93 protein-coding genes and 29 pseudogenes (2 of these 122 cut by a window edge) are annotated in these 111,377 nt (G+C 68.3%); 82 read left to right on the top strand and 40 right to left on the bottom strand.

Translation table 11 applies throughout. The annotated features are described in order from the left end of the window. The 3 genes and pseudogenes from secD to ACFJI0_RS21710 form a co-directional block, all read left to right on the top strand. Positions 1–687 (top strand): annotated as a pseudogene (gene secD / locus ACFJI0_RS21720) (protein translocase subunit SecD); it begins 1,189 nt to the left of the window's first position. 15 nt (positions 688–702) lie between these two features. Continuing rightward, positions 703–1,656: a protein translocase subunit SecF gene (gene secF / locus ACFJI0_RS21715; protein WP_382322271.1), complete on the top strand. Its 954-nt coding sequence runs from the start codon at positions 703–705 to the stop codon at positions 1,654–1,656. 83 nt (positions 1,657–1,739) lie between these two features. Then, positions 1,740–4,137 (top strand): annotated as a pseudogene (locus tag ACFJI0_RS21710) (DUF1631 family protein). A 16-nt stretch (positions 4,138–4,153) separates the two neighbouring features. Here ACFJI0_RS21710 and dprA read toward each other — a convergent pair. Together dprA and ACFJI0_RS21700 are read right to left on the bottom strand one after the other, a co-directional pair. Then, positions 4,154–5,260 (bottom strand): DNA-processing protein DprA, encoded by a 1,107-nt coding sequence (gene dprA, locus ACFJI0_RS21705; protein ID WP_382322270.1) that lies wholly within the window; start codon positions 5,258–5,260, stop codon positions 4,154–4,156. Between the two features lie 8 nt (positions 5,261–5,268). After that, positions 5,269–6,415 (bottom strand): annotated as a pseudogene (locus ACFJI0_RS21700) (LysM peptidoglycan-binding domain-containing protein). On the opposite strand from ACFJI0_RS21700, the gene ACFJI0_RS21695 reads away from it, so the two are divergent. The 6 genes and pseudogenes from ACFJI0_RS21695 to ACFJI0_RS21670 all read left to right on the top strand — a co-directional run bounded on the left by ACFJI0_RS21695 (position 6,360) and on the right by ACFJI0_RS21670 (position 9,853). Next, a complete protein-coding gene (locus ACFJI0_RS21695) occupies positions 6,360–6,572 on the top strand; it encodes a hypothetical protein (RefSeq protein ID WP_382325908.1) in 213 nt (70 codons plus the stop codon). The pseudogene ACFJI0_RS21700 and the gene ACFJI0_RS21695 sit on opposite strands and share 56 nt — an antisense overlap. A 155-nt stretch (positions 6,573–6,727) precedes the next feature. Next, a complete protein-coding gene (def, locus tag ACFJI0_RS21690) occupies positions 6,728–7,249 on the top strand; it encodes a peptide deformylase (protein WP_291121735.1) in 522 nt (173 codons plus the stop codon). Next, the gene (locus tag ACFJI0_RS21685) at positions 7,246–7,761 is read left to right on the top strand and encodes a hypothetical protein (protein ID WP_382322269.1); all 516 of its coding nucleotides are present in this window, start codon (positions 7,246–7,248) and stop codon (positions 7,759–7,761) included. The genes def and ACFJI0_RS21685 overlap by 4 nt, the downstream gene beginning before the upstream one ends. Positions 7,762–7,800: 39 nt before the next feature. After that, a complete protein-coding gene (gene fmt / locus ACFJI0_RS21680; protein WP_382322268.1) occupies positions 7,801–8,781 on the top strand; it encodes a methionyl-tRNA formyltransferase in 981 nt (326 codons plus the stop codon). Next, positions 8,781–9,525, top strand: a pseudogene (locus ACFJI0_RS21675) (AzlC family ABC transporter permease). The gene fmt and the pseudogene ACFJI0_RS21675 overlap by 1 nt, the downstream one beginning before the upstream one ends. Further along, a complete protein-coding gene (locus ACFJI0_RS21670) occupies positions 9,518–9,853 on the top strand; it encodes an AzlD domain-containing protein (RefSeq protein WP_291121731.1) in 336 nt (111 codons plus the stop codon). Before ACFJI0_RS21675 ends, ACFJI0_RS21670 begins: the two are co-directional and overlap by 8 nt. A gap of 16 nt (positions 9,854–9,869) precedes the next feature. Here ACFJI0_RS21670 and ACFJI0_RS21665 read toward each other — a convergent pair whose 3' ends face one another. Beyond that, positions 9,870–11,477: an LTA synthase family protein gene (locus tag ACFJI0_RS21665; protein WP_382322266.1), complete on the bottom strand. Its 1,608-nt coding sequence runs from the start codon at positions 11,475–11,477 to the stop codon at positions 9,870–9,872. Positions 11,478–11,500: 23 nt separating this feature from the next. Here ACFJI0_RS21665 and ACFJI0_RS21660 point away from each other — a divergent pair, with 23 nt between their 5' ends. Beyond that, complete coding sequence (locus tag ACFJI0_RS21660) at positions 11,501–11,821, top strand: hypothetical protein (RefSeq protein ID WP_382322265.1); 321 nt, start codon at positions 11,501–11,503, stop codon at positions 11,819–11,821. Positions 11,822–11,889: 68 nt separating this feature from the next. Here ACFJI0_RS21660 and ACFJI0_RS21655 read toward each other — a convergent pair. Beyond that, a pseudogene (locus ACFJI0_RS21655) lies at positions 11,890–12,303 on the bottom strand (phosphatase PAP2 family protein); the annotation flags it as partial. A gap of 374 nt (positions 12,304–12,677) precedes the next feature. Here ACFJI0_RS21655 and ACFJI0_RS21650 point away from each other — a divergent pair. From ACFJI0_RS21650 to ACFJI0_RS21615, 8 genes and pseudogenes are all read left to right on the top strand, one after another. Then, positions 12,678–13,403, top strand: a complete 726-nt coding sequence (locus ACFJI0_RS21650; RefSeq protein ID WP_382322264.1) for a response regulator — start codon at positions 12,678–12,680, stop codon at positions 13,401–13,403. Beyond that, positions 13,400–14,746 (top strand): sensor histidine kinase, encoded by a 1,347-nt coding sequence (locus ACFJI0_RS21645; RefSeq protein ID WP_382322262.1) that lies wholly within the window; start codon positions 13,400–13,402, stop codon positions 14,744–14,746. Before ACFJI0_RS21650 ends, ACFJI0_RS21645 begins: the two co-directional genes overlap by 4 nt. A 155-nt stretch (positions 14,747–14,901) precedes the next feature. Next, on the top strand, positions 14,902–16,566 hold the full coding sequence (locus ACFJI0_RS21640) for a phosphoethanolamine transferase (RefSeq protein ID WP_382325773.1): 1,665 nt from the start codon (positions 14,902–14,904) through the stop codon (positions 16,564–16,566). 70 nt (positions 16,567–16,636) lie between these two features. Beyond that, positions 16,637–17,834, top strand: a pseudogene (locus ACFJI0_RS21635) (phosphoglycerate kinase). A 131-nt stretch (positions 17,835–17,965) separates the two neighbouring features. After that, entirely contained in the window at positions 17,966–19,300 is a 1,335-nt protein-coding gene (locus ACFJI0_RS21630) for an ABC transporter substrate-binding protein (protein ID WP_382322261.1), read from the top strand. Between the two features lie 74 nt (positions 19,301–19,374). Next, a pseudogene (locus ACFJI0_RS21625) lies at positions 19,375–21,104 on the top strand (ABC transporter permease). 31 nt (positions 21,105–21,135) lie between these two features. Continuing rightward, positions 21,136–22,221: an ABC transporter ATP-binding protein gene (locus ACFJI0_RS21620; RefSeq protein WP_382325771.1), complete on the top strand. Its 1,086-nt coding sequence runs from the start codon at positions 21,136–21,138 to the stop codon at positions 22,219–22,221. A 31-nt stretch (positions 22,222–22,252) separates the two neighbouring features. Next, positions 22,253–23,131: a LysR family transcriptional regulator gene (locus ACFJI0_RS21615; protein ID WP_382322260.1), complete on the top strand. Its 879-nt coding sequence runs from the start codon at positions 22,253–22,255 to the stop codon at positions 23,129–23,131. Positions 23,132–23,137: 6 nt separating this feature from the next. Here ACFJI0_RS21615 and ACFJI0_RS21610 read toward each other — a convergent pair whose 3' ends face one another. From ACFJI0_RS21610 to ACFJI0_RS21595, 4 genes are all read right to left on the bottom strand, one after another. Beyond that, a complete protein-coding gene (locus tag ACFJI0_RS21610; protein WP_382322259.1) occupies positions 23,138–23,539 on the bottom strand; it encodes a YbaN family protein in 402 nt (133 codons plus the stop codon). A gap of 118 nt (positions 23,540–23,657) precedes the next feature. Next, the gene (locus ACFJI0_RS21605; RefSeq protein WP_382322258.1) at positions 23,658–24,314 is read right to left on the bottom strand and encodes a fumarylacetoacetate hydrolase family protein; all 657 of its coding nucleotides are present in this window, start codon (positions 24,312–24,314) and stop codon (positions 23,658–23,660) included. A 61-nt stretch (positions 24,315–24,375) separates the two neighbouring features. Beyond that, the gene (locus tag ACFJI0_RS21600; RefSeq protein WP_382322257.1) at positions 24,376–25,434 is read right to left on the bottom strand and encodes a cupin domain-containing protein; all 1,059 of its coding nucleotides are present in this window, start codon (positions 25,432–25,434) and stop codon (positions 24,376–24,378) included. A 14-nt stretch (positions 25,435–25,448) separates the two neighbouring features. Beyond that, on the bottom strand, positions 25,449–26,651 hold the full coding sequence (locus tag ACFJI0_RS21595; RefSeq protein ID WP_382322256.1) for a 3-hydroxybenzoate 6-monooxygenase: 1,203 nt from the start codon (positions 26,649–26,651) through the stop codon (positions 25,449–25,451). A 232-nt stretch (positions 26,652–26,883) separates the two neighbouring features. Between ACFJI0_RS21595 and ACFJI0_RS21590 the strand changes: the two genes are divergently transcribed. Beyond that, on the top strand, positions 26,884–27,252 hold the full coding sequence (locus tag ACFJI0_RS21590; protein WP_382322255.1) for a MarR family winged helix-turn-helix transcriptional regulator: 369 nt from the start codon (positions 26,884–26,886) through the stop codon (positions 27,250–27,252). 18 nt (positions 27,253–27,270) lie between these two features. Here the strand turns inward: ACFJI0_RS21590 and ACFJI0_RS21585 are convergent, their stop codons facing one another. Continuing rightward, complete coding sequence (locus ACFJI0_RS21585) at positions 27,271–28,155, bottom strand: alpha/beta hydrolase (protein ID WP_382322254.1); 885 nt, start codon at positions 28,153–28,155, stop codon at positions 27,271–27,273. Between the two features lie 57 nt (positions 28,156–28,212). Then, positions 28,213–28,815: a TetR/AcrR family transcriptional regulator gene (locus ACFJI0_RS21580; protein WP_382322253.1), complete on the bottom strand. Its 603-nt coding sequence runs from the start codon at positions 28,813–28,815 to the stop codon at positions 28,213–28,215. A 108-nt stretch (positions 28,816–28,923) separates the two neighbouring features. On the opposite strand from ACFJI0_RS21580, the gene ACFJI0_RS21575 reads away from it, so the two are divergent. The 3 genes and pseudogenes from ACFJI0_RS21575 (at position 28,924) to ACFJI0_RS21565 (ending at position 30,786) form a co-directional block, all read left to right on the top strand. Further along, the gene (locus tag ACFJI0_RS21575) at positions 28,924–29,421 is read left to right on the top strand and encodes a hypothetical protein (protein ID WP_382322252.1); all 498 of its coding nucleotides are present in this window, start codon (positions 28,924–28,926) and stop codon (positions 29,419–29,421) included. Beyond that, positions 29,418–29,585, top strand: a pseudogene (locus ACFJI0_RS21570) (GAF domain-containing protein); the annotation flags it as partial. The gene ACFJI0_RS21575 and the pseudogene ACFJI0_RS21570, both read left to right, overlap by 4 nt. Positions 29,586–29,991: 406 nt before the next feature. Then, on the top strand, positions 29,992–30,786 hold the full coding sequence (locus tag ACFJI0_RS21565; RefSeq protein WP_382322251.1) for a GAF domain-containing protein: 795 nt from the start codon (positions 29,992–29,994) through the stop codon (positions 30,784–30,786). Between the two features lie 351 nt (positions 30,787–31,137). Here the strand turns inward: ACFJI0_RS21565 and ACFJI0_RS21560 are convergent. The 4 genes and pseudogenes from ACFJI0_RS21560 to ACFJI0_RS21545 form a co-directional block, all read right to left on the bottom strand. Beyond that, positions 31,138–31,422: pseudogene (locus ACFJI0_RS21560) on the bottom strand (hypothetical protein); the annotation flags it as partial. A gap of 277 nt (positions 31,423–31,699) precedes the next feature. After that, a pseudogene (gene arfB / locus ACFJI0_RS21555) lies at positions 31,700–32,106 on the bottom strand (alternative ribosome rescue aminoacyl-tRNA hydrolase ArfB). 32 nt (positions 32,107–32,138) lie between these two features. After that, a complete protein-coding gene (gene eutC, locus ACFJI0_RS21550) occupies positions 32,139–32,930 on the bottom strand; it encodes an ethanolamine ammonia-lyase subunit EutC (protein ID WP_382322250.1) in 792 nt (263 codons plus the stop codon). Then, entirely contained in the window at positions 32,927–34,342 is a 1,416-nt protein-coding gene (locus ACFJI0_RS21545) for an ethanolamine ammonia-lyase subunit EutB (RefSeq protein ID WP_382322249.1), read from the bottom strand. Before ACFJI0_RS21545 ends, eutC begins: the two co-directional genes overlap by 4 nt. Positions 34,343–34,421: 79 nt before the next feature. Here ACFJI0_RS21545 and mnmA point away from each other — a divergent pair, with 79 nt between their 5' ends. Next, the gene (mnmA, locus tag ACFJI0_RS21540; RefSeq protein WP_382322248.1) at positions 34,422–35,573 is read left to right on the top strand and encodes a tRNA 2-thiouridine(34) synthase MnmA; all 1,152 of its coding nucleotides are present in this window, start codon (positions 34,422–34,424) and stop codon (positions 35,571–35,573) included. Here mnmA and ACFJI0_RS21535 read toward each other — a convergent pair. Both ACFJI0_RS21535 and ACFJI0_RS21530 read right to left on the bottom strand, forming a co-directional pair. Further along, positions 35,570–36,937: a DUF3422 family protein gene (locus ACFJI0_RS21535; RefSeq protein WP_382322247.1), complete on the bottom strand. Its 1,368-nt coding sequence runs from the start codon at positions 36,935–36,937 to the stop codon at positions 35,570–35,572. The two genes, mnmA and ACFJI0_RS21535, sit on opposite strands and share 4 nt — an antisense overlap. 77 nt (positions 36,938–37,014) lie before the next feature. After that, the gene (locus ACFJI0_RS21530; RefSeq protein ID WP_291113652.1) at positions 37,015–37,512 is read right to left on the bottom strand and encodes an NUDIX hydrolase; all 498 of its coding nucleotides are present in this window, start codon (positions 37,510–37,512) and stop codon (positions 37,015–37,017) included. Between the two features lie 104 nt (positions 37,513–37,616). Here ACFJI0_RS21530 and ACFJI0_RS21525 point away from each other — a divergent pair, with 104 nt between their 5' ends. The 6 genes and pseudogenes from ACFJI0_RS21525 (at position 37,617) to ACFJI0_RS21500 (ending at position 43,586) form a co-directional block, all read left to right on the top strand. After that, positions 37,617–38,747 (top strand): Re/Si-specific NAD(P)(+) transhydrogenase subunit alpha, encoded by a 1,131-nt coding sequence (locus tag ACFJI0_RS21525; RefSeq protein WP_382322246.1) that lies wholly within the window; start codon positions 37,617–37,619, stop codon positions 38,745–38,747. Then, the gene (panD, locus tag ACFJI0_RS21520; protein WP_291113658.1) at positions 38,744–39,106 is read left to right on the top strand and encodes an aspartate 1-decarboxylase; all 363 of its coding nucleotides are present in this window, start codon (positions 38,744–38,746) and stop codon (positions 39,104–39,106) included. Before ACFJI0_RS21525 ends, panD begins: the two co-directional genes overlap by 4 nt. 15 nt (positions 39,107–39,121) lie before the next feature. Continuing rightward, positions 39,122–39,445 (top strand): NAD(P) transhydrogenase subunit alpha, encoded by a 324-nt coding sequence (locus tag ACFJI0_RS21515; protein WP_382322245.1) that lies wholly within the window; start codon positions 39,122–39,124, stop codon positions 39,443–39,445. After that, the gene (locus ACFJI0_RS21510; protein WP_382322244.1) at positions 39,442–40,866 is read left to right on the top strand and encodes an NAD(P)(+) transhydrogenase (Re/Si-specific) subunit beta; all 1,425 of its coding nucleotides are present in this window, start codon (positions 39,442–39,444) and stop codon (positions 40,864–40,866) included. The genes ACFJI0_RS21515 and ACFJI0_RS21510 overlap by 4 nt, the downstream gene beginning before the upstream one ends. A 200-nt stretch (positions 40,867–41,066) precedes the next feature. Beyond that, positions 41,067–42,756, top strand: a pseudogene (locus ACFJI0_RS21505) (long-chain-fatty-acid--CoA ligase). Between the two features lie 136 nt (positions 42,757–42,892). Continuing rightward, a pseudogene (locus tag ACFJI0_RS21500) lies at positions 42,893–43,586 on the top strand (5'-methylthioadenosine/adenosylhomocysteine nucleosidase). Between the two features lie 6 nt (positions 43,587–43,592). Here ACFJI0_RS21500 and corA read toward each other — a convergent pair. The 3 genes from corA to ACFJI0_RS21485 form a co-directional block, all read right to left on the bottom strand. Continuing rightward, positions 43,593–44,579: a magnesium/cobalt transporter CorA gene (gene corA, locus ACFJI0_RS21495; RefSeq protein ID WP_382153164.1), complete on the bottom strand. Its 987-nt coding sequence runs from the start codon at positions 44,577–44,579 to the stop codon at positions 43,593–43,595. 211 nt (positions 44,580–44,790) lie between these two features. Further along, entirely contained in the window at positions 44,791–45,882 is a 1,092-nt protein-coding gene (locus ACFJI0_RS21490; RefSeq protein WP_382322243.1) for a patatin-like phospholipase family protein, read from the bottom strand. 207 nt (positions 45,883–46,089) lie between these two features. Next, positions 46,090–47,871, bottom strand: coding sequence for an ATP-binding protein (locus ACFJI0_RS21485; RefSeq protein WP_382322242.1), 1,782 nt, complete (start codon positions 47,869–47,871; stop codon positions 46,090–46,092). Positions 47,872–48,101: 230 nt separating this feature from the next. On the opposite strand from ACFJI0_RS21485, the gene hpf reads away from it, so the two are divergent. The 3 genes and pseudogenes from hpf (at position 48,102) to hprK (ending at position 50,089) form a co-directional block, all read left to right on the top strand. Next, positions 48,102–48,431, top strand: a complete 330-nt coding sequence (gene hpf, locus ACFJI0_RS21480) for a ribosome hibernation-promoting factor, HPF/YfiA family (protein WP_291113681.1) — start codon at positions 48,102–48,104, stop codon at positions 48,429–48,431. Between the two features lie 142 nt (positions 48,432–48,573). Next, positions 48,574–49,045: pseudogene (locus ACFJI0_RS21475) on the top strand (PTS sugar transporter subunit IIA). Between the two features lie 93 nt (positions 49,046–49,138). After that, positions 49,139–50,089: an HPr(Ser) kinase/phosphatase gene (gene hprK, locus ACFJI0_RS21470; protein WP_291113686.1), complete on the top strand. Its 951-nt coding sequence runs from the start codon at positions 49,139–49,141 to the stop codon at positions 50,087–50,089. A 112-nt stretch (positions 50,090–50,201) separates the two neighbouring features. Here hprK and fur read toward each other — a convergent pair. Then, positions 50,202–50,646, bottom strand: a pseudogene (gene fur / locus ACFJI0_RS21465) (ferric iron uptake transcriptional regulator). 188 nt (positions 50,647–50,834) lie between these two features. On the opposite strand from fur, the gene ACFJI0_RS21460 reads away from it, so the two are divergent. From ACFJI0_RS21460 to holA, 9 genes and pseudogenes are all read left to right on the top strand, one after another. Further along, a complete protein-coding gene (locus ACFJI0_RS21460; protein ID WP_382153176.1) occupies positions 50,835–51,401 on the top strand; it encodes an outer membrane protein assembly factor BamE in 567 nt (188 codons plus the stop codon). Then, positions 51,398–52,219, top strand: coding sequence for a 4-hydroxy-tetrahydrodipicolinate reductase (dapB, locus tag ACFJI0_RS21455; RefSeq protein WP_382322241.1), 822 nt, complete (start codon positions 51,398–51,400; stop codon positions 52,217–52,219). The genes ACFJI0_RS21460 and dapB overlap by 4 nt, the downstream gene beginning before the upstream one ends. A 31-nt stretch (positions 52,220–52,250) precedes the next feature. Next, entirely contained in the window at positions 52,251–52,928 is a 678-nt protein-coding gene (locus tag ACFJI0_RS21450) for a MotA/TolQ/ExbB proton channel family protein (RefSeq protein WP_382153179.1), read from the top strand. A gap of 79 nt (positions 52,929–53,007) precedes the next feature. After that, positions 53,008–53,442, top strand: coding sequence for an ExbD/TolR family protein (locus tag ACFJI0_RS21445; protein ID WP_382153181.1), 435 nt, complete (start codon positions 53,008–53,010; stop codon positions 53,440–53,442). A gap of 114 nt (positions 53,443–53,556) precedes the next feature. Continuing rightward, a pseudogene (locus tag ACFJI0_RS21440) lies at positions 53,557–54,117 on the top strand (class I tRNA ligase family protein); the annotation flags it as partial. A gap of 144 nt (positions 54,118–54,261) precedes the next feature. Next, a pseudogene (locus tag ACFJI0_RS21435) lies at positions 54,262–54,456 on the top strand (hypothetical protein); the annotation flags it as partial. Continuing rightward, positions 54,431–56,239, top strand: a complete 1,809-nt coding sequence (gene leuS / locus ACFJI0_RS21430) for a leucine--tRNA ligase (RefSeq protein WP_382325769.1) — start codon at positions 54,431–54,433, stop codon at positions 56,237–56,239. The pseudogene ACFJI0_RS21435 and the gene leuS, both read left to right, overlap by 26 nt. 10 nt (positions 56,240–56,249) lie before the next feature. Beyond that, a complete protein-coding gene (gene lptE / locus ACFJI0_RS21425) occupies positions 56,250–56,789 on the top strand; it encodes an LPS assembly lipoprotein LptE (RefSeq protein ID WP_382322240.1) in 540 nt (179 codons plus the stop codon). 22 nt (positions 56,790–56,811) lie between these two features. Further along, a complete protein-coding gene (holA, locus tag ACFJI0_RS21420) occupies positions 56,812–57,864 on the top strand; it encodes a DNA polymerase III subunit delta (RefSeq protein ID WP_382322239.1) in 1,053 nt (350 codons plus the stop codon). 410 nt (positions 57,865–58,274) lie between these two features. On the opposite strand, the pseudogene ACFJI0_RS21415 reads toward holA, so the two are convergent. Next, a pseudogene (locus ACFJI0_RS21415) lies at positions 58,275–59,256 on the bottom strand (helix-turn-helix domain-containing protein). 168 nt (positions 59,257–59,424) lie between these two features. On the opposite strand from ACFJI0_RS21415, the pseudogene ACFJI0_RS21410 reads away from it, so the two are divergent. From ACFJI0_RS21410 to ACFJI0_RS21385, 6 genes and pseudogenes are all read left to right on the top strand, one after another. After that, positions 59,425–60,622: pseudogene (locus tag ACFJI0_RS21410) on the top strand (amino acid ABC transporter substrate-binding protein). A gap of 4 nt (positions 60,623–60,626) precedes the next feature. Continuing rightward, the gene (locus tag ACFJI0_RS21405) at positions 60,627–61,529 is read left to right on the top strand and encodes a branched-chain amino acid ABC transporter permease (protein ID WP_382322238.1); all 903 of its coding nucleotides are present in this window, start codon (positions 60,627–60,629) and stop codon (positions 61,527–61,529) included. Next, positions 61,526–62,555, top strand: a pseudogene (locus tag ACFJI0_RS21400) (branched-chain amino acid ABC transporter permease). The gene ACFJI0_RS21405 and the pseudogene ACFJI0_RS21400 overlap by 4 nt, the downstream one beginning before the upstream one ends. Next, a complete protein-coding gene (locus tag ACFJI0_RS21395) occupies positions 62,545–63,345 on the top strand; it encodes an ABC transporter ATP-binding protein (RefSeq protein ID WP_382322237.1) in 801 nt (266 codons plus the stop codon). The pseudogene ACFJI0_RS21400 and the gene ACFJI0_RS21395 overlap by 11 nt, the downstream one beginning before the upstream one ends. Continuing rightward, positions 63,342–64,169: an ABC transporter ATP-binding protein gene (locus ACFJI0_RS21390; RefSeq protein ID WP_382322236.1), complete on the top strand. Its 828-nt coding sequence runs from the start codon at positions 63,342–63,344 to the stop codon at positions 64,167–64,169. The genes ACFJI0_RS21395 and ACFJI0_RS21390 overlap by 4 nt, the downstream gene beginning before the upstream one ends. A 28-nt stretch (positions 64,170–64,197) precedes the next feature. Further along, positions 64,198–65,653 (top strand): annotated as a pseudogene (locus ACFJI0_RS21385) (aldehyde dehydrogenase). Between the two features lie 231 nt (positions 65,654–65,884). Here the strand turns inward: ACFJI0_RS21385 and ACFJI0_RS21380 are convergent. Then, a complete protein-coding gene (locus ACFJI0_RS21380; RefSeq protein WP_382322235.1) occupies positions 65,885–66,937 on the bottom strand; it encodes a hypothetical protein in 1,053 nt (350 codons plus the stop codon). Positions 66,938–67,319: 382 nt separating this feature from the next. Here ACFJI0_RS21380 and ACFJI0_RS21375 point away from each other — a divergent pair, with 382 nt between their 5' ends. The 7 genes and pseudogenes from ACFJI0_RS21375 (at position 67,320) to ACFJI0_RS21345 (ending at position 72,876) form a co-directional block, all read left to right on the top strand. Beyond that, a complete protein-coding gene (locus ACFJI0_RS21375; protein ID WP_382322234.1) occupies positions 67,320–67,640 on the top strand; it encodes a hypothetical protein in 321 nt (106 codons plus the stop codon). 62 nt (positions 67,641–67,702) lie between these two features. Continuing rightward, on the top strand, positions 67,703–68,371 hold the full coding sequence (locus ACFJI0_RS21370; RefSeq protein ID WP_382153229.1) for a response regulator: 669 nt from the start codon (positions 67,703–67,705) through the stop codon (positions 68,369–68,371). Then, positions 68,368–69,504 carry a sensor histidine kinase N-terminal domain-containing protein gene (locus ACFJI0_RS21365; protein WP_382322233.1) on the top strand — a complete coding sequence of 379 codons (1,137 nt, stop codon included), beginning with the start codon at positions 68,368–68,370 and terminating at the stop codon, positions 69,502–69,504. Before ACFJI0_RS21370 ends, ACFJI0_RS21365 begins: the two co-directional genes overlap by 4 nt. After that, complete coding sequence (locus ACFJI0_RS21360; RefSeq protein ID WP_382322232.1) at positions 69,476–69,781, top strand: sensor histidine kinase; 306 nt, start codon at positions 69,476–69,478, stop codon at positions 69,779–69,781. Before ACFJI0_RS21365 ends, ACFJI0_RS21360 begins: the two co-directional genes overlap by 29 nt. Positions 69,782–69,903: 122 nt before the next feature. Next, on the top strand, positions 69,904–70,899 hold the full coding sequence (locus tag ACFJI0_RS21355; RefSeq protein ID WP_382153236.1) for a Bug family tripartite tricarboxylate transporter substrate binding protein: 996 nt from the start codon (positions 69,904–69,906) through the stop codon (positions 70,897–70,899). Between the two features lie 4 nt (positions 70,900–70,903). Then, positions 70,904–71,350 carry a tripartite tricarboxylate transporter TctB family protein gene (locus ACFJI0_RS21350; RefSeq protein WP_382322231.1) on the top strand — a complete coding sequence of 149 codons (447 nt, stop codon included), beginning with the start codon at positions 70,904–70,906 and terminating at the stop codon, positions 71,348–71,350. Between the two features lies 1 nt (position 71,351). Beyond that, positions 71,352–72,876: pseudogene (locus ACFJI0_RS21345) on the top strand (tripartite tricarboxylate transporter permease). Between the two features lie 8 nt (positions 72,877–72,884). Here ACFJI0_RS21345 and ACFJI0_RS21340 read toward each other — a convergent pair. After that, on the bottom strand, positions 72,885–73,568 hold the full coding sequence (locus tag ACFJI0_RS21340) for a winged helix-turn-helix transcriptional regulator (protein WP_382322230.1): 684 nt from the start codon (positions 73,566–73,568) through the stop codon (positions 72,885–72,887). A gap of 127 nt (positions 73,569–73,695) precedes the next feature. On the opposite strand from ACFJI0_RS21340, the gene ACFJI0_RS21335 reads away from it, so the two are divergent. The 3 genes from ACFJI0_RS21335 (at position 73,696) to ACFJI0_RS21325 (ending at position 76,341) form a co-directional block, all read left to right on the top strand. Next, positions 73,696–74,586 (top strand): class I SAM-dependent methyltransferase, encoded by an 891-nt coding sequence (locus ACFJI0_RS21335; protein ID WP_382322229.1) that lies wholly within the window; start codon positions 73,696–73,698, stop codon positions 74,584–74,586. A gap of 106 nt (positions 74,587–74,692) precedes the next feature. Then, entirely contained in the window at positions 74,693–75,184 is a 492-nt protein-coding gene (locus ACFJI0_RS21330) for a hypothetical protein (protein ID WP_382322228.1), read from the top strand. Continuing rightward, positions 75,136–76,341, top strand: a complete 1,206-nt coding sequence (locus ACFJI0_RS21325; RefSeq protein ID WP_382325767.1) for an alkaline phosphatase PhoX — start codon at positions 75,136–75,138, stop codon at positions 76,339–76,341. Before ACFJI0_RS21330 ends, ACFJI0_RS21325 begins: the two co-directional genes overlap by 49 nt. Positions 76,342–76,557: 216 nt before the next feature. Here the strand turns inward: ACFJI0_RS21325 and ACFJI0_RS21320 are convergent, their stop codons facing one another. From ACFJI0_RS21320 to ACFJI0_RS21310, 3 genes are read right to left on the bottom strand one after another with little or no spacing between them, the layout of a single operon-like run. Further along, positions 76,558–77,241 carry a hypothetical protein gene (locus tag ACFJI0_RS21320; protein WP_382322227.1) on the bottom strand — a complete coding sequence of 228 codons (684 nt, stop codon included), beginning with the start codon at positions 77,239–77,241 and terminating at the stop codon, positions 76,558–76,560. Positions 77,242–77,270: 29 nt separating this feature from the next. Continuing rightward, on the bottom strand, positions 77,271–77,720 hold the full coding sequence (locus ACFJI0_RS21315) for a type II 3-dehydroquinate dehydratase (RefSeq protein ID WP_382153253.1): 450 nt from the start codon (positions 77,718–77,720) through the stop codon (positions 77,271–77,273). A 5-nt stretch (positions 77,721–77,725) separates the two neighbouring features. Next, on the bottom strand, positions 77,726–78,733 hold the full coding sequence (locus ACFJI0_RS21310; protein ID WP_382325765.1) for a TRAP transporter substrate-binding protein: 1,008 nt from the start codon (positions 78,731–78,733) through the stop codon (positions 77,726–77,728). A 116-nt stretch (positions 78,734–78,849) separates the two neighbouring features. Here ACFJI0_RS21310 and ACFJI0_RS21305 point away from each other — a divergent pair. The 8 genes and pseudogenes from ACFJI0_RS21305 to ACFJI0_RS21270 all read left to right on the top strand — a co-directional run bounded on the left by ACFJI0_RS21305 (position 78,850) and on the right by ACFJI0_RS21270 (position 83,913). Further along, positions 78,850–79,654: pseudogene (locus ACFJI0_RS21305) on the top strand (IclR family transcriptional regulator). A gap of 73 nt (positions 79,655–79,727) precedes the next feature. Next, on the top strand, positions 79,728–80,204 hold the full coding sequence (locus ACFJI0_RS21300) for a CreA family protein (protein ID WP_382322226.1): 477 nt from the start codon (positions 79,728–79,730) through the stop codon (positions 80,202–80,204). Positions 80,205–80,243: 39 nt separating this feature from the next. Continuing rightward, positions 80,244–80,723 (top strand): hypothetical protein, encoded by a 480-nt coding sequence (locus tag ACFJI0_RS21295; RefSeq protein WP_382322225.1) that lies wholly within the window; start codon positions 80,244–80,246, stop codon positions 80,721–80,723. Continuing rightward, positions 80,720–81,031: a single-stranded DNA-binding protein gene (locus ACFJI0_RS21290; RefSeq protein ID WP_382322224.1), complete on the top strand. Its 312-nt coding sequence runs from the start codon at positions 80,720–80,722 to the stop codon at positions 81,029–81,031. Before ACFJI0_RS21295 ends, ACFJI0_RS21290 begins: the two co-directional genes overlap by 4 nt. Before the next feature lie 44 nt (positions 81,032–81,075). Next, on the top strand, positions 81,076–82,356 hold the full coding sequence (locus ACFJI0_RS21285) for a glutamate-5-semialdehyde dehydrogenase (protein ID WP_382153272.1): 1,281 nt from the start codon (positions 81,076–81,078) through the stop codon (positions 82,354–82,356). 18 nt (positions 82,357–82,374) lie between these two features. Then, entirely contained in the window at positions 82,375–82,875 is a 501-nt protein-coding gene (locus tag ACFJI0_RS21280) for a BON domain-containing protein (protein ID WP_382322223.1), read from the top strand. 26 nt (positions 82,876–82,901) lie between these two features. Further along, positions 82,902–83,174, top strand: coding sequence for a DUF2277 domain-containing protein (locus tag ACFJI0_RS21275; RefSeq protein WP_382322222.1), 273 nt, complete (start codon positions 82,902–82,904; stop codon positions 83,172–83,174). A 67-nt stretch (positions 83,175–83,241) separates the two neighbouring features. Next, on the top strand, positions 83,242–83,913 hold the full coding sequence (locus ACFJI0_RS21270; RefSeq protein WP_382322221.1) for a hypothetical protein: 672 nt from the start codon (positions 83,242–83,244) through the stop codon (positions 83,911–83,913). A 3-nt stretch (positions 83,914–83,916) separates the two neighbouring features. Here the strand turns inward: ACFJI0_RS21270 and ACFJI0_RS21265 are convergent, their stop codons facing one another. Continuing rightward, complete coding sequence (locus tag ACFJI0_RS21265; RefSeq protein ID WP_382322220.1) at positions 83,917–84,204, bottom strand: hypothetical protein; 288 nt, start codon at positions 84,202–84,204, stop codon at positions 83,917–83,919. A gap of 118 nt (positions 84,205–84,322) precedes the next feature. Between ACFJI0_RS21265 and gshA the strand changes: the two genes are divergently transcribed. Both gshA and ACFJI0_RS21255 read left to right on the top strand, forming a co-directional pair. Beyond that, the gene (gshA, locus tag ACFJI0_RS21260; RefSeq protein ID WP_382153285.1) at positions 84,323–85,615 is read left to right on the top strand and encodes a glutamate--cysteine ligase; all 1,293 of its coding nucleotides are present in this window, start codon (positions 84,323–84,325) and stop codon (positions 85,613–85,615) included. Positions 85,616–85,748: 133 nt separating this feature from the next. Continuing rightward, positions 85,749–87,619 (top strand): annotated as a pseudogene (locus tag ACFJI0_RS21255) (potassium transporter Kup). A 3-nt stretch (positions 87,620–87,622) separates the two neighbouring features. Here the strand turns inward: ACFJI0_RS21255 and ACFJI0_RS21250 are convergent. Continuing rightward, a complete protein-coding gene (locus tag ACFJI0_RS21250) occupies positions 87,623–89,500 on the bottom strand; it encodes a hypothetical protein (protein ID WP_382322219.1) in 1,878 nt (625 codons plus the stop codon). Positions 89,501–89,507: 7 nt separating this feature from the next. Continuing rightward, positions 89,508–89,870 carry a CesT family type III secretion system chaperone gene (locus ACFJI0_RS21245; RefSeq protein WP_382322218.1) on the bottom strand — a complete coding sequence of 121 codons (363 nt, stop codon included), beginning with the start codon at positions 89,868–89,870 and terminating at the stop codon, positions 89,508–89,510. 160 nt (positions 89,871–90,030) lie between these two features. Here ACFJI0_RS21245 and ACFJI0_RS21240 point away from each other — a divergent pair. From ACFJI0_RS21240 to ACFJI0_RS21230, 3 genes and pseudogenes are all read left to right on the top strand, one after another. Next, positions 90,031–91,234: pseudogene (locus tag ACFJI0_RS21240) on the top strand (benzoate/H(+) symporter BenE family transporter). Between the two features lie 12 nt (positions 91,235–91,246). Continuing rightward, on the top strand, positions 91,247–92,194 hold the full coding sequence (gshB, locus tag ACFJI0_RS21235; RefSeq protein ID WP_382322217.1) for a glutathione synthase: 948 nt from the start codon (positions 91,247–91,249) through the stop codon (positions 92,192–92,194). Then, positions 92,191–92,448, top strand: coding sequence for a VF530 family DNA-binding protein (locus ACFJI0_RS21230; RefSeq protein WP_382153304.1), 258 nt, complete (start codon positions 92,191–92,193; stop codon positions 92,446–92,448). Before gshB ends, ACFJI0_RS21230 begins: the two co-directional genes overlap by 4 nt. Here the strand turns inward: ACFJI0_RS21230 and ACFJI0_RS21225 are convergent. From ACFJI0_RS21225 to ACFJI0_RS21215, 3 genes are all read right to left on the bottom strand, one after another. Next, entirely contained in the window at positions 92,411–93,085 is a 675-nt protein-coding gene (locus ACFJI0_RS21225; RefSeq protein ID WP_382322216.1) for a DUF6064 family protein, read from the bottom strand. The two genes, ACFJI0_RS21230 and ACFJI0_RS21225, sit on opposite strands and share 38 nt — an antisense overlap. A gap of 9 nt (positions 93,086–93,094) precedes the next feature. Beyond that, positions 93,095–94,039: an aldo/keto reductase gene (locus ACFJI0_RS21220; RefSeq protein ID WP_382322215.1), complete on the bottom strand. Its 945-nt coding sequence runs from the start codon at positions 94,037–94,039 to the stop codon at positions 93,095–93,097. A 71-nt stretch (positions 94,040–94,110) separates the two neighbouring features. After that, positions 94,111–94,788, bottom strand: coding sequence for a GntR family transcriptional regulator (locus tag ACFJI0_RS21215; RefSeq protein ID WP_382322214.1), 678 nt, complete (start codon positions 94,786–94,788; stop codon positions 94,111–94,113). 119 nt (positions 94,789–94,907) lie between these two features. Between ACFJI0_RS21215 and ACFJI0_RS21210 the strand changes: the two genes are divergently transcribed. From ACFJI0_RS21210 to ACFJI0_RS21185, 6 genes and pseudogenes are all read left to right on the top strand, one after another. Continuing rightward, a complete protein-coding gene (locus ACFJI0_RS21210; RefSeq protein WP_382322213.1) occupies positions 94,908–95,819 on the top strand; it encodes a fumarylacetoacetate hydrolase family protein in 912 nt (303 codons plus the stop codon). Beyond that, positions 95,816–96,838: a TRAP transporter substrate-binding protein gene (locus ACFJI0_RS21205; protein ID WP_382153319.1), complete on the top strand. Its 1,023-nt coding sequence runs from the start codon at positions 95,816–95,818 to the stop codon at positions 96,836–96,838. Before ACFJI0_RS21210 ends, ACFJI0_RS21205 begins: the two co-directional genes overlap by 4 nt. Before the next feature lie 65 nt (positions 96,839–96,903). Beyond that, entirely contained in the window at positions 96,904–98,292 is a 1,389-nt protein-coding gene (locus tag ACFJI0_RS21200; protein ID WP_382322212.1) for an FAD-binding oxidoreductase, read from the top strand. An 18-nt stretch (positions 98,293–98,310) separates the two neighbouring features. Continuing rightward, the gene (locus ACFJI0_RS21195) at positions 98,311–98,808 is read left to right on the top strand and encodes a TRAP transporter small permease (RefSeq protein WP_382322211.1); all 498 of its coding nucleotides are present in this window, start codon (positions 98,311–98,313) and stop codon (positions 98,806–98,808) included. A gap of 11 nt (positions 98,809–98,819) precedes the next feature. Beyond that, a pseudogene (locus ACFJI0_RS21190) lies at positions 98,820–100,101 on the top strand (TRAP transporter large permease subunit). A gap of 64 nt (positions 100,102–100,165) precedes the next feature. Then, positions 100,166–100,711, top strand: a complete 546-nt coding sequence (locus tag ACFJI0_RS21185; protein WP_382322210.1) for a MarR family winged helix-turn-helix transcriptional regulator — start codon at positions 100,166–100,168, stop codon at positions 100,709–100,711. Positions 100,712–100,731: 20 nt separating this feature from the next. On the opposite strand, the gene ACFJI0_RS21180 is transcribed toward ACFJI0_RS21185, so the two are convergent. From ACFJI0_RS21180 to ACFJI0_RS21155, 6 genes and pseudogenes are all read right to left on the bottom strand, one after another. Further along, positions 100,732–101,133, bottom strand: coding sequence for a Na+/H+ antiporter subunit G (locus tag ACFJI0_RS21180; RefSeq protein ID WP_382322209.1), 402 nt, complete (start codon positions 101,131–101,133; stop codon positions 100,732–100,734). After that, positions 101,130–101,407, bottom strand: a pseudogene (locus tag ACFJI0_RS21175) (K+/H+ antiporter subunit F). Before ACFJI0_RS21175 ends, ACFJI0_RS21180 begins: the two are co-directional and overlap by 4 nt. Further along, entirely contained in the window at positions 101,404–101,895 is a 492-nt protein-coding gene (locus ACFJI0_RS21170) for a Na+/H+ antiporter subunit E (RefSeq protein WP_382153336.1), read from the bottom strand. Before ACFJI0_RS21170 ends, ACFJI0_RS21175 begins: the two are co-directional and overlap by 4 nt. Then, positions 101,892–103,575, bottom strand: a pseudogene (locus ACFJI0_RS21165) (monovalent cation/H+ antiporter subunit D). The gene ACFJI0_RS21170 and the pseudogene ACFJI0_RS21165 overlap by 4 nt, the downstream one beginning before the upstream one ends. Positions 103,576–103,610: 35 nt before the next feature. Continuing rightward, a complete protein-coding gene (locus ACFJI0_RS21160; protein ID WP_382322208.1) occupies positions 103,611–103,955 on the bottom strand; it encodes a Na+/H+ antiporter subunit C in 345 nt (114 codons plus the stop codon). Next, a complete protein-coding gene (locus tag ACFJI0_RS21155) occupies positions 103,955–106,897 on the bottom strand; it encodes a monovalent cation/H+ antiporter subunit A (RefSeq protein WP_382322207.1) in 2,943 nt (980 codons plus the stop codon). The genes ACFJI0_RS21160 and ACFJI0_RS21155 overlap by 1 nt, the downstream gene beginning before the upstream one ends. Before the next feature lie 193 nt (positions 106,898–107,090). On the opposite strand from ACFJI0_RS21155, the pseudogene ACFJI0_RS21150 reads away from it, so the two are divergent. The 6 genes and pseudogenes from ACFJI0_RS21150 to ACFJI0_RS21125 form a co-directional block, all read left to right on the top strand. Then, positions 107,091–107,390: pseudogene (locus tag ACFJI0_RS21150) on the top strand (MFS transporter); the annotation flags it as partial. 49 nt (positions 107,391–107,439) lie between these two features. Continuing rightward, positions 107,440–108,333 (top strand): MFS transporter, encoded by an 894-nt coding sequence (locus ACFJI0_RS21145; protein ID WP_382322206.1) that lies wholly within the window; start codon positions 107,440–107,442, stop codon positions 108,331–108,333. A gap of 40 nt (positions 108,334–108,373) precedes the next feature. Then, a complete protein-coding gene (locus ACFJI0_RS21140) occupies positions 108,374–108,733 on the top strand; it encodes a hypothetical protein (protein WP_382322205.1) in 360 nt (119 codons plus the stop codon). Between the two features lie 79 nt (positions 108,734–108,812). Continuing rightward, positions 108,813–109,571 carry a TerC family protein gene (locus tag ACFJI0_RS21135; protein WP_382153348.1) on the top strand — a complete coding sequence of 253 codons (759 nt, stop codon included), beginning with the start codon at positions 108,813–108,815 and terminating at the stop codon, positions 109,569–109,571. A 54-nt stretch (positions 109,572–109,625) separates the two neighbouring features. Beyond that, positions 109,626–110,322: pseudogene (locus tag ACFJI0_RS21130) on the top strand (Bax inhibitor-1 family protein). Continuing rightward, a complete protein-coding gene (locus ACFJI0_RS21125; protein WP_382322204.1) occupies positions 110,319–110,744 on the top strand; it encodes a hypothetical protein in 426 nt (141 codons plus the stop codon). The pseudogene ACFJI0_RS21130 and the gene ACFJI0_RS21125 overlap by 4 nt, the downstream one beginning before the upstream one ends. Positions 110,745–110,754: 10 nt before the next feature. Here ACFJI0_RS21125 and ACFJI0_RS21120 read toward each other — a convergent pair whose 3' ends face one another. Both ACFJI0_RS21120 and ACFJI0_RS21115 read right to left on the bottom strand, forming a co-directional pair. Further along, positions 110,755–111,102 carry a DUF1428 domain-containing protein gene (locus ACFJI0_RS21120; RefSeq protein WP_382153358.1) on the bottom strand — a complete coding sequence of 116 codons (348 nt, stop codon included), beginning with the start codon at positions 111,100–111,102 and terminating at the stop codon, positions 110,755–110,757. A 107-nt stretch (positions 111,103–111,209) separates the two neighbouring features. Beyond that, a protein-coding gene (locus ACFJI0_RS21115; protein ID WP_382322203.1) for a hypothetical protein crosses the window boundary here: on the bottom strand, positions 111,210–111,377 show its 3' end. 198 nt of this gene lie beyond the right edge of the window; the window shows 168 of its 366 coding nt (coding positions 199–366); its start codon lies beyond the right edge, outside the window; its stop codon occupies positions 111,210–111,212.

The following is a 111,377-nucleotide window of genomic DNA, read 5'->3' as shown; positions in this document are numbered from 1 at the left end:
GCCGGGTCCAGATCTCGGGCGCCATGACCACGGTGGAAGCCAACGACACCGCGCTGCTGCTGCGCGCCGGTTCGCTGGCCGCGCCGATGGAAATCATCGAAGAGCGCACCATCGGCCCGAGCCTCGGTGCCGAGAACATCACCAAGGGTTTCCACAGCGTGCTGTGGGGCTTCATCGCGATCGTGGTGTTCATGTGCATCTACTACGCCCTGTTCGGCGTGTTCTCCAGCATCGCGCTGGGCTTCAACGTGCTGCTGCTGGTGTCGCTGCTGTCCATGCTGCAGGCCACCCTGACCCTGCCCGGCATCGCCGCCATGGCGCTGGCCCTGGGCATGCGCATCGATTCCAACGTGCTGATCAACGAGCGCGTGCGCGAGGAACTGCGCCGGGGCGCTTCGCCGCAGATCGCGCATCAACGCGGGCTACGACCACGCGTGGTCCACCATCCTGGACTCCAACGTCACCTCGCTGATCGCGGGCATCGCGCTGCTGATCTTCGGCTCCGGCCCGGTGCGCGGCTTCGCCGTCGTGCACTGCCTGGGCATCCTCACCAGCATGTTCTCGTCGGTGTTCTTCTCGCGCGGCGTGGTCAACCTCTGGTACGGCCGTCAGAAGAAGCTCAAGACCGTTTCCATCGGGACCGTCTGGCGTCCCGACGCCCAGAACGCCACGGCCAAGGCCGACTGATCAGGACCTCACGCCATGGAATTCTTCCGCATCCGCCGCGACATCCCGTTCATGAAGAACGCGTTGTTGCTCAACGCGATCTCCTTCCTCACCTTCATCGCCGCCGTCTTCTTCCTGACCACGCGCGGCCTGCACCTGTCGGTCGAGTTCACGGGCGGCACCGTCATGGAGGTGGCCTACGAACAGCCGGCCGACCTCACCTCGGTGCGCAAGGTCATCGAATCGCTGGGTTACGCCGATGTGCCGGTGCAGAACTTCGGCACCTCGCGCGACGTGCTGCTGCGCCTGCCGGTGCAGGCGGGCAAGACCTCCAGTCAGCAGAGCGAGACCGTGCTCGCGGCCCTCAAGGCGCAGAACCCCGCCGTGGAGCTGCGCCGCACCGAGTTCGTCGGCCCGCAGGTGGGCCAGGAACTGGTGACCAACGGCCTGCTGGCGCTGGGGCTGGTGATCGTGGGCATCATGATCTACCTCGCGTTCCGTTTCGAATGGAAGTACGCGGTCTCGGCCATCGTGGCGAACCTGCATGACGTGGTCATCATCCTGGGCTTCTTCGCCTTCTTCCAGTGGGAGTTCTCGCTGGCCGTGCTGGCGGCGGTGCTCGCGGTGCTGGGCTATTCGGTCAACGAGTCGGTCGTGATCTTCGACCGCATCCGCGAGACCTTCCGGCGCCAGCGCAAGATGAACACGCAGCAGGTGATCGACCACGCGATCACTTCCACCATCAGCCGCACCATCATCACCCACGGGTCCACGCAGGCCATGGTGCTGTCCATGCTGGTGTTCGGCGGCCCCACGCTGTTCTATTTCTCCCTGGCCCTGACCATCGGCATCTGCTTCGGCATCTACTCGTCGGTGTTCGTCGGCGCGGCCATGGCGATGTGGCTGGGCATCAAGCGCGAAGACCTGGTCAAGACCAGCAGCAAAACCGAAGGCGATCCGGACGACCCGAACGCCGGTGCTGTCGTTTAAGCGCGAAAGCGCGCGCCTTATACAGCGCGCCTCGCGCGCTTGGCGCCTGTGGATGAATCCAATCGTGTCATACTGCACACATTGTGTCGCCGCCCGATCAGCACGTTTCATCCCTGGCCAAACAGGCACGTGAACTCTTCGTGGTTCATGTGGGACGGGCGCTTCCCGAATGGGTCAAGGTCTGTGACACGCGGCTGACCTCGATCCTCGATCAGGCGGGCTCGGCGCGCGACATGCAGGCCCGTCGCGACGCATGGACCGGGTTCCAGAAAAACCAGACCACCTGGCTCAACCAGAGCCGCAAGGCGCTGCAGCGTTCGCTGCTGCCGCGCTTCTCCAACTCCGGCAGTCCCACCAGTGTCTCGGGCCAGCTGGAGCTGGTGGCCGAAGGCGCGATCGACGACCAGATCCTGGCCTCGCGCCTGGCCATGCAGGTGCTCGACAAGTCGTCCACCGAACTCAACGAATTGCGCCTGCGCATCCAGCACCTGGAAGGCCGGCTGGAGCTGCCTCGGGGCGACGTGCTGTTGCCCGGCGTCACCGCGCGCATCCTGGTGGACCAGTGGCTGGACGCTCACATGACGCGGGAGGCCTGGGTGCTGGTGCAGGACGCGCTGGCGCCGGTCATCGCCACCAAGCTGCATGAGGCCTACAAGGCCGCGAACGAGTTTCTGGTTGCGCAGCGGGGTGATGAAGGAAATCGACCTGCAGGCCCTGGTCAAGCGGGTGCCGGGCAGCCGCAGCGAAGGTCCGGTGGTGCGCCGCGACGCGTCGGCGGCGGCCACCACCGCGCCGCGCCCGATGACGGCGGGACAGCGAATGGCCGGCGGGCCGGCGTCCATGCCCGCCTCCGCGCCTGGCGGTGTGTCCGGCATGGGGCCGGGATCGAACTTCGGTGCTGGCCGCGCGGGCGCACCATCGTCCGGCATGGGTGTGCACGATGAAACCCGGCTCATGACGGGCACGTCTCCGCTGGCGCGGGCGCGCATGCGGGCGCAGGGCGTGGTCGGGCGTCTCAAGCGCATGCTGATCGACCGCGTCGGTGGCGATTTCGAGGCCACACAGCTGTTGCCGCCCTCGCCCCGTCTGCAGCAGGCGATCCAGCATCAGGTGGCGTCGCCCAGCGTGGCCGCGGGTCTCTACGTGTCCGGCTCCTCGGGTGTGGGCGCGGTGTATGTGGACGCCTCGCATGTGGAGCGGGTCGCCACCTCCTTGCGCCAGCGCACCGCCGAACTCAAGCAGGCCGCGAGCACGCCGACCGAAAAGGCCACCATCGAGGTGGTGGCGCTGATGTTCCAGAGCATCCTGGCCGAAGAGCGCATTCCGCCGAGCGTTCGGGTCTGGTTCGCGCGGCTGCAGATCCCGGTGCTGCGTGTTGCGCTGGCCGAACCCGAGTTCTTCAGCGCCCTGCAGCACCCGGCGCGCCGCCTGATCGACCGCATGGGCTCCTGTGTGATGGGCTTCGAGTCCAACGTCGGCTCGGCCGCGCTGGAGGCCGAGATCAAGCGCGTGGTGCAGGTGATCGAGCAATACCCCGAAACCGGGCGACGCGTGTTCCAGCTGGTGTTCGACGAGTTCCAGAAATTCCTCTCCACCTACCTCAGCGAGCAAGGCAGCGCCAGCCGCTTCGTGAGCGTCGCGCAGCAGGTGGAGCAGAAGGAAACCCTGTCGGTGCAGTACACGATCGAGTTGCGCAAGCTGCTGGACGATGTGCCGGTGCGCGACGAGGTACGCGATTTCCTGTTCAAGGTGTGGGTCGATGTGCTGGCCGTGGCCAGCGTGAAGTACGGCCTGAAGCACGAAGAGACGACCTCGCTCAAGCAGGTCGCGTCCGACCTGCTGTGGGCGGCCAGCGCCAAGCCCAATCGCAACGACCGCGCCCGCGTGATCCAGCAACTGCCCGGCCTGCTGCAGCGCCTGCGCCATGGCATGGGGCTGCTGGGTTTCCCCACCTCGCTGCAGGACCAGCACATCAAGTCGGTGAGCGACACGCTGGCCGATGCCTTCATGTCGCGCACCGAACCCATCTCGCAGGAAAGCCTGGACAACCTGTCCGATCGGCTGGCGAACCTGGAAGACTACCTGCCGGCCAACGGTGTGGGCGACCTGGACCTGGACACCGAGAGCATCGAGATGATCACCGGCGTGGACGCCAGCAACATCGAGGTGATCAACCAGGGAGGCAGCCAGCCCAACGAGGCGATGCGCTCTTGGGCGGTGGAGCTGCAGATCGGTTCGTGGTTCGGCCTGGACCACAACGGCAAGCTCAACAGCGTGCAACTGGCCTGGCGCAGCGAGCGTGGCCAGCTCTACCTGTTCGTGACCAACGGTGGGCGCTGTTTCCTGATCCAGGCGATGCGTGTGGCGTCCTACCTGCAGGCTGGCCTGCTGGTGCCCAGCGAGGAAGAGGCCCTCACCGTGCGCGCCACGCGCGACGCGATGGCCAAGCTCGAGGCCAACCCCGAGCGCCTGCTCAACTGAGCGGGCCTGCCGGGGCTCAGCCCTGGCCCTGCCGTTGCAACAACCCGCCCGGCAGGCGGGCCACCTCTCCCGACAGTTCCAGTTCGAGCAGGCGCGCCTGCAGGTGCGCCGTGTCCAGGCCGGTGCGGGCCTGCAAGGCATCCAGGCTCACCGGATCGTGGCCCATGGCCCGCAACAGGCTGTCTTCCTTGGCGCCGTGGTCGCTGCCCGGCCCGGCGCTGTCGTCCGGCGGTACCGGTTCGGCGAAGCGCAGGTCTTCCAGGATGTCCTGCGCCGACTCGACCAGCTTGGCGCCCTGGCGGATCAGCGCGTGGCAGCCGCGCGATTGCGGCGCATGGATCGAGCCCGGGATCGCAAACACCTCGCGACCCTGCTCCGCCGCCAGCCGCGCGGTGATCAGCGAGCCGGACTGCACGGCCGCTTCCACCACCAGCGTGCCTTGCGACAAGCCGGCGATGATGCGGTTGCGTTGCGGGAAATGGGCTGGCAGCGGGGGGGTGCCCAAGGGGTACTCGCTGACGATCGCGCCCTGCGCCCCGATGCGGTGGGCCAAGGCCAAGTGGCGTTTGGGATAGACGCGGTCCAGCCCGGTGCCCACCACGGCCACCGTGGGAGCGCCGCCCAGCATCGCGCCATCGTGCGCGGCGCCATCCACGCCCAGGGCCAGGCCCGAGACCACGCAGACCCCGGCCTGCCCAAGTGCTTGCGCGAACTGGCGGGCGTTGGTTTCGCCTTGGGGTGTGGGGTTGCGGCTGCCCACGATGGCCAGCCGCCGGGGGTGGTGCAGGGCCTGCACGTCGCCCAGCACGTACAACAGCACCGGCGGATCGGCCATCTGCAGCAGATCGGGCGGGTAGAGCGGATCGCCCAGGGTCAGGATGTGGCGGTCCGCGGCGTCGGCCAGCCACGCCTGCGTGCGATCCACCTGCGCCTCGAGGTCTTCGGGGGGCTGCTCCAGCGCGCTCGCCGCGCGGGCACCGACGACCGCCTGCCAGGCCGAGGCCGGTTGGGCGAAGACCGCTTCGGGCAGGCCAAAGGCCGCGAGCAGCTTTCGCGCGGAGTCGAGGCCCACGCCTGGCGTGAGCAGCAGCCGCAACCAGGCGGCCAACTCGGGTCGGGGCATCGCGCCGATCAGGGGTTGACGAAGCGGTCGCCGACCTTCACGCCGTCGGTGATCTGCAGCACCAGCGCGTAGGACACCTTGTCGAAGGTGCGGAAGACCATCATCAGGCCGTTGCGCTCACCGGGCAGGCGCAGTTGCGGGCGGGTCTGATCGGTGGTGTCGGTGATCAGGCTGCTTTCGCGCTGCAGCGCCAGCACATGGCCGCGCTCGATGCCGTGCGCGCGGCCGCGGTTGATGGAGACCACCTGGTTCTGGGCCGCATAGCGCACCGCGTTGCCATACACCGAGACGATCTGGCCGCTTTGTGGCGTGTCGGGCGCGCGTGGCACGAAGTGGCTGAGTTCACGTTCCGGTTCGGGCAACAGCCGGTCGCCGATGCGCATCTCTTCCTTGGCCGCGACGATGTCGATGGAGGCCGGCACGATCTCGGCCGGGGCCTTGCCGTCGGCGGCCGGGCGCTGGGTCTCGCCGCTCACCAATTGGGCCTTGCCCAGATACTGGGCTTCGTAGCCCAGGATTTCGCTCGTGGTGGGATCGCGCAGGGGGGTGGCGTTGCGGAACACGCGGTAGTCGATCGACTTGCCGTCCACGACCCGCAGCGGTTCGTTCTGCGGGCCGTCGCCGTACAGGGCGCGCGCATAGGCGCGGTCGCCCCGGGTGAGCAGCACGCGGTTTTCCTGCGTTGCGCACGATGCGCGGTGCGCGCGCGAAGGTGGCTTCGTCGACGATCATGGGTTCGGTCAGGAACGACTCGATGGCCTGCAGCGACACCGGCGGAATCGCCGAGTCGCCCAGGCTTTCGTAGCGGGTGCGGGGCGACACGCGGACGGTGGCCGGGTCGCCGTTGCCCGCGGGGCGCGTGCTGAGGATGGCGCGGTCGCCGGACTTGATCAGGTACAGCACCTGGCCGGGGTAGATGCGGTGCGGGTTCTGGATGTCCTGGCGGTTCATGCCCCAGAGCTCGGGCCAGCGCCACGGCGTCTTGAGAAACACGCCGGAAATCGCCCACAGGGTGTCGCCGCGTTTGATGGTGTAGCTGTCGGGCGCATTAGGCGCGAGTTCGGACAGTGGCACGCCGTTCTGCGCCACCTGGTCGGCGGTGGCGCGTTGCCCGGAGGTGATCGGGAAGTTCTGCGCCAAGGCGCTGCCGGTGATCGAGGCTGCGCAGCACGGCGGCGGCGCAGACCAGCGAACGTCGCTGGCGCAAGAAGAAAAATTCGGCGGACTGGCGGGTTTGCAATGGCATGAAGTGGCCCCTGAGCGGCGATCGCGTCTTGACAAGTCGCTTTTGATTTTGCGCCCAAGCCATTGATTGGGCAACGTATATGGCGGAGGGATTTCACGCGCCGTCGCAAAAGTGGCGAAAATAGCGACATCGTCTTCCGCCTGTCACCGGCTTGCCGCCAGCCGTCGCCCCGCGACAATGGAGGCCCCTGCCTGGACCTGTCCCGAACCCACCCGATTTTCATGAATTCGCCGTCGCTTCTGCCCATCCTGCGTTACCCCGACCCGCGCCTGCACACCGTGGCCCAGCCGGTCAAGGCGGTGGACGATCGCATCCGCTCGCTGATCGAGCGCATGTTCGAGACCATGTACGACGCCAATGGCATTGGCTTGGCGGCCACGCAGGTGGATGTGCACGAGCGCCTGATCGTGATCGACGTGAGCGAGACGCGCGACGAGCGCCTGGTGCTGATCAACCCCGAGATCGAATGGGCCAGCCCGGAGAAGCGCAAGGGCGAAGAGGGCTGCCTGTCGGTGCCCGGCATCTACGACGGCGTGGAGCGGTCGATCGCCGTGCGGGTGCGCGCGCTCGACGGCAACGGTGTGGAGCGCACGATCGATGCCCAGGGCATGCTGGCGGTGTGCATCCAGCACGAGATGGACCACTTGCTCGGCAAGGTCTTTGTGGAGTACCTCTCGCCGCTCAAGCGCGATCGCATCAAATCCAAACTGGTCAAGGCTCAACGAGAGGCATTGCGCGCATGAACATCTCTCTGGCTTCTTCGCTGCGTGGCCTGGTCGTGGTGAGCGCGCTGGCACTGGCGGGCTGTTCACTGATGCCCGAACAGGTGGCGACGGGCACGCCGCGCAGCGAGATCGAGACCCGGCTGGGCCGGCCGACGCTGGTTCATACGCTGCCCGCGGGCACGCGCTTGCAGTACTCGGGTCAGCCCTCGGGCCCCTGGGTGCACAACCTCGATCTCGGACCCGATGGCCGCCTGGTGCGGTACGAGCAGGTGATGGACGCGGGCTGGCTGCTGCGGCACATCGAGATCGGCCGCTGGACGCGCGAAGACGTGTTGCGCGGCATGGGTCGCCCGGCCATGGTGGAGCGCGTGGCGCGCTTCGATGGCGAGGTCTGGAGCTACCGCTTCCTGGAAGCCACGCGGCCGCGCCTGGTGCATGTGCACCTGGACCCCTCGGGTGTGGTGCGGCAGCTGATGTTCTCCGACGACCAGGTGCTCGGCGATCCCGTCGACGCCGTGTCCCATCCCTGATGCCGCGCGGCGTCGCGCCATCGGTCCCTTTTCTTCTTCATGAACCTCATTTTTGCCGGCACGCCGGAATTCGCGCGTGTGGCGCTCGAGCGTTTGCTCGCCGCCGGCTTTCGCGTGCCACTGGTGCTGACCCAGCCCGATCGGCCGGCGGGGCGCGGCATGAAACTGCAGCCCTCGCCCGTCAAACAACTCGCGCAGGAACAGCAGATCACCGTGGCGCAGCCGCGCAGCCTGCGGCTGGACGGCAAGTACCCCGACGACGCGCGGGCGGCGCGTGACGCCATCGAGGCCGCGCAGGCGGATGCCATGGTGGTGGCCGCGTACGGGCTCATCCTTCCCCAGTGGGTGCTGGACACGCCACGCCTGGGCTGCCTGAACATCCACGCCTCGCTGCTGCCCCGCTGGCGTGGCGCGGCGCCGATCCATCGCGCCATCGAGGCGGGCGACGCGCAGACCGGCGTGACCATCATGCAGATGGACGCCGGCCTGGACACCGGCGACATGCTGTTGATCGAGCGCCTGCCCATCCAGGCCCAGGACACCACCGGCAGCCTGCACGACCGTCTGGCGACGCTGGGCGGGCGCCTGATCGTGGAAGCACTGGAGATCGCCGCCTGTGGTGGCCTGAAGGCCGAGAAACAACCCGCCGAGGGCGTGACCTACGCGCACAAGATCGAAAAGGCCGAGGCCGCGATCGACTGGACCGCGCCGGCCGAGACATTGGCGCGCCGGGTCCGCGCGTTCAACCCCTTCCCGGGGGCGGCCACGGCGCTGGCGGGCGAGGCCATCAAGGTGTGGTCCGCGCACGCCGAGGCCGCAGCGGCGCAGGGCACGCCCGGCCAGGTGCTGGCGGTGGATGCCGATGGCATCCGCGTGGCCGCCGGCGGCGGTGTGCTGGTGCTCACCGAGCTGCAACGCGCGGGCGGCAAGCGCCTCGCGGCGGCGGAATTCCTGCGCGGGTTTGCGCTCGCACCCGGTCAGGTGCTGGACGCCGCGCCCTCGCCGAAAGAGGCGCCCTGATGTTCCACCGCCGTGAATACCGCGACCGCCCCGAGTACTGGGATGGCGTGCGCGACCAGGTCTCGGTGCGCATGGGCATCGGTGCCTGGGGCCTGATGACCGGTGTCGGCGATGGTGCAGTCCGGCCTGTCGGCGCTGGAGGCCGTGCTCATGACGCTGATCGTCTACGCCGGCAGCGCGCAACTCGCCGCCGTGCCCATGATCGCCGCAGGCGCACCGCTGTGGGTGATCCTGGCGGCGGCTTTCTGCGTGAACCTGCGCTTCGTCGTGTTCTCGGCGCACCTGCGGCCCTACCTGATGCACCTGCCGCGCTGGGAGCGCCTGATCAAGGGCTACATCACCGGCGACCTGAGCTACGTGTTCTTCGCGCGCCGCTATCCGCACCCGGGCACCAACGAGGAAGAGCTGGCGCAGCAGCAGGCCTACCTCATGGGCAACTGCGCGGTGAACTACGTGGCCTGGATGGGCGCGAGCCTGGCCGGCATTGCCCTGGCCAATGCGATCCCCGTGGCCTGGGGCCTGGGCTTCGCCGGCATCCTTGCGCTGCTGGGCGTGCTGTGCTCGCTGGCCTCATCGAAGCTGCGCTTCGTCTCGGCCGGCGTGGCCGGCGCGGCGGCGGTTGCGGCCTGGGCGCTGCCGCTCAAGCTCAACATCCTGGTGGCGATCGCGAGCGCGGTGGCGATCTGCCTGGTGCTCGAGAAATTCAGGCCCCAGGCGCCGGGGCAGGGGGCACACCATGTTTGACCTCGACCCCTGGACCCTGCTCACCATCGTCGCGCTGGGCTGCATCACCGTGATCACGCGCGGCTTCTTCTTCATCTCCAGCAAGCCCTGGAGCCTGCCGCACTGGGCCCAGCGCGGCCTGCAGTACGCGCCCATCGCGGCGCTGGCGGCGGTGATCGTTCCCGAGATCGTGATGAACCAGGGCGCGCTCATCACCACCTGGAAGGACGCGCGCCTGTTCGCCGCGGCCGCCGGCATGGCCTGGTTCTTCTGGAAGCGCGGCGTGCTCGGCACCATCGTCTGCGGCATGGCGGTCTACCTGCCGCTGCGCCTGGGTCTGGGCTGGTGAGGCCTGGCACCGTTTTTCAACGGTGCCATTGTTTCTGGTAGGCCCACTGCGCGTAGCGCGCATGCGCCTGCGCCTTGTCCACCAGGGCAGGGTGGCTCTCGGTGCTGTCCTTCAACTGGCCATCCAGGTAGCTCATGAGCCGGGGTGGGCTGTCGGGCTGCAGCACCGCCACGTGGGAGCCTTCCATGTAGGCCTGGATCTTGTCGAACTGCAGGATGGCGCGGCCGGGCCGGGTGCGCTGCGCCGGGTCGCTCAGGTCGCGGCCGGTCAGCGGAACCTCGCCACTCAGGCCCATCATGGAGATCAGCGTGGGCGCCAGATCGATCTGGCTGGCCACCGTGCGGATGCGCTCGGGTGCGCGCACCGCGCCGCCCAGGATCAGGCCGGGGATGTGAAAGCGCTCGATCGGGATGACCGAGGGGCCGTACACGCGCGAGTTGTGGTCGGCCACCACGAGGAAGAGGGTGTTGTCCCAGTAGGCGGATTGCTTCGCTTTGTCGAAGAAGCGCCCCAGGGCGTGGTCGGCGTACTTCACCGCGTTGTTCACGGTGTTCTTCGGCTGCTCGTGCAGCTCGAAGCCGCCGTCCGGGAATTCGAAGGGCGCGTGGTTGGACGAGCTGAACACCAGGGCGAAGAAGGGCTTGTCGGCGGGCTGCTGGCTGAAGCGCTGGTGGGCCACATCGAACAGGTCGCCATCGGACGCGCCCCAGGTGGCGATGAAGGCGCTGGCGGGCATGTCCTTCTGCTCCACCACGCGGTCGAAGCCATTGCCCATGAAGTAGCTGCGCATGTTGTCGAAGTGCGATTCGCCGCCGTAGTAGAAGGTGGACTCGTAGCCCCTGGGCTTCAGGAAGCTGGCCAGCGTGAAGAAGTCGCGCTGCGATTTCGCCAGCTTCACCGTGCTCACCGCCGAGGTCGGCGGAAAACCCGCCACCACCGCCTCGATGCCGCGCACCGAACGCGTGCCGGTGGCGTAGAGCTGGTCGAACCAGATGCCCTGGTCGCCCAACCGGTCCAGGTTCGGCGTGAGCGGCAGGCCTCCCAGGCGGCCGACGAACTCGGCGCCCAGGCTTTCTTCGAGCACGATCACCAGGTTCAGCGGCCGCTCGCGCGGGTGCGGGCTGGTCAGCGTGTGGCGCAGGGGCGAAGCGGGGTCGGTGAAGGCGCCGGGCGGCAGCCCGGTTTCTCGCCGCACGATGTCGATCACGCGCTCCTGCGGCATCTCGGCGTAGGTGATGCCGCCTTCTTCGGCCTTGCGCGACTGGTAGATCGCGTACGTCACGGTGTAGAGCGAACTCAGGGGCAACTCGTTGACCAGGTGGTCGGTGGTCACGGCCGCCGTGGCGGGGTTGGCCGGGCGGTGCCCCAGCGCGCCGCGCGCGCAGAGCGCGAGCGCCACGAACAGCAGCGCCGACAGCAGCCCGGCCTGCCAGACCCGCAAGGTCGCGGGTGGGTGCGGCGCGGGGCGGGTCAGCCGGACGTAGGCCCAGCCGATGGTGGGCAGCAGCACCGCCGTGGTCAGCAGGTGCGCCCAATAGTCCTTGATCAGCGTGCCGCCCACTTCCTTCGCGTAGCCCAGGTACTCCACGAAGAGGTAGTTGGGCCGGCTGTCGTACTGCAGCACGAAGGCCGGGGTCGCGCAGTTCCATGAAGACCACAAGCAGCAGGGCGATGCCGCCGTACACGCGCAGGAAGACACCCCACGCGCGCTGGCTGCGCCGGTGGGTGCGCATCCAGGGCGTGAGCGTGGCGGGCAACACCCAGGCCAGGCCCATCAGCACCGCGTCAAAGCGCAAGCCTTCCCACCACACCAATGGCGCCGCCTGGGCCTGGGCGATGCGGTCGGCCTGCCACCAGGCCAGCCCGGCGCGCGACAGCCACAGCACCGCCAGCATGCAGGCCATGGGCATGAGCAGGGGGCGCAGCACGGCGAGGAGGTGGGTCGGGCGGGGCCGGCGAGGTGGGTGATCGGCCTCCCCCACGGCCGGCGCAGGCCGTGCGCTCTTCGAAGGGGTCAGCCACGGCTGGGCCAGCCGCCAGCCCGCCCACGACACGCCGGCGGAGATCAGCAGCGTCCACAGCGTGTGGCTGGGGAAATGCGCACCGCGCAGGGTTTGCACCGCACCCGCCAACAGACCCACGAACAGCACGGCGGCCAGCCAGCGCAGGCCGGTCGCGCGCGGGCGATGGGGCGTGCCTGGCGGCGCGTCCAGCCAGGGCAGGCACAGGCCGATGAACGCGAAACCGCTGGACGCGTGGCCGCCCGGGAAACAACGCCCCGGGCCGCCGTCGGCCACGCCCCAGGCCCAGTGCGACACCCATCGCGCCGGTCCGCCGAAGGCCTGCAGGTCCCAGGGACAACTGGTCAGGCTGGTGTTCTTCACCAGGTTGACCACCAGCAGCGACAGCGTGGCCAGCGCCACCACGGTCCAGCGTTCGCGCCGGGGCATCTGCAGCCCGGGCCAGCAGGCCCAGGCGCAGAGCAGCAGCCAGCCACCCGTCATGGCCTGCCGCAGGCCGTCGTGCAGCACGCGAGAGAGCCACCAGCTGTCCTGCAGCGCAAAGCCGCGCGGCGTGCCGATGGCGCGCATCACCGCCATGTCCAGGCCGCCCAGGTCCCAGAGCAGGGTGAGGGTGAACAGGCCGAGCAGCCAAGTGGCGGGGGACGATCGGAAGGGGCCGGTGACCCAGCGGGGGCGAGACAGTGCGTGCATGGTGCGGCACTGTGGAAGCCCCAGGTTAAATGCGCCTTAAGGCGGTGCTAAGGCGCGAACCCATAATGAACGGATTCAGCCTCAACGGACCCCGCGTCCCCTTCAAACACATGCGCGCTCTCGTGGTGGAAGACGACCCCGGCATTGCCAGCGGCCTGCAGGCTTCGCTGCGCCAGGCGGGCTATGCGGTGGACACCTGCCCCTCGCTCGACGCGGCCTGGCTGGCCCTCGCCGTGGAACCCTTCGACGTCATGCTGCTCGACCTCGGCCTGCCCGACGGCGAAGGCCTGGACCTGCTGGCCCGGCTGCGCCGCCGGCCCGCGCCCGCGCCGGGGCGGGACGACCTGCCACGCCACGACATGCCGGTGCTGATCATGACCGCGCGCGACGGCGTGAGCGACCGCATCGGCGGCCTGGACAGCGGCGCCGACGACTACATCGTCAAACCCTTCGACGCGAACGAGCTGCTCGCCCGGCTGCGCGCCATGCTGCGGCGCGCCGGCGGGCGCAGCAACCCGTTGATCCAGCACGGCGAGCTGGTGGTCGATCCGGCGGCCCACACCGTGCGGCGCGCGGGCGAGCCGGTGCCGCTGGGCGGCAAGGAGTTCGCGCTGCTGCTCACGCTGCTGCAGGCGCGGCCGCAGGTGCTGTCCAAGGCGCGGCTGGAATCGGCGCTGTACGGCTTCGACGAAGGCCTGGAGAGCAACGCGATCGAGGTGCACATCCACCACCTGCGCCGCAAGCTCGGCGAGTCCCTGATCAAGACGGTGCGCGGCGTGGGCTACTTCGTGCCCTTGGACGCGCCCGCGCCGCCCGCGAAAGCGGCGCGGCGATGAACAAGGCCGTGGCCGCGCGCGCGAAGACCCTGCGCCACTACCTGCTGGCCTGGGCGCTCGGGGTGCTGGTGGTGGTGTGGCTGGCGCTGATCGCCTTCGCCTGGTCCACCGCCTTCCGCGAGGCCCGCCAGTTCTCCGACGGGCAGATGACGGCGGTGCGCAAGCTCTGGCTGAGCGCCACGCCCTACCGGCTCGAACCCCATGCCGCGGCCGAGGTGCCCGACCTGCAGCACGAGTACCTGCAGGACGTGGCCGTGGTGGCCTGGGACGACGGCCGCCTGGTCGCCGACACCCATGGCATGGTGGGCGGGCTGGACGTGGCGGCCCTGCCCGCGCAGGGCTTCGCCACGGTGCGCGTGAAGGTCCCGGGCCTGGTGCCCGAGTGGCGCGCCTACTCGGCCCAGGCCACGCAGGAAGGGCGGGTGCGGCGCGTGATCGTGCTCATGGACCTGAAGCAGCGCTACGAACTGGGCAAGGACATCGCGGAGCACGTGGCCCTGCCCGCTTTGCTGGTGCTGCCGCTGGTGAGCCTGCTGCTGTGGTGGGCGATCCGCCGCGGCCTGCGCCCGCTCGACCAGCTCTCGAGCGAGGTGGCCGCGCTCGACGGCTTCGCGGGCCAGCGCCTGGGCACGCAGCACCGCCATCGCGAGTTCGCGAGCACGGTGGCCGCGATCAACGCGCTGGTCGACACCTTGCAGACGCGCGCCCAGCGCGAGCGCGAGTTCGCGTCCGACGTGGCGCACGAACTGCGCACGCCGCTGGCCGCGCTCGCCTTGCAGGCCGGCGCGGCGCAGCACGACCCGTCCCCCGAGCGGTTGGCGCAACTGGAGCAGGAGGCCTTGCGCGCGGGCCGCATCCTTTCGCAGCTGCTGGAACTGGCGCGCGCCCAGCGCAACGCCATCGCGGGTGCGGGGCCCCTGGTCGCGGGGCAGGTGGCGCTGGGCGAACTCGCGGCGCGGCTGATCGCGGCCCACGCCCCCTCGGCCTACGAGAGCGGCCACGAGCTTTCCCTGTCGCAGCCCGACGAGCCGGTGGTGGTGCAGGCCCAGCCCATGCTGCTGGAACTCGCGCTGCGCAACCTGATCGAGAACGCGCTGCGCCACACGCCCAGCGGCTCGCAGGTGGCGGTGGCGGTGTGGCGGACCGGCGCGGACCTGGGTGTTTCGGTGAGCGACGACGGCCAGCGCGCCGACGCGGCCCCCCTGGCCGCCGAGCGCGGTGGCCTGGGGCTGGGCCTGCGCCTGGTGGAGCGCATCGCCGAACAGATGGGCGCGCGGCTGGAGCGCGACCAGGGCGAAGCGCCGATGACGACGCGCTTCACGCTGCGCTGGCCGCGCGCATAAGGTTGATTTAACGTCGGCTGCGCACAGTGGCGGGGCCGGCATGTGCTGGCATTCGGATGCCGGCCATGCAGCTCTCGTTGCCCTTTGCGTTTCCCCGCTTTTTCCCCACGTTCCATCTCTCCCCGCCCGGCGCGCGCACACGCCCCAGGGTGGCGGTGTGGGGCTTGGCCCTGTGGCTGGCCAGCCTGGGCAACCTGCCGCTGTGGCAGCGCATCGATGGACTCGGCGGCACACCCACCCAGCGCCTGGCGCTGATCGTCGGGCTGGGCCTGTTGCTGGTGGGTGCCCTGGCGGCGCTGCTCTCGCTGCTGGCCTGGCCGCGCGTGTTTCGGCCCGCCGCCAGCGCGCTGTTGCTGGTGGCCGCGTTCAACACCCACTTCATGTGGCAGTACGGGGTGGTGATCGACCCCACCATGCTCGCCAATGTGGTGCACACCGACGTGCGCGAGGTGCGCGACCTGCTCTCGTGGGCCCTGCCGGGCACGGTGCTGCTGGTGGCCGGGCTGCCCCTGTGGGCGCTCTGGCGCCGGCCACTGGCCCTGCGCAGCCCGGGGCCGCAAGCCGTGCGCAACCTCACGGGGGCCCTGGCCGCGCTCGCTTTGCTGGTGGCGGCGGCGCTGATGAGCTACCAGGGTCTGGCCTCGCTCATGCGCAACCACAAGGACCTGCGCTACATGGCCAACCCGCTCAACACCGTGTACGCCGGCGCCCGCCTGGCGGTGGACCAGCTGCCGCGCCAGGTGCGCCCGCTGCAACCGGTGGGTCAGGACGCGGCCCTGGGCGCGAGCTATGCGCACCAGCCGCGGCCACCGTTGCTGGTGCTGGTGATCGGCGAGACCGCGCGCGCGCAGAACTTCGGGCTCAACGGCTACGCGCGCAACACCACGCCCACGCTCGCGCGCTGGCAGGCGCAAGGTGATCTGGTGAACTTCGCCCAGGTGAGTTCCTGCGGCACCAACACCCAGGTCTCGCTGCCCTGCATCTTCTCGCCGCTCACGCGCGCGCAGGGCGGCGACAAGACCCCCGAACACGAGAACCTGCTCGACGTGCTGCAGCGCGCCGGCTTGGCCGTGCTGTGGATCGACAACCAGGCCGGCTGCAAGGGCGTGTGCGACCGCGTGCCCAACGCCTACGCGGGCGACCACGCCGTGCCCGGCCTGTGCGAGGGCAGTGAGTGTTACGACGCCGCCATGCTGGACGGCCTGGACCAGCGCCTCGCCGCGCTGGATCCGCAGCGCCGCGCGCGCGGCGTGGTGGTGGTGATGCACCAGATGGGCAGCCATGGTCCGGCGTACGCAAAACGCGCGCCCGCCGACCAGAAGCCGTTCCAGCCCGAGTGCCAGAGCGTCACGCTGTCCGACTGCCCGCACGAGCAGCTGGTCAACGCCTACGATAACTCCATCGCCTACACCGATCATTTCCTGGGCCAGACCCTGCAATGGCTGAAGGCGCGCGCCGATCGCGGCAGCGAGGACACGGGGCTGATCTACGTGTCCGACCACGGCGAGTCGCTGGGCGAGAACGGGATCTACCTGCATGGCGTGCCCTACGCCCTGGCGCCGACGCAGCAGACCCAGGTGCCCATGGTGAGCTGGTTCTCGCCCGGCCTGCAGCGCCGCACCGGCCTGTCGATGGGCTGCCTGCGCGGGCACGCGGCGGCGCCGATCTCGCACGACCATGTCTTCCATTCCGTGCTGGGGTTGATGGACGTGCAGACGCGCGCCTACCAGCCCGCGCTGGACGCGCTGATGCCCTGCAGCGCGGCGTCGCAGGCCCGCTCGCCCGGCGAGCCACCGGTCGCGCTCGTGCACACGGGTTGAGCGGCCGACGGGCATGGGGGGCCGCGTTTCCTACAATGCGGGCTTCTTTCTGACGACCCACCCGCCCACCATGTCCTTCATCCGTTTCTCCGACCTCTGCTCCAGCGGCCAAGCCAAGGGCCAGCGCGTCTTCATCCGCGCCGACCTCAATGTGCCGCAGGACGACGCCGGCCGCATCACCGAAGACACGCGCATCCGCGCGAGCCTGCCGGCCATCCAGATGGCGCTGGACGCCGGCGCGGCCGTGATGGTCACCAGCCACCTGGGCCGCCCCACCGAAGGCGCCTTCAAGCCCGAGGACTCGCTGGCCCCCGTGGCCGCGCGCCTGGGCGAACTGCTGGACCGCCCGGTGCGCCTGGTCGCCAACTGGATCGACGGCGACTTCTCGGTCGCCCCCGGCGAAGTCGTGCTGCTGGAGAACTGCCGCCTCAACGTGGGCGAGAAGAAGAACAGCCCCGAACTGGCGAAGAAGCTCGGCGCCCTGTGCGACATCTTCGTGCACGACGCCTTCGGCACCGCCCACCGCGCCGAAGGCACGACCTACGGCATCGCCGAGACCGCGCCCATCGCCTCGGCCGGCCCGCTGCTGGCCGCCGAGATGGACGCGATCGCCAAGGCGCTCGCGGCCCCGAAACGGCCCCTGGTCGGCGATCGTGGCCGGCAGCAAGGTCAGCACCAAGCTGACCATCCTCAAGAGCCTGGCCAACAACGTGGACAACCTGATCGTGGGTGGTGGCATCGCCAACACCTTCATGCTGGCCGCGGGCCTGAAGATCGGCAAGAGCCTGGCCGAGGCCGACCTGGTGGGCGAGGCCAAGGCGGTGATCGAGGCCATGAAGGCGCGCGGCGCCGAGGTGCCGATCCCCACCGATGTGGTGACGGCCAAGGCCTTCGCGGCCGACGCGCCGGCCACGGTGAAGAAGGCCACGGAGGTGGCCGACGACGACCTGATCCTGGACATTGGCCCGGAGACGGCAGCCAAGCTGGCGGCGCAGCTGATGCAGGCCGGCACCATCGTGTGGAACGGCCCGGTGGGCGTGTTCGAGTTCGCGGCCTTCGAGGGCGGCACCAAGACGATTGCGGACGCCATTGCGAAGAGCAGCGCGTTCAGCATCGCCGGTGGTGGCGACACGTTGGCGGCCATCGCCAAGTACGGCATCGAGAAGGACGTGGGCTACATCTCCACCGGCGGTGGCGCCTTCCTCGAGGTGCTCGAAGGCAAGACCCTGCCGGCGTTTGAAGTGCTGGAGCGCCGAGCCAAGGCATAAGCCTCTGCGGAACGCTCGGGGTTTACCCGACTCTCGCCGCGGTTTATGCGGCCTATCAGAAACCATGATTGGTCGCGCGCGCTTTCTGTTGCTAAATTGGTCCCGTCGCAAACACAACGATGGAGACAGGCATGGCACGACAGACAGCAGCACTGAAGGTGGTGGTTCTTTCCTTGGTGACGGCATGGTCCGCGGCGCAAGCCGGCACGGTCTCCGTGCTCACCTCGTTTCCCAAGGAACTGACGGAGGCCTACAAGAAGGCGTTTGAAGCCGCCAACCCCGGCATCAAGATCGAGATCCTCAACAAGAACACCACGGCCAGCATCGCCTACATCAAGGAGCTGGCGGTGGGCCAGCGGCCCGACGTGATGTGGGCCTCGGCGCCCGATGCCTTCGAAGTGCTGGCGCGCGACAAGCTGCTGCAGGCCGCGCCCGAAGTCAAGAACGCGCAGGTGCCAGCCAAGGTGGGCAACTACCCCATCAACGACCCCAACGGCCTGTACTACGGCCAGGCGCTCGCGGGCTACGGCCTGATGTGGAACACGCGCTACATGCAGGCCAACAAGGTGCCCGCGCCGCGCGAGTGGGCCGACCTGACCAAGCCCGCCTACTTCGGCCACGTGGCCATCTCCTCGCCCTCGCGTTCGGGCACCACCCACCTCACGGTCGAGACCATCCTGCAGGGCGAAGGCTGGGAAAAGGGCTGGACGCAGATGCTGCAGATCGCGGGCAACTGCGCGGCCGTGACCGACCGCAGCTTCGCGGTGCCCGATGGCGTGAACAACGGCCAGTACGGCGTCGGCATGGTGATCGACTTCTTCGGCCTGGCCGGCAAGTACTCGGGCTACCCGGTGGAGTTCCACTACCCCTCGGTGACGGCGGTGGTGCCGGCCAACATCGCGCTCATCAGCGGCGGCAAGAACGCCGACGAGGCCAAGAAGTTCATCGCCTACACGCTCTCGCGCGAAGGCCAGGAATTGCTGTTCGACCCGAAGATCAGCCGCCTGCCGGTGCTGCCCAACGCCTCGTTCGGCAACAAGGCGCCGGCCGGTTATCCCGACGCACAGGAAATCGCCAAGCGCGCCAAGGTGCAGTTCAACACCGACCTCTCCAGCAACCGCTACCAGGTGGTGGTGAGCCTGTTCGACCAGATGGTGACCTTCCGCCTCAAGGAGCTGCAGGCCGCCACGCGCGCCATCCACGAGGCCGACCGCAAGCTGCACGCCAAACCCAACGCGCACGGCAGCGAGCTGCTGCGCCAGGCCCGCAGCTTCGCCTACTCGTCGCTGGTGCCCGAGGGCATGGTGAAGGACGAAAAATTCCTCAACCTGTTCCGCCAGAACAAGCGCGACGTGGAAGTGGCGAAGCAGCTCACCGGGCTCGAAGAGCTGTGGAGCTCGAAGGCCAAGGCCAACTACGAGCGCGCGCGCGACCTGGCCAACCAGGCCGGCGCGCTGGCCAAGTGAGCGCCTGAACGCCCCGTGACGCCCGCGCGCCGGCCTGCCGCGCGCGGGTCCCTCCCTTCCCGGAAAGATTGCCCATGTCCGCTGTCCTGACAGGTTCCGCCGCGCCCGCGCCGCGCCGGCTGCGCCCCCCCACCGTGTGGGGCCACTGGCTGCTCGCCGGCCTGGTGTTTGCCTTCCTGTTCCTGTTTCTGCTGCTGCCGATCGCGGAGGTGATCTACACCGCCTTCGTGACGGAAACCGGCGCGCCCACGCTGGGGCATTTCAGCAACTTCTTCGGCCAGAGCCTGCTGCGCGAATCGCTCATCAACAGCCTGGTGGTGGCGCTGGCCTCGGTGTTCTTCGCCTCGGTGATCGCGATCCCGCTGGCCTACCTCACGGTGCGCTTCGAGTTCCGCGGCGCCCTGCTGATCCAGACGCTGGGCGTGCTGCCGCTGATCATGCCGCCCTTCGTGGGCGCGGTCGCGCTGCAGCTCATCTTCGGGCGCAGCGGCTCGGTCAACCTGCTGCTCAACGACGCGTTCGGCTTCACCGTGCCCATCATGGACGGCCTGGTCGGCGTGACCTTCGTCGAGAGCATCCACTACTTCCCCTTCATCCTGCTCAACCTCGTGGCCGCGATGCGCAACATCGACGGCGCCATGGAAGAGTCGGCGCAGAACCTCGGCGCCAAGGGCTGGCGCCTGTTCTGGCGCATCATCTTCCCGCTCTCGCTGCCGGGTTACCTGGCCGGCGCGGCGCTGGTGTTCGTGAAGGTGTTCGACGACCTGGGCACGCCGCTGGTGATGGGCGTGACCAACATGCTCGCGCCGCAGGCCTACCTGCGCATCACCTCGGTGGGCATCGAGGACCCGCTGGGTTACGTCATCAGCGTGATCATGATCGTGCTGTCCATCCTGGCGCTGTGGATGGCCTCGCGCGTCATGAAGGGCAAGGACTACTCCACGCTGCAAAAGGGCGGCAATTCGCTGCAGCGCCGCACGCTGCGCGGCTGGGCCTCGGTGCTGGCCTACGCCTGGGTGGGCTTCGTGCTGCTGGTCACGCTGGCGCCGCACATCGGCATCCTGCTGATGTCCTTCTCCAAGGTGTGGAGCTTCTCGGTGCTGCCCGACAGCTACACCCTGGAGCACTACGCCACCATCTTCACCGACTCCAAGCTGATGGTGGTCAACACCCTCAAGTACTGCCTGATGGCCGCGAGCCTGGACGTGGTGCTGGGCACGCTCATCGCCTACCTGATCTTCCGCACCGAGCTGCCCGCGCGCCGCTGGCTCGACTACATCGCCTCGATCGCGCTGGCCATCCCCGGCCTGGTGCTGGCCATCGGCTACCTGCGCATGTTCAAGGGCGTGGACATCCCGTTCACCGACACGCCGGTGATCAGCACCTGGGTGCTGATCATGATCGCCTACGCGGTGCGCCGCCTGCCGTACGCGCTGCGCTCCTGCATGGCCGCGCTGCAGCAGGTGCACATCTCGCTCGAAGAGGCCGGGCAGAGCCTGGGCGCGGGCAAGGTCAGCACGGTGCGGCGCATCATGGTGCCGCTCATGATGGGCGGCATCCTGGCCGGCTTCGTCACCAGCTTCATCACCGCCGCGGTGGAGCTCTCGGCCACCATCCTGCTCACCTCGGCGCAGAGCCAGGCGCCCATGAGCTATGGCATCTACCTCTACATGCAGAGCATCGCCGGGCGCGGACCGGGCGCCGCCCTCGGCGTGGTGGCGGTGGTGGTGGTGGCATCGGCACCTACCTCTCGCACCGCGTGGTGGAGAAATCGCGCGCCCCCACCCGCGCCGCGCAGCCCTGAACGACAGACACATCGAAAGACAGCCATGCATCTGAACAAGGTCTCCCTCGAAGCGCGCCACATCAGCCTGAGCTACGGCAGCACCGAGGTGCTCAAGGACGTCAACATCCGCATCGAGCCGGGCGAGTTCTTCGCCCTGCTCGGCCCCTCGGGCTCCGGCAAGTCCACGCTGCTGCGCCTCATCGCCGGCTTCAACCAGCACCAGCGCGGCGAACTGCTGATCGACGGCAAGGACATCACCGGCACGCCGCCGCACCTGCGCAACGTGGGCATGGTGTTCCAGAACTACGCGCTGTGGCCCCACATGACGGTGTGGGACAACGTGGCCTTCGGTCTGGTGGAGCGCAAGGAGCCCAAGGACTCGCTGCGCCGCAAGGTCGGGGCCGCGCTCGAACTGGTGGGTCTGCAGGACTACGCGCAGCGCCGGCCGAGCCAGCTCTCGGGCGGGCAGCAGCAGCGCGTGGCGCTGGCGCGCACGGTGGTGATCGAGCCCAAGCTGCTGCTGCTCGACGAACCCCTGTCCAACCTCGACAAGAACCTGCGCGTGCAGATGCGCGAGGAGCTCAAGAACCTGCAGCGCACGCTGGGCCTGACCACCATCTTCGTGACGCACGACCAGGAAGAGGCCATGACCACCGCCGACCGCATGGCCGTGCTCGACAAGGGCGTGCTGCAGCAGGTGGGCACGGCCGCCGCGCTGTTCGACTTCCCGGCCAACCGCTTCGTGGCCAGCTTCGTGGGCACGGCCAACCTCGTGCAGGGCCGGGTGACGCACGTCAACGGCGAGACCCTGCATTTCCAGGCCGACGGCCTGGGCGAGATGGTGCTGCCGCGCAACCAGGAGAGCCCGGGCACCGGGCCGGCGTCGCTGTCGTTCCGGCCGCACACCGTGCACATCCGCGTGCGCGACGAACATGGCGACGCCTCGCGCATCTGGCTCGACGGCCGGGTGGAAAGCTCCGAGTTCCTGGGCGAGACCTCGCGCTACCGCGTGCGCGTGGGCGAGACCCTGATCGTCGCCAACCAGGCGCACTTCTCGGGCCTCTCGCTGTTCCCGCCCGGGGCCGAGGTGCGGCTGGGCATCGAGCCTTCGCAGGCGCGCTTCCTGACGCACTGAGCGCCCGCCCGCATGGAGATCTACCAGCTGCGTGCCTTCGTCACGGTTGCGCAAGATCGGCCAGCTCACGCGAGCGGCCGAGGCCCTGCACGTCACGCAGCCCGCCGTCACCGGGCAGATCAAGGCGCTGGAGGAAGAGCTGGGCGTCTCGCTGTTCGACCGGCGGCCCGGGCGCATCGCGCTCACGCGCGCCGGCGAGCGCCTGCTGCCCGAGGCCGAGAAGGTGCTGGCCGCCGCCGGCTCGCTGATCGGCCGCGCCAAGGAGTTGCAGGGCGAGGTGGCCGGCTCGCTGATCATCGGCACGCTGGGCGACCCGGACGCCTTGCGGCTGGGTTCCTTGCTCGGCGGCCTGGTGGCGGCGCTGCCCCTGCTGGACATCAAGACCCGCTCGGGCGACGCCGAGACGCTGCGCGAGGGCGTGGCGACCTCCACGCTGCAGGCGGCGTTCTACATCGGTCCCCACATCCCGCGCGACGTGCTCGGGCTGCCCCTGCAGACGCTGCACTACCGGGTGGTGGCGCCGGTGGCCTACCGCGATCGGCTGTTGCACGCGGGCTGGCGCGAGATCGCCGACCTGCCCTGGATCGGCACGCCGCACGCCGGCCATGTGCAGACGCTGCTGCGCGACCTGTTCTCGCGCCAGGGCCTGCTGCCCAACCAGGTGGTGGAGTCCGACGATGCGTCGGCGCCTTACAGCCTGGTGCGCGCGGGCCTGGGGCTGGCGCTGCTGCGCGAGGACATGGCCGTGCCCGCCGCCGAGCGCGAGGAGCTGGTGATCTGGCCGCACACGCGCGTGGCCGCCCTGTTGAGCTTCATCTACCCCAAGACCGCCGAGCACGACCCGGCCATCGTCGCGGCGCTGTCGGTGCTGCGCCAGGTCTGGGGCCTGCCGCCGCGCCAGCCGGTCTGAGGCGGCTCAGGAGGTGGGGCGTTCGCGCGTGGGGATGCGCGCCACCACGACCAGGCCGATGGCGGCGGCGGCCAGCAGCGCGGCCAGCACCCAGGGCTGGTGGCGAAAGCCCCAGGCCGAGAGGCTCACCATCACCACCATGGAGCCGATCGCCACCGTCTTGGTGCGCCGGGTCAGGCTGCGGTGCTGCTCCCAGTCGCGCACCATGGGGCCGAGGAAGCGGTGGTTGAGCAGCCAGCCGTGCAGGCGGGGCGAGGCCTTGGCGTAACAGGCCGCGGCCAGCAGCACGAAAGGCGTGGTGGGCAGGCCCGGCAGCACCACGCCGATGAGGCCCAGCGCCAGCGACACCGTGCCGGCCAGCCAGAGCAGCCAGCGCACGGTGCGGGAGGACGAGGGAGAAGAGGGCATGACGCCAGCATCTTAGCCAGCGCCAGGGACCGCAGCCAGAGCACCCGCGGAACCGGCTTTGCCGGGCCGCCAGGTGCGCCCCCTCAGGGGGTGACGCCGAAGGCGGCGCGGGGGGATGTCAAGATTTTTGGCCGACCGTAAGTTCGACCGTGCCGACACCCTCCACGCTGCCGGTGATCTTGTCGCCCGGCAGCACCGCGCCCACGCCTTCGGGCGTGCCGGTGTAGATCAGGTCGCCGGGTTGCAGGTGGTAGAACAGCGAGAGGTCGGCAATGATCTCGCGGATGTTCCAGATCAGCTTGTCCACATCGGACTTCTGCTTCACGGCGCCGTTGACGGCCAGCTCGATGCCGCCGCGCTCGATCACCACGCCCGGCATGGGCACGATCTCGCTGCACACGGACGAGTGCTCCACGTCCTTGCCCAGGTCCCAGGGGCGGCCCTTGTCGCGCGCCACCAGCTGCAGGTCGCGCCGCGTCATGTCCAGGCCGCAGGCGTAGCCGTAGATGATGTCCTGCGCGTCCTCCGCCTTCACGCGGAAGCCCGCCTTGCCCACCGCCAGCACCAGCTCCATCTCGAAGTGGTAGTTGTTCGTCTCGCTGGGGTAGGGCGTGGTCGCGCCCGAGAGCGCCAGCGTCTGCGGGGCCTTGGTGAAGTAGAACGGCCGCTCGGCCGTCTTGTCCACCGGCTTGCCCATTTCCACCGCGTGCGCGTGGTAGTTGCGGCCGACGAAGAACAGGCGGTTGACGGGGAATTGTTCGGTCTTGCCGCGCACGGGAACCGAAGCGACGGGGGGCGGGGGAAGAGGTAGGTGGTCATGGGTCTTCAAGGCCGGGTCAGGGCATGGCGGGTTGGTTGTCGGGGCGCACTTCGTAGACGCCGAGCTTGCGGTGCAGCGGCGACTCGTCGGCGATGAACAGGAAAGCCGGGGCGCTGGCCGAGGCATTGGTGAGCGTGGTGGCGGTGTAGCCGGGAATGCAGCAGGTGTCGGCCACCACCAGGTCGAAGCCCTGCGCGTCGGTGCGCACGCGGGCCGCACCTTCGATCACGTGGTAGATCACCGCGGGCGAGCGCGCGGGCAGCGTGAGCGCCTGGCCCGGACGCAGCATCAGGGCATGAAAGCCCAGCACGTTCTCGGCGTCCTCGCCGGACTCGGGGTTGGTGTAGGTCACCTGCACGGCGTCGAGGTCGGGCCGGTCGGCCGCCATCGATTCCAGCGCGGCCTTGGCATCGACCCAGGGATAACGCAGCATGGGGTAGCGCTTGCCGCTGCGGCCGAACACCGGCGTGGGCACCACGCCCGGCCGCGCATAGGCCCGGTCGCCGCGGCCCGGCAGGGTTTCCTGGCGCCCGCCGTTGAGGTGGTAGCTCACCTCCAGGTAATACATCAGCGGCAGGTCGAGCACGTCGAGCCAGATCACGGGCTGGTCGCCGTCGTGGCCGTGCTCGTGCCAGCGGCCCGTGGGCGTGAGGATCAGGTCGCCGCGCGACATCGGGCACTTCTCGCCGTCCACCGTGGTCCAGGCGCCTTCGCCTTCCACGACCATGCGCACCGCGTTGGGCGTGTGGCGGTGGCTGGGCGCCCATTCGCCCGGCATCAGCAGCTGCATGCCCAGGTACATGGCCGCGCTGGCCTGCATCTTCTCCAGCGTGTGGCCTGGGTTCGCCAGCACCAGCACGCGGCGCTCGGCCTTCTCGATCGGCGTGAGTTCGCCGGCCTTGAGCAGCAGCGGCTTGATCGATTGATAGGCCCAGTGCGTGGCCTGCGTCTGGCGCGACGGCATCTTCGGCGGCAGCACGCCACGCAGGCTGGGCCACAGCGGCACCAGGTTGAGCGCGCGCAGCTCGGCCACGTAGTCGGCGGGCAGGTCTTCGAGTCGTCCGAGGTCGTTCATGGGGTCTCCTGGGTTCAGTGAGGGGCCAGACAGTTCTCGACGTTCCAGCCGTACAGCCACTCCATCGCATCGTAGAAGCGCTCCGGCGAACGGCCGCGCCAGAGGTCGTTGCGCACCAGGCGCTCCACCCCGCTGGCGTGGTAGATGCGGCCCATCTCGCGCGAGCTCAGCACGATGCGCGCGGTGCGCGCCACGCGCGAACGCTGGTACAGGTCGAACGCCTTCTCGAAGTCATTGTGGTTCACGCGCAGGGCCTCGCCCAGCGTCACCGCGTCCTCGATCGCCATGCAGGCGCCCTGCGCCATGTACTGCGTGGTCGGGTGGGCGGCGTCGCCCAGCAGCGTGACGCGGCCATAGCTCCATTGGCCGATCGGTTCGCGGTCGGCCGTGGCCCAGCGCTTCCAGCTCTTGGGCAGGTCGATCAGCTGGCGCGCCTTGGGGCAGATGCCCTGGAAGTAGCTCTGCACCTCTTCCTTGCTGCCTTCCTTCACGCCCCATTCTTCGGCCTCGCGGCTGTGGAAGGTCACGACCACGTTGTACTGCTCGCCGCCGCGCAGCGGGTAGTGCACCAGGTGGCAGTTCGGGCCGACCCAGATGCTGGCCGCGTTCCAGCGCAGGTCTTCGGGGAAGTCTGCCTTGTCCACCACCGCGCGGTAGACCACGTGGCCGGTCACGCGGGCCTCGTCGCCCACGAACTGCTGTCGCACCACGGACTTCACGCCGTCGGCCCCGATCAGCGCCAGGCCGCGGTGGGCCGTGCCGTGCTGGTCGTGCACCGTCACGCCCGCGGCGTCCTGCTCGATGCGCTCCACACGCGTGGAGGTGAGGAACTGAATCTGGCCGCTGGCCTGCACGCCTTCAAGCAGCGAGCCGTGGGCGTCGGCGCGGTGGATCACCGCATAGGGGTTGCCAAAGCGCTGGCGGAAAGCCTCGCCGGTGGGGATCTTGCCGACCTGGTACTCGTCGAGCGCGTCGTGCATCACCATGAAGTCGGTGTAGACCGCCCGGCTGCGCGCCTGCTCCCCCACGCCGAGCGCGTCGAAGGCGTGAAAGGCGTTGGGGCCCAGCTGCATGCCGGCGCCGATCTCGCCGATCTCGGGCGCCTGCTCCAGCACCTTGACGCGAAAACCCTGGCGCACCAGGGCGAGCGCGGCGGCCAGGCCGCCGATGCCACCACCGGCCACCAGCACGGGGAGTTCCTGGGAGGGCGAAGTCATGGGTTGTCTCCTTCACATGCAAGGCATGCTGACGATAAGTGTACTTATTGTATGGGCGATGCTAGGATTCCGGCAAGCCCCTCCCGTCCTCCGACTGCCCGACTCTCTTCCGCCCCCCCTCTCATGAAGCGCTGCCAGCCTCCGGCCATCGACATCGACGATCAGCCCGGCCACAACATCCGGCGGCTGCACCAGATTTCGGTCGGCATCTTTCTTCGGGAGCTGGGCGAACTTGAACTCACGCCGGTCCAGTACGCGGCGCTGCAGACCGTGGCGCAACCACCCCGGGATCGACCAGCGCACGCTGGCGCGCACCATCGCGCTGGACGCGTCCACCACGGGTGGCGTGGTCGACCGCATGGAGTCGCGCGGCTGGCTGGAGCGGCGCACCTCACCCGAAGACCGGCGCTCGCGCCAGCTGGTGTTGACCGACGCGGGCAACGCGCTGCTGGCCGAGGCCGTGCCGGCCATGCTGCAGGTGCAGGAGCACATCCTGGCGCCGTTGTCCGAGCGCCAGCGCGGCGAGTTCATGAAGCTGCTGCGCCTGCTGGTGGACACCAACAACGCGCACAGCCGCGCACCCAGCGAAGCGATGAAGTGAGCCGCGCGGCGGGGCGGCTCAGCCCCGCAGGTGCGCCACGACGGCGTTCACCACCTGCTCGTCGCGCAACAGCCGCGTGTGGCCCAGGCCGTCGGTCGCCATCAGGCGCGCGCCGGCGATCGCATCGCGGTAGGCCTCGGCGTCGGCAAACCGGTTGATGCGGTCCTCCCGGTCGTGCACGATCAGCGTGGCCACGGCCACGCGCGGGCCGACCGCCGCCGGCTCGAACTGGCGCATCAGGATGCCCTCGCGCGCCTCCACCCGCTGCTGCAGGCGCTCCCGCGTGTCCTCGCTCAGGCCGAAGACCTTCGCGAACAGGCGGGTGTACGCATGGGGCGAGGCCGGGGGCGCGAGCAGCGCGAGCCGGGCCACGGGCAGGCCGCGCGCGGCCGCATAGGCCAGGGCGTTGGCGGCGAGCGAATGCGCTGCCACGGCACGCACCTCGTGGCCCTGCTGCTGCAGGCGCGCGGTGAGGTACTCGATGGCGCGCGCGAACTGCGGCAGGTTGCTGGTGCTGCCTTGGCTGCGCCCGTGCGCGGGCAGGTCCACCAGCACGGGCCGCAGGCCCTGGTTCATCAAGGCCTGCGCCAGGGGCAGCATCTGCGCGGCGTGGCCGCCCCAGCCATGCAGCAGGAGCACCACGGGGCCGGGCGCGCCGGGCGGCTCGTACAGCGTGATGCTGGCCTGCTCGAAGGGCCAGGGCGTGGCCCGCCAGGCGGCCAGCGCGGGCTGGCGGCGGTGCAGCCATTTGGGCGGCAGTGGCGTGCCGAACACGCGGTAGGCGCCTCGCACCGCCAGCGCCGGCCAGAGCTTTTCGGACAGGCCCAGCGCCCAGCGCAGCCAGCGCGTGCCCGGGTTGGCCTGGTAGTAGGTGGAAGCGGTTTGCAAGGGGGTGGTGCTCATGGCGTTCTCCGGTAAATCGCACAATCGTGCGAAATTGAGGCAAAAAAAGAGAAGCGGTCAGTGTTCGTAGGTCTTGACCAGGCGGGCCCAGGTCGCCTGGGCGCGTTCGGCGGCGCGCGGATCGCGCAGGAAGCGCACGTCGTGGACCAGCCCGATCGCCAGGCTGCAGATCTCGCCCACCAGTTGTTCGGGGTCGGTGTCGGGTTGGAGGTGGTCGAGTTCGATCGCCTGCAGCACGGTGCGCCGCAGCGCGGCCCGCCAGCGCGTGACCTCGCCCAGCAGCAGGTCGCGCAGCTCGCCTTCGCGGTCGTCGAGTTCAAAGGCGCCGGAGGTGTAGAGGCAGCCGGTGTGAGCCTCCACGTCGCGCAGGCGGATGAGCCAGCGCCGCACGATCTCGCTCAGGCGCGGCAGCCCCTTGGGCGCCTGCATGGCGGGCACGAACACGTCGCCGATGAAGCGGCGGCCGAACTCTTCGATCACCGCCTTCTGCAAGGCCTCGCGCGAACCCACGCGCGAGAACACGCCGCTCTTGGAGATGCCGATGCGGTCGGCCACCGCCTGCAGGGTGATGGCCTCCAGCCCGTCGGACGCGGCCAGGTCCAGCGCCGCGCCCACGATGGCGGCGCGCGTCATTTCACTCTTCTGGGTCCGGGCGTCCATGGCGCGACTTTAGCACGATCGTGCGAAATAACAAGGCCCTGACCCGCTTGGCGCGGCCCGCCGCCGTCGCTATGATCGCGGCGTCCTGTGCACCCTTGGTGGCCGCCCTTGGAACCCCCCCGCTCCCCCCTGCTGACGCTGGAACACCTGGCCATGATGGATGCCGGGGTTTCCGTCATCGTCAGCAGCTGCGGGCCGGACCTCACGCCCAGCGTCATGCGGGCCGTGGGCAGCCAGGTCGGGCCGCAAGGCCGCCTCATCACGGTGTACCTGTGCCGCAGCCAGTCCGCGCAACTGTTGCGCGACATCGCCCGCAGCGGGCGCCTGGCCGCGGTGTTCAGCCAGCCCAGCACCCACAAGACCGTGCAGCTCAAGACGCGCACCGCCCGCCTGCGCGAGGCGCGCGAGGACGAAGCGGCGGTGCTGCAGCGTTACCTGCGCGGCATGGAGCATGAATTGGCCCTGCTCGGCTTCGACCGCGCCTACGCGCGGGCCATGCTCACGCACCGCCTCGACGACGTGGTGGCGATCGAGTTCGAGCCCGAACAAGCCTTCGACCAGACGCCGGGCAGCAAGGCCGGCCAGCCGATCGCGGGGCGCGCATGACGGCGGTGGACCTGGCCGAGGTGAGGCCTTGTCTGGAAGGGGTGATTCCCGCCATGGTGGCGACCACGGCGGCCGACGGCACGCCCAACGTGGCCTACATCTCGCAGGTCTATTACGTGGACGAGGGCCACGTCGCGCTGTCGTTCCAGTTCTTCAACAAGACGCGCCAGAACCTGCTGGCCCACCCGCGCTCGACGCTGCTGGTGCTCAACCCGCTCAACGCGGTGTTCTACCGCCTGCACCTGCGCTACCTGCGCACCGAAGAGGAGGGGCCGGTGTTCGAGAGCATGAAGGCGCAGCTCGCCGGCATCGCCTCCCACACCGGCATGGCCGAGGTGTTCCGCCTGCGTGGCTCGGACATCCATGAGGTGATCGAGGTGGAGCGGCTGCCGCAGGAGCCGCTGGCCGAACCGCTGCCGCTGCCGCCTCCCCCGCCGGCGGCGCTCGCGGTGCTGCGCCGGGCCAGTGCGCGCCTGTCGAGCGCGCGCAGCCTGGGCGCGGTGCTGGAAGCCACGCTGGACGTGTTGGAGAACGAGCTGGCCATGCCGCACGCGATGCTGCTGATCCTCGATGCGGCCTCTCAGCGCCTCTACACCGTTGCGCAGCCGGGGTTACGCCACCTCGGGCGTGGGGTCGGAGATCGCCCTGGGCGACGGTGTGATCGGCGTGGCCGCGCGCGAGCGCACGCCGGTGCGCATCGGCCACATGGCCAGCGCCTACCTCTACAGCCGGGCCATGCGCGACAGCCTGGTGAGCGGCGACGGCAGCGTCCCGGCCGGCACCGACATCCCGTACCCCGGCCTGTCCGAGCCGCACAGCCAGCTGGCCGTGCCCCTGTTGTCGGCCGGCCGCGTGACCGGCGTGCTCTTTGTTGAAAGCCCGTTGGACCTGCGGTTCAGCTACGAAGACGAGGACCTGCTGGTGGCGCTGGGTGGGCAGCTCGGCGCCGTGATCGACCTGATGCAGGCGTCTGAAGCGGCCTGCACCGAAGAGGAGACCCCGAGCGCCGCCGCCACCGCGGCACCGGTGCCGGCCGGTCCCGCGCTGCGCGTGCGGCACTACCGCAGCAACGACAGCGTGTTCGTCAACAACAGCTACCTGATCAAGGGTGTGGCGGGGGCGATCCTGTGGAAACTGCTGCAGGACGGCCAGCGCCAGGGCCGCAGCGAGTTCACCAACCGCGAGCTGCGGCTCGATGCCTCGCTGCGCCTGCCCGATGTGGCCGACAACCTGGAAGCCCGCCTGCTGTTGCTGCACCGCCGGCTGGCCGAGCAGTGCCCGCAGTTGCGCATCCAGAAGACGGGGCGGGGGTGTTTCCGCTTCGAGGCGCTGCGCCCGGTCGAGCTGGAAGAGGTGGCGGCCTAGACCGTTGCGCAAGCCGGGCACGGGCGGCAGGCCGAGCCCGCGCGCGAGCTTCATCGCGTTGTGCGCGTTGAGCATGCCGCGCGTGGCGTCGAGCATGCCTTCGAACACCGGTGCCGGTGCGCCCGCCCGCATCTCCTGCATCACACCCAGGCGTTCGGGCGCGTTCAGGTTGGGCAGCATCCAGCGCATCACGAGCATCATCTCGGCCGGCGGGATGGTCGCCACCAGGGCGTTGTGCACGTCCACTAGTTCGGCGTCGGTGTAGGCGGCCCAGAGCGCGGCGTTGTGGGCGGTCTCTTCGGTGTGCATGTGCTGCAGGTTGTCGGCCACGAACAGGGCGAGCGCGAGGTACAGCGCGTGCAGGCCGGCTTCGCGCTCGTCCGCGTCGCAGCCTGGCAGGGCCTGGGCGGCGTCGCTCAGGTGCTGGATGTGGTGCAGGTGCCCATCGTGTTCCTGCGCCACGCGGTCGCAGACGCCGGGGCAGCGCGCCTCCAGCGCCGGGTGCACGAAGCCGTTCTCGTGCGCCACGTGGTTGGCGCACAGCGCCATCAGCTCGACCACCTGCGCGACGGTGCGCGCCAACTCCGCGCCGTCGGTGGGGTCGGTGCGGCCGACCGTGAGCAGGGTGTCGGCCATGAAGGCGCGCAAGGCCTTGTGGATGCCGGCATAGAGGTTGAAGCGGCCAAGGCCGGTGCGGGCGGTGGCGACGACGTGCGCCATTTCGAGGGCGTGGGATTGCATGGTGTGGATTCCTTTGGCAGGCGAATGGCCCGGCCTTGTCTCGGGATGACCACCGCACCCCATGTGCGGCGAATCATGGAGAGTCAGTCTAGGAATCCGCGCCTCGCCGTGCCGCTAAATAGCGCTTAAAGGAATCGTAAAAAAACCTTAACCCGTCAAAAACGGGCCGCCATCAGTCCAAACCGCGCACGCGACCGCGCAATTGTTTGACGCCGGAGCGGGCCGCCTTGCCTTCCAGCCGCCGCTGCTTGGCGCCGAAGCTGGGTTTCGTGGCCTTGCGTGCCTTGGGCACCGTTGCGCAGCGCTGTCCACCAGGGCCTGCAGCCGCTCCAGCGCCTCGGCCTTGTTCTGCTCCAGGCTGCGGCTGGTCTGCGCCTTGATGACCACCACGCCTTCGGTCGTGATGCGCTGGTCGCTCAGCGCGAGCAGGCGCTCCTTCACCGCCTCGGGCAGGGAGGAGCCGTGCACCGCGAAGCGCAGGTGCACCGCGTTGGAGACCTTGTTCACGTTCTGCCCGCCCGCGCCCTGGGCGCGGATGGCGGTGAACTCGACCTCGGCGGGATCGATGGTGATCGGCATCGGCGCAGTGTGCCACGCGCCACATGCCGCACTCAGCCGGGCGGCAGGGTCGCGGGGCCGTCGTCCGTCTCGTCCTTGAGCCCGATGCCGGTGAGCTGGCGCTGGCGGGCCTGCGCGAGCAGCGCGTGCAGTTTCGCGGCGGCGCGCGCGGGTGGCAGGCCGGCGTCGCGCACGTTGGAGATGCAGTTGCGCTCGGCGTCGCGGCGGCCGGGCCGGGGTGCCCAGGTGAAGTAGACGCCCAGGCTGTCGGGCGAACTCAGGCCGGGGCGCTCACCGATCAACACGACCACGGTGCGCGCGCCCAGGGCTTCGCCGATCTCGTCGCCGATGCGCACTCGGCCTTGTTCGACCAGGGCCACGGGCGCCGCCGTCCAGCGGTGGGTCGGGTCGGCGCGCAGCCGGGGCAGGAGCGCGGCCATCAGGGGCGCGGCGTGGCGCATCACGGCCAGCGCCGAGAGGCCGTCGGCGATCACGAAGGCCAGGTCGGGTGTTTCGATCTTGGCGTGGTCGGCGTGCCAGCGCTGCAAGGTCTCCCGCGAGGCGGCGTCCAGCCGCCGCCCGAGGTCGGGGCGCTGCAGGTAGGCGGCGCGGTCCGGCGCGGCGCTGTGCAGGTGCAGGCTGGTGAGGTCGAGCGCCTGCAGCGCGCCGGCCAGGTCGCCGGGGTCGAAGGCCAGGTGCACCGCATCGCGCGCCTGGGCGTGCGCCAGCTGGAAGGCGAGGTGCGCGGCGGTGGGCTGGCTGTGCCCCGCGCGGCCGAGTGCGATGCGCGCGTCGGTGAAGCCTTGCAAACGCGCCCAGGTAGCGGGGATCACCGGCGCGCTCATGCGCTGCGGCCCAGCCGGGCGATGGCCGGCGCGAACGCGGCCGGCAGGGTGGGGTTCAGGCGCAGCACGTCGCCGGCTTCGGTAACGCCCATGCGCTGCAGCCAGGCCTCGAACTCGGGCGCCGGCCTTAGGCCCAGCAGCTGCCGCATGGCCAGCGCGTCGTGGAACGAGGTGCTCTGGTAGTTGAGCATGATGTCGTCGGCGCCCGGCACGCCCATGATGAAGTGCACGCCCGCCGTGCAGAGCAGGGTGAGCAGCGCGTCCATGTCGTCGGCATCGGCCTCGGCGTGGTTGGTGAAGCACACGTCGCAGCCCATGGGCAGGCCCAGCAGCTTGCCGCAGAAATGGTCCTCCAGCCCGGCGCGCAGGATCTGCTTGCCGTTGTAGAGGTACTCCGGGCCGATGAAGCCGACCACGGTGTTGACCAGCAAGGGCTGGAAATGCCGTGCCACGGCGTAGGCCCGTGCCTCCAGGGTCTGCTGGTCGCAGCCGTGGTGCGCGCCGGCCGAGAGGGCGCTGCCCTGGCCGGTCTCGAAATACATCACGTGCTCGCCGCGCCGGCCGTCGTCGAACAGCGCGCCGCGTTGCAGCGAGAGCGCCGCGGCGCGCGCTTCGGCCAGCAGCGCGAGGTGAATGCCGAAGCCGCGGTTGGCGGCCTCGGTGCCGGCGATGGACTGGAACACCAGGTCCACCGGCGCGCCGCGTTCGATCGCCTGCAGCGTGTTCGTCACGTGGGTGAGCACGCAGCTCTGCGTGGGCATGGCGTAGCGGGTGATGAGCTCGTCGAGCATGGACAACAGGCGCATCACCTGGGGCAGGTTGTCGCTCGCGGGGTTGATGCCGATCACCGCGTCGCCGCTGCCGTGCAGCAGGCCGTCGAGCAGGCTGGCCGCGATGCCGGCGAGGTCGTCGGTCGGGTGGTTGGGTTGCAGGCGCGTGGCGAGCCGCCCCGGCAGGCCGATGGTGCCGCGAAAGCGCGTCACCACCCGGCATTTCCGCGCGATCAGGGCCAGGTCCTGCACGCGGCAGAGCTTGCTCACCGCGGCCACCATCTCGGGCGTGAGGCCGGGGGCCAGCGCGGCAAGCGCCTCGGAGCTGGCCGCATCACCCAGCAGCCAGTTGCGGAAATCGCCCATCGTGAGGTGCGCCACCGGCGCGAAGGCCGCCGCGTCGTGCGTGTCCACGATCAGCCGCGTGACCTCGTCGTCTTCGTACGGCACAACCGCCTCGTGCAGGAAGTGCGAGAGCGGGAGTTCGGCCAGCGCCATCTGCGCGGCCACGCGCTCCTGGCTGCTGGCCGCGGCCACGCCGGCCAGCTGGTCGCCCGAGCGCAGGGGCGTGGCGCGCGCCAGCAGCGTGCGCAGGTCGTCGAACCGGTGGCTCTGTGTGCCGACGCTGTGGTGAAAACCCATGCGCCCCACTGTACGGCCAAGCGCGGCTCCAGTCACCCCGGAACCCGTGGGTGGATGGCCACGCTGGGATAATCGCCCCATGGCAAGCAAACAGCGCGTGGTGGTCGGATTGAGCGGGGGCGTGGACTCCGCGGTGAGCGCGTACCTGCTCAAACAGCAGGGGCACGAGGTCATCGGCATCTTCATGAAGAACTGGGAAGACGACGACGACAGCGAATACTGCTCGACGCGGCAGGACTTCCTGGACGCCGCCAGCGTGGCCGACGTGCTCGGCATCGACATCGAACACGTGAACTTCGCCGCCGAGTACAAGGACCGCGTGTTCGCCGAGTTCCTGCGCGAGTACCAGGCCGGGCGCACGCCCAATCCCGACATCCTGTGCAACGCCGAGATCAAGTTCAAGGCCTTCCTGGACCACGCCATGCGCTTGGGTGCCGAGAAGATCGCGACCGGCCACTACGCCCGGGTGCGTGAGCGCGCCGGGGCGTTCGAGCTGCTCAAGGGCAAGGACCCGCTCAAGGACCAGAGCTACTTCCTGCACCGGCTGAACCAGGCGCAGCTGGCCAAGACGCTGTTCCCGGTGGGCGAGCTGCCCAAGACCGAGGTGCGCCGCATCGCGGCCGAGATCAACCTGCCCAACGCGAAGAAGAAGGACAGCACCGGCATCTGCTTCATCGGCGAACGGCCGTTCCGCGACTTCCTCAACCGCTACATCGCCAAGGAGCCCGGCCCGATCAAGGACGCCAAGGGCCGCGTGCTCGGCCAGCACGTGGGCCTGAGCTTCTACACCCTGGGCCAGCGCCAGGGCCTGGGCATCGGCGGTGTGCGCGAGAAGGGCGCGCAGAAGGGCGGCAACGAGCATGCGCCGTGGTTCGTGGCGCGCAAGGACGTCGAGAAGAACACGCTGTGGGTGGTGCAGGGCCACGACCACCCCTGGCTGCTCACGCCTCGCCTGCGCGCGCAGGACGCGAGCTGGGTGGCCGGCCATGCGCCCGAGGCCGCCACCCTGGCCGCCAAGACGCGCTACCGCCAGGCCGATGCGCCCTGCCGTTTCGAGGCCGAGGGCGATCAGGGCTTTGCGCTGGGCTTCACCGACCCGCAATGGGCCGTGACCCCGGGCCAGAGCGCGGTGCTGTACGACGGCGAGGTCTGCCTGGGTGGTGGCGTGATCACGACCGACGCCGCGTCTTTCCAGGCATCGCCGGTGAATGCCCGGCCCGTGACGGCTTAGGCCTTGTGCGACGCCCCGAGCCGGGCGTGAATCCGCCGCGTGGTGCGCCACACGGCCCACAGCACCAGGGGAATCAGGGCGCCCGCCGCCATTTCCGGCTGGATCGGCAGCCCCGCCGCCTTGGCGCCCTTGGCGAGGTAGAGCAGCAGGCTGATCACGTAGTACGAGATCGCCGCGATCGACAGGCCTTCCACCGTGGTCTGCAGGTGCAGCTGCATTTCCTGGCCGCGCGTGAGTTTCTCCAGCAGCTGCTGGTTCTGCGCCTCGGTCACGATGTCCACCCGGGTGCGCAGCAAGGCGCTGGTGCGCGAGACGCGCTCGGAGAGGGACGTGAGCCGCTGCGCGCTCGCGGCCACCGTGGCCATGGCCGGTGACAGGCGCCGCTGCATGAACTCGCCTATGGTCTGCGTGCCCGGGATGGGCCGCTCGCGCAGTTCGGCGATGCGCTGTGTGACCAGGGCGTCGTAGGCGCGCGTCGCGGCAAAGCGGTAGGTGTTCTCGGCCGTGGCGCGCTCCACACGCGCGGCGAGCGATACCAGCTGATCGAGCAGATCCTGTTCCGAGGCCGACTTGTTTTCCAGCTGCGCGGTGATGCTGGCGAGCTGCGCTTCGGCCTGCGTCAGCGTGGGCCCCAGGGCCTTGGCGACGGGCAGGCCGCGCAGCGCCATCAGCCGGTAGGTCTCCAGCTCCAGCAGGCGCTGCGAGATGCGCCCGGCCCGGGTTTCGCTGACGTGGGGCGGCGCGATCACCAGCACGCGTTCGAAGCCCGAGGGCTGCAGGTGGAAGTCGGTCACCGCCCACGAGTGGCCGCCGCCCAGCTGGGAGGCCACCACGGTGCGGTGGCCGAACCAGCGCTGGGCCGGCCCCATGAGGCTGGCCTGTGCCGACGGCGTCTGCTCCGGCAGCTCGGCGTGCAGCATCACGAGCTGGATCGCCGCGATGGTCCGGCCGGGAATGTCGCGCAGCCAGCCCGGTGGCGTCACCAGGGCCTCCAGCAGGTCGGGATCGCTGGCGCCCAGCCCGGCTTCGGCGGGCAGGGCCTGCACGAGGGAGTAGCGCGTGAACTCGGTGTGGCGCTCCCACTTCAGCGTGTGCTCTCCAAAGCGCAGCCGCAGGAAGTTGCCTTGCATCTGCTCGGGCGAGAGGCCCTGCTGGCCCGGCAGCCGGCGCAGGTGCTCACGTTCCTGCTCGCGGCTCACGCCCTCGTTGAGCACGGCGACGAACACCACCAGCGCGGGCAGCCGGATGCGCGCGGAAGGCCGCGCGTGCACCTCGTTGTGCAACTCGGCGCGCAGCGCGTCGTCGGCGGGCAGCAGGCCCTGGGGCAGGGCGGTCGGAGCGGACGTTTCGGGGGATTCGTTCATGGGCGGGGCATCGGCGATGGACGTTCACTGTATGCGAAGCGACGTGGCCCCCGCTGCCCCGTGAGGGGTGACAGGCCCTAGCGAACCGAGGGGGCGACCGAGGGGTCGGTGAACACCAGCGACAAGGGATAGCGCTGCCCCGACAGGTGGTCTTCCATGCAGCGCAGCACCAGCGGGCTGCGCAGGCGCGCGGCGTTGGCGCGGATTTCCTCGGGTGTCATCCACAGGGTGCGCACGATGCCGGCGTCCAGCGCGCGGCCGGGCAGCGCCTCGCCCAGTTCCCCGCTGTAGGCGAAGCGCAGGTAGGTGATGTCCTCGTCCGGCTGGCCCGCGCGGCCCGGGCGCTGGAAGCGCGAGAGGTACACGCCCACCAGGGCCGTGGGCGTGAACGCGTGGGTGGTCTCTTCCAGCGTTTCGCGCACCACGCCTTCGAGCGGGCCTTCGCCCGGATCGAGGTGGCCGGCCGGGTTGTTCAGGCGCAGGCCGTCGGCCGTGTGCTCCTCGACCAGCAGGAAGCGCCCGTCGCGTTCGATGACGGCGGCCACGGTGACGCTGGGTTTCCATCGGGTGTTCATGGCGCGCATTATGGGCTTTGCGGCGCGCAGGCATGGGCCGAATCGGGCGCTTTCGGGTAAGCTCGCCCGACTTTCACATTCAACTTGTGGGTGAGGAGATATTCATGCTGATAGGCGTACCCGCTGAGACCACAGTGGGCGAGACCCGAGTGGCCGTGACCCCGGAGACGGCGAAGAAGTACGTGGCGCAAGGCCACACCGTGCGCGTGCAATCGGGCGCGGGCGTGGCCGCCAGCGTTACCGACGCGGCCTACACCGCCGTGGGCGCGGAGATCACCGATGCGGCCGGCGCCCTGGGCGCCGACCTGGTGCTCAAGGTGCGCCCGCCGTTCGACAACGAGCTGGCCCTGATGAAACCCGGCGCCACCGTGGTCGGCATGCTCAACCCCTTCGATCCCGTGGGCCTGCAGCGCCTGGCCACGGCCGGCCTGACCGCCTTCGCGCTTGAAGCCGCGCCGCGCACCACGCGCGCGCAGAGCATGGACGTGCTCTCCTCGCAGGCCAACATCGCCGGCTACAAGGCCGTGATGGTCGCCGCGCACCACTACCAGCGCTTCTTCCCCATGCTCATGACGGCGGCGGGCACGGTCAAGGCCGCGCGCGTGGTGATCCTGGGCGTGGGCGTGGCCGGCCTGCAGGCCATTGCCACGGCCAAGCGCCTGGGCGCGGTGATCGAGGCCTCCGACGTGCGCCCGAGCGTGAAGGAGCAGGTCGAGTCGCTGGGCGGCAAGTTCATCGACGTGCCCTACGAGACCGCCGAAGAGAAGGAAGCCGCCGAAGGCGTGGGCGGCTACGCCCGCCCGATGCCGCCGTCCTGGTTGGAGCGCCAGAAGGCCGAGGTGGCCAAGCGCGTGGCGCAGGCCGACGTGGTCATCTCCACCGCACTCATCCCGGGCCGGGCCGCGCCGGTGCTCATCACCGAGGACATGGTCAAGTCCATGAAGCCCGGCAGCGTGATCGTGGACATCGCCGCCGGCAAGGGCGCGGACGGCGTGGGCGGCAACTGCCCGCTGACCGAGGCCGACAAGACGGTGGTCAAACATGGCGTGACGCTGGTCGGCGAGACCAACCTGGCGGCCATGGTCGGTGCCGATGCGTCGGCGCTGTACGCGCGCAACGTGCTCGATTTCCTCAAGCTCATCGTCAACAAGGACGGTGCGCTGCACGTGGACATGGAAGACGACATCGTGGCGGCCTGCCTGATGGCGCAAGGCGGCGAGGTCAAGCGCAAATGAGCCGTGTGATGCTGCGCGCGAAACTGCACCGCGCGACCGTGACCGAGGCCGACCTGCATTACGAAGGCTCCTGCGGCATCGACGAGGACCTGATGGATGCCGCCGACATGCGCGAGTACGAGAAGATCGAGCTCTACAACGTCAACAACGGCGAGCGCTTCTCGACCTACATCATCAAGGCCGCGCGAGGTTCGGGCGCCATCTCGCTCAACGGCGCGGCCGCGCGCAAGGCGCACGTGGGCGACCTGCTGATCATCTGCACCTACTCCCCGGTGGACGACGCGGCCGTGCCGCAGTGGAAGCCGCGTGTCGTGTTGCTCGGCGAGGGCAACCGCATCAACGAGATCAAGAAAACCTGAAGCGAGGAGACTCCTATGGACGCCGTATCCCCCACCGTGCTCAACCTCATCATCTTCGTGCTGGCCATCTACGTGGGCTACCACGTGGTGTGGAACGTCACGCCCGCGCTGCACACGCCGCTGATGGCGGTGACCAACGCCATCTCGGCCATCGTGATCGTGGGTGCCATGCTGGCCGCCGCGCTCACGGAAACCCACCTGGGCAAGACCATGGGCGTGCTGGCCGTGGCGCTGGCCGCGGTCAACGTCTTCGGTGGCTTCCTGGTCACCCGGCGCATGCTGGAGATGTTCAAGAAAAAAGAGCGCAAGGCGCCCGCAGCTGAGGGAGCGCACAAATGAGCATGAACCTCGTCACGCTGCTGTACCTGGTCGCCAGCGTCTGCTTCATCCAGGCCTTGAAGGGCCTGTCGCACCCCACCACCTCGATCCGGGGCAACATCTTTGGCATGACCGGCATTGCCATCGCCGTGCTGACCACCGCCGCGCTCATCGTCGAACTCTCCGGCGGCAAGGCACAGGGCATGGTCTGGGTGCTGGGTGGCCTGGTGGTCGGTGGCGCCATCGGCGCGCTCATGGCCGACCGGGTCGAGATGACCAAGATGCCCGAGCTGGTCGCCTTCATGCACAGCATGATCGGCCTGGCCGCGGTCTGCATCGCCGTGGCCGTGGTGGCCGAGCCCTGGGCCTTCGCCATCGTCGCCAAGGGCGAAGCGATCCCGGGCGGCAACCGCATCGAACTCGCGCTGGGCGCCTTCATCGGGGCCGTCACCTTCTCGGGCTCGGTCATCGCCTTCGGCAAGCTCTCGGGCAAGTACAAGTTCCGCCTGTTCCAGGGCGCACCGGTCACCTTCGCCGGCCAGCACAAGCTCAACCTGGTGCTGGGCCTGGCCACGGCCTTCTTCATCTTCGGCTTCTGGCATTCGCAGAGCTGGATGGACATCGTGCTGGTGATCGCGCTGGGCTTCATCCTGGGCGTGCTCATCATCATCCCCATCGGCGGCGCCGACATGCCGGTGGTGGTGTCCATGCTCAACAGCTACTCGGGCTGGGCGGCCGCCGGCATCGGCTTCAGCCTGAACAACTCCATGTTGATCATCGCCGGCTCGCTGGTGGGCTCCTCCGGTGCCATCCTCTCGTACATCATGTGCAAGGCGATGAACCGCTCGTTCTTCAACGTGATCCTGGGCGGCTTCGGTGGCGACGCCACGGCGGCCGCGGCCGGCGGCGGCGTGCAGCGCACGGCCAAGAGCGGCAGCGCCGACGACGCGGCCTTCATCCTGGGCAACGCCGAGACCGTCGTCATCGTGCCCGGCTACGGCCTGGCCGTGGCACGCGCTCAGCACGCGGTGAAGGAGCTGGCGCACAAGCTCACCGAGAAGGGCATCACCGTGAAGTACGCCATCCACCCGGTGGCCGGCCGCATGCCGGGGCACATGAACGTGCTGCTGGCCGAGGCCGAGGTGCCGTACGACCAGGTGTTCGAGATGGAGGACATCAACGGCGAGTTCGGCCAGGCCGACGTGGCCATCATCCTGGGCGCCAACGACGTGGTGAACCCGGCCGCCCTGCAGAAGGGCAGCGCGATCTACGGCATGCCGATCCTGGAGGCCTACAAGGCCAAGACGGTGATCGTGAACAAGCGCTCCATGGCCGCCGGCTACGCGGGCCTGGACAACGAGCTGTTCTACATGGACAAGACCATGATGGTCTTCGGCGACGCCAAGAAGGTCGTCGAGGACATGACCAAGGCCGTCGAGTAAATCGAAAGCGTCCATTTCCGAGCGATACCCGAAGGGCCCGTGGCGACACCGGCCCTTCGGTTTTTGTAGCATGCTTGCAGCCAGTCGCGGGTTTTAGAGTGGGCTGTCAGAACCGCGTAAGGGAAAAACACGAGGCCCCGTGCCTTGCTTCCCACTGACAATGCCCGGTTGTTGTATCCACAAGAACGAGGAGATTCTGAATGAGCGAACCGACGGCCAACCGTCCCTGGCTGGGGGCTTATCCCGCCGGCGTGCCTGCCGACATCGACGTGGCGCAATATCCCTCGCTGGTGCACCTGATGGAGGAAAGCTTCCAGAAGCACGCCGGTCGCACCGCCTACAGCTTCATGGGCAAGGACGTCAGCTTCGCGCAGACCGACAGCCTCTCGCAGGCCTTTGCGGCCTACCTGCAGGGCCTGGGACTGGTCAAGGGCGACCGCGCTGGCCATCATGATGCCCAACGTGCCCCAGTACCCGGTGGCGGTGGCCGGCATCCTGCGCGCAGGCTTCGTGGTGGTCAACGTCAACCCGCTGTACACGCCGCGCGAACTCGAGCACCAGCTCAAGGACTCGGGCGCCAAGGCGATCGTGATCATCGAGAACTTCGCGCACACGCTGCAGCAGTGCATCGCCAACACGCCGACCAAGCACGTGGTGCTCACGGCCATGGGCGACCAGCTGGGCCTGCTCAAGGGCGCGCTGGTGAACTACGTGGTGCGCAACGTCAAGAAGATGGTGCCGGCCTACAGCCTGCCGCAGGCGGTGCGCTTCAACGACGCCATTGCCAAGGGCACGCGTGGCACGCTCAAGCGGCCCGAGATCAAGCCCGACGACATGGCCGTGCTGCAGTACACCGGCGGCACCACCGGCGTGAGCAAGGGCGCGGTGCTGCAGCACCGCAACGTGATCGCCAACGTGCTGCAGTCCGAGGCCTGGAACGACCCCGTGATGAAGAAGGTGCCGGCTGGCGAGCAGCCCACCAGCGTGTGCGCCCTGCCGCTGTACCACATCTTTGCGTTCACGGTGAACATGATGCTGGCCATGCGCACGGGCGGCAAGACCATCCTGATCCCCAACCCGCGCGACCTGCCGGCCGTGCTCAAGGAGCTCAGCAAGCACACTTTCCACAGCTTCCCGGCGGTCAACACGCTGTTCAACGGCCTGCGCAACCACCCCGACTTCAACACCGTCAACTGGAGCAACCTCAAGGTCTCGGTGGGTGGTGGCATGGCGGTGCAAAGCGCGGTGGCCAAGCTCTGGCTGGAGAAGACCGGCTGCCCGATCTGCGAAGGTTATGGCCTGAGCGAGACCAGCCCGTCGGCCAGCTGCAACCCGACCACCAGCACCGAGTACAGCGGCACCATCGGCGTGCCCCTGCCCAACACCTACATGAAGTGCCTGGACGACGATGGCAACGAGGTGCCGATGGGCCAGCCGGGCGAGATCGCCATCAAGGGCCCGCAGGTCATGGCGGGCTACTGGCAGCGCCCCGACGAGACCGCCAAGGTCATGACGGCCGACGGCTTCTTCAAGAGCGGCGACGTGGGCGTGATGGACGCGCGCGGCTACTTCAAGATCGTGGACCGCAAGAAGGACATGGTGCTGGTCAGCGGCTTCAACGTGTACCCCAACGAGGTGGAGGACGTGGTGGCCCTGTTGCCCGGCGTGATGGAATGCGCCGTGGTCGGCGTGCCGGACGAGAAGTCGGGCGAGGCGGTCAAGCTCGTGATCGTCAAGAAGGACGAGAGCCTCACCGAGGCGCAGGTGCGCGAGTACTGCAAGACCAACCTCACCGGCTACAAGCAGCCCAAGGTGGTGGAGTTCCGCACCGAACTGCCCAAGACACCCGTGGGCAAGATCCTGCGGCGCGAGTTGCGCGACAAGAAGTGACGCCCCGGCGCGCTGCGCCACAATGCAAGGCGGCTTCGGCCGCCTTTTCTTTTGCCCGTCCAGGAGGGACCGTTCCGTGACCACCATCGCCATCGTCAGCGCCCTGCACGAAGAGCTGGCCGCCGTGCTCGCGCTCATGCCCGACGAACAGCAGCAAGTGGTGGGCGGGCGCGCGTTCTGGCGTTGCGCATCTGCACGGGCACGACGTGGTGGCGGTGCTTTCGGGCATCGGCAAGGTGGCGGCGGCCACCACCGCCGCTGTGCTCATCGAGCGCTTCGGCGTGCAGCGCATCGTGTTCACCGGCGTGGCCGGCGGGCTGGCGCCGGGCGTGAACGTGGGCGATGTGGTGGTGGCCCGGCACTTCCTGCAGCACGACATGGACGCTTTGCCGCTCTTTCCGCGCCACGAGGTGCCGGGTTATGGCCGCTCCCGCTTCGATGCCGACCCCACGCTGACCACGCAGCTCGTGCAGGCGAGCGAGCGGGTGCTGCACGAATTGCCCGCACGCCTCGGTGCCGAGGTGATGCAGGCCTTTGGTCTGGAGACGCCCCGCTGCCACCAGGGCCTGCTGATCAGCGGCGACCGGTTCGTCTCGACCACCGCCGAGAGCCTGGCCCTGCGTGGGGCGTTGCCCGATGCGCTCGCGGTGGAAATGGAAGGCGCCGCGTTCGCCCAGGTCTGCCACGACTACGGCGTGCCGCTGGCCGTGGTGCGCACCATCTCGGACCGGGCCGACGATGCGGCCCATGTGGATTTCCCGCGTTTCCTGCGCGAGGTGGCGAGCCGCTACAGCGGCGCGGTCATCGACGCGCTGCTGACGCAGCGCTGAGCAGGTCTACCTCAACCAGCCTCGTTTGCGGAAGTAGAGCATCGGCAAGACCGCCGACAGCACCATCAGCGCCAGCGCCAGCGGGTAGCCGTAGTGCCACTTCAGCTCGGGCATGAAGTCGAAGTTCATGCCGTAGCTGCTGGCCACCAGCGTCGGGGGCAGCAGCGAGACGCTGGCCACCGAGAAGATCTTGATGATCTTGTTCTGGTTGATGTTGATGAAACCGACCGTCGCGTCCATCAGGAAGTTGATCTTGTCGAACAGGAAGGCCGTGTGGCTGTCGAGCGAGTCCAGGTCGCGCAGGATCTGGCGCGCATCCTCGAACTGTTCAACGCTGAGCATGCGGCTGCGCATCATGAAACTCACCGCGCGGCGGGTGTCCATCACGTTGCGGCGGATGCGGCCCGACATGTCCTCGTGCCGCGCGATGGCCGAGAGCGCCTCGCTCAGCAGGTTGTCCGAGGCGTTGCTGTCGAGCACCTTCTTGCTCACGGTCTCGATCTCGTCGTAGATGTCCTCGAGCGTGTCGGCGCAGTACTCGGCGTCGGCGTCGAACAGCATCAGCAGCACGTCCTTGGCGTCCTCGATCAGGCCCGGCATGCGGCGCGCGCGCATGCGCAGCAGGCGGAACACCGGCACGTCCTCGTCGTGGATGGAGAACAGCACGCCCCGGCTTTTGAGCGTGTCGTTGTGCTCGTTCAGGATGAAGGCCACGCGCACTGCGCGCGGGTCTTCGTCGTCGTCGATCAGGAAGTCCGAGCGCACATGCAGCTCGCCGTTGTCTTCCTCGAAGAAACGCGCCGATTCCTCGATGTCCTCGTCCATCGCGTCTTCGGGAATCGACAGGCCGAAGTGCTGCTTGACCCAGCGGCGTTCTTCGGGGGTGGGGTCTTCCAGGTCGACCCAGATGGGTTTGAAGCGGGCCAGCTCTTCGAGCGACTCGATTTCTTCCTGGAACAGGCGGCCATTGGCCAGGGTGAATACGTTGAGCATGACGGCGCTCCCGGCGGTTTCGTGCTGTCTGGCAAAGGGTCGAGGCCGGCTCCGCGGGCCTCGGGGGCGGTTCGGGTGCTGCTTTCAGCCGTCCGGCCGCCTGACCCAAAGCCGCTCGGGGGCGGCGCTCAGACGGTCGCGGGGGTGGCTGAAAGCACGCAACTGGGGGGCGTGCTTTCCATGCGGGTCTCCATGTGTGAAACAGGCCGAATTATGGCACTGCGGTGCCGGCCCCGAGGTCTTCGGATGCGCCAAAAAAGCGCATCAGTTCGTCCTTTCGCCGCCAGGCGTCATGTTCGCCCAACTCGATCAGGGCGTTGACGAAGCCCGGTTCGAAGAGCAGGTAGCTCGCCAGCGCGGCTGCGCTGCCGGCCGCGCCGCGCCGCGTGTCCAGTGCGCCCAGGCCCGCCAGCGTGTTGCGGGTGGGCGCGGGCAGTTCGCGGATGTGCTTGCTCGCGAGCTCGTCCAGCGAGAAGCTGGGCTGGATCGCCAGCACCTCCACCGGCCGGTAGGGCAAGGCGGTGGCCAGGGCTGGTGGCAGCCGCGCCAGGGTCTGGCTCACGCGCTGGGTCTGCTCCACGTCGGCCTGCAGGGTGTCGTGGAACACGCTGGCCATGGCGTGGCCGGCGATGGTGCCTGCGGTGGGCTCGCTGCCGTTGCGCGCGGCCAGGCCGGCGCGCTGGGGTTGGCCGACACCGATCACCAGGATGCGGCGCGCGCCGAACTGGATCGCCGGTGAGAGCGGCGAGAGCTGCCGCATCGAACCGTCGCCGAAATGCTCCTTGTGCCCGTCCACCCACAGTGGCACGGCCGGGAACAGGAAGGGGATGGCGCTCGAAGCCATCAGGTGCTCGATGGTGATGGGCTGGAACTCCGAGCGCCGCCCCGGCCGGTGCCAGGGCTGCACCGGGTGGCGAAGCCGGGTCTGGCAGAAGGTCCAGTGCTCGCCGGTCGTGTAGCTCGATGCCGTGACGCCCAGCACATGGATCAGCCGTTGCTCCAGCGCGCGTTCCAGGCCCTGCAGGTCGATCGCGCGGTGCAGGGTGTCCACCAGCGGAAGCGTGTCGAGCAGTGCTCGGTGCCGGCGCACCTGCCGCGCCAGTGTGAGCCCGGCCACCACGCGGTTCGCTCGCACCCAGCCGGGCGCTTCGAGCCGGTAGACGCGTTCCGAGCGCAGGCCGCTCCAGAACGTCGCCAGTTGCGACAGCGCGGGCAGGCCCTGGGTGGCGATGCTGCCCAGGTAACTCGCGTTGAGCGCACCGGCCGAGGTGCCGAACAGCCACTGGAACGGAAAGACCGGCACCGCCGGGCCCGCGGTCGCTCGCGCTGCGCCAGCAGGGCGCCCACGGCCTTGAGCACGCCCACCTGGTACGCGGTGCGCGCGCCGCCCCCCATGAGCACCAGCGCGCAGGCGCCGTCACCGTATTCGGGTGACGCAGGCAGCAGCGTGTTGTGGGTGATGAGGGTGTCGAGGGACAAAGGGGTGTCGAAAGGTGTGAACCGTCACATCCTAAACAATCGCCGCCGCCGATGGGGCGGCCTCGGCCATCCAGCGCTGCAGCGCGCGGGGATCGACGGGCTTGTTCAGCAGGGTGATGTCCTGCCGCAGGTCCTCGTCTGTCAAGTGCACGCTCGCGTCGCCGGTGATCACCAGGGCCGGCACCTCGCGTTCGAGAATGCCCCGAAGTCGGGAGATGGCCTGAAGGCCATCGAAGGTCTCGCTCAGGTGGTAGTCGACCACGATCAGCGAAATCGAGGCGCTGTTGTTCCATGCCAGGACGAGGGCGTCGCGCATCGTCTGTGCGCCCAGCACCCGATGGCCCAGGCCGCTCAGCAAATGCGTGAGCGCGCGAACCACCTGCTCGTCGTTGTCCAGCACCAGCACCACCTGAGTGGGCGCAGCCGGTGCAGATGTCCTGGTGGGGGCGGGCGCCTCGATCACGGGATCGCAGCGTGGCAGGAACACCGAGAACACCGAGCCCCGGCCCACGCGCGAGCGCACGTTGAGGCGCGCGTCCAGCAACTCCGCCGAGCGATGGACGATCGACAGGCCCAGGCCGAAACCACGCGACTGCGCCGATGCCCGGCGCGCATTGCTGGCCTGGTAGAACTCGTCGAACACCCGGGGCATGTCGCTTTCCGGAATGCCGATGCCGGTGTCCCAGACCTGAATCTCCACCTCGTCGCCCCGTCGCCGGGCACCCACCAGCACCCCGCCGCGCTCGCTGTAGCGCACCGCGTTGGCCACCAGGTTGAGCAGAACCGTGTGCAAGACCGCGGGATCGGCCTGCACCCACAGAGGGGTTTCCATCAGTCGAAGCCGAAGGCCCTTTGCCTTCGCCTGGCCGCGCAAGACCTCGCCGACCTGCAACAGGACGGGGTTGATCGCACAGGGGGCCCTTCGAACCATGACGGCGCCAGAGTCCAGCCGGGAGATTTCCATCAGCACCTGCAGCAACTGGCCCATGCTCTCCAGCACCGAATGCATGCGATCGGCGATATCGGCCAGCGCCTGAGGGGACGGCCGAGCGTGCCGCACCAGGCGCTGAAGCGCGGGGACAAACAGGCCCATGGCGTGGATGGGTTGCCGCAGATCGTGGCTGGCCGCGGCGAGAAACCGCGTCTTTCGGCGCTCGGACGCTTCGGCATGCTCCTTGGCCCGGGTGAGGTGGTCCATCAGTGCCTCGTTCTCCATGCGCAACTGGATCGATTGCCGCAGCGACAGGGGAATGCTGCGCGCGAACGAGGCGGTGAACACCAGAAACAGCAGCGACAGCAGCCCCAGGATGGTCAAGGCCGAACCGCCCTCGATCAGGCAGTGGATCGAAAATGGCAGCGAACAGGGAATGGCAAACGCCAGGTGCGCGGGCCAGTACGATCCGATCGACTGGGTGGCGCTGGAGAGGATGCCGCACAGCACGATCGCGATGATGGCCTGCGTGTACAGGTCATCGGGGGTGAAGAAAAGCAGCGTGATCGAGCCCCACATCAGGCCGGCGCCGCCCGAGGCCGCGACCAGCACGAGCGCCCACCGGCGGGCGTTGGCGTCGGTGACGGGGTATCGGTGCCGGCCACCGTACAGCACCAGGCGCAAGGCCGAATACAGCGCCATCCCTGCCCACCAGCCCAGCACCAAGTTCGATGGTTGATGCTGCAGGATCAGCAGCCAGGCGGCGCCACTGGCCAGCAACACGGTGCCCACCGCCATGCCCGGCAGGTGGCGCAAGAGAATGCTTACCTGCTCCTGCAACAGGCGCTGTTCCAGCTTCAACGTGTCGACGGTGTCGGGCATGAAGAAATTCGTACCTGAGGCCACCCCTCGGTCGCGTGCCAACTCCCGTGTGGCTGCCAGTTTACGCTTCTGGCACTGCGGCGTTTCATCGGTTTATCACGCTTTGTTGCCCCGTGTGGCTTGCGCCGGCGAGCATTCATGGGCATAGTGGTCTCAAGACATCCCCGTGGCCGTCGGGAGGTCTTGCCCCAGGCGGCTTGTGTCAACCCGGAGCAAATGGAGGCTCATCTATGAACCTGACGATCAGCGGTCACCACCTCGAGGTCACCCCCGCCTTGCGCGGTTACGTCACCACCAAACTGGAACGCATCTCCCGACACTTCGATCAAGTGGTCGACATCAAGGTGCTGTTGACGGTGGACAACCTCAAGGAGAAGGACCTGCGACAAAAGGCCGAGTGCAATGTCCACGTCAAAGGGCGCGACCTGTTTGCGGAAAGCGTCCATGCCGATCTGTATGCGGCGGTGGACGAACTGGCCGACAAACTGGACCGCCAGGTGCTGCGCTACAAGGACAAGACGCAAGACCATCACCACGGTACGGTCAAACGTTTGATGTGACCCCGCTCACGGCTCCCGGCGCCGGGAGCGTGAAGAATGTTGCATTGCAGCAAGCCGCTTGATATGTCAAGCGGCTTTTTTGTGCCCGCAGTCTAGCCAAGGGACACCAACTCGGCATAATTTGCGGTCCGAAAGGGCCCACATGAACCGACTTTCCGCCATATTGCCCGCCGTGCAAGTGCTCGTTGGCGTTGACGCCACCAGCAAGAAACGCGCATTCGAAGAGGCAGGCCTGCTGTTTGAAACCGAGCACGGACTCAACCGCGCCCTGATCACCGACAGCCTCTTCGCGCGCGAGCGCCTCGGTTCCACCGGGCTCGGCCATGGCGTCGGCATCCCCCACGGGCGCATCAAGGGTCTCAAGCAGCCGCTGGCCGCGGTGTTCCAGCTCGCCAGCCCGATCGGCTTCGACGCGCCCGACGAGCAGCCGGTGCAGTTCATGATCTTCCTGCTGGTGCCCGAAGTGCGCAGCGCAGAAGCACCTCGAAATCCTGTCCGAGATCGCCGAGATGCTCAGCGACAGTGCCCTGCGCGAGCAGATGAAGACCTCCACCGATGCTGCCGAGCTGCACAAGCTGATCACGTCCTGGCAGTCGGCCCACGCCGCCGCCTGAATTTTGAGCCGCCACGCTTCACCGTTTCACGGGTCGCTGCCCCCCAAGGGGGCTGACCAGCCTTGGGGCGGCCCTGCGGCTGCGCCACTCGCCTTGAAACCCACCGTCGTCAGCGCCGATGTCCTGTTCGAGGACCATCGCGACGCCCTGAAATGGCAGTGGATCGCCGGCCTCGGGGCCTCCGAGCGCCGTTTTGACGAGGTTGCCATTCGCGCCGCGCGTTCCGGCGCCGATCTGGTCGGGTACCTCAACTACATCCACCCCTACCGCGTGCAGGTGTTCGGCGAGCGCGAAGTCGCCTACCTCACCAGCCCCAGTGAGGACGACAACCGACGCCGCGTGGCGCGCATCGTCACGCTGGAGCCGCCGGTGCTGGTGGTGGCCGACGGGCAGACCGCGCCCGACGCCCTCACCGCGATGTGCGAGCGGGCCCAGATCCCGATGTTCTCCACGCAGGAGTCGGCGGCTTTTGTCATCGACGTGCTGCGTGCCTATCTTTCGCGCCACTTCGCCGACCGTTCCTCCATGCACGGTGTGTTCATGGACATCCTGGGCATGGGCGTGCTGATCACCGGCGAATCCGGGCTGGGCAAGAGCGAACTGGGCCTGGAACTGATCTCGCGCGGCCACGGCCTGGTGGCCGATGACGCGGTGGACCTCTACCGCATCAACCAGACCAGCATCGAGGGCCGTTGCCCCGAGCTGTTGCAGAACCTGCTCGAGGTGCGCGGCATCGGCCTGCTCGACATCAAGGCCATCTTTGGCGAGACCGCGGTGCGCCGCAAGATGCGGCTCTCGCTGATCGTGCACCTGGTGCGCCGAGAAACCATGGAGCGGGACTACGAGCGCATGCCCCACGAGCCGCTGTACCAGGACGTGCTGGGCGTGCCGGTGCGCAAGGCGGTGATCCAGGTGGTGGCCGGCCGCAACATCGCCGTGCTGGTGGAAGCGGCCGTGCGCAACACCATCCTGCAGCTGCGCGGCATCGACACCTACCAGGAGTTCGTCTCACGCCACCGCGCGGCCATGTCGCGCAGTGAGTAGAAGGAACACCCCCCGCGCCGCCTGCGGCGTCACCCCCTCCAGGGGGCAGTGCCTGCGGCCTGGCAAAGCCAGTTCCGCGGCGCTTCTTGAGAAGAAAACCCGGGTGCGTTCGTCAGGTGACGCGGTGCACGTTGCCCCGGTGCGGGCAGTCGGTCTTGCTGCAATTGGCGTAGAGCGACAGCGCGTGCTCTTGCAGCACGAAGCCACGGGCCTTGGCCGACCATCTGCTGGCGCTTCTCGATCTCGGCGTCGAAAAACTCCTCGACCCGGCCACAGTCCAGGCAGACCAGGTGATCGTGGTGCTGGCCTTCGTTGAGTTCGAACACCGATTTGCCCGACTCGAAGTTGCTGCGCGTGAGCAGGCCCGCCTGCTCGAACTGCATCAGCACGCGGTAGACCGTGGCCAGGCCGATGTCCGAGCGTTCTTCGAGCAGCACGCGAAACACGTCTTCGGCCGTCATGTGCCGTTGCTTGGCGTTCTGGAACACCTCCAGAATCTTCAGCCGGGGCAGGGTGGCCTTGAGCCCCGTGCTCTTGAGTTCTTCGATGTTGGTCATGGCAGGCAGGTGCAAGGGGTTGAAACAGGCGCAAATGAGCGCCACCGGGCATCGCCGACCCCTGGGGTGGGTGCCCTCCGGTGCAGGACCCCGGGGCTACAATGACCGGATCATATCGCCAGCGTCCGCCGGCTGCCGCATTTTTCCCCTGTGCGGCACACGGCGTTACGCCTCCAGGGTCAGCCCACATGCATTTCCTCTCACCCCGCCGCGCCCGTTCCACGAAGCCGTCCCCGCGTCTGGCGCACGCCCTGTGCGCGCTGATGGCCGTGGCCTCGCTCTCGGCCTGCAGCTACGTCCCGACCATCATCACCCCCTACAAGATCGACATCGTGCAGGGCAACGTGGTCACGCGTGAGCAGGCGCAGGCGCTCAAGCCTGGCATGTCGCGGGCCGAGGTGCGCGACATCCTGGGCTCGCCCCTGCTGTCCAGCGTGTTCCATGCCGACCGCTGGGACTACGTATTCACCTTCCGCCGCCAGGGCCAGGAGCCCCAGCAGCGCAAGCTGACGGCGTTTTTCAAGGGCGAGACGCTCGAACGTTTTGAAGGCGACGAGCTGCCCAGCGAGGTGGAATTCGTGGCTTCGCTCGACGCGCGGCGCAAGTTCGGCAAGGTGCCGCCGCTGCAGGCCACCGAGGCCCAGCTGAAATCCTTCCAGGACAAGAACACCCCCCTGGCGCCCGAGCCGACGCCGCCGGCGCCATCGCCCGACACCGTCTACCCACCGCTGGAGAGCTCGGGAGCGGCACGTTGAGCGCCGCCTTGAACGCCGCCCTGCGCGTGTGTGTGGCCGGCGCCAGCGGCCGCATGGGCCAAATGCTGGTCGAAGCCGTGCGCGACAGCGGCGACTGCACCCTGACCGGCGCCCTCGACATCGCCGGCAGCCCGGCCATCGGCCAGGACGCGGCGGGCTTTGCGGGGCAGGCCAGTGGTGCTGCGATCACCGCCGACCTGACCGCCGGCCTCTCGGGCAGCCAGTTCCTGATCGACTTCACCCGCCCCGAGGGCACGATGGCGCATTTGCGCGAATGCGCGAAGCTGGGCGTGGCCGTGGTCATCGGCACCACCGGATTCACCGACGCGCAGAAGGCCGAGATCGCGCAGATCGCGAAGCAGATCCCCATCGTCATGGCGCCCAACATGAGCGTGGGCGTCAACGTCACGCTCAAGCTGCTGGAGATGGCGGCCAAGGCCATCGCCACGGGCTACGACATCGAGATCATCGAGGCGCACCACCGCCACAAGGTGGACGCGCCCAGCGGCACCGCGCTCAAGATGGGCGAGGTGATCGCCGACGCGCTGGGCCGCGACCTCAAGGAATGCGCGGTCTACGCGCGCGAAGGCGTCACCGGCGAGCGCGACCCGTCGACCATTGGTTTCGCGGCCATCCGCGGCGGCGACATCGTGGGCGACCACACCGTGCTGTTCGCGGGCACCGGCGAGCGCATCGAGATCACGCACAAGTCCAGCAGCCGCACCACCTACGCGCAGGGCAGCCTGCGCGCCGTGCGCTTCCTGGCGGGCAAACCGGCCGGGCTGTACGACATGTTCGACGTGCTCAGCCTGCGCTGAGCCCGGGTCCCGGCAGAAGAACCCCAGCGCCATGGACGCCAGCGCCCCGGTCGGGCTTTTGCAAACCCTGAGCCAGGCCGACGCGCTCGGCCGTGCCGTGGCCCTGCTGCTGCTGGCCATGTCGGTCGCGAGCTGGGTGGTCATTCTCTGGAAGGCCTGGCTGCTGCGCCGCGCCGCAGCCGACCTGAGCCTGAGCACCGCCGCCTTCTGGCAGGCCAGCGACCTGGACGACGCCCAGGCGCGCCTGGGCCGTTTCGACCCGCAGCGGATCGTGCTGCCCCTGCTGCAGGCCGCGCGCGGCCTGGACAGCGCAGCACCCCACACCCTGGCCGCTGCCGGCGACCGCTCGCAGCAGCTCACCCGTGTGCTGCGCGATGCCCTGCACCGCGTGCTGCACCGCCTGCAGTTCGGCCAGGTGCTGCTGGCCACCGTGGGCTCCACCGCGCCCTTCGTGGGCCTGCTGGGCACCGTCTGGGGCATCTACCACGCGCTCACCGGCATCGGGCTGGACGGGCCCTTCCGCATCGAGCAGGTGTCCGGCCCGGTGGGCGAGGCGCTGGTGATGACCGCCGCCGGCCTGGCGGTGGCGATTCCCGCCGTGCTTGCCTACAACGTGCTGGGCCGCCAGATCGCCCGCATCGAGGCCGACCTGGAAGGCTTCGCGCGCGACCTGCGCGAGCTGCTGGCGCATTCAGGGAGTCCATCGTGAGACCTGCCGCCGGGCTGCCCCAAGGCAGGTCAGTCCCCTCGGGGGGCGGCGACCCGCGTCAGCGGCGGAGCGTGGGGGCATGAGCTTCGGCAGGCTGGAGCGCCCCACGGGCGACCGGCCCATGAGTGATATCAACGTCACGCCCCTGGTGGACGTGATGCTGGTGCTGTTGGTGATCTTCATCATTGCCGCCCCCTTCATGGCCAGCCGGCTGGCCCTGGAACTCCCCAAGGCCGAGGTGCCCGCCACCGCCCCGGCGGCGGCCGATGCCTTTGTTTCCCTGGCCCTGGACGCCCAGGGTCAGCTGCACTGGAACGACGAACCCCTGGCCGAGGACGCCTTGCGCCAGCGCCTGCAGGAGACTGCCCGGCGCAACCCCGCCACCGAGCTGCAGCTGCGCGCCGACGCCGCCGCGCCCTATGGCCGCGTGGTGCAGCTGATCGGCCTGGCGCAGAGCGCCGGCCTCTCGCGCATCGGCTTCGTGGCCGACAGCGCGCCCCCCGCCGCGCGCTGAATGCCGGGGCACGGGCGTGCGGATCGGGCCAAGGCCTAAAATCCCGCATCTCCCCGCGCCACCGCGCGCCCTCTCTCCTTTCACCCCGTCCCCGGCTGGTCCGGCCCCTGGTTCATGCAAGACAAATACGCCCACAAGGAAGTCGAGCGCGCCGCGCACGCCCACTGGAACGCCATCGACGCCTACCGCGTGAGCGAGGATGCGGGCAAGTCGAAGTTCTACGCCTGCTCGATGCTGCCCTACCCCAGCGGCAAGCTGCACATGGGGCATGTGCGCAACTACACCATCAACGACATGCTCGCGCGCCACCTGCGCATGAAGGGCCACAACGTCCTCATGCCCATGGGCTGGGATGCCTTCGGCCTGCCGGCCGAGAACGCCGCGCTCAAGAACGGCGTGCCGCCCGCGAAGTGGACCTACGAAAACATCGCGTACATGAAGCAGCAGATGCAGGCCATGGGCCTGGCGATCGACTGGTCGCGCGAAGTCGCCACCTGCGACCCGAGCTACTACAAGTGGAACCAGTGGCTGTTCCTTCGCATGCTGGAAAAGGGCATCGCCTACCGCAAGACCCAGGTCGTCAACTGGGACCCGGTGGACCAGACCGTGCTGGCCAACGAGCAGGTGATCGACGGCAAGGGCTGGCGCACCGGCGCCGTGGTCGAGAAGCGCGAGATCCCGGGCTACTACCTCAACATCACCGCCTACGCCGACGAGCTGCTCGACCACGTGCAGATCGGCAACCCCAAGGCCACCCTCAACGGCTGGCCCGACAAGGTGCGGCTGATGCAGGAAAACTGGATCGGCAAGAGCGAGGGCGTGCGCTTCGCTTTCCCCCACACGATCCAGGACGCCGGTGGCGCGCCCATCGGCGGCGGCCGGATGTACGTCTTCACCACGCGCGCCGACACCATCATGGGCGTGACCTTCTGCGCCGTGGCGCCCGAACACCCCTTGCGCAGCGCACGCGGCCGAAGGCAACAAGGCCCTGGCCGCGTTCATCGAAGAGTGCAAAACCGGCGGCACCACCGAAGCCGAACTCGCCACGCAGGAAAAGAAGGGCATGGCCACGGGCCTGACCGTCACCCACCCGCTCACCGGCAAGGAGGTGGACGTGTGGGTCGGCAACTACGTGCTCATGAGCTACGGCGACGGCGCCGTGATGGGCGTGCCCGCGCACGACGAGCGCGACTTCGCGTTCGCCAACAAGTACGGCATCGCGATCCAGCAGGTCGTGGCGGTGGATGGCGAAACCTTCAGCACCGACACCTGGGCCGACTGGTACGGCGACAAGCAGCGCGGCGTGTGCGTGAACTCCGACGTGCTCGACGGCCTGGGCTACAAGGCCGCCGTCGACAAGGTCGCCGAGCTGTTGGCCGGCAAGGGCATGGGCGAGAAGAAGACCACCTTCCGCCTGCGCGACTGGGGCGTGAGCCGCCAGCGCTACTGGGGCACCCCCATCCCCATCATCCACTGCGCCGAACACGGTGCCGTGCCCGTGCCCGAGCAGGACCTGCCGGTCGTGCTGCCGCAGGACTGCATTCCCGACGGTTCGGGCAACCCGCTGCACAAGCACGAGGGCTTCCACGCCGGCGTGGTCTGCCCCGTGTGCGGTGCGCCCGCGCGCCGCGAGACCGACACCATGGACACCTTCGTGGACTCGTCCTGGTACTTCATGCGCTACTGCGACCCCACCAACGACGAGCAGATGGTCGCTGGTGGCGCGGACTACTGGATGCCGATGGACCAGTACATCGGCGGCATCGAACACGCCATCCTGCACCTGCTGTACGCGCGCTTCTGGACCAAGGTCATGCGCGACCTCGGCCTGGTCAAGGTGGACGAGCCCTTCACCCACCTGCTCACGCAGGGCATGGTGCTCAACCACATCTACAGCCGGCGCACCGCCAAGGGCGGCAAGGACTACTTCTGGCCGCACGACGTGGAGCACGTGCTCGACGACACCGGCAAGGTCGTGGGCGCCAAGCTCAAGAACCCCGCCACCAGCGGCGACGGCATGCTGCCCGTGGGCACGCCGATCGACTACGAGGGCGTGGGCACCATGTCCAAGTCCAAGAACAACGGCGTGGACCCGCAGGACCTGATCGAGAAATACGGCGCCGACACCGCGCGCCTGTACACCATGTTCACCGCGCCGCCCGAAGCCACGCTGGAGTGGAACGACGCGGCGGTGGAGGGCAGCTACCGCTTCCTGCGCCGTGTGTGGGCCTTCGGCGTGAAGCTCTCGGCCACCGCTGGCCTGGGCGCGCTCGCCGCCGGCGTGGCGGGCCAGGCATTGTCCAAGCCCGCCAAGGCGCTGCGGCTGGAAATTCACACCGTGCTCAAGCAGGTGGACTACGACTACCAGCGCATGCAATACAACACCGTGGTCTCGGGCGCGATGAAGATGCTCAACGCGCTGGAAGACTTCAAGCCCGACGGCTCCGCGGGCGACAACGCGGCGCTGGCCGAAGGCTTCGGCATCCTGCTGCGCTCGATCTACCCGGCCACGCCGCACATCGCGCACACGCTCTGGAGCGACCTGGGCTACGCGGGCGAGCTGCTCGATGCGCCCTGGCCCGAAGCCGACCCCGCCGCGCTGCAGCGCGATGAGATCGAACTCATGCTGCAGATCAACGGCAAGCTGCGCGGCAGCGTGACCGTGCCCGCCGCCGCGGACAAGGCCGCCATCGAGGCGGCGGCGCTGGCCAGCGAAGCCTTCATCAAGCAGGCCGCGGGCGCCGCGCCGAAAAAGGTGGTGGTCGTGCCCGGCCGTCTGGTCAACGTGGTCATCTGAAAGTCGATACATGCCAACCCACCGCGCGCTCCCTTCGTCCCCTTCCGCCACGCGCCGCCGCGCGCTGTTGCAACTGGCGGCGGGCGCCGTGGTGCTGACGGGCGGCGTTGCCGGCTGCGGCTTCAAGCTGCGCCAGGCGCCCACCTTCGCCTTCAAGACCGTGCGCTTCGCCAGTGCCGCGAGCACACCCGTGGCGTACGAGTTGCGGAAGGCGCTGCTCACCAACGGCCTGCAGGTGGTGAGCGGTGCGGCACCCGCCGACGTGGTGTTGACCGTGGTTGCCGACCAGCGCGAGCGCATCGCCGTGGGCCAGACGGCCGCTGGCCAGGTGCGCGAACTGCAGCTGCGCACGCGCTTCACCTTCCGCTTGCGCACGGCGATGGACAAGGAACTGATCGAGGACACGGAGCTGCTGCTCGAACGCGACCTGAGCTTCAACGAAACGGTCGTGCTCTCGAAGGCGGCCGAAGAAGAGCTGCTGTATCGGGACATGGTGAGCGATGCCGTGCAGCAGGTCGTGCGCCGCATGGCGGCGGTGAAATCCCTCTGACGAACAGCGCCCCGCGAGACCCATGCAGATCGCCGCACCCCAACTCACCGCCCAACTGCAGCGCGGGCTCAAGAGCCTGTACACCCTGCACGGCGACGAGCCCTTGCTGGTGCAGGAGGCGGCCGATGCGATCCGCGCGGTGGCGCGCGAGCAGGGCTACACCGAGCGCACGGTGCACACCGTGGCGGGCGCGCATTTCGATTGGGGCGAGGTGCTGGCCAGTGGCGGCTCGATCAGCCTGTTCGCCGACAAGCAGCTGATCGAGATCCGCATCCCTTCCGGCAAGCCGGGCAAGGACGGCTCGCAGGTGTTGCAGCAGATTGCCGAGGCTTCGCAGGGCAACGACAGCACGCTCACGCTGGTGCTGTTGCCGCGCCTGGACATGGCGACGCAGAAGGGCGCCTGGTTCGCCGCGCTGGAGAGTTTTGGCGCCACGGTGAAGCTGGACCCGGTGGACCGCAAGGCCTTGCCGCAGTGGATCGCGCAGCGCCTGCAGCAGCAGGGGCAACGCGTGGCCTCGGGCGAGGAGGGGCAGCGCACGCTGCAGTTCTTCGCCGACCGGGTGGAGGGCAACCTGCTGGCGGCGCACCAGGAGATCCAGAAGCTCGCGCTGTTGCATCCCGCGGGTGAGCTCAGCTTCGAGCAGGTGGAGGGGGCGGTGCTCAACGTGGCCCGCTACGACGCCTTCAAGCTGGCCGAGGCGGTGCTGGGGGGGCAGGTGCAGCGGGTGCAGCGCATGCTGGACGGTTTGCAGGCGGAGGGCGAGGCGCCGGTGTTGGTGCATTGGGCTTTGTCGGAAGACATCCGCACGCTGCACCGCATCCGCACCGCGATGGATGCGGGGCGGCCGTTGCCGATGGCTTTGCGCGAGAACCGGGTGTGGGGGGTGAAGGAGAAGCTCATGGAGCGGGCGATTCCTCTGCTCAGCATCGCCACCCTCTCGCGCTGGCTCGACGATGCGCACACGGTGGATGGCATCGTCAAGGGCCTCAAGGTGCCTACCTGGCCGGCCGATCCCTGGCAGGCTTTGCAACAGATGGCCATGAAGGTTTCTTTGGCCTGCTCGGTACGGTAGTTTTTCACTCCAAGGGGTTGGCGAGGTCGGGTGGTCCGGTCATGCTGGCGCCGGCCGCTCGCGGGCGACTGCCCGAGCGCGCAGACATCACTTCATCAACACCGGGTGAGCGCGCAAGCTTTTGTGGCAACCGCGAATGGGGCCAGCGCCCTCATGACCAAACCACCCGCCCCAAAGAAGTGGTGGCGTACCAAGCTGGGTGTGCCTACGTTGTTTCGCAGGACAGTGGCGGCGTCCGAATGCGCAGGCCCCCATTCGCGGTTGCCGCAGAGGGGGCGTGCCAACAACGGTGTTGACGAAGGGGAGGGGGCGGACCTAGGCAGACGCCCGCGAGCAGGGCCGGAGCAGTCGGATCCCGCCACTGGCCTGACGCGAGGTCTCAGTTAGAAACGCAATGAGAGCGACAAACCTCAAGCAGCCGAAGCACTGGACCGCAAAGCCGACTCCCGGAAATCGCTCGGCGACTGCCCCGTGTGCTCGCGAAACACGCGGCTGAAGTGGGCCCCATTGTTGAAGCCCCAGGAAAATGCGATCTCCGTGATCGTGCGATGCGCCCGCGAAGGATGCGCCAGCTCCCGCATGCAAGCCTGGATGCGCTGCCGCTGGATGTAATGCGCCAGCGTATCGTCCTCCGCGCTGAACGCCTTGTGCAGATGCCGCTTGCTGCAATTCAGCGCCTGCGCAATGTGGTCCAACGTCAAAGACGGATCGCGCAAATGCTGCCCGATGTGCTCACGGATGCGATCGCGAAACGCCTCCAGCTGCGTCGTGCCGTTCTCGCGCCCCGACAACTCCTGCAACGACAAACGCACCAACTCCACGATCAGCTCACCCGCCCCCCGCGCCGCGTTCTCGCTCATCCCCGGCAACTCCTGGTACGTCGTGCGCATCGTCTCCAGCGCCACCCGCGCGATCCCGCTCACGCCGCCCACATGCCGCGCCATCAAAGGCTCCAGCCGCAAACCGCGCTCCGCCAGCTGCTCCTTCGGCAACATCACGATCAAATGCTCCACCCGCTCCGGGTTCGCGATCTCGTAACTGCCCGTCGTGTCGTAAATCGCCCAGCCACCCGGCCGCACCCAGGCCTCGCGGTTGTGCTGCTGCACCCCCGCACTGCCTTGCCATGGCGCCACGATCTTCAGATAGGCCCGCTCGCTGCCCCGCGCCAGCTGCGGGCTGCGCAGCACCCGGTGCCGGTTCGCCTCCAGCTTGGTCAACACCACGTCGCCCGCGTGCGAGGCATGCATGCTGGCCATCAAAACCCACGTCGCCATACAGGTCCGACTCCAGGCCCCCGAAATGCGTCCACACCCAGTCGCGCCAGATCGCCGCCCGCTCGCCCGGGGCGACGGCATCGGTGGTCATGGTGGATGACGGGGTGGGGGCGGTCATGGGCCGGATTATCGGGCGCGGTCCGCCCAGGCGCGGCGCGCGAGGTCAAGGGTTAACCCGAATCGGCGTGCACATTCCGACAAGCAGGCAGTGCACGGCCAGCATAGCGGCGCGCCCCGGTTCTCCCTACGATGCGGCTTGGTCCACCACAACTCCAGGAGACACACCATGGCCCATCCCAATCGCCGTCTGGTCATTCAAAGCGCCGCCGCCACGGTGGGCGCCATGTCCTTCGCGCCCCAGCTGCTCGCGCAATCCGCGCCCGTGCGCGTCGGCTACTCCATGTCGCGCACCGGCCCGTGGACGGGCGGTGCCCAGGTCAGCCAGGAACCCAACTACCTGCTGTGGGCCGAACAGCAGAACGCTGCGGGCGGCCTCGATGTGAAAGGCGTGCGCCGCAAGATCGAGCTCATCAGCAGCGACGACCGCAGCGACATGGAAACCGTCGTGCGCACCTACGAAAAACTCATGGGCAGCGACAAGGTCGACCTCGTCCTCCCGCCCTGGGGCAGCAACGCCAACTTCGCCGTCGCCCCGCTGGCGCAACCGCCTGGGTTACCCCTTCCTCGCGCCCACCGCGCTCTCGCGCCGCCTGGCCGAGATGAAGTTGCCTTACTTCTTCCTCCTGCTGCAGCAGCCCAAGCCCATGTGCGACGCGCTGGTGGAGATGTTCAAGGCCAACGGCGTGAAGACCGTGGCCGTCGTCTACGTGGACGACCTCTTCGGGCTCGAAAACTACTCCGCCCTCAAGGTCGCGCTGCAAGGCACCGGCATCAACCTCGTGCAGGAAACCAGCTACCCCGGCGGCGTGAAAGACCTCTCGCCCACGCTGCGCAGCATCAAGGACAAGAACCCCGATGCCTTCGTCGGCTTCACCTACCCGCCCGACACCATCCTCGCCAGCCGCCAGGCCAAGGAAATCGGTTTCAACCCCAAGTTCTTCTACGCCTCGGTGGGCACCGCCTTCCCGCTCTACAAGAACGTCATGACCCCCGCCGGCGCCGAAGGCGTGCTCGGCATGGGCTCGTGGAACGGCAAGACCAGCCCGGGCGCCAAGGCCTACTTCGATGCCCACGTCGCCAGCCAGAAGAAGGAACCCGATCGCTGGGCCAGCGGCGCCTGCTGGGCCGGCCTGGAAATCCTCACCAACGCGGTGAAGGCGCAGGGCCTGGACCGCAAGGCCATCCGCGACTACGTCGCCAACACCACCCACAAAACCATCATCGGCGACATCAAGTTCAGCGGCAGCGAGAACGTGGGCACGCCCGGCACCGTGGGCCAGTGGCAGAACGGCGAGTTCGAGGTGGTGTGGCCGCAGAAGGTCGCCACCGCCAAGCTGAACCCCAGCAAACCGGCCTGGAAGTGATCACTTGTCTTTCTCTGCCTGGCTAGAACTCATCGCCTCCGGTCTCATCACCGGAGGCGTCTACGCACTCGTCGCGCTCGGGCTGAACCTTCAGTACGGGCTCATGCGCATCCTCAACATCGCGCACGGCGAATTCCTCATGGTGGGGGCCTTCCTCACCTGGATGGTGCAAACCTCCTTCGGCCTCTCGCCGCTGCTCATGATCCCGGTCTCGTTCGGCCTGCTGTTCGCGCTCGGCGTGGCGGTGCACTGGCTGTGCTTCCGCCGCCTCACCGCCACCTCGCCCAACCTCGACGTGTTCGAGGCCCGTGGCCTCATGGTCGCCTTCGGCCTCATGTTCCTGGTGCAGAACTTCATCTCCTACGTGTGGGGCGGTGACCTGCGCGGCTACGACTACCTCACGCAGCCGCTGGCCATTCCCCTGCCGGGTGGCAGCGCGCAGTTCGCCGTCAACAAGCTGGTGGTGTTCGGGTTGGCCCTGCTGTTCTCGGGCGCGCTCATCCTGCTGCTGCGCACCACGCTGCTGGGCAAGGGCGTGCGCGCCCTCATGCAGTCGCCCACCGGCGCGCAGCTGATGGGCATCAACACCAAGCGCCTGCACCCCATGATGTTCGGCATCGGCCTGGGCCTCTCGGGCGTGGCGGGCTGCCTGCTCTCCATGGCCTACACCATCAGCCCCTCCATGGGCGAGCCCTACACCGTCACCGCGCTCATCGTCATCACCCTCGGCGGCTTCGGCAGCATGGGCGGCGCGCTCGCGGGCGGCCTGCTGCTCGGCGTCATCGAAGCCCTGGGCATGCACTTCACCAACCCCTCACTCAAGGCCTTGCTGAGTTACGTCGTCTTCATCGGCGTGCTGTTGCTCCGGCCCGAAGGACTCTTCGCTCGAAAGAGTCGCAAAGCATGAATTCCCGCCAGTTCCTCATCCGCGACCTGCTGGTCCTCTTCGGCTTCGCCGGCTGGGCCGTGGCATTGCCCGGCTTCGCCAGCGAGTTCGTCGTCTCCATGGCGCTCACCTGCCTGATGTACGTCGCGCTCTCCTCCAGCTGGGCGCTCTTCTGCGGCACCACGCGCTACCTCTCGCTCGCCACCTCGGCCTTCTTTGGCATCGGCGCCTACGCCAGCGCCATCCTGCTCGAGAAAGTGTCCTGGGCGCAGGCCATCGGCCTGGGCGCGCTCATCGCGGCCGGCGTGCGCCATCGTCATGGGCGCGGCCGTGCTGCACCTGCGCGGCACCTACTTCGCCGTGCTCACCTTCGGCATGACCGAGCTCATCCGCCACGCCATCAGCTACTTCGAAAAATCCGTCACCGGCACCGTGGGCCGCGTGCTCATGGTCGTGCCCGAGCGCGACACCATCTACTTCACCGTGCTGCTGCTCGCGGTGGGCACGGTGGCGCTCTCCATCGCCATCCGCCGCACCCGCTTCGGCCTGGCCGTGCTCGGCATCGGCGCCGACGAACAGCGCGCGCAGACCCTGGGCGTGAACACCCGCCTCGTCAAGATCGCCGGCTTCGCGCTCACGGCGGCGGTGGCCGGCGCGGTGGGCGCGGCCATGTCGGTGCGCTGGACCTACATCGACCCGCACACCGTCTTCAACCCCTTCATCGGTTTCCAGACCGTGCTCATCGCCCTCATCGGTGGCGCGGCCACGCTCTGGGGCCCGCTCATCGCGGCCATCGTCTTCAGCGTGCTCGCCGAAACCCTGCGCCTGCAGGTGCCGCAGGTCTACATGATGTCGCTCGGCCTGCTGCTCATCCTCGCCGTGCTCTACCTGCCGGGCGGCCTGGCCTCGCTGCGCACCGACACCTTCCGCGGCTGGCGCGACGGCGCCAAGGCCTGGTGGGCGGACATCAAGGACGACCTGAGCGGCGAAACCAAACGCCGCAAGCAGCGCGAGAAAGACCAGCGGGAGCGCAGCCATGTCTACTGAACGGCAAGCCCTGCTCGACGCCCGCGACGTCACCGTGCGCTTCGGCGGCCTCACGGCGGTGGACGCCGTCAGCGCGCGCTTCCTGCCCGGTGAGCTGGTCGGCATCATCGGCCCCAACGGCGCCGGCAAGACCACCTTCTTCAACGCCATCTCGGGCGTGACCAAGCCCACCAGCGGCGCGCTCTCGGTGCAGGGGCGCGAACTCGCCGGCCAGGGCCCGCACCGCTTCGCCGCCAATGGCCTGGCGCGCACCTTCCAGACGCCGCGCGTCTTCGGCGACATGGCCGTGCGCGACAACATCGCCTTCGGCCTCAAGTTCGCCGGCCGCCGCCCGCGCAAGTACATCCTGTGGGGCGAAGAAGCCTCGGTGCCCTGGGTGCTGCGCACGCCGGAAAGCATCCTCGGCCTCATCGGCCTGAGCGCGCAGGCCGATCTGCCCGCCGCCGCCATCACGCCCTCGCAACAGCGCCTGCTGGAAATCGGCATGGCCCTGGCCACGCGCCCGCGCTTGCTGCTGCTCGACGAAGTGGCCGCCGGCCTCACCGAAAACGAGGTGGAGGACATGGCGCGCCTCATCCGCCGCCTGCGCGACGAACTCGACCTCACCGTGGTCTGGATCGAGCACGCCGTCACCACCCTGCTGCGCCACGTGGAGCGCGTGATCGTGCTGCACCAGGGCCGCAAGATCGCCGACGGCACGCCCGCCGAAGTGGTGCGCAACGCCGAAGTGATCGAGGCCTACCTGGGCGACGAGATGAACGAAGCAGCAGAAGAAGAGGCCGCCGCATGATGTGGTACCGACCCACCCCCTTCGAATTCGGCGGCGGCGCGCGCGCGCGCCTCAAGGTCGACGGCCTGTCCGCCGGCTACGGCGCCTTCCTCGTGCTGCGCGGCATCAAGCTCGACATTCAGCCTGGCCTCACCGTCGTGCTCGGCCCCAACGGCGCGGGCAAGACCACGCTGCTCAAGGCGCTCAACGGTCTCATCCCGCGCAGCGGCACCGTGCTGCTCGACGGCCAGGAACTCGCCGAAAAAACCCACGAGATCGTGCAGGCCGGCGTGGCCCTGGTGCCCGAAGGCCGGCAGCTGTTCCCGCAGATGACCGTGACGGAAAACCTCGAACTCGGCGGCTGGCTCGTGCCCAAGGCCGCGCGCGCCCAACGGCTCGAACAGGCCTTCGCCGACTTCCCCAAACTCAAGGAACGCGCCACGCAACTCGCCGGCACCATGAGCGGCGGCGAACAGCAGATGGTGGCCGTGGCCCGCGCCATGATGTGCGCGCCGCGCCTGCTCATGCTCGACGAGCCCTCGCTCGGCCTCGCGCCGCGCATGGTCGATGAGCTGCTCGCCATCGTGCGCCGCATCGCCGACGCCGGCACCACCGTGCTCATGGTCGAACAGAACGTGAAGAAGGCCCTCGCCGTCGCCGACCGGGGCTACGTGCTCGAACGCGGCACGCTCGTCGCCAGCGGCCCCGCGAAACTGCTCGCGCGCTCCACCGTCATCCGCGAGGCCTACCTCGGCGCCGACAAAGACCCCGCCAGCGGCACCACCAGCGCGGCCGACGCCGTGCAACGCCGCAAGGCCGTGGCCGTGGCTGCCGCCACCCATTGAACAACCCAAACACCCAGGAGAAAACCCGATGTCCGACCTGTCCATGCTCATCAACGGCCTCAAAGTCACGGCCGAAAAGGGCGCCACCTTCGAACGCCGCAACCCGCTGGATGGCAGCGTCGCCACCCGCGCCCCCGCCGCCAGCCCGGCCGACGCCGTGATGGCCGTGGAAGCCGCCGCCGAAGCCTTCAAGACCTGGAGCGAAACCGGCCCCAACGAGCGCCGCGCCCTGCTGCTCAAGGCCGCCGACGCGCTCGAAGCCAAGCTGCCCCAGTTCATCGAAGCCGTGGCCGCCGAAACCGGCGCCACCGGCATGTGGGCCGGCTTCAACAACATGCTCGCCGCCAGCATGATCCGCGAGGCCGCGTCCCTCACCACGCAAGTGGCCGGCGAGGTCATCCCGTCCGACGTGCCCGGCTCGCTCGCCATGGGCGTGCGCCAGCCCGCCGGCGTGGTGCTCGGCATCGCGCCGTGGAACGCGCCCATCATCCTCGGCGTGCGCGCCATCTGCGTGCCCCTGGCCTGCGGCAACACCGTCATCTTCAAAGGCAGCGAAAACTGCCCGCGCACCCACCAGCTCATCGTCGAATCGTTCCAGGACGCGGGCTTCCCCCCTGGCGTGGTGAACTACATCACCAACGCCCCGGCCGACGCCGGCGCCGTGGTCGAAGCCATGGTGGCCCACCCCGCCGTGCGCCGCGTGAACTTCACCGGCTCCACCAAGGTCGGCAAGATCATCGCCATGACCTGCGCGAAATACCTGAAGCCCGTGGTGCTGGAGCTGGGCGGCAAGGCCCCCCATGGTCATCCTCGACGACGCCAACATCGAAGACGCCGTCAACGGCGCGGCCTTCGGCTGTTTCGCCAACAGCGGCCAGATCTGCATGAGCACCGAGCGCCTCATCGTCGACCAGAAAATCGCCGACGAATTCGTGAAGAAATTCAGCGACAAGGCCAAGGCCCTGCCGCTGGGCGATCCGCGCAAGCCCGAGCCCGTGGTGCTCGGCTCCGTCATCGGCCAGGGCACGGTGGACCACTGCAACGCCCTCATCGACGATGCCCTCGCCAAAGGCGCCAAGCTGCTCTGCGGTGGCAAGGCCGACAGCACCCTCATGCCCGCCACCGTGCTCGACCACGTGACGCCCGCCATGCGCATCTACCACGAGGAAACGTTTGGCCCCGTGAAATGCGTGGTGCGCGTGAACGGCGTGGAAGAGGCCATTGCCTGCGCCAACGACAACGAGTACGGCCTGTCGTCCGCCGTGTTCGGCGGCGACATCGCGCGCGCCTTCAACGTGGCGCGCAAGATCGATTCCGGCATCTGCCACGTGAACGGCCCCACTGTGCACGACGAGGCGCAGATGCCGTTTGGCGGCGTGAAGGGCTCGGGGATCGGGCGCTTTGGCGGCAAGGCGGGGATCAATGAGTTCACCGAGCTGCGGTGGATCACGATGCAGACGACGCCTAGGCACTATCCGTTCTGAAGGCTGGGCTTGTGCTGGGAAAGGCCTTGATCTCATCAAGGCGGGTAGCCCCTCGGGCGTAGTCGTCAAATGACAGCTTCAGACAGAGGCGAGCCGTTCAACAGTCCCACTAGCTTTCCCGACTTGCTTAGGTCCGTCGCTTCAAGGGAAGAGCCGCAGTCGACTATTTGAAGTAGTCACCCGTCTATCCGATCACGAGGCCAATTGTGTGACGTCATGGTGACTAAAAGGTTAGATTGGATTTTGTTTTACGACCACCGGGACAAAGATTGCATCGGGGTTTGACTCCTTCAGTTCAAATTTAAGCGTACCGCTCACCAGCCCCTCACTATTCCTCCGGATGATCGTAGTGTGCTTTTTAAGCGCTACACCCTGGTGACTTAACCAACGAAGGACGCGGCCCACTTCCTCCTTGATGAGTGGTTCCCCGTTTGCTCCATGAAACCGGTTGAAATAGTGCTCAATAGAGCCTGCGACGATGTCCGGGGCACTAAGCAAATCAAGAAATTCTGCAGTTTTTTCTTTGAATGGAACAGCCCCTCCAATAGTTGAGAATTTATGTTTGCAATAATGTCGGAGGAGGTTTTCGAATAAATTTAGCACATCCATGAAGCGCTCGCCCGTAGGTGCAATAGAGTCATTGTCCGTCATCCAAATTATTTTTTGCCCGGGTCTCGATAGAAGTGCAACTAAATAGGCGACAAAGTGAGTAATGCGCAAAATTTTCTCGGCAACTTCTGGCTTCCATCTTCCGAATCCATTTTCAAAGAGAGTTTTTGTTGCGAAATCGAGTGTCGACTTGTGGTCGGCTCCGAATATGGATTTGGCAGATTTTTCAATCACAACTGTTAATAGGTAGCCATTGACATAGTTGCTGAGATTTTTTAGATACCTATCTAGTGATCTGTGAATAGGGCCGTATCGAAGATCTTTAAACGCAATTTCTTTAAACGGAGTGTTTAGACCGACATCATTGCGCAATGCCTCCATTTCCCTGGTGAAAAGCCCTGTTTGATTCCAAGCGCAGATCAAAAAACTATAGGTGAGATACTTGCTATCATGACTTTCTCCACCGTAGTCGGAGAAAATGGCGATGCTTTCATTGTTATCCCTAATGTTGGGTAGCAGCAGTTCGCACCGTTCTTCCAGTGCCAGGAGTTGCCTCTGAAACTCTCGAATGAACCAAGGATAGTCATCAGTATCGGGAACAATAGAAAGATTCACGTTGTGCAATGTCATTTGCGCAGCGAAATCTGACAAATCCTTAGGGACGGCGCGATTCACGGATCCTCCTGAAAGCCTTAGGTGAATTTCCGATTAAGAGCAACACTGATCGAGTTAAAGAAGTTCACTCTTGGTTGACGGCAACCATCCTAGCTGATGATGGAGCCAAGCCGGAGCGCAAAGGGGCGAGTTGAGCTATCTATCCTTTAAAGAGCTCCACTCGCTTCAGGCGTCTACATGGAAGAGTCCAGTGGCTCATGGCGCACAGTATTTACGGGTTGGCTCGAATGCTTTCTGGTTGCTCGCCTAGCTATACTCCGCCGTCGCGCCAAAACAGGCGTGACCTGGTTGGGAAGCCAGAAAAACAACCGCTGCGTCGAGCCGTCGCCTTCATCACAAAGGAGGGGGCGGTTGTCATCAACCGACCGCAGGAAGCCCACCCATGGCAAAAGCCAAAACCCCTCGCCGCGCATCCACCCGTGCCCAAGCCGAGCAACTCTTCACCCATCTCCTCGCCCTCGTCGTCCAGACCAACGAACAGGTGGGGCAGCTGTCGCTGCTCATGGACACGCGCGCTTCGCTGGAAGACCCGCTCGTGGAGCCGGTGAAGCGAGGTGTTCAGAACGCCGCGCCGCCAGACGTGCAGCGCGCCGTGCTCAAGCAGACACTCAACGACGAGATGCGGCGCCAGCTCAAGGTGTTGTCGCTCACCGTCGACGCGCTGTACGACTGTGCGGACAAGGTGACGAGCCTGGAGATCTGATCGGCGGCCCGGCGCGGCTGCCTGCGGGTATCCTCTGCTCCGCATCCAGGAGACACCTCACCATGCGGATATTGCTCGCCGAAGACGATGCCGATCTTGGCAACTGGCTCACCAAGGCCCTGGCGCAGAACGGTTTCCTGATCGACTGGGTGAACGACGGTCGCCTGGTCCGCCGCAGCCTCAAGGCCACGCGCTACGACGCGCTGATCCTGGACCTGGGCCTGCCCGGGGTGGAGGGCCACGACGTGTTGGCCGATCTGCGCGAGGCGGACCAGCGCCTGCCCGTGCTGATCCTCACCGCGCGCGATTCCTTGATGGAGCGCGTGAGCTGCCTGCACGGCGGGGCCGACGATTTCCTGGCCAAGCCTTTTGAACTCGCGGAGCTGGAAGCCCGGTTGACGGCGCTGATCCGGCGTTCGCACGGGGTGGACCACGCGCGCTTCGCGTGCGGCCCCTTGAGCTACGACAGCGCGAGCCGGCAGTTCCGCCTGCAGCAGGAGGTGTTGACCTTCACGCCGCGCGAGCACGCGGTGATGCGCGCGCTGATCCAGCACAGCGGCGAGCCGCTGTCCAAGCGCGAGCTGGTGGAGCGCGTGTTTTCCGATGAGAGCGACGTGCACCCCGAGGCGATCGAGGTGCTGGTGCACCGCCTGCGCAAGCGGTTGGAGGCTTCGCCGGTGCGCATCACCACGCTGCGCGGCATGGGCTACCTGCTGGAATGCGCGCCATGAAGCCGCCCCGGCGCTGGCTGCGGTCGAGCATCCGGCGGGCGCTGCTGGTGGTGCTGATTCCGGGCATGTTGCTGGTGTTCTCGGCCGAGCTGTGGCTGGCCTGGCGCACGGCCAGCGACGCGGCGGACGCGGCTTACGACCGCTCGTTGCTGGGCGCGGTGAAGTCGATCGACTCGAGCATTTCCACCGCGAGCGGTGGCCTGGGTGTGGAGCTGCCGTACCGCATGCTGGAGTTCTTCGAGCTGACCGCCAACGGCAAGGTGTATTACCGCGTGGCCTCGGAAGACGGCCTGGTGGAGATCGGCAGCCCGGGGCTGCCCGCGCCGCCCCAGCCTTTGAAAACCGGTGTGCCCCAGTTCTACGACGGTGAGTATTTCGGCGAGGCGGTGCGCGTGGGCAGCTACGCGCGCGAGCTGTCGCCGCCGCTCACGGGCGAGGCGGGCTCGCAGCGCGTGGTGATCCAGGTGGCCGAGACGCTGGAGGCGCGCAACGATTTTCAGGACGCGCTGGTGATGCAGTCGGTGGCGCGCGACTTTTTTCTGGTGGTGGTGGCGAGCGCCTTGTTCGGCCTCACCATCGCCTGGGCACTGCAGCCGCTGGCACGCCTGCGGCAGGACGTGGAGTCGCGCTCGCCGCAAGACCTCACGCCGATCGCGAGCGACGACGTGCCGGCCGAGCTGCTGCCGCTGGTGGGCGCGATCAACCACCACGTGGAGCGCAACCGCGCGCAGAGCGAGCAGCAGAGGCGTTTCGTGGACGACGCGTCGCACCAGCTGCGCACGCCGTTGACCACGCTGTCCACGCAGGTGGCCTATGCGCTGCGCGAAGACGACCCGGCCGCGCTGCGCACGGTGGTGGACGACATCCGCTCGCAGCTGGACGAGACCATCCGCCAGACCAACCAGATGCTGGCGATCGCCAAGGCCGACAGCGCGCCGCCCGCGCCCGAAGCGCTGGACGCGGTGGTGATGGCCGAAGACCTGATGCGCCGCTGGTGGCCGGTGGCGCGGCAGCAGGGGGTGGACCTGGGCCTGCACGCGCCCATCGGCCACGCTGCCGTTCCAGGGCGAGCCCGCGCTGTTGAACGAGGCTTTGTCGAACCTGTTGCACAACGCGATCCGCCATGGGGGTGAGGGCAGCCACGTCACGCTGTTCCTGGGCGGCGAGGGAGGGCAGGTGTGTTTCAGCGTGGTGGACGATGGGCCGGGCATGCCGGCGGAGGAGCTGCAGCGCGCCGGGGAGCGGTTCTTTCGGGGCGGCGGTGGCCGGCAGTTGCCGGGCTCGGGCCTGGGTCTGTCCATCGCGCGCTCGGTGGTGCTGCGCCACGGGGGCACGATGCAGGTGCGGCCCGGCCCCGATGGGCGCGGGCTGGTGGTGGTGCTGGCCTTGCCTGCGGAGTTTGCGGGTTAACCCTTGGAGATTCGCGGTTGCGCTGAAAGCGTCTTGAAAGTGCGCGTTTTTTACAGTGGCCTGCCACGCCGAGATTGCGCGGGCATTCAGCCATCGAACCGCCCTACCGAGGAGACACTCTCATGAAATTTCCCACCCGCCTTCTTCTGGCGATGACCGCCTTCGCGACGGGCGCCCTGTCGGCGCACGCGGCCGGCGCCCTGGAGAAAACCGAGTGCATCGCACCCGCCAAACCCGGCGGCGGTTTTGACCTGACCTGCAAGCTGGTGCAGAGCACGCTGGTGGACGGCAAGTTCATCGCCGACCCGATGCGCGTGACCTACATGCCCGGCGGCATCGGCGCGGTGGCCTACAACACCGTGATCGCCCAGCGCCCCGACAGCGCCAACACCATCATCGCCTTCTCCGGCGGCTCGCTGCTGAACCTGGCGCAAGGCAAGTTCGGCCGCTACACCGAGAACGACGTGCGCTGGCTCTCCGCCATCGGCACCGACTACGGCGCGGTGGTGGTGGCCGAAGGGTCGCCGTTCAAATCCCTGAAGGACGTGATGGCCGCGATGAAGGCCGACCCCACCAAGGTGGTGCTGGGCGCGGGCGGCACGGTGGGCAGCCAGGACTGGATGAAGGCCGCGCTGACCGCGCGCGCCGGTGGCGTCAACCCCAAGTCCATGCGCTATGTGGCGTTCGAAGGCGGCGGCGAGGCGCTCACGGCCTTGCAGGGCGGCCACATCCACGTGTTCACGGGCGACGCGGCCGAGGCCCAGCAGCAGATCAAGGCGGGCGCCAAGGTGCGCATCCTCGCGGTGATGCACGACAAGCGCCTGAGCGGCGACATGGCGAACATCCCCACCGCGACCGAGCAGGGCTTCGACGTGCAGTGGCCCATCATCCGCGGCTTCTACCTGGGCCCCAAGGTCAGCGACGCGGACTACAAGGTCTGGGTCGACACCTTCAACAAGATGATGGCCACGCCGGCCTACAACGCGATGCGCGCGGAGCGCGGCCTGTTCCCGCTCGCGATGACGGGGGCCGAGCTGGACGCGTATGTGAAGAAGCAGGTGGCGGGCTACCGCAAACTCGCCGACGAGTTCGGGCTGGCCACCACGCCCGCCAAGTAAGGCCATGAGCGATCGAGCACTTGGCGCGGCGTGTGCCCTCGCGTCCGTGGCCATGGCCGCGGCGGCGCACGACTACACCGCCGCTTTTTCCTACGAGCCTTTGGGCCCGCGCGCCTTCCCCTTGCTGCTGGCCGTGGGGCTGGGTCTGTCGGGGCTGTGGCTGATGTTCCGCCCCACGCAGGGGGCGGAGACCTTCAAGGGCGTGCCCTGGGTGCCCACGCTGTGGTGCGCGGGCGCGATCCTGGCGTATGCCGCGCTGTTCCAGGCCCTGGGTTTCGCGCTGGCCACGGCGCTCATGACGGTGCCGGTGGGCATGGCGTTTGGCGGCAGCTGGCGCAAGGCGCTGGCGGGCGGTGCGGCGCTGGGGCTGGTGCTGTACCTGTTGTTCGACAAGGTGCTCGACGTGGTGCTGCCCGTCGGCCCGCTGGCCGCGTGGCTGGGAGGTCTGTGAGATGGATGTGCTCAAACACCTGATGGAGGGTTTCGGCGTCGCGTTCAGCCCCGTCAACCTGGTCATCGCCGCGCTGGGTTCGTTCATCGGCACCATCGTCGGGCTGTTGCCCGGCCTGGGGCCCATCAACGGCGCTGGCGATCCTCATGCCGCTGGCCTTCGCGATGAAGCTGCCGCCCGAGACCTCGCTGATCCTGCTGGCGGCGGTCTACATCGGCTGCGAGTACGGCGGGCGCATTTCCTCCATCCTGCTCAACGTGCCGGGCGACGCGGGCGCCATCATGACGGCGCTCGATGGCTACCCGATGGCGCGCCAGGGTTTGGGTGGCGTGGCGCTGTCGATCTCGGCCTGGAGCTCGTTCGTGGGCTCCTTGCTGGCCACGGTGGGCATCGTGCTGCTGGCGCCGCTGCTGGCGCAGTGGGCGCTGTCGTTCGGCCCGGCGGAGTATTTCGCGCTCATGTGTTTCGCGTTCGCCTGCATCGCGGGGCTGATGGGCGATGCGCCCGTGAAGGCCGGCGTGGCCGCGATGATCGGCCTGGCCATGTCCTGCGTGGGGCTGGACTCGAACTCCGGCGTGTACCGCTTCACGGGTGGCGACATCCACCTCTCCGACGGCATCCAGTTCGTCGTGGTCGTGATCGGGGTGTTCTCCATCAGCGAGATCCTGCTCATGCTGCAGGAACACCACAGCAGCGCGGGTGTCATCACCCAGACCGGCCGCATGCTGTTCAACCTGCGCGAGATGGCGGCCACCTGGTGGGGCACGGTCCGCTCCAGCGTGCTGGGCTTCGTGGTGGGCGTGCTGCCCGGTGCGGGCGCCACCATCGCCAGCGCCATGGCCTACTCGATGGAGAAACGGCTGACCGACAAGGAGGGCACGTTCGGCCAGGGCGACATCCGTGGCGTGGCCGCGCCCGAGGCGGCCAACAACTCCGCCGCCACCGGCTCCTTCGTGCCCATGCTCACGCTGGGCATCCCCGGCTCGGGCACCACGGCCGTGATGATGGGCGCGCTCTCGCTCTACAACATCACGCCGGGCCCGGCGCTGTTCACGCAGCAGCCCACGCTGGTGTGGGGGCTGATCGCCTCGCTGTTCCTGGCCAACGTGATGTTGCTGGTGATGAACATCCCCATGGTGGGTTTCTTCACCCGCATCCTCAGCGTGCCCAACTGGTTCCTGGTGCCGTCCATCCTGGCCGTGAGCAGCGTGGGGGTGTACGCGGTGCACGCCACCACCTTCGACCTGATGCTCATGGTGGGGCTCGGCTTCGCGGCCTACCTGTTGCGCAAGCAGGGCGTGCCGATGGCGCCCTTGATCCTGGGCTTCGTGCTGGGCGACCTGATGGAGCAGAACCTGCGCCGCGCGCTGTCCATCAGCAACGGCGATGCGGGCATCCTGGTCGGCAGCCCGATTTCCATCGGTCTCTGGCTGAGTGGCGGCCTGATGCTGTTGCTGCCGGTGCTGATGCGGTGGCGGTCGCGGCGCAGGCCGCCGATCGGCGCCATCGCGCCGGTCGGGAAGTAGCCGCGCCTTCAGCGCTGCGCCATGCGCGTCGGGGCGAACATGCTGCGCCCCAACCAGCGCCAGAGCCGCTGGCCGTTGCGGCCCGCGCCTTGCACCGTGAGGCTCCCGGACTGGATGGCCTGTTCGGGGTCGCTGTCACCGGTCCAGATTTCGGTGAGTGCGCGGACCGTCGAGTCGACCAGCACGCTCACGTCGTGACCAGGGTCGTCGCGGCAGAGGTCGGCCTCGTGGTGCTCCACCACGAGCCACCATTGCCGCTCGGCCGCCGGCGCATCGCTGAACCGGAAGTGGACGACGGTGCGTTCTCCGTCGGGAAACGCTTCCAGGCGCGCGAAGCGGCGAATGTCCCACATCAGGAAGCCTGCATCGAGTTGCTCGTGCCGCAGCCGGCTGCCGATCCAGCGCGCGCCCCAATGGCCGATGCCGACGACGATCGGCCGCAGTTCTTCGCCTGCGGGCGTCAGGTGGTATTCCCAGTTTTTCTCGACGCGCCGCCGCTCGACGACGCCGATCTCTTCCAGCTTGCGCAGCCGCTGCGTCAGCAGCGTGGCCGACATGCGCGGCACGCCGCGGTGAATGTCGTTGAAGCGGTGGCTGCCGCAGAGCAGCTCGCGCACCACGAGGGGTGTCCACAGCTCGCCCAATACCTCGGCGCCTCGGGCGACGGTACAGAACTGCATGTAGTCGATCATGCGGGCCAGTCTATCGGTGTGCCGCCGGCTTGCCTACTCCAGATTCTGGACTTGAGGCTGCCTGGCATCGGGCTTAACTTGAAGACCGACCGTGCAACTCGCACCGGTCTTTTCAAGGAGCACTGCCATGACCGAGACCCTCATTGCCTCCCCCGCTGCCCCGGCTGTTTTCGATGCCGAGAAGTTCCGCCAGTCCACGCGCGCGCAGTGGGAGAACGCCGCCGAAGCCTGGGACCGATGGGCGCCCTTGCTGGCCCGCTGGCTGGGCCCGGCGACCGAGGCCATGCTGGACATGGCGGCCGTCGGCCCCGGTTCGCGCGTGCTCGACGTGGCGGCGGGCGCGGGCGAACAGACCCTGGTCGCCGCGCGCCGCGTGGGCGCGAATGGCGACGTGCTGGCGACCGACATCTCCCCGGCGATCCTGCGCCACGCGAAATCGGCGGCCGAGCAGGCCGGCCTGTCGAACGTGGACACCCTGGAACTCGATGGTGAGCGCCACGACGTTTTGCCTCGCGCCTCTTTTGACGCGGCGGTCTCGCGCGTCGGTCTGATCTACTTCCCCGACCAGCAACGCGCGCTCGCCGGCATCCGCCATGCCTTGAAGCCGGGCGGGCGGTTCGCCGCGGTGGTGTATTCCACCGCCGAGCGCAACCCTTTCTTCGCCGTGCCGGTCGGCATCATCCGGCGCCGCGCGCAGCTGCCGCCGCCCCTGCCAGGGCAACCGGGCCCGTTCTCCCTGGGCGCTGAGGGCGTGCTGGCGAAGACGCTGGAGCAGGCGGGTTTTCGGGACGTGGAGGTGCGCAGGGTCGATTCCCCCGTGCACCTTCCCACGGCCGCCGAGTGCGTGCGGTTCGAGCGCGAGTCCTTCGGGGCCCTGCACCAGATGCTGGCGGGCCTGAGCGAGGACGAACGCGCCGACACGTGGACGGAGATCGAGCAGGCCCTGGCCCGCTTCGAAACCGAGGCGGGTGGTTTCGTGGGCCCTTGCGAGATGCTGGTGGGGGCGGGCACGCGCTGATCCGGGGGGCACCAAACGGCCCATTCGCTTCGGGCCGGTGTGCGACAGAACGGCAATGAGCGCGGCGGAAGATGGTGGCAAACCCACAACCCCACGAGGTCATGCCATGTCTTCCGTCCCGTTCTCCCCCGTCCGCCGCCGCCTGCTGCAAGGCTCCGGCGCCATCGCCGCCACGCGCTTCACCGGCCTGATGGGCGCGCTCTACGCGAGCAACGCGCGCGCCGCCACCGGCAAGCAGGCGGTCTCCGCCGTGTCGCCCTATGGGCCGGTCTCGCCGGTGAACGACATGACCACCGGCCTGCCGCTGCTGCAGTTGCCGGCCGGCTTCAGCTACCGCAGCCACGGCTGGACGGGCGACGCCATGAGCGACGGTTTCCCCCACCCCGGGCAACCACGACGGCATGGCCGTGGTGACTTCGCGCCGCGTGGGTCGCAGCAGCGAACTGGTGCTGGTGCGCAACCACGAAACGCGGCCTGGTGCGCACGCCGGGCGAGGCCATCCAGGCGCCCCATGCCTACGCCACGACCGAGGTCAACGGCATCATCACCGTGTTCTACGGCGGCCAGCCGATCCGCATCGGCGCGGGCGGCATCGTGACCAACCCCGCCGCACCCGCGCCCGCGCCCTTCGTGGGCTACCCCGCGGGCGGCACCAGCAACCTGCTGTTCCGCGACGGCCAATGGGCCGGCTCGGTGGGCTCGCTCAGCGGCACCCTGGGCAACTGCGCGGGCGGCCCCACGCCCTGGGGCACCTGGCTCACCTGCGAAGAAACCATTTACGACTTCTCGGGCATCGGCGGCAAGAAGCACGGCTACGTGTTCGAGGTGGCCGACGACGCGGCCGAGTCGATCGCCCAGCCCATCGTGGGCATGGGCCGCTTCATCCACGAGGCGGTCGCGGTGGACCCGGCCACGGGCCACGTCTACGAGACCGAAGACAACCGCAATGTGGCAGCCTTCTTCCGCTACGTGCCGGACGACACCTCGGGTCAGCTCGGCAGCCTGCACCACGGCGGGCGCCTGCAGGCCGCGCGCATCAAGACCCTGGTGCGTCAGGCGCGGCCTTCGACGCTGGCCCAGGCCAACGACCAGGGCTTGCTGAACCCCGACATCGGCGACGAGTACGAGCTGGAGTGGGTCGACATCGCCGACCCGGACGCCGACCCGGTGGTCGTGGTCGGCCAGCCCGGTGGCGTGAGCATCGGCTTCGCGGCCGGCCCGACCTACCAGGCCTTGAGCCAGGGCTGCGCGCGCATGAGCCGGGGCGAAGGCATCTGGTACTCGGGCGGCAAGCTGTTCATCGTGGACACCGCCGCCGGTGTCGACGGCAACGGCCGCGTGGGCCAGGGCGAGGGCGCGGTGTGGGAGCTGACGATCTCGACCATGCGCCTGCGCGCGGTTTTCGTCAGCGGCCACCAGACCGCCGGCAACAACCCCGACAACGTGACGGTGAGCCCGCGCGGCGGCGTGGTGCTGTGCGAAGACGGCGGTGGCTCCACCGACGCCTTCGGCACCGGCTCGCGCCTGCTGGGCCTGAATCCGGCGGGCGAGGCCTACATCCTGTGCAAGAACAACCTCAGCCTGGACGCCGGCCAGATCGCCACCGCCGGCAAGACGGTGGGCGCGGCGGACTACCGGGGCTACGAGTTCTGCGGCGCCTGCTTCGACCCGACCGGCCGCATCCTGTTCGCCAACCTGCAGACGCCCGGCATCACGGTGGCCATCGTGGGCCCGTGGACCAAGGGCAACCTCTGATGCCTGCGCGGACGGCGTGCGCGCCGTCCTACAAAGAGGCATCGCGGCGGCTGACATGCCAGACGATCCAGGCTCCCTACGATGGGGTATCTCTACAAGGAGCACACCTCATGAACACCATCATTTACATCGTGGGCCTGGTCGTCGTCATTGGCGTCATTCTGAGTTTCTTCGGCCTGCGCTGAAGCGGTGGCGTTGCCTGACAGCGCCCCTCCTTCAGTCGACGTCGGTGGCGGTGTTGGTGTGCGACAGTGCATACAGACCGCGCACCGCGCCGATTTTTGCGCCCGCGCCGGTAAGCACCGCATCGGACAGCTCCGTGCCGGCCAGGGCCTGCAGTGACGCGAGGTCGTAGCCGCAGACGATGAAGATCCAGTCGGCTGCGAGGTCCGGTCCCCCGCGAATTTTCTGCTCTGTCGTGGTCTCGATTTTGGGGGCCTGGTGGACGAGCAGGTGTCCGGCCGAGACGCCGGGGCGCGACCTGAACGCGTTGGCCTGTGTGCGCAGATGATCACGCAGCCGCTCGGCGGCACCTTCGCTCGGTGAAAGGCGCACCGTGAGCGCGTGGCGCGACAGCGCGCCGCCAAAGCTCTCGAGTACATGGCACTGGCTGCGCACCATGTGGCGGTGATGCGGCATCATCTTCGCGGACCAAGTGGTGGGCGCATTGAGTCGACCCAGGTAGCCAGGTGACGCCAGGGTCTCATAGGCCTCGAGTTCGTACAGCACGAAGAAGCCTTCGCCGCCATCGGCAGCGGACCAGCGCGAGCCGCGGTGGAATCCCGGTATCGCCATGCGCTCCGGGAAGTGCTCGTGCGTGTGCCAGTCCTCGAATTCGGCCCTGAAGGCGGGCGCAATGTCCCACCACATCGCCACGGCTCCTTGACCCAGCAGCGCCATGGTGTTTCCTGGCTTCGCCGTGCCCGCTGTCAGGCGGTGGCGCGCGCTTCGCGCACCAGCTCGACGAGCGCGCGCAGGCCCGCGGTGTACGAGCGCCAGCCCAGGCCCTGGATCGTTGCCTTCACCGCGGGCGAGATGATCGAGTGATGTCGCCACTGCTCGCGCGCGCCGATGTTCGACATGTGGATCTCGAGCACTGGAAATGGCATGGCCTTGATCGCGTCGTGCAGCGATACGCCGTGCTGGGTGAGTGCCGCGGGGTTGAGCAGCGCGCCGGCCGCCACATCGATGTTGTCGTGAAAGCGGTCCACCAGCACCCCTTCGTGGTTGGACTGGTGAATCTCAAGCTCGACCTCCAGTTCCACCGCGAGCGCACGCAGGCGGTCGTTGATCTCCGCGAGCGTGGTGGTGCCGTAGATATGGGGTTCGCGCCGGCCGAACAGGTTCAGGTTCGGTCCGTGCAGGACAAGGATTTTCATGGGGTTCAGAGCTTGGAGACCCGCTCCAGTTCGGCTCTGAAGAGCGTGACGACCGCGGGGTCGTACGCGGCGGAGAACTTGTCGTAGACGGGACGGACGTCGGCCCGCATGCGGGCCAGTTCGGCGGCTGGAATGTCGTTGTAGATCATGCCTTTGGCCTTGAGCTCGCCCAGCGCTTTGCCTGACACCTCCCGGCTGACGACACGTTGCCAGTTCTGGGCTTCGGTGGCGGCTTCCTGAAGAATCTTCTGCTCCACCGGCGAGAGGCGGTCCCAGAAACGTTTGCTGATCTGGATGGGGTTGGTCGCGTAGACGTGGTTGGTGCCGCTCACGTACTTCTGGACTTCGTAGAACTTGCTCGACTCGATGACCGCGAAGGGATTCTCCTGCCCGTCGACCGCTTTGCTGTCGAGCGCACCATACAGTTCGGCAAACGGCATCGGCAGGGGGTTGGCCTTGAATGTCCTGAAGGTTTCCAGGAACACCGGGTTGGGGATCACGCGCAGCTTCAGGCCTTCCAGATCAGCGCCCTTGGTGATGGGCCGCTTGCTGTTGGTGACGTTGCGGAACCCCAGATCGAAGAAGCCCAGCACCACCAGGCCCTTTTCCGGCAGTTTGGCGCTGAGCATCTTGCCCAGCGGGCCGTCCACCAGCGCATCGGCCTGCCGCTCATTGGCGAACAGGAAGGGGAAGTCCAGCAGGCCAAATTCCTTGACGATGCCATTGAGCGAGGTGGTCGATGCCACCAGCATCTCCTGCACGCCGCCTTGCAGGGCCGCCTGCTGCTGCAGCTCGTTGCCGAGCTGGGACGACGCGAACTCCTGCACCTTGATCTTTCCGCCGGTCTTGGCGGCGACGATCTCGGCGAACTTGCGCACGCCCAGGCTGGTGGGATGGCCCGCATTGTTCAGATGGCCGAACTTGATGGTGCGTTCCTGGATGTCCTGCGCAGCCGCCCCGCTGGCCAGGCCCAACGAAAGAGCGGCGGCCAGCGCGGCCAGCGATACCTTGATTTTCACGTGTGCTCTCCTTGAAATGGCGTCAGAATCGAATTTGACAGTGTCAATGGGAATGTTATTCCATTTGGAATCCTATTCCATTTTTGGCATGTGTTGCAATAGTGGAATCCATGGCCATCAACCTCGACCGATCCCTCGCCGCCCTTGAATACCTCGCGGCGCGCCCCGAAGGCCAGCCTCTGGCCTCGATTGCGGACGACCTGAACATCCCGCGCAGCGCATGCCACCGCATGCTCAGCGACCTTGTGCGTTGCGGCTGGGTGCGCCAGATGCGCGAGCACGGCGACTACGCGCTCACCACCAAGCTCGCCGCACTGGGTCTCAACTACCTGAGCGGGTCCGGCATCGTCGACATCGCGCAGCCGCTGATCGACCGCATGGCCGAGATCTCGGGCGAGCTTGTGCGCCTGGCCATCGTTGACGGCGAACGCCTGACCTTCGTTGCCAAGGCGCAGGGCGCCAAGGCGGGCCTGCGCTACGACCCGGACACGGGCACCGATGTGCGCCTGTCGTGCAGCTCGGCAGGCCATGCATGGCTGCGCCACCCTGCCCGAGAACCAGGCGCTGGAGATCGTGGCGCGCCAGGGCTTTGGCAGTCGTGAGCAGTTCGGGCCCAAGGCGCCCAACACTGTGAAGGCGCTCGCGAAAATCCTTGAGGACACGCGCCGTCGCGGCTACAGCACGATCAATGAAATGTTCGCGCCCGGCATGAGTGCCATGGCGGCTGCGATCCAGCGCCCGGGCGAAGCCGCCATCGGCGTGATCACGATCGCAGGCCCGCTGATCCGCTTGACGGAATCGCGCATGCAGGAACTCGGGCCGGCGCTGATGGCGATCTCTGCCGAGCTGGCGTTGGCCAGCACCTCTTCGCCCATCTTCGAGCGCTACCGCGTCCGCGAGACCGAGGCCAGTTGAGTCCCGTCGGGTGTGCCCGGCCTGCCGCGCCTGCTACCGTGTGGGCATTCGCCACCCTTCCGGAAAGCCCACCATGCGCCAGTTCCTCGCTCCTTGCCTCCTGCTGTTCGCCGCCGCGGCTACCACCGCCACCCATGCCGAAGAGATCGGCTCGGTGGACACGGTGTTCAAGTTCATCGGGCCCGACCACAAGATCGTGGTCGAGGCCTACGACGACCCCGGCGTGATGGGTGTCACCTGCTACATCTCGCGCGCCAAGACGGGCGGCCTCAAAGGCGCCTTCGGCCTGGCCGAGGACAAGTCCGAGGCGTCCATCGCCTGCCGGCAGGTGGGGCCGATCGCCATCGCCAAGCCCATCAAGGAACAGGAAGAGATCTTCAGCGAGCGCACCAGCCTGATCTTCAAGCGGCTGCGCATCGTGCGCATGGTGGACGCCAAGCGGCATTCGCTGGTCTACCTCACGTACTCCGACCGCGTGATCGAAGGCTCGCCGCAGAACTCGGTGGCGGTGGTGGCGGTGGACCGCGCCACGCCGATGCCGGTGAAGTGAAGGGCGTTATCCTGTTCGGCCCTTGACCGATCGCCTTTCATGACATCCGATACCCAAGAACCCATTCACGAAGCCCGCGTCTGGAGCGACGAACACTGGACCGCCCGCGTCATCAAGAACGACGACGACGACGGCTGGGCCGTCGCCATGTACCTGGACAACGGGGCCGAACCGGCGCTGGTCGGCCCCTGGACCATGGGCCGCGACAAGAAGAATCCCAAGCCGCTGGACACCGCGGCCTTCAACACCCTGGTGAAGACCGCGAAAGAGGTGATCCGCCGCTCCGAGCAGCAGCGGCACGCGGAGCTGAACAAGAACGTGACCGTGGCGGTGGACGGGCAGCGCATCCGCGTCGCCCTGGCCATCGTGCCCGACGAGGAGGGCGCCACCGCCACGCTGCGCGCGCTCGACGAGTTCGACGCCGAGCTGGCCTGCGTGCCCGTGCCGCCCACCTTCAAGCTGAACGTGGACAGCGCGCAGGCCTGGATCGCCGCCGGTTTCGAGAGGCCCGCGCGATGATCGACGGCCTGGTCGCCGGGCGCCTGATGGGCGAGGCCTCCCGCCGCGTGGACAAGGCCGGGCGCGGCTACATCGTGGCCCGCGTGCTGGCCCGCAACCGGGCGGACGAGGAATTCATCGTCAACGTGATCGCGTTCGACGAGGCGGTGGGCCGGGCGCTGGTGGCGCTGCGCGACGGCGAGTCGCTCAGCCTCTCGGGCGGGCTCACGCCCAAGGTCTGGACGGACAAACAGGGCATCGTTCGCCCCAGCCTGGACATGGTGCGCACCCACGTGCTGACGGCGCACCAGCCCGGCGCCGGGGCTTGACCCCGCTTGCCCCAAGGGCGCGCGCCTCTGCGAAAATCGTCGGGATGAACGCGACCAACACCACCGAACTCATGAACACCCTGGGGCTGCAGGCTAAGGCGGCCTCGGCGCTCATGGCCAAGGCCAGCGCGGCCACCAAGCTGGCGGCTCTGCGCGGCCTGGCCGCGCTGCTGCGCGCCAACGTGGACGCGCTGCAGGTGGACAACGCGAAGGACCTGGAGCGCGCCCGCGCCAATGGCCTGAGCGAACCCATGGTGGACCGGCTCAAGCTCACGCCCAAGGTCATCGAGACCTGCGCCCAGGGCTGCGAGCAGCTCGCGGCCATGCCCGACATCATTGGCGACATCAGCGGCATGAAGCAGATGCCCAGCGGCATCCGCGTGGGCCAGATGCGCGTGCCCATCGGCGTGTTCGGCATGGTCTACGAGAGCCGGCCCAACGTGACGATCGAGGCTGCCTCGCTGTCGATCAAGAGCGGCAACGCGGCCATCCTGCGCGGCGGCTCCGAGGCCATCGAATCCAACCGCGCCCTGGCCGCGCTGGTGCAGCGCGCGCTGACGGACGCCGGCCTGCCGGCCGACGCGGTGCAACTGGTGCCGACAACGGACCGCGCCGCCGTGGGCCAGCTCATCACCATGCCGCAGTACGTGGACGTGATCATCCCGCGCGGTGGCAAGGGGCTGATCGAGCGCATCAGCGCCGAGGCCAAGGTGCCGGTCATCAAGCACCTGGACGGCAACTGCCACACCTACGTGGACGAGCCCTGCGACATCGCGCTGGCGGTGAAGGTGACCGACAACGCCAAGACGCAGAAGTACAGCCCCTGCAACGCCACCGAAAGCCTGCTGGTGGCGCGCGGCGTGGCCGCCGACTTCCTGCCGAAGATCGGCGCCATCTTCGCCGCCAAGGGCGTGGAGATGCGGGCCTGCGCCGAGAGCCGGGCGATCCTGGCGGCGGTGCCGGGCGCGAACCTGAAGGAGGCGACCGAGGCCGACTGGTCGGAGGAATACCTCGCCCCGGTCATCAGCATCAAGCTGGTGGCGGGCGTGGACGAGGCCATCGCCCACATCAACCGCTACAGCAGCCACCACACCGACGCCATCATCACCACCGACCACGTGCACGCCCAGCGTTTCCTGCGCGAAGTGGATTCGGCTAGCGTCATGGTGAATGCGAGCACCCGCTTCGCCGACGGTTTCGAGTTCGGCCTGGGCGCCGAAATCGGCATTTCCACCGACAAGTTCCATGCCCGTGGCCCGGTGGGCGTGGAGGGCCTGACCTCGCTCAAGTACGTGGTGCTGGGCGAGGGCGAAGTGCGGGGCTGACGCCCTGAAAGACCGGCCGTGAAACGCCCGGTGCGCCTGCTGGCATTCCTGGCCCTGGCGCATGCGGGTGGGGCCGTGGCGGGCGAAGCGGTGCAGAACTGGTTCAACGACCCGTTCTTCCAGATCTCGGCCGCCGTGCCCGATTGCCCCCGGCCGGCGGGGCCGTTCATCACCGAGCGCGAGCGGCTGGCCCAGACGCACCGGCGCGCCGAGAAGGGCACGACCTGCTGGCTCGCGAAAGCCTGTGATCGCCCCAACGCCTTCGCCTACGACCAGGACATCGCCACCGCCTTTCGGCAGGCCCTGAAACGGCGCCCCGCGTTCACCGCCGCCAGCACGCTCTGGGTGACGGTGCAGGGGCGTGTGGTGTACATCGAGGGCTGTGCCCGGCGCCAGGCCGTGGCGGCGCAGGCCGAGGCCTTTGCGCGGGCGTTGCCGCACGTGCAGCAGGCCAGCGCGATCATCCGCCACGACCCCTCGGCGCGCCCGCCCTACCGGACCGTCGCCGACCGCCCCTGAGGGCGTTCACCAGGAGTGAAGAGACCATGTGCCGCAACATCAAGACCCTGTTCAATTTCGAGCCGCCCGCGACCGAGCTGGAGATCCGCGACGCCTCGCTGCAGTTCGTGCGCAAGCTCAGCGGCTTCAACGTGCCGTCGCAGGCCAACGAAGCGGCGTTCGACCGCGCGGTGGAGCAGGTGGCCGCGACGGCGCGCGAACTCATGGCCTCGCTGCGCACCACGGCCGCGCCGCGCAACCGCGAGGTGGAGGCGGCCAGGGCGAAGGCGCGCTCGCTGGCGCGTTTTGGACCAGGCTGATTTGATAATTAATTAGAACTTTTCGTCTAAAATACTCAACTTGTTTAACAAAAATTGAGTAAAAAAGATGAAGATTTTCTTCGCGGCCACGCTTGCGGCCCTGACAACGGCATGTGCTTCCTTGCCCATGCCTCTGGCCGAGGGGGCCCCCAAAGTTGATCCCTCGAAACCGCTGTATCTGATGTCGGTGCGCGTGAACAATGAACACAAGCCGAGGTGGAAGCCAGATGTGCTTGGTGTTCTTCTGGATGCGCGTGGAGGCGTGGCAAAACCTGAGCAGGTGGCCTTTCGGATGGACGGCAAGGGCCGTGTCGTCTCACCTGCAGAAGACGGAAGCGTGACCTACCTATTGCGTTTCACGGTCGATAGTGCGGCGTACACCCTTCGTGGCCTCAACGCCATGAGCGCTGCGTTTCCCGTACTGGGCACTTATTTCGTGCCTTTGCACTCCGAACTGCCCTTGGCAACCGCCGGCGCTCACTACCTTGGGGCGGTCAATGCGGTGATTCGCGAACGACGGGACAACGAATTCCGTGCAGGCCCTGTTATCCCATTGATTGATCAGGCGATTGCGGGGGCTTCGACCGGGACTTTCGATATTGAAATCACGGACGCCTACGAGAGAGATGTGGCTCTTTTCAAAAAGACCTTTACCGCTTTGGACGGAGTGGAAATCCAGAAGGCTGTATTGCCGCCTTGGAGCCGGAATGATGCCCAGACCTATTGGGAAAAAAACTGAGCCTCAGCGCCGCCCCGGCCAGTCCGTCCCGCCTTCCCCTTCGAACACCGCGCGCAGCAGGTTGCCCGCCTGGGAGGCCAGGGTCAGCAGGCCCCAGATGAGCAGCCAGGGGCTGGCGCGGGTCGGGCGCATGCCGCTGTCCCACCAGTAGGCGAAGCCGCCGGCCAGGGCGAACAGGGCGCCCAGCAGCAGGAACACCCCCATCAGCAGCACCCGCAGGCCGGTGCTCTCGGGTGGCCGCCAGACGCTGAACCAGGCGGCCAGGGCGGTCATCAGGGCGAAAATCGTCATCGGAACCCTCCCTCGGGCCGTTGTGGGGCCGCTTCCAGGCGCTGGAACCGGCTTGAAATTGGCGTCATGCGCCCCCATTACACTGGTTGCCTCCCCAGCCGCCAATACCCCTCCCCCTATGGTCCCGCACCTCGTCACCGCCCTGACCGGCCCCATCAACGAGCTCGAGCAGCGCATCCTCGAGTCCACCCCGGTGATCGAGCGCTGGTTCCGCCTCGAGTGGATGGAGCACACGCCGCCGTTCTACACCTCGGTGGACGTGCGCAACGCGGGGTTCAAGCTGGCGCCGGTGGACACGAACCTGTATCCCGGCGGCTGGAACCACCTCACGCCCGAGATGCTGCCGCTGGCGGTGCAGGCCGCGATGGCGGCGATCGAGAAGATCTGCCCCGAGGCCAAGAACCTGCTGCTGGTGCCCGAGAGCACCACCGACACCTTCTACCTGAGCAACCTGGCGCAGCTGCAGCGCATTTTCTACATGGCCGGGCTCAATGTGCGCCTGGGCTCGCTCTCCAACGACATCAAGGCCCCCACCACCATCGAGCTGCCCGGCGGCGACAAGGTGGTGCTGGAGCCGCTGCTGCGCAGCAAGCGCCGCCTGGGCCTGAAGAACTTCGACCCCTGCACCATCCTGCTCAACAACGACCTGAGCGCGGGCGTGCCGGGCATCCTGGAAGACCTGCACGAGCAGTACCTGCTGCCGCCGCTGCACGGCGGCTGGGGCACGCGGCGCAAGAGCCACCACTTCAAGGCCTATGAAGAGGTGTCCAAGCGCTTCGGCAAGCTGCTGGGCATGGACCACTGGCTGATCAACCCGATGTTCAACCAGTGCGGGCAGGTGGATTTCAACGAGGACGCCGGGCTGGAATGCCTGCGCAGCAACACCGACGCGCTGCTGGGCAAGATCCGCCGCAAGTACAAGGAATACGGCATCAACGAAAAGCCGTTCGTGGTGGTCAAGGCCGACAACGGCACGGGCGGCATGGGCATCCTGACGGTGCGCGACGCCAAGGACATCGACAACCTCTCGGCCAAGACCAAGGCCCGCATGGCCGTGGGCCAGGCCGGCCAGGAGGTGCACGAGGTCATCATCCAGGAAGGCGTGCTGACCAACGAGCGCATCAACAGCGCGGTGGCCGAGCCCGTGGTCTACATGATGGACCGCTACGTGGTCGGCGGCTTCTACCGCGTGCACGCCGACCGCGGCGTGGACGAGAACCTCAACGCGCCCGGCTCCAGCTACGTGCCGCTGGCTTTCGAGCAGAGCGCGCAGCTGCCGCAGCCCGGCCAGAAGCCCGGCGCGAGCGTGCCCAACCGCTTCTACATGTACGGCGTGATCGGCCGCCTGGCCATGCTGGCGGCGAGCTACGAGCTGGAAGCCACCGACCCGGACGCCGAAGTCTACGAGTGAGTTGCTGCGGCGCAACATTCGGCGCGGGCGCCGCCGTTTAGAGCGCTGAGCCGGCAGACAAGGCCCCGCCGGCGGGCGCACAATCGCGTTCCCTCGACAACCGAACCCCGTGCCAACAGGCCGGGGTTGTTTTGTGTCCGCTTCCAAATCGTCACTGGCTGCGCTCACCCTCGGCGCCATCGGCGTGGTGTACGGCGACATCGGCACCAGCGTGCTGTACGCCGTCAAGGAGGTCTTCGGCTCCGGCCACGTGCCTTTCACCCACGCCAACGTCTACGGCATCCTGTCCATCCTGTTCTGGACGCTGACGGTCATCGTCTCCCTCAAGTACGTGGTGCTGGTGCTGCGCGCCGACAACAACGGCGAAGGCGGCCTGATCGCGATGCTCGCGCTGGCCTCCATGGCAGTGAAGGAGCGGCCCGCCCTGCGCCAGACGCTGCTGGCCATCGGCATCTTCGGCACCGCGCTGTTCTATGGCGACGGCGTCATCACGCCGGCGATCTCGGTGCTCTCGGCCGTCGAGGGCCTGGAGGTGATCTCGCCGCACTTCAAGCACTACGTGGTGCCCATCACCCTGCTGGTGCTGTTCGCGCTGTTCGCGGTGCAGAAGCGCGGCACCAGCGGCATCGGCCGCTTCTTCGGCCCGATCACCCTGGCCTGGTTCCTCACCATCGCGGCGCTGGGCGTGTCGCAGATCGTGGGCCATCCCGAGATCCTGGGCGCGCTCAACCCGTTGCACGCGCTGCGCTTCATGTGGGCGCAGCCCGGCACCAGCTTCATCATCCTGGGCGCGGTGGTGCTGTGCGTCACCGGCGCCGAGGCGCTCTACGCCGACCTCGGCCACTTCGGCAAACGCCCGATCCGCCTGGCCTGGTTCTCCGTCGTCATGCCCTGCCTCACGCTGAACTACTTCGGCCAGGGCGCATTGCTGCTGGCCGACCCGGCGGCCGTGAAGAACCCGTTCTTCAACATGGCGCCCGAGTGGCTGCTGCTGCCGCTGGTGATCATGGCCGACCATCGCCACGGTGATCGCCTCGCAGGCCCTGATCACCGGCGCCTTCAGCGTGACCAAGCAGGCGATCCAGCTCGGTTACCTGCCGCGCCTGAAGATCCAGCACACCAGCGTGAAGCACACCGGCCAGATCTACATGCCGTTCGTGAACTGGAGCCTGTTCACCGCCATCGTGCTGGCGGTGGTAATGTTCAAGTCGTCCAGCAACCTCGCGGCGGCCTACGGCATCGCGGTCACGCTGGACATGCTCATCACCACGGTGCTCACCTTCTACGTGGTGCGCTACAGCTGGAAGTACCCGCTGTGGCTGTGCGTGCTGGCGCACCGGCTTCTTCTTCCTGGTGGACCTCGCCTTCTTCAGCTCCAACCTGCTCAAGCTGTTCGCCGGCGGCTGGTTCCCGCTGCTCATCGGCGGCGCGGTGTTCACGCTCATGATGACCTGGAAGCGCGGCCGCTCGCTCATGACCGAGGCGCAGCACGCCGAATCGATCGAGCTGAACAGCTTCCTCGATGCGCTGTTCATCGCACCGCCCGTGCGGGTGGAGGGCACGGCGGTGTTCCTCACGGCCGACATCGGCACCGTGCCCAACGCCATGTTGCACAACCTCAAGCACAACAAGGTGCTGCACGAGCAGAACCTGTTCGTCACCGTGCGCAGCCAGGAAGTGCCCTGGATCGGGCTGAACAAGCGGCTGGAGATCGAGCCGCTGGGGCACGACTGCTGGCAGGTGGTGGTGAACTACGGCTTCAAGAACGACCTGGACCTGCCCGAGGCGCTGTCGGCCATGCGCGGGCGCGGCTGCGACATGGGCCCGATGACCACCAGCTACTTCCTCTCGCGCGATGTGGTGGTGCCCACCATCGGCAGCGGCATGGCGCCCTGGCGCGAGAAGCTGTTCGCCCAGATGCACCACAACGCGAGCGCGGCGGCCGAGTTCCTGAACCTGCCGAGCAACGCGGTGATCGAGCTGGGCTCGAAGGTGGAGATCTAGGGGTCAGATTTTCCGGAAGGACGCCTGGTGGTCCGAGATGGTCTTGCTCAGCCGGTCCAGCCGCTTCCTCAGCACGGCCTCGGCGAGGGATTTGTCCTGGACCTCGTTGCGCGGCACATCGGGTGGGTAGACGCCCGGTGAGCCGACGGGCGACATGGACCAGTGGTACGCCAGGGTCAGGAACGAGCCGGCATCGACGACGACACCCTCGTCGGGATCGTATCTGTAACCGGCGTCGTCCATGATGTGCGCGACCTCCGGGGCGGTGCACGGCATGAGGCCCGCCTTCAGAAGCACCTCGGCGACTTCACTCAGCCGCCACTCGCCCACAGGCTCGCGCGATGTCGGCAGGGCCGTGCAGCCGCCGGCCTGCAGGCAGCGCAGGGTGTGGGCCGCGCAGTTGTTGGTCCAGGCACCCGCGGAGGAGGTTTCGGTCTCGCCGGGCGGCAGCATCAGGGGTTCGTGTCGGAAGCGTTGGCCCGGCACGGAGACGGTGGTCGTCAGGCCGCGGCCGAAGGCGCCTTTTTTTTCCAGCAGATGCTGGTCGGGATCGGTGCCGTAGGCGAGCGACCGGGCGTTCACATAGCTCTCGTGCGCGGTGCGATCGTTGAATTCGCGCAAGGCGGCCCAGTTGTTCAGGTGGGCGAACTGGACCATGGGCGGGCCGGAGAGGTCGTACGAGTGCCGGATCGGCAACGTGGTGAGCTCACGGGCCTTGTCGCCCAGCACCCGCTGGTGAAGGTCCGTGGTGTCGTAGGTGTTGGACGGCACCCCGACGATGCCCGGCATCAGGTTGCTCACAGGGTCTTGGGCCGATACCCTGATGGACTCGTGGTGGCAGACCGATGCGCCGCCATCCGGGGCGAACGCCATCAGCGAGACGTGGGTGATGCCACCCTTGTAGGTGTCCTGGTGGTAGCAGATGGCCGCCACGCCTTGGTGCGGCTGGCACGCCCGCAACCGCTTGCCGAGCCCGTTGAAGAAGGTGGTGCCCCAGGTCTCGTCGTGCTCGAAGACCTCGCCGAAGATCAGCCCCTTGGCCGCCAGGTCGGCGCACATCCTGTCAAAGACCTCCTTGGACAGCCCGGACGCTTCGAGGAACTGGCCGTGGAAGCGCTGGTTGTCGAGTCGTTCGGGGGCCGCCACGCCCTTGCCGGGTCGAAACTGGATGATGCCGTTGTCGTCCGCCCCGAAATGCACCTGGGCCAATGCGCCGACATCCTGGGGATAGCGGCAGTCGGCCAGTGAGGCGGCGAAATGCATCACGGCCCGGGGAGAGCCCTCCAGTCGGGCCCATGCCACCAGGACCGCCTTGACGAAGTCGACGCAGTTGGGAGCGTGCCGGGGCGCTTTGCCGTCGATCAGGAATGCGCGGAGGTCTTCGGCGCTGAGCATGTCGATGGGCTTGTCACCGCGCAGGGAGTAGAGGCCGAATTCTTTACCCCCGATGACCCGCGCCAGTGCTTCGAGGTGTTGGGGGGTGAGTTCACCGACGCCCGTGGACCGAGGGGTGTTGTCGAAGCGCTGTTCTGCCCACCGGGGGAGCGCAAGCCAGGTGAGGTTCTCGTATTCGACGTCTTTCCCACCCATGTCGGTGTGGATGGTGTCGCGGCGACGCACCGGCGTGTGGTTGTCGGGCTGATGGCCGATGGACCCCGGGCGTTCGGCGTCTGCGGGCTGGCCCAGGAAGCTTTGGAGCGAGGTGAATTCCGTGGCGTTCAGTCGGAAGGCGATGTGGCCGGTCTTCGACAGCGCGCCCTCGGGGTTGCGCCTCGTCTCGCTGAACAACAGCTGGGCGAATGGTTTGGCGTGGACCTTGACGAATGCGCTGCCCACGCCGGGGAGGCAGGTGCCGAGGGCGTTTCTGATGATGGGGTTCATGAGGGGCTCAGGCGCTGGCCAGCGCGGTGCGGGCCTGGTTGACGCGCGCCTGCAGCCAGGCCGGCAAGGAGGGGGTGCGTTCCAGCGCGTCCAGGGGCACGTCGAAGCGGTACGCCACCTTCCCCGAGTTGGGCACGACCACGAAGCAGCCCGACACCTCGTCATTGGCGCGGGCGTTGTACTCCAGCAGTTGGATCTCGTTGCCGGGTTGATGGCCGAGGTCGACGTACACGACGAGACCCGAATCGCCTTTGGGAATCAGTCCGACGATGGCGCCGTCCACCTCGAAGTGAGGGGTCCGGGCGGTGCCCTGCCAGTTGTCCAGCTGGGTTTGCTCAAAGAGCTTGTGCATCAAGGCGGCATAGCGCATGGTGGGGTCCTGGTTGAACGGCCGGGCCGTCTCGAGCGCGACCCGTCAGGAAGTAGTGCGGGGCCTGGCGGTTCGGTTCTGTCGGCGCCCGCCGAGCAGGGTTCCGGGGCCATTGCCGGTGGCCCCCGTGCGTTGTGCCGCCGCCCGGCACAATCGCCCGATGTCTTCCACCGCGTCCCCCTCCTTTTTTCGAGACGTCAACCTCTCGGCCGCCACGGCCGGCTTCGTGGCCGTGCTGGTGGGCTTCACCAGCTCGGTTGCGCATCGTCTTCCAGGCCGCGCAGGCGTTTGGCGCCACCCCCGCGCAGATCACCTCGTGGATGTGGGCGCTCGGCCTGGGCATGGGCCTGTGCTCGGCCATTCCCTCGCTGGTGCTGCGCCAGCCCGTCATGATCGCCTGGAGCACGCCGGGCGCGGCGGTGCTGCGCACGGCGGGCCTGGCCGGCGGCTTCACCATGGCCGATGCCGTGGGGGCTTTCCTCATCAGCGCCGCGCTCATCGTGCTGGTGGGCGCCACCGGCTGGTTCGAGCGCGTGATGAACAAGATTCCGATGGCGATCGCCTCGGCCCTGCTGGCCGGCGTGCTGGCGCGCTTCGGCCTGCAGGCCTTCGCCGCCGCGCAGACCGCGCTGCCGCTGGTGGTGCTGATGCTGCTGGCCTACCTGCTGGGCCGGCGCCTGCTGCCGCGTTATGCGGTGCCGCTCACGCTGGCGGTGGCCATCGCCTACGTGGTGGCGCGGGGCCAGTTCAATGGCGGCGCGGTGAGCTTCGAACTTGCCATGCCGGTGTTCACCATGCCCGTCTTCAGCCTGGCCGCGTTCACCAGCCTGGCGCTGCCGCTGTTCGTCGTCACCATGGCCTCGCAGAACCTGCCGGGCGTGGCCGCGATCCGCGCGGCGGGTTACGACATGCCGATCTCGAAGATCATCACGCTCAGTGGCGCGGCCACGCTGGTGCTCGCGCCCTTCGGCGCCTTCGCGCTCAACCTCAGCGCCATCACCGCGGCCATCTGCATGGGCCCCGAAGCGCACGCCGACCCGAAGAAGCGCTACACCGCCGCCGTGGTGTGCGGGGGCATCTACGTGCTGATCGGCCTCTTCGGCGCGGCCATCACCGGCCTGCTCATCGCCTTCCCGCGCGAGCTGGTCATGGCGATCGCCGGCATCGCGCTGCTGGGCAGCATCGGTGGCGGCCTGCACGCCGCGCTCAAGGACGACGCGCACCGCGAGGCCGCGCTCATCACCTTTCTCGTCACGCTCAGCGGTGTGGTCATCGGCGGCATCGGCTCGGCCTTCTGGGGCGTGGTCGCCGGCGCCGTCGCGCTGCTTGTGCAACAGTACGGACTCACCTCGCAAAAGCCCTGAACGAACAACGCCATGAAAAAGATCCTCGTCGTCGCCGACCCGCTCGAAGCCTTCAAGATTTACAAGGACACCACCTTCGCCATGATGCGCGAGCTGCAGCGGCGCGGCCACACGCTGGCGGCCTGCGAGCCCGAGCACCTGCAGTGGCAGAGCGGCCAGCCGGTGACGGCGCAGGTGCGCCACGTCACGCTCACCGGTGACGCCGATGCCTGGTTCACCACCACGCGCGAAGGCCGCGAGCCGTTGCACAGCTTCGATGCCGTGCTGATGCGCAAGGACCCGCCGTTCGACAGCGAGTTCTTCTACGCCACGCACCTGCTGGAGCAGGCCGAGCGCGAAGGCGCGCGCGTGTTCAACAGCCCGCGCGCGCTGCGCGACCACCCGGAAAAACTCGCGCTGATGGAGTTCGCGCGGTTCGCGCCGGCCACGCTGGTGACGCGCCGGCCCGAGGCCATCCGCGCCTTCCACGCCGAGCACAAGGACATCATCCTCAAGCCGCTCGACGGCATGGGCGGCATGGGCATCTTCCGCGTCGGGCCCGACGGCATGAACCTGGGCTCCATCATCGAGACGCTGAACCAGGGCGGCGCCACCAGCGTGATGGTGCAGCGCTACCTGCCGGAGATCGTGCTGGGCGACAAGCGCCTGCTGCTGATCGGCGGCCAGGTCGCGCCCTTCGTGCTCGCGCGCATTCCGCAGGGCAGCGAGGTGCGGGGCAACCTCGCGGCCGGCGGCAAGGGCGTGGCCCAGCCGCTGAGCGACACCGACCGCGCCGTGGCCGAGGCCATCGCCCCCACGCTGGCCGCGCGCGGCCTGCTGCTGGTGGGGCTGGACATGATCGGCGACAAGGTGACCGAGATCAACGTCACCAGCCCGACCTGCTTCCAGGAGATCCAGCAGCAGACCGGTTTCGACGTGCCCGCGATGTTCGTCGACGCGCTGGAGGCGGCGCTCGCATGAGCGACACCCCCGCGCCTTCGGCCCAGCCGCGCAACCCGCTGCACGGCCTCACGCTGGAGGCGATCCTCACCGCGCTGGTGGACCACTACGGCTGGGACGGCCTGGGCGAGCGCATCCCGGTGCGCTGTTTCAACATCGACCCGAGCATCCCGTCCAGCCTGCGCTTCCTGCGCAAGACGCCGTGGGCGCGCGAGAAGGTGGAAGGGCTGTACCTGTTCATGCTGCGCGAACAGCGCCGCGCGGGCCGGGACTGACCAGCGCCAGCAGCGCGGCGGCCAGTGGCACCACGGCCTGCGCCGAACCCAGGGTGGCAAGCGTGGCCGCGCTGAGCAACAGCCAGGCCACCGCGCCGGCGCGCAGCGCCCAAGGCAGGGCGCGCGGGTGGGCGTCGAGGCAGAGCAGCAGGCCCAGCGTCGCGATGGCCGTGGGATCGGGCGCCAGGCCGATCACCTCGGCCTGCGACCACGGGCGGCCGAAGACCAGGGCCAGCGCGGGATGCGGCCCCACCGCCCACAGCAGCAGGCCCAGGCCGAGCCGGCGGCGGCCCGGTGAGGTGGTGGCGTGGGGCCGGCGCCAAGCGAGCGCGAGCAGGCCCAGCGCCTGCAGCGCGAAGGCGATGGCGAAGGCACTCGCGGCCCAGTTGATCGGCGTGTAGCGCCACCAGAGAAAGCTCCAGGCCACCCAGGCCCACGCGAGCGCCGCGCCGATGAGGCCCACGCGCGCGGCCTGGGCAGGGCGGCGCCACAGGCCGATCGCCAGCGCCATCGCCAGCAGGCTGAAGACCCAGGGCGCCGGCCACCACGCGGCGTTCTGCAGCTCGAACAGCCGCCAGTAGGTGCGCGGCGCGAACATCAGGAAATCCGCCGACCGGTAGGTCCACCATTCGCTCATGGCGTGGCCCTACAGCGCGGCCACGTCGCGCGCCATGCGCGCGCGCAGCGCCGCGTCGGGCAGGGGGCCGCGCGCCGCGCCCATGTTCTGCCGCAGGTGCGCGACCTGGCTGGTGGCGGGGATCGCGCAGGTCACGCCCGGGTGCGAGACCACGAACTTCAGCGCCACCTGCGCCCAGCCGTCGCAGCCGATCTCCGCCGCCCAACCCGGCAGCTTGTGGCGCGCGAGATCGCGCAGCAGCGCGCCCTCGCGGAAGGGCCGGTTCGCGAGCACCGCGATGCCGCGCTCCTGCGCCAGCGGCAGCAGGCGCTGCTCGGCCTCCCGGTCGAGCAGGTTGAGGCTGAGCTGCACGAAGTCGATCGGCTGGGTGCGCATGGCGCGCTCGAGCTCGGTGTGCCGCCGGCCTTCGGAGGTGGTGATGCCCACGTAGCGCAGGCGGCCTTGCGCCTTCATCTCGAACAGGCGCGGCAGGTGGCCTTCCCAGCCCAGCAGGTTGTGCACCTGCATGAGGTCGAAGCGCGGCACGCCCCAGAAGGCCCGCGAGGCTTCCATCTGCGCGTGACCGCGTGCCGCGTCGCCCACCCACACCTTCTCGGCCGAGAACAGCGCGGCCGGGTGCCGGAGTTTCGCCAGCGCGTGGCCGATGGTGGGTTGCGAGGAGCCGTACATGGGCGAGCTGTCGATCAGCCGCCCACCGGCCTCGAAGAAGGCGCGCACCACCTCGGCACAGGCGTCGCGCGCCTGCGGGTCGTTGCCCACGTTGAAGGTGATCCAGCTGCCCAGGCCGACGACGGGCAGGGCCTCGCCGCTGGCCGGGATGCGGCGCGTGAGCAGGCCCGGTGCCGCCGGGTTGGCGGCCCAGGCCGGCCAGGCCGGCCAGGCCGCGGCCAGCGGTGCGCCGAGCGCGGCGCCCAGCCACTGGCGGCGGTTGCCGCGGAACGGCGGAGGAAACATGGTGGCCTCCCGTTGGGGCGTGAAAGCCGGTGGGACGTGGCGCGGCGCCGGGAAGTTCCGGCCCGCGCGGCTTACTTCAGCAAGGGCGAGCGCAGGATGATCTGCACGGTGGCGAAGAAGTGTTCTTCCAGCGCCTTGAGCGCGGCGGGCTCGTCGCGCGCGAGCACCGCGTCCACCAGGCGCTTGTGTTCGGCCTTCACGTCGCGGTGGTGGTCGGTGTCCAGCGGCACCGAGAGCAGGCGGTAGCGCTCGCTTTGCGCGTAGAGCAGCTCGCGCATGCGCAGCAGCCACACGCTGGGGCAGGCGCTCACCAGCGCTTCGTGGAAGGCGCCGTGGGCCTGGTTCCAGGCCGGCGCCTTGCGCGCCTCTTCGTCCGAGGGGATGTCCTGCAGCCGCTCCATGCGGTGCGCCGCCGCGACGATGCGGATCTCCCACTCCACGTCGCCGTGCTGCATGGCCTTGCTCAGGCAGAGCGATTCCAGCTCCACACGCGTGCGCGTGAGATCCAGCAGCTCTTCCCTGCTGACCGGCGCCACGCGGTAGCCCCGGTGGGACTCGGCGACCACCATGCCCTCGGCCCCCAGGCGCGAGAGGGCTTCGCGGATGGCGCCCAGGCTGACCTCGAACCGCTGTTCCAGCGCCTTGATGTTGAGTTTGGCCCCCGGCAGCAGGCGGCCCTCCAGGATTTCCGCCCGGATGAGCTGGCAGACGGTCTCGGCCTGGGTGAGTTTGGCGGCGGGGGTGGTCATGGCAGGCGAGATTGTATGAGGGAATGTACCAATGAGAAAAGAATAGATTATTTGTTGAAAGATACATCGTTGGTGATAGAGTCCCGACCCAGACACATTCACACACAGAGGAGCATTCGATGAAGTTGTTGCGTTTCCAGCGGGACGGGCATGAAGGCTGGGCGGTGCAGGACCCGGCCAGCGGGGGCTGGCATGGCGCCACCGAAGGCGCCGCCGCCTACCCGGGCGCGCTGGACGCCGCGATCCGCGCGGGCCGCCCGGCGCTGGACGCCGCCGCCGCCGCGATGCGCGCCCAGCCGGTGGTGGATCTCGCCACCGTGCGCTTCCTGGCCCCGGTGGCCGAGCCGCGCAAGATCATCTGCGTGGGCCTGAACTACCGCGACCACACCGAAGAAAGCGGCTTCGAGCAGCCGGCCTACCCCACGCTGTTCTCGCGCTTCAACACCAGTGTGGTGCCGCACGGCGCGCCGCTGGAGCACGCGGGCCTGTCGGACTCGCTGGACTTCGAAGGCGAGCTGGTGGCGGTGATCGGCACCGGCGGCTCGTGCATCCGCCACGAGGACGCGCTCTCGCACGTGCTGGCCTATTCGGTCTTCAACGACGGCAGCGTGCGCGAGTACCAGTTCAAGACGCCGCAGTGGACCATGGGCAAGAACTTCGACCGCACCGGCGCCTTCGGCCCCTGGCTGGTCACGGCCGACGAGCTGCCGCCCGGCGCGCGCGGCCTTCGGCTGGAAACGCGCCTCAACGGCCAGACCGTGCAGTCGGCCAACACCAGCGACATGGTGTTCGACGTGGCCTCGCTCATCGTGACCATCAGCGAGGCCATCACCCTGGAGCCCGGCGACCTGATCGTGGCCGGCACGCCCGCGGGCATCGGCCATGCGCGCGAGCCGCGCCTGTACATGCAGCCCGGCGACGTCTGCGAAGTCGAGATCGAGCGCATCGGCCTGCTGCGCAACCGCATCGAGGCGCGCGCGCCCGCGCCCACCCCTCACCACCCCGCCCCCAAAGAGGAGACAACCGCATGAAGCTCAACCGCCTGCTGGCCGCCATGGCCCTCACCACCTTCGCCGCGCTCGGCAGCACCGCCGCGCTGGCGCAGGACTTCAAGGCGCGCAACGCGCGCTTCGGCCACGGCATGGCCGACGCCCACCCGGCCGGCCAGGCCGCGAAGCAGTTCGCCACCGAGATGGAGAAGGCCAGCGGCGGCAAGATGAAGATCGCCGTGATCGCCAACCAGGCCCTGGGCCCGGACCCGCAGATGCTGGCCGCGCTGCAGGGCGGCGTGCAGGAGTTCTACACCGGCAGCGCGCTCGCCATGCTGGGCCAGGTCAAGGAGCTCGGCTTCCAGGACGTGCCCTTCCTCTTCAACACCGAGGCCGAGGCGCACGCCGTGTTCGACGGCCCGGTGGGCGCCCACCTCAACGCCAAGCTCGCTGCGGTCGGCATCCACGTGCTGGGCTGGTGGGAGAACGGCTTTCGCCACATCACCAACTCCAAACGCCCGGTCAACACGCTGGACGACCTCAAGGGCCTGAAGCTGCGCACCCAGCCCAACCCGCTCACGCTCGACGCCTTCAAGGCCATCGGCGCCAACGCCTCGCCGCTGCCCTGGTCCGAGCTGTTCGTGGCGCTGGAGACCAAGGCCTTCGACGGCCAGGAGAACCCGGTGGTGCTGATGTACACCCAGCGCTTCTACGAAGTGCAGAAGTACATGACGCTCTCGGGCCACGTCTACTCGCCGCTGATCTTCGCGGTGTCGAAGAAATACTGGGACAGCCTCTCGCCCGATGAGCAGAAGGCGATGAACACCGCCGCGAAGAACGCCACCGCGTTCCAGCGCAAGTCCACCGCCGCCGAGGCCGGCAGCGCGCTGCAGGGCATGAAGGACAAGGGCGTGCAGGTCACGCAGTTCTCGCCCGCCGACCTGCAGGCGATCCGCGACCGCGTGCCGCCGGCGATCGCGCCGCACCTGGAGAAGATCGGCCCCGAGTTCATGACCCTGGTGCGCAGCGAGATCGCCAAGGTGCGCACCGCGTCGAAGTAAGCCCGCCTTCCCAGGCGCTGTTCCTTCCCTCACACGACCGGGCCACGCGCCCGGTCGGCCTTGCCATGACCGCCTCGATTTCCTTGCCAGCCGCCGTGCTGGACGGCCTGCGCCAGCTGCTCGGCGAGCGCCTGTCCACCAGCCCCGCCGTGTGCGAGCACCACGGCCGCGACGAATCCATCTTCGCGCCCATGCTGCCGGCCGCCGTGGCCTTCGCGCGCCACACCGACGAGGTGCTCGCCATCGTTCGCCTGTGCCGCGAGCACCGGGTGCCGCTGGTGCCCTACGGCGCGGGCTCCTCGCTCGAAGGCCACACGCTGGCCGTGCGGGGCGGCGTCACGCTCAACCTGCAGCAGATGGACCAGCTCGTCGCGATCCACGACGAGGACCAGACCGCCACCGTGCAACCCGGCGTGACGCGCAAGGCGCTCAACGCCGCCTTGCGCGACAAGGGCCTGTTCTTCCCGATCGATCCCGGGGCCGATGCCACCATCGGCGGCATGTGCGCCACGCGCGCCAGCGGCACCAACGCCGTGCGCTACGGCACCATGCGCGAGAACGTGGTCAACCTCACCGTGGTCACGCCCGACGGCCAGCTGGTGAAGACGGCGCGGCGCGCGCGCAAGAGCGCCGCCGGCTACGACCTCACGCGCCTGTTCGTGGGCTCCGAAGGCACGCTGGGCGTGGTGGTGGAGGCCACGGTGAAGCTGCACCCGCTGCCCGAATCCATCCTGGCCGCGGTGTGCGCCTTTCCCAGCATCGACGCGGCGGTGCAGGCGGTGGTGCAGACCATCCAGGTGGGTGTGCCGATCGCGCGCTGTGAATTCGTCGACCGCGTGGCGATCCGCGCGCTCAATGGTTACAGCAAGACCGGCTTGCCCGAGCAGCCGCACCTGTTCTTCGAGTTCCACGGCAGCGAGGCCGGCGTGCGCGAGCAGGTCGAGCTGGTGCAGGCCATCGCGGGCGAACTCGGGGGCGAAAGCTTCCAGTGGTCTCACACACCCGAAGAGCGCACGCGCCTGTGGGAGGCGCGGCACAACGTCTACTTCGCCGCGCTGCAGCTGCGCCCGGGCAGCCGCAGCGTGGTGACCGATGTCTGCGTGCCGATCTCGCAGCTGGCCGACTGCGTGAACCAGACCGCGCAGGACCTCGCGCAGTCGGGCCTGATCGCGCCCATCGTCGGCCATGTGGGCGACGGCAACTTCCACGTGCAGATGCTGGTGGACGGCGACAGCGAACACGAGGTGGCGCAGGCCGAGGCGCTCAACGCGCGGCTGGTGGCGCGCGCGCTGGCGATGGACGGCACCTGCACCGGCGAGCACGGCATCGGCCTGCACAAGCAGGGCTTCCTGCTCGACGAGCTGGGCGAGGCGCCGGTGGCGCTGATGCGACAGATCAAGCACGCGATGGACCCGCACAACCTGATGAACCCAGGCAAGATCTTTTCCTTCTGAAGCTCGGCAACGCACCCCATGAAAACCCTCATCCACTGGTACTTCAAGGCGCTCGAGGGGGTCATGGTGTTGTGCCTGGCCGCCATGTGCGTCATGGTGTTCGGCAACGTGGTGCTGCGCCACGTGTTCGACTCGGGCATCAACACCTCGGAAGAGCTCTCGCGCTTCATGTTCATCTGGCTCACCTTCCTGGGCGCCATCGTGGCGATGCGCGAAGGCGGCCACCTGGGCATGGACATGGTGGTGCGCCGCCTCACCGGGCGCACCCGCTGGGTGGCGCTGATGCTCTCCCAGCTGCTGGTGCTCGCCTGCTGCGCCGTGCTGCTCTGGGGGCTGATCCTGCAGCACGGCATCAACGTGGCCAACATCGGCCTGGTCACCGGCCTCTCGCTGGCCATCGTCTATTCGGTCGCCTACCTGTGCGCGGCCTCCATCGGTGTGATGGTCCTCGCCAACATCGTCACCCTGCTGCGCGGCAAGGACCTGCCCGACCCGCAACTCACCGACGCCGCCTGAGCGCCCCTCCCATGATCGTCCTCATCTTCGTTTTTGCGCTGCTCGCGGCGATGGCGCTGGGCATGCCCATCGCCTTCGCGCTCATGGTCTCCAGCCTGGCCATGATGGCCTGGATGGACATCTTCAACGCCCAGATCCTGGCGCAGAACATGCTGTCCGGCGCCGACAGCTTCCCGCTGATGGCGATTCCCTTCTTCGTGCTGGCCGGCGAGCTCATGAACGCCGGGGGCATTTCGCGGCGCATCGTCGCGGTGGCGGGCGCCTGGGTCGGGCACTTCAAGGGCGGCCTGGGCTACGTGGCGCATCTTCGCCTGCGTCATCATGGCCTCGCTCTCGGGCTCGGCCATCGCCGACACCGCGGCCGTGGCGGCGCTGCTCATCCCGATGATGCGCAAGGCCGGCTACGACATGCCGCGCGCCTCGGGCCTGATCGCCTCGGGCGGCATCATCGCGCCCATCATTCCGCCCTCCATCGGTTTCGTGATGTTCGGCGTGGTCGGCAACGTGTCCATCACCAGCCTGTTCATCGCCGGCATCGTGCCTGGCCTGCTGATGGCGGTGGCGCTGGTGGGCACATGGATGTACCAGGCCAAACGCGACGACATGCCGCGCGAACCCAAAGTGTCGATGCGCGAGCGCTGGTCGGCCACCTTCGCGGGCGTGTGGGCGCTGCTGCTGCCGGTGCTCATCGTCGGCGGCCTCAAGGGCGGTTATTTCACGCCCACCGAGGCGGCCGTGGTCGCGGTGTTCTATGCGCTCTTCGTGGGCTTCGTGGTGTACCGCGAGCTCAAGGTGGCGCAGCTCTATGCGCTGCTGCTCGCGGCTGGCAAGACCTCGGCCGTGGTGATGTTCCTGGTGGCCGCGGCGCAGGTCACGGCCTGGCTGATCGCCGCCGCCAGCATCCCCATGGTGGTGGCGGACATGCTGCAGCCGCTGGCCGACTCGCCCACGCTGCTGCTGATCGTCATCATGCTGCTGGTGATCGTGGTGGGCACGGCGCTGGACTTCGCGCCCACGATCCTGATCCTGGTGCCGGTGCTCATGCCGGTGGTGCGCATGGCCGGCATCGACCCGGTGTATTTCGGCGTGCTCTTCATCATGAACAACGCCATCGGACTCATCACGCCGCCGGTGGGCACGGTGCTCAACGTGGTCTGCGGCGTCTCCCGCGTGCGGCTGGAGTCGGTGATCCGCGCCGTCTCACCCTACCTGCTCGCGCAGCTCGGGGTGCTGTTCCTGCTGGTGTTCTTCCCCCAGCTGGTGCTGGCGCCGCTGCGCTTCCTCACGCGCTGAGCCAGCGGGGCGGGGCGCGGTCCGCGCGCCGGGTACAGTACGGCCCACGTTCAACACCCGGAAAGTGGACTCACGATGGCGACTCGGCGCAGCAACACGGCGGTGCGACAAGGGCGCAAGGTGCTCAACCTCGCGGGTTACGTCACCTCCCACCTCACGGTGCTGGCGCAACCGGCTCTCCAGCGGGGCCTCGCGGCTGTACCTCCAGCGCTATGGCATCGGCATCATCGAGTGGCGCGTGCTGGCGATGCTGGCGGTCGAGCCCCGCATCTCGCCGGTGCGCGTCTGCCAGGTCATCGGGCTGGACAAGGGCGCCGTCAGCCGCGAGATGCGCAAGCTCGAAACCAAGGGCTATCTCACGGTGGAGGAAGACCCCGAGAGCCCGCGCCGGCACACGCTGGCGCTCACGCCCGAGGGGTATGCCGTCCACGACGAGGTCATCCGCGCCGCTCTGGAGCGCGAACGCCGCCTGCTCAAGGGCCTGTCGGCCAGCGAGGTGGAGACGCTGCTGGACCTGCTGGTGCGCACCACGGCCAACCTCCCGTTCGTGAACGAGTACGAGCCGCCCGAGGCCGCCCCCGCTCCACGCCCGCGCAAGAAGAAAGCCTGAGGCGGGCGCGCCCGCCGCGCTCAGTCCCCGGCGCGCGCTTCGTCGCCGTCGGTGGGCCGGGGCACCACGTGGCTGAGCGAGGGCGGGATCTCGCCCGTGCCCGGGTTGCCGATGCGGCGGCGGAACAGCTCGGTGCGCGCCAGCAGGATGGTGGTGACCGGCACCGTGAGCGAGAGGAAGATGATGATCAGCCAGGCGTGCAGCGAGAGCCGTTCGTCCTGCGCCGAGAAGTAAACGATGCTCGCCAGCGTGACGCACCAGGCCGAGAAGCTGAAGGCCAGCGCGGGCGGGTGCATGCGCTGGAAGAAGGTCTTGAAGCGCACCACGCCGATGGCGGCGGTGAGCGTGAAGATGCCGCTGAGGATCAGCAGCAGCGCCACCGGGATTTCGGCCCAGAGCGAGACACCGGCCGGCATCATCATTCGATCACCTCGCCGCGCAGCAAAAACTGGCCATGGCGGCCGAACTCACGAAACCGAAGACGGCGATCAGCAGCGCCGCCTCGAAGTACATCGCGCTGCGGTAGCGGATCGCCAGCACCATGAGCACCAGCATGCCGATGGTGTAGATCAGGTCCATGGCGAGCACGCGGTCCTGCGCCGAGGGGCCGCGGTACAGGCGCAGCAGGCCCAGCGCCATGGCGAGCACGTAACAGGCCAGCGCGAAGACGATAGCGCCAAAGAGGAAGGGACTCATTCGAAGATCTCCATCAGGGGACGCTCGTAGCGCTGCTTGATCAGCGCGATTTCGTGCGGCGCGTCCTTGAGGTCGAAGATGTGCACCAGCAGCGCACTGCGGTCCAGCGCGATCTCGGACCAGATGGTGCCCGGGATCACGCACATGATGGCGGCCAGCACCGCCAGGCCGTTGGGGTCGCGCAGGTCCAGCGGCACGGTGATGAAGCCGCCCTGCGGCATGTGCTCGCCGCGGCCCAGCGTGCCGCGCAGCACGCGCCAGTTCCATTCGATCACGTCGACGCCCACGCGCAGAAAGAGTTTGACGGCCACCCAGGGGTGGCTGAAGCGCACTGGCGTCGGGCGCAGCGACTGCGTGAGCAGCGGCACCGCGAAGCCCAGCACCAGGGCCATGAGCCATTGGCCCAGGCTGTAGGGGTTGTTGAGCACCAGCCACAGCGCGACCAGCGCGAGCGACAGCAGGGGGGCGGGGAACAGGCGCCGCATCATGGCTGCTTCTCCGGCACGGGCACGCCCAGGCGCTCGGCGTTGGTGGGGGTGGGCAACGGCTGGGCCGAGAACACGGCGTCGATGTAGCCGCGTGGGTGGTACAGCGAACTCGCGGTGGCGGCGGTGTAGCGCATCACCGCCTCGCCGCGCACCGTGAACAGCACGCACAGGCCGATCAGCACCGCGATGGGCACGTACTCGGCCACGCGCAGCATGTGCCCGCCGCGCTCCATCGGCGCCCAGAAGAAGCGGATGCCGGTGCGCGAGAGCGCCACCAGCGCGAACAGGCCGGAGGTGATCACCAGCACCATCAGCGTCCAGCTCGCCGCGCTCACCGCTGGTGTGCCGCTCTGCAGCGGCAGCAGCGCCGAGAGCATGGCGAACTTGCCGATGAAGCCGGAGAGCGGCGGCAGCCCGGCCACCAGCACGGTGCAGCAGATGAAGGCCAGGCCCAGCAGCGCGGTGGTCGCGGGGATCGCGCGGCCGATCAGCACTTCCTCGTCCTCGTCGAGGTTGGCGGTCTTGGCGATTTCCAGGTCGGCCAGGGCGAACGGCAGGTGGTCCTCTTCGTCTTCCGGCGCGCGCTGGCTCGCAGGGTCGGTGCGCGAGCGGTCCATGAGCTCGGCCAGCAGGAAGAAGGCCGCCACCGCCAGGGTGGAACTCGGCAGGTAGTACAGCGCGCTGGCGGTGAGCTCGGGCCGCGCGAAGCCCAGCACCGCGAGCAGCGTGCCCGAGGACACGATGACCGAGAAGCCCGCCAGCCGTGCGGGCCGCTGCGAAGCCAGCATGCCGATGGCGCCGAAGGCCAGCGTTGGCCATGCCGCCCCAGGCCAGCCACTCGCTGCCGAAGCCCGCCGAATGGCCGGCCTCGGGCGAGAAGAGCAGGGTGGACAGGCGCAGCAACACGTAGATGCCCACCTTGGTGAGCAGCGCGAACATCGCCGCCGAGGGCGCGCTGGCGCTGGAGTAGGCCGGCACCAGCCAGAAGTTGAGCGGCCACATGGCGGCCTTGGCGAGGAAGGCCACGGCCAGGATGGCGCAGGCGGTGTGCAGCAGCGCGCGGTCGGCCGAGGCCACGTCCGGAATGCGCGCGGCCAGGTCCGCCATGTTCAGCGTGCCGGTCACGCCGTAGATCATCGAGGCGCCCACCAGGAACAGCGAGGACGCGGCCAGGTTGATCGAGATGTACTGCAGGCCCGCCTTCACGCGCGAGGGCCCCGAGCCGTGCAGCAGCAGGCCGTAGGACGCGGCCAGCATGACCTCGAAAAACACGAACAGGTTGAACAGGTCGCCGGTGAGGAAGGCCCCGTTCAGGCCCATGATCTGGATCTGGAACAGCGGGTGGAAGTGCGCGCCGGCCTTGTGCCAGCGCGCCAGCGCGAACAGCAGCGCCATCAGCGCCACCATCGCGGCCAGCAGCAGCATCAGGCCCGAGAGGCGGTCGAGCACCAGCACGATGCCGAAGGGCACGTCCCAGTTGCCGGGCAAATAGACGCCGAACGCGCTCGGCCCCTCGCCCTGCTTGCTCCAGAGCAGCAGCGCCACGGCCACCGCCAGGTTGATCACGGTGGCGCTCAGGCTGATGGTGGCCTTGGTGCGGTGCCGCCGGTCGCCCACGAACAGCAGCAGGCAGGCCGTGACCAGCGGCAGCAGGATGGGCGCGATCATCAGGTGCGGCATGAGCGCCGCGGTGATCGACTGGATCAATCCTCCCGTCACTCCGCGTCCCCCTGTCCGTCCACATGGTCATTGCCGAAGAAGCCGCGCTGCGCGAGCAGCACGACCAGGAACAGCGCGGTCATGGCGAAGCCGATCACGATGGCGGTGAGCACCAGGGCCTGCGGCATCGGGTCGTCGTACTGCAGCAGCGTGGCTTCCAGCCCGGGCGTGAGCACGGGTTCGCTGTCCACCGAGAGCCGGCCCATGGCGAAGATGAACAGGTTGACGCCGTAGCCCAGCAGGCACAGGCCCATGATGACCTGGTAGGTGCGCGGGCGCAGCATCAGCCACACGCCGCAGGTGGTGAGGGCGCCGATGGCGATGGCCATGACGAGTTCCATCAGTGAGCTCCTTCTTCTTTTTCCTGCTCGACCTTGGCCTGGCGGTGGCCGCGCACCGACTGGTGGCCCAGCGCGGTGAGGATGAGCAGGGTGGCGCCCACCACGAGGGTGAAGACGCCGATGTCGTAGAACAGCGCGCTGGCGACGTGGATGTCGCCCAGCAGCGGCAGGTGCAGGTGGGCCGTGTGCGTGGTCAGGAACGGGTAGCCGAACCAGAACGAGCCCAGGCCGGTGGCGGTGGCGGTGAGCAGGCCGGCGGCGATCCAGCGCTGCGGCATCAGCTGCATGTTGGCCTCCACCCATTGCGTGCCCGAGACGATGTACTGCAGGATGAAGGCGGTGGAAAGCACCAGCCCGGCCACGAAGCCGCCGCCCGGTTCGTTGTGGCCGCGCATGAAGAGGTAGACCGCGATCACCGCCGCGATCGGCAGCAGCAGGCGCACCAGCACCGCCGGCACCATGAGGTAACCCTGCGCGGTGTCCTCGGCCAGTTGGGGGTTCACCAGGTCGGTGTCCAGGTCGGCCGGCAGGGCCAGCTGCTGCGGCGGCAGTTCGGTGCTCTCGGGCGCGGGCCGGAAGCGGCGCAGCAGCGCGTACACCGTGAGCGCCACGATGCCCAGCACCGTGATCTCGCCCAGCGTGTCGAAGCCCCGGAAGTCCACCAGCATCACGTTGACCACATTGGTGCCGCCGCCTTCGGGCAGCGCGCGCTCCAGGAAGAAGGGCGAGATGCTCTGCGGGAAGTCGCGCGTCATCACCGCGTAGGACAGGCCGGTCATGCCAGCGCCCGCGGCCAGCGCCAGCAGCAGGTCGCGCGAGCGCCGGGCCTTGGCCTTGGCGCGATCCCACAGCGGTTCGCGGGCGTCCTGCACCTCCAGCCGCTTGGGCAGCCAGCGCAGGCCGAGCAGGATCAGAACCGTGGTCACCGCCTCGACCGAAAGCTGCGTGAGCGCGAGGTCGGGCGCGGAGAACCAGGCGAACGTGATCACGGTGGTGAGGCCGGACACGCTCATGAGCGCCAGCGCGGTGAGCCGGTGGTATTTGGCCTGCCAGACCGCGCCGATGGCCGCGCCCACGCCCACCACCCAGAGCAGCGCGAACATGGGCGAGAACGGCAGCAGCGTGCGATCGCCGGGAGAGAGCACCGGGTTGGGCACGGCCAGGCGGAACGCGGCCACCGCGCCCACCACCGTCACCAGCACCAGCAGGAACAGCTGCGGCTGCAGGCGCCGCGTGCCCAGCAGGCGCAGGGCGCTGCGGGCGGCGGCGGTGAGCCGGGCCATGGTGTGGTGGAACAGGCGCTTGCCGTTGAACAGCCCCACCAGCGGTGCGCGCTGGATGCGCCCGCTCTGCAGGGGCTTGCGCAGCAGCAGGTACAGCACGATGCCGCCGGCCAGCGCGAGGAAACTCATCCACAGCGGCAGGTTGAAGCCGTGCCAGACGGCCAGGTCGAACTCGGGCAGGGTGCCGCCCACGACCGGCGAGGCGGCCGTGCCCAGGATGTGCTGGATGGACCACTGCGGCACGATGCCCACCACCAGGCAGGCCAGCACCAGCACCTCGATCGGCACGCGCATCCAGTGCGGCGGCTCGTGCGGCACGCGCGGCAGGTTGGCGCAGGTGTCGGGGCCGAAGAACACGCGCGCCGTGAAGCGCAGCGAATAGGCCACGCTGAACATGCCGGCGATCACCGCCGCCGTGGGCAGCAGGCGCTGGAACCAGGGCGCCGCGCTCACGAACACGGCCTCGGTGAAGAACATCTCCTTGGAGATGAAGCCGTTGAGCAGCGGCACGCCGGCCATGGCCGCGCCGGCCACCACGGTGAGCGTGGCGGTCACCGGCATGTAGCGGGCCAGGCCCGAGAGGCGGCGCATGTCGCGCGTGCCGGCCTCGTGGTCGACGATGCCCACCGCCATGAACAGCGAGGCCTTGAAGGTGGCGTGGTTGATGATGTGGAACACGGCGGCCACCGCGGCCAGCGGGCTGTTCATGCCCAGCAGCGTGGTGATCAGGCCCAGGTGCGAGATCGTCGAGTAGGCGAGCAGGCCCTTGAGGTCGTTCTGGAAGATGGCCGCGAAGCCGCCGATCAGCAGCGTGATCAGGCCCGAGCAGGTGACGATCCAGAACCACTCGTCGGTGCCCGCGAGCACCGGCCACAGCCGCGCCAGCAGGAACACGCCGGCCTTGACCATGGTGGCCGAGTGCAGGTAGGCCGAGACCGGGGTGGGCGCGGCCATGGCGTGCGGCAGCCAGAACTGGAACGGGAACTGCGCGCTTTTGGTGAACGCGCCGAGCAGGATGAGGATGAGCGCGGTGGTGTAGAGCGGGTGGGCGCGGACCACGTCGCCGGCGCGCAGCACGACGTCGAGGTCGTAGCTGCCGACGATGTGGCCGAGCACGAGCACGCCGGCCAGCAGGCACAGGCCGCCCGCGCCGGTCACGGTGAGGGCCATGCGCGCGCCGCGCCGCGCGTCGCGGCGGTGGTGCCAGTAGCCGATGAGCAGGAAGGAGAAGAGGCTGGTGAGCTCCCAGAACAGCACCAGCTGGACCAGGTTGCCCGAGAGGACGACGCCGCTCATGGCGCCCATGAAGGCGAGCAGGAAGGAGAAGAAGCGCGGCACGGGGTCGTCGGGCGACATGTAGTAGCGCGCGTACAGGACCACGAGGGAGCCGATGCCGAGCACGAGCATGGAGAACATCCACGCGAAGCCGTCCATGCGCAGCACGAAGTTCAAGCCGAGGGAGGGCAGCCAGACGAATTCCTGCCGGATGACGCCGCCGGCGGCGACTTCAGGGAAGTACATCGCGGCCTGCACGGTGCAGAAGAGCGCGATGGCGCCGGCCAGTGTGGACTCGGTGTTGCGCGCGTTCGCGGGCAGCAGCGCAGCGATGAGGCTGCCCACGAAGGGGAGGGCGACGAGGAAGATCAGGGAGACGTGCATGTGGCTTCGAGTTTAGTGGCATGAGTTTGCAGGGCCTCGAGGGTTCCCCCGTGGGGGGTGTGTTGTGGGTTTTTTCTCTTTGCGCTCGGCTGCTTCGCGGTGGGCCGAGGGTGGGGGACCGCAACACACCTGTGCACGCAAGCCTTGTGTGCCTGGACCACCCGACCTTGCCCACACAGAGGCGAGAAGCTTTATGGCACCATGCCCGGTTGCCCCGCCAAGACCCAGACGCATGACCGCCCCCCGCCACGGCCCCCTGATCGCCAACCTCGTCGCCCAGCTCGCCTTCGGCCTGCTGGCCATGACCATCTGCATCCCCTCGATGCAGGAGTGGGGTGCGATCTTCGGCTCCAGCCAGGCCGCGGTGCAGCTCACCTTCAGCGGTTACGTGGTGGCCTATGGCGGCCTGCAACTGCTGTATGGCCCGCTGTCCGACCGCCTCGGGCGCAAGAAGATCCTGCTGCTCGGCATCGCGCTGGGCGGTCTCGGCTCGCTGCTGGCCGCGCTCGCGGGCGATCTGCTCATGCTCACCGCCGCGCGCGGTGCTGCAGGGCGCGGGCTGTGCCGCCGGCATGGTGGTCGGCCGCGCCATGGTGCAGGACCTGTTCGACGGCCCCGAGCGCACCCGCGTCATGGCCTACATCGGCATGGCCATGGGCCTGGTCCCGCCGCTGGCCACCATCATCGGCGGGCAGCTGCATGTGCGCCTGGGCTGGCAGGCCAACTTCGTGCTGCTGACCGGGCTGTCCCTCGTGCTGTTCATCGCCGCCTGGCGCGGCCTGCCCGACCACACCGCCCCAGCCGAACCGCAGCAGACGCACTGGCTGCGCGACATGGCCTCGTCCTACGCGCAACTCGCGCGCGCCCCCGGCTTCCTGCTCTACGTGGCCCTGCTCTCCATGACCACCGCCACCTTCTACGCCTTCCTCGCGGGAGCGCCCATCGTGCTCGGCAGCTACGGCGTGGGCCCGGCGGGCATCGGGTACTACATCATGCTGGTCCCGCTGGCCTACATCGTCGGCAACTACCTCACCACGCATCTCGTGCACCGCATCGGCGAACGCACCGTGATGCGCCTGGGGCAGGGCAGCTCGCTGCTGGGCATCGGCCTCATGCTCGCGCTCGCGCTGGCCGGGGTGGACACGCCGCTGGCCCTCTCGCTGCCCCTGCTGCTGCTGGGCATGGGGCACGGCCTGCTGGTGCCGCCCACCCTCATCGGCACCGTGGGCCTGCTGCCGGCGCTGGCGGGCGCGGCCGCCGCCGTGGCCGGCCTGATGCAGCAGCTCATGGGTGCGGTGGGCGGTTTCGTGGTGGGCCTGGTGCCGCACGACGGCGCGGTGAACCTGGGCTGGCTGATGCTCGCGCTCTCGGCTTGCGCCGCCGTGGCCATGGCGCTGCTGCAGCGCGGCCAGGCCACCCGCCCGGCGGCCGGCTGATCACACGCCCGAACAGGGGCGCCGGTATACTGGCCCGACCATGCGCCCTTGGCTTGCCGCCGTCTTCGCCCTGCACCTCTTCCTGAGTGTGGGTGCGTGGGCATTCGGGCCTTCCCATGGGGTGGAGGCCGTTCAGGCCAGCCACGCGCAGAGCCTGGTGATCGAGGCGGTCGCTGCCGTCCAGCCGACGCCCGACGACGGCCTGAGCGCCGACCCTTGGCCCGAGCACGGCCTGGCCGATGCCCAGGCCGACCTGCCCGAGTGCCTGGACGCGCCCATCGCCACGTCCGGCCCGGGCGAACACCTGCGCACACCGTCGCCGCCCCCGGCGCATGACCTCACGCCGCCCGTGCTCGACGGGCTCCAGCGACCGCCCCGCGGCCAGCTCGCCCTCGCCTGACCGTTTCCGCCGCGCGGCCCTGAGGCCGCTCCGGCGCCCAGGTGTCCCCTTTTTCGCCAGGCCGCTGGCGCCCCGTTCCATGGAACTACTCACCGACCCCAATGTCTGGATCGCGTTCGCGATGCTCACCGCGCTCGAAATCGTGCTCGGCATCGACAACATCATCTTCATCTCGATCCTCGTGGGCCGGTTGCCGCCGCACCTGCGCGACAAGGCCCGCCGCCTCGGCCTGGGCTTTGCCATGCTCTCGCGGCTGGCGCTGCTGTTCACCCTGAGCTGGGTCATGGGCCTCACGGCCGACCTGTTCACCGTGGTCGGCCAGGGCATCAGCGGGCGCGACATCGTGCTGCTGCTGGGCGGCCTGTTCCTGCTCTACAAGGCCTCGCACGAAATCTTCGTCGAGGTCGAGGCGCGCGAGCAGCACGGCCCGGCCGCGACCGACAGCGCCGAGCTCAAGGCCGCCGGCAGCAAGCTGTTCTGGGGAATCATCGGCCAGATTGCCATCATCGACATCGTGTTCTCGCTCGACTCGGTCATCACCGCCGTGGGCATGGTCGACCAGATCAGCGTGATGGTGGCCGCCGTGGTCGTGTCGGTCGGCGTGATGCTGGTGGCGGCCCGGCCGATCGGCAATTTCGTGGACGCCCACCCCTCCGTCAAGGTGCTGGCCCTGGCTTTCCTGGTCATGGTTGGCATGGCGCTCACCGCCGAAGCCTTCGACCGCGAAGTGCCCAAGGGCTACATCTACGCCGCCATGGCCTTCTCGCTCGCGGTCGAGGCGCTCAACATCCGCGCCCGCGCCAAGCGGCAGGCCCTGGCCGCGCGCCAGGGCACCTGACCACCACTTCTTTTTCTCTCACTCACCCTTCCATTGCTTTTCTCAAGGACCCCCATGAACCCGCATCTCGACCTCTCTTCCCCCGCCGCCGCCGGCCATGCCGTTGCCGTTGAACGCAACCGCGTGCTGCGCAACACCTACTGGCTGCTCGCGCTCTCCATGATCCCCACCGTGCTGGGCGCCTGGATCGGCGTGACCACCGGCATCACCGCGCCGCTCACCGGCTTCCTCGGCATCGCCGTCTTCCTGGGCGGCGCCTTCGCCTTCATGTACGCGATCGAGAAGACCAAGAACTCCGCCGCCGGCGTGCCCGTGCTGCTGGCCTTCACCTTCTTCATGGGCCTGATGCTCTCGCGCCTGATCGGCTCGGTGCTCGGCCTGGCCAACGGCGCGGGCCTGATCATGACCGCCTTCACCGGCACCGGCGTGATCTTCCTCGGCATCGCCAACGCTGTCCACCGTCATCAAGCGCGACCTGGGCAACATGGGCAAGTTCCTGTTCATCGGCATGATCATGCTGCTCGTGGCCGGCATCGCCAACGTGTTCATCCAGTCCGGCGCGCTCATGATCACGCTCTCCGTGCTGGCCATCGGCATCTTCTCGGCCTTCATCCTGTACGACCTCAAGCGCGTGCGCGACGGCGAGGAGACCAACTACATCACCGCCACCCTGGGCGTGTACCTGAGCCTGTTCAACATCTTCCAGAGCCTGCTGGCCCTGCTGGGCATCGCCGGCGGCCGCGAGGAGTGAGGCGGGCGCTGCTGCTGGCGCAGGCCGCGCTGCTGGCAGCCTGCGCCGACGGTTACCCCAGCGAAGACGGCGCGCTCCATCTCAGCCACGACATGAAGCTGGACAAGGCCCTGGGTGCCATGCACCACCTGGGCCACCGGCGCCAGCTCGACCACCACTGGCACTACGAGCTGCTGCCGGGCTGCGTGCTGCAGGCCCAGGCCAGGCGCTTCCTGCGCGACCGCGAACCGGTGCAGGTGGCGCTGCGGCGCTCCGTGGCCGTGGTGGAGAAGGACGCCAACACCGGCAGCCACGCGGTGCGCGTGGCGCCCACCGGCGACGCGCAGGGCGTTCTGGTGCTCGATGGCGTGGATGCGCACGACGCCGCGCAGATGAAGTGGCTGGTGGACTTCCTGCCGCGGCACTGCGCGGCAGGTGCCTGAGCGCTGGCGGTCAGGCGTTGAGGATCACCTCGAAGCCGCCGTAGATCATGCGCTGGCCGTCGAAGGGCATCTTCATGTCCTTCACGCGCGGGTCTTCCATGAACTTCTTCATGCCCTCGTCGCGCTGGGCGCGCGAGGGCCAGGTGATCCAGGAGAAGACCACGGTTTCGTCCGGCTTGCGCTGCACGGCCATGGGGAACGAGGTCAGCTTGCCGTCGGGCACGTCGTCGCCCCAGGTCTCCACAACGTTCAGCGCGCCGAACTCCTTGAAGACCACGGCCGCCAGGCGGGCGTGTTCGAGGTACTCCTTCTGCTTGTTGCTGGGCACGGCGGCCACGAATCCATCGATGTATTTCATGCTGAATCTCCTGGGGTAGGGGACAAGGGAAGGTGGGCGCCCAAACGCCTCACCTTTCTCTACGACGAAGCAGGGTGGCCGGAATCGACAAAGGGTCAAGAAACGTTTCAGGGCGGCTTCGGCTTTTGCATGCGGCGGCAGAAGCGCGTCGAGGCGGCCTTGTCGGGCCCTTCGATCCGGTCCTCCAGCTCATCCAGCACGTCCATCACGCCGGGGTTGGCCCGGTACTTCTTCCTGAGCCGCGCGAGTTCGGCGTCCGTGCCCGTGCAGGTGCG

The sequence above is a fragment of the Hydrogenophaga sp. UC242_53 genome, assembly GCF_042696965.1.
Classification (GTDB): domain Bacteria; phylum Pseudomonadota; class Gammaproteobacteria; order Burkholderiales; family Burkholderiaceae_C; genus Hydrogenophaga.
This window is presented reverse-complemented; position numbering and strand designations above follow the sequence as displayed.

What these genes read in the sequence shown, in the direction of transcription:
- secF (WP_382322271.1), top strand. Translation starts at nt 703, where the DNA reads ATGGAATTCTTCCGCATCCGCCGCGACATCCCGTTCATGAAGAACGCG.
- dprA (WP_382322270.1), bottom strand. Translation starts at nt 5,260, where the DNA reads ATGCCCCGACCCGAGTTGGCCGCCTGGTTGCGGCTGCTGCTCACGCCA.
- def (WP_291121735.1), top strand. Translation starts at nt 6,728, where the DNA reads ATGAATTCGCCGTCGCTTCTGCCCATCCTGCGTTACCCCGACCCGCGC.
- ACFJI0_RS21685 (WP_382322269.1), top strand. Translation starts at nt 7,246, where the DNA reads ATGAACATCTCTCTGGCTTCTTCGCTGCGTGGCCTGGTCGTGGTGAGC.
- fmt (WP_382322268.1), top strand. Translation starts at nt 7,801, where the DNA reads ATGAACCTCATTTTTGCCGGCACGCCGGAATTCGCGCGTGTGGCGCTC.
- ACFJI0_RS21670 (WP_291121731.1), top strand. Translation starts at nt 9,518, where the DNA reads ATGTTTGACCTCGACCCCTGGACCCTGCTCACCATCGTCGCGCTGGGC.
- ACFJI0_RS21660 (WP_382322265.1), top strand. Translation starts at nt 11,501, where the DNA reads ATGAAGACCACAAGCAGCAGGGCGATGCCGCCGTACACGCGCAGGAAG.
- ACFJI0_RS21650 (WP_382322264.1), top strand. Translation starts at nt 12,678, where the DNA reads ATGCGCGCTCTCGTGGTGGAAGACGACCCCGGCATTGCCAGCGGCCTG.
- ACFJI0_RS21645 (WP_382322262.1), top strand. Translation starts at nt 13,400, where the DNA reads ATGAACAAGGCCGTGGCCGCGCGCGCGAAGACCCTGCGCCACTACCTG.
- ACFJI0_RS21630 (WP_382322261.1), top strand. Translation starts at nt 17,966, where the DNA reads ATGGCACGACAGACAGCAGCACTGAAGGTGGTGGTTCTTTCCTTGGTG.
- ACFJI0_RS21610 (WP_382322259.1), bottom strand. Translation starts at nt 23,539, where the DNA reads ATGCCCTCTTCTCCCTCGTCCTCCCGCACCGTGCGCTGGCTGCTCTGG.
- ACFJI0_RS21600 (WP_382322257.1), bottom strand. Translation starts at nt 25,434, where the DNA reads ATGAACGACCTCGGACGACTCGAAGACCTGCCCGCCGACTACGTGGCC.
- ACFJI0_RS21595 (WP_382322256.1), bottom strand. Translation starts at nt 26,651, where the DNA reads ATGACTTCGCCCTCCCAGGAACTCCCCGTGCTGGTGGCCGGTGGTGGC.
- ACFJI0_RS21585 (WP_382322254.1), bottom strand. Translation starts at nt 28,155, where the DNA reads ATGAGCACCACCCCCTTGCAAACCGCTTCCACCTACTACCAGGCCAAC.
- ACFJI0_RS21580 (WP_382322253.1), bottom strand. Translation starts at nt 28,815, where the DNA reads ATGGACGCCCGGACCCAGAAGAGTGAAATGACGCGCGCCGCCATCGTG.
- ACFJI0_RS21565 (WP_382322251.1), top strand. Translation starts at nt 29,992, where the DNA reads ATGCGGCCTCTCAGCGCCTCTACACCGTTGCGCAGCCGGGGTTACGCC.
- eutC (WP_382322250.1), bottom strand. Translation starts at nt 32,930, where the DNA reads ATGAGCGCGCCGGTGATCCCCGCTACCTGGGCGCGTTTGCAAGGCTTC.
- ACFJI0_RS21545 (WP_382322249.1), bottom strand. Translation starts at nt 34,342, where the DNA reads ATGGGTTTTCACCACAGCGTCGGCACACAGAGCCACCGGTTCGACGAC.
- mnmA (WP_382322248.1), top strand. Translation starts at nt 34,422, where the DNA reads ATGGCAAGCAAACAGCGCGTGGTGGTCGGATTGAGCGGGGGCGTGGAC.
- ACFJI0_RS21535 (WP_382322247.1), bottom strand. Translation starts at nt 36,937, where the DNA reads ATGAACGAATCCCCCGAAACGTCCGCTCCGACCGCCCTGCCCCAGGGC.
- ACFJI0_RS21530 (WP_291113652.1), bottom strand. Translation starts at nt 37,512, where the DNA reads ATGAACACCCGATGGAAACCCAGCGTCACCGTGGCCGCCGTCATCGAA.
- ACFJI0_RS21525 (WP_382322246.1), top strand. Translation starts at nt 37,617, where the DNA reads ATGCTGATAGGCGTACCCGCTGAGACCACAGTGGGCGAGACCCGAGTG.
- panD (WP_291113658.1), top strand. Translation starts at nt 38,744, where the DNA reads ATGAGCCGTGTGATGCTGCGCGCGAAACTGCACCGCGCGACCGTGACC.
- ACFJI0_RS21515 (WP_382322245.1), top strand. Translation starts at nt 39,122, where the DNA reads ATGGACGCCGTATCCCCCACCGTGCTCAACCTCATCATCTTCGTGCTG.
- ACFJI0_RS21510 (WP_382322244.1), top strand. Translation starts at nt 39,442, where the DNA reads ATGAGCATGAACCTCGTCACGCTGCTGTACCTGGTCGCCAGCGTCTGC.
- corA (WP_382153164.1), bottom strand. Translation starts at nt 44,579, where the DNA reads ATGCTCAACGTATTCACCCTGGCCAATGGCCGCCTGTTCCAGGAAGAA.
- ACFJI0_RS21485 (WP_382322242.1), bottom strand. Translation starts at nt 47,871, where the DNA reads ATGCCCGACACCGTCGACACGTTGAAGCTGGAACAGCGCCTGTTGCAG.
- hpf (WP_291113681.1), top strand. Translation starts at nt 48,102, where the DNA reads ATGAACCTGACGATCAGCGGTCACCACCTCGAGGTCACCCCCGCCTTG.
- ACFJI0_RS21460 (WP_382153176.1), top strand. Translation starts at nt 50,835, where the DNA reads ATGCATTTCCTCTCACCCCGCCGCGCCCGTTCCACGAAGCCGTCCCCG.
- ACFJI0_RS21450 (WP_382153179.1), top strand. Translation starts at nt 52,251, where the DNA reads ATGGACGCCAGCGCCCCGGTCGGGCTTTTGCAAACCCTGAGCCAGGCC.
- ACFJI0_RS21445 (WP_382153181.1), top strand. Translation starts at nt 53,008, where the DNA reads ATGAGCTTCGGCAGGCTGGAGCGCCCCACGGGCGACCGGCCCATGAGT.
- lptE (WP_382322240.1), top strand. Translation starts at nt 56,250, where the DNA reads ATGCCAACCCACCGCGCGCTCCCTTCGTCCCCTTCCGCCACGCGCCGC.
- holA (WP_382322239.1), top strand. Translation starts at nt 56,812, where the DNA reads ATGCAGATCGCCGCACCCCAACTCACCGCCCAACTGCAGCGCGGGCTC.
- ACFJI0_RS21395 (WP_382322237.1), top strand. Translation starts at nt 62,545, where the DNA reads ATGTCTACTGAACGGCAAGCCCTGCTCGACGCCCGCGACGTCACCGTG.
- ACFJI0_RS21390 (WP_382322236.1), top strand. Translation starts at nt 63,342, where the DNA reads ATGATGTGGTACCGACCCACCCCCTTCGAATTCGGCGGCGGCGCGCGC.
- ACFJI0_RS21375 (WP_382322234.1), top strand. Translation starts at nt 67,320, where the DNA reads ATGGCAAAAGCCAAAACCCCTCGCCGCGCATCCACCCGTGCCCAAGCC.
- ACFJI0_RS21370 (WP_382153229.1), top strand. Translation starts at nt 67,703, where the DNA reads ATGCGGATATTGCTCGCCGAAGACGATGCCGATCTTGGCAACTGGCTC.
- ACFJI0_RS21365 (WP_382322233.1), top strand. Translation starts at nt 68,368, where the DNA reads ATGAAGCCGCCCCGGCGCTGGCTGCGGTCGAGCATCCGGCGGGCGCTG.
- ACFJI0_RS21355 (WP_382153236.1), top strand. Translation starts at nt 69,904, where the DNA reads ATGAAATTTCCCACCCGCCTTCTTCTGGCGATGACCGCCTTCGCGACG.
- ACFJI0_RS21350 (WP_382322231.1), top strand. Translation starts at nt 70,904, where the DNA reads ATGAGCGATCGAGCACTTGGCGCGGCGTGTGCCCTCGCGTCCGTGGCC.
- ACFJI0_RS21340 (WP_382322230.1), bottom strand. Translation starts at nt 73,568, where the DNA reads ATGATCGACTACATGCAGTTCTGTACCGTCGCCCGAGGCGCCGAGGTA.
- ACFJI0_RS21335 (WP_382322229.1), top strand. Translation starts at nt 73,696, where the DNA reads ATGACCGAGACCCTCATTGCCTCCCCCGCTGCCCCGGCTGTTTTCGAT.
- ACFJI0_RS21330 (WP_382322228.1), top strand. Translation starts at nt 74,693, where the DNA reads ATGTCTTCCGTCCCGTTCTCCCCCGTCCGCCGCCGCCTGCTGCAAGGC.
- ACFJI0_RS21320 (WP_382322227.1), bottom strand. Translation starts at nt 77,241, where the DNA reads ATGGCGCTGCTGGGTCAAGGAGCCGTGGCGATGTGGTGGGACATTGCG.
- ACFJI0_RS21315 (WP_382153253.1), bottom strand. Translation starts at nt 77,720, where the DNA reads ATGAAAATCCTTGTCCTGCACGGACCGAACCTGAACCTGTTCGGCCGG.
- ACFJI0_RS21300 (WP_382322226.1), top strand. Translation starts at nt 79,728, where the DNA reads ATGCGCCAGTTCCTCGCTCCTTGCCTCCTGCTGTTCGCCGCCGCGGCT.
- ACFJI0_RS21295 (WP_382322225.1), top strand. Translation starts at nt 80,244, where the DNA reads ATGACATCCGATACCCAAGAACCCATTCACGAAGCCCGCGTCTGGAGC.
- ACFJI0_RS21290 (WP_382322224.1), top strand. Translation starts at nt 80,720, where the DNA reads ATGATCGACGGCCTGGTCGCCGGGCGCCTGATGGGCGAGGCCTCCCGC.
- ACFJI0_RS21285 (WP_382153272.1), top strand. Translation starts at nt 81,076, where the DNA reads ATGAACGCGACCAACACCACCGAACTCATGAACACCCTGGGGCTGCAG.
- ACFJI0_RS21275 (WP_382322222.1), top strand. Translation starts at nt 82,902, where the DNA reads ATGTGCCGCAACATCAAGACCCTGTTCAATTTCGAGCCGCCCGCGACC.
- ACFJI0_RS21270 (WP_382322221.1), top strand. Translation starts at nt 83,242, where the DNA reads ATGAAGATTTTCTTCGCGGCCACGCTTGCGGCCCTGACAACGGCATGT.
- ACFJI0_RS21265 (WP_382322220.1), bottom strand. Translation starts at nt 84,204, where the DNA reads ATGACGATTTTCGCCCTGATGACCGCCCTGGCCGCCTGGTTCAGCGTC.
- gshA (WP_382153285.1), top strand. Translation starts at nt 84,323, where the DNA reads ATGGTCCCGCACCTCGTCACCGCCCTGACCGGCCCCATCAACGAGCTC.
- ACFJI0_RS21250 (WP_382322219.1), bottom strand. Translation starts at nt 89,500, where the DNA reads ATGAACCCCATCATCAGAAACGCCCTCGGCACCTGCCTCCCCGGCGTG.
- ACFJI0_RS21245 (WP_382322218.1), bottom strand. Translation starts at nt 89,870, where the DNA reads ATGCGCTATGCCGCCTTGATGCACAAGCTCTTTGAGCAAACCCAGCTG.
- gshB (WP_382322217.1), top strand. Translation starts at nt 91,247, where the DNA reads ATGAAAAAGATCCTCGTCGTCGCCGACCCGCTCGAAGCCTTCAAGATT.
- ACFJI0_RS21230 (WP_382153304.1), top strand. Translation starts at nt 92,191, where the DNA reads ATGAGCGACACCCCCGCGCCTTCGGCCCAGCCGCGCAACCCGCTGCAC.
- ACFJI0_RS21225 (WP_382322216.1), bottom strand. Translation starts at nt 93,085, where the DNA reads ATGAGCGAATGGTGGACCTACCGGTCGGCGGATTTCCTGATGTTCGCG.
- ACFJI0_RS21220 (WP_382322215.1), bottom strand. Translation starts at nt 94,039, where the DNA reads ATGTTTCCTCCGCCGTTCCGCGGCAACCGCCGCCAGTGGCTGGGCGCC.
- ACFJI0_RS21215 (WP_382322214.1), bottom strand. Translation starts at nt 94,788, where the DNA reads ATGACCACCCCCGCCGCCAAACTCACCCAGGCCGAGACCGTCTGCCAG.
- ACFJI0_RS21210 (WP_382322213.1), top strand. Translation starts at nt 94,908, where the DNA reads ATGAAGTTGTTGCGTTTCCAGCGGGACGGGCATGAAGGCTGGGCGGTG.
- ACFJI0_RS21205 (WP_382153319.1), top strand. Translation starts at nt 95,816, where the DNA reads ATGAAGCTCAACCGCCTGCTGGCCGCCATGGCCCTCACCACCTTCGCC.
- ACFJI0_RS21200 (WP_382322212.1), top strand. Translation starts at nt 96,904, where the DNA reads ATGACCGCCTCGATTTCCTTGCCAGCCGCCGTGCTGGACGGCCTGCGC.
- ACFJI0_RS21195 (WP_382322211.1), top strand. Translation starts at nt 98,311, where the DNA reads ATGAAAACCCTCATCCACTGGTACTTCAAGGCGCTCGAGGGGGTCATG.
- ACFJI0_RS21180 (WP_382322209.1), bottom strand. Translation starts at nt 101,133, where the DNA reads ATGATGATGCCGGCCGGTGTCTCGCTCTGGGCCGAAATCCCGGTGGCG.
- ACFJI0_RS21170 (WP_382153336.1), bottom strand. Translation starts at nt 101,895, where the DNA reads ATGATGCGGCGCCTGTTCCCCGCCCCCCTGCTGTCGCTCGCGCTGGTC.
- ACFJI0_RS21160 (WP_382322208.1), bottom strand. Translation starts at nt 103,955, where the DNA reads ATGGAACTCGTCATGGCCATCGCCATCGGCGCCCTCACCACCTGCGGC.
- ACFJI0_RS21155 (WP_382322207.1), bottom strand. Translation starts at nt 106,897, where the DNA reads ATGCACGTCTCCCTGATCTTCCTCGTCGCCCTCCCCTTCGTGGGCAGC.
- ACFJI0_RS21140 (WP_382322205.1), top strand. Translation starts at nt 108,374, where the DNA reads ATGCGCCCTTGGCTTGCCGCCGTCTTCGCCCTGCACCTCTTCCTGAGT.
- ACFJI0_RS21135 (WP_382153348.1), top strand. Translation starts at nt 108,813, where the DNA reads ATGGAACTACTCACCGACCCCAATGTCTGGATCGCGTTCGCGATGCTC.
- ACFJI0_RS21120 (WP_382153358.1), bottom strand. Translation starts at nt 111,102, where the DNA reads ATGAAATACATCGATGGATTCGTGGCCGCCGTGCCCAGCAACAAGCAG.